This is a genomic window from Proteiniclasticum ruminis, assembly GCF_900115135.1.
In the GTDB taxonomy this organism is placed as follows: domain Bacteria; phylum Bacillota; class Clostridia; order Clostridiales; family Clostridiaceae; genus Proteiniclasticum; species Proteiniclasticum ruminis_A.
The window spans coordinates 1-115,343 of record NZ_FOVK01000005.1 but is presented as its reverse complement, the minus strand read 5'-3'; the positions used below and the strand labels follow the sequence as shown (position 1 = coordinate 115,343).

Below are 115,343 nucleotides of genomic sequence, written 5' to 3'. Positions count from 1 at the left end.
GGAAACAGCAAACCTCGATCGTATCGAATACGAATTGCCAGTACTGAAATCCGTTGTTGCTTCAGAAAAGCTGTCTGAAGATCCAGAGAAGAGCGTCTTCTACACCATGCTGGAAAAGAGTGAAGGGTATACGCCATCCTCCTCCATCGTCAGCGACTGGTCCATCATGGCAGAAAACCTGAACCTGGTCTTCGAAAGAATCTTCAATCCAAGTACTCTGGAGAATCCACAGAAGGCTCTGGACGAAGCCGCAAAATAACATTCCTTACCAATAGAAAGGGGAGAACAGGGGGAGCAGTCCCCCTGTATCCTTATAAAAACAAACACCACCATGGAAACAAATGAGAGAGGTAAAGCGATGTTTAAAAAGAAAAGCGCAACCAAAAAAGCACTGGTGAAAAAACCTGTGCCGTATCTGTTCATCAGTCCCTGGATCATCGGATTTCTTGTGTTCACCGCAGGCCCCCTGATCTTTTCCCTCGTCATGAGTCTTTTTGACTGGCCCGTGACAAGAGCGCCCCAGTTTGTGGGCATCGAGAACTATAAAGTCATGTTCACAGAAGACCCTCAGTTTTATAAATCCCTCACCATCACCTTACGATTCGCGGCGCTTTTTGTGCCTCTGAACCTCATCATTGCCTTGGCTTTGGCACTTCTTATATCCCAACCTGTAAAAGGTGCCAAGGTCTTTCGGACCATTTTCTATCTTCCAGCGGTGGTATCCGGCGTTGCCGTGTCCATCATCTGGGGCTGGATCCTGCATTCGGAGTATGGCGTGCTGAACTATTTCCTGAAATATCTCGGCATCGAAGGCCCCAGCTGGCTGGTGGACCCCAAATGGGCCATCGTGGCCATCGTGGTGGCCAGTGCCTGGGGTGTGGGCACCATGATGCTGATTTTCTACACAGACATCCGGAGCATTCCCAAGGACCTCTATGAGGCGGCATCCATCGATGGAGCTTCTCCGCTTAGGCAGTTCTTCTCCATCACAGTGCCCATCATCACACCAACCATTCTTTTCAACACCATCACCTCGGTGATCAGTGCCCTGCAGCAGCTGACCCTGGTGCTGCTGCTCACCGGCGGCGGCCCCTTACGCTCCACCTATTTTTATGGGCTCATGGTGTACAACAACGCCTTCAAGCACCATAAGCTGGGATACGCCAGTGCCAACGCCTGGTTTATGTTCCTGGTGATCCTCTTCCTGACCCTTCTCATCTTCAAGTCCTCCTCGGCTTGGGTGTTCTATGAGACGGAAGTGAAAAAAGACAAACCCATGAAAAAGAAAGGAGGAAAGAGACGTGAAATTCAGCAAGAAGCATAAAATCATCACCTACATCTTTCTGGTAGCCTTCTCTCTTTATTTTCTCTTTCCCTTCATCTGGATGGTCTTGACTGCGCTAAAGACAGAAGGAGAGGTCTTCCAGTATCCCATCAAGTTCCTGCCGGATTCTCCCCAGTGGAAGAATTTCCTGGATGCCTGGAAAGCCCAGCCCTTCGGCACCTATATGAAGAACTCGTTGATTGTCACGGTGCTCACCACCGTAGGACAGCTTCTGTCCTGCTCCCTGGTGGCCTTTGGATTTGCAAGATACGAATTCAAATATAAAAACATTCTGTTTGTCATTCTGCTGTCCACCATGATGATTCCCTGGGATGTCACCATGATTCCCCAGTATATGCAGTTCAAGGTCTTCGGGTGGATCAACACCTTAAAGCCCCTCATCGTTCCTGCATTCTTCGGCTCTCCTTATTACATTTTCCTCCTTCGCCAGTTCCTCATGAACATTCCGAAGGATCTGGAGAATGCCGCAAGAATAGATGGAGCCAACGAGTTCCAGATCTACTATAAGATCTTTCTGCCCATCATGAAGGGGCCGCTCATTCTCATCGGTGTCCTGAACATTCTGGTGGTCTGGAACGACTATCTGGGACCGCTGATCTTCCTGCAGGACCGGAGCAAGTACACCATGGCTCTGGGGCTTGCCGCCTTCAAGGGCGTCCATGATCTGCAGATCCTGCCCATCATGGCCATGACCATCATCATGATCATCCCCCCAGTGCTGGTATTTGCCTTTGCCCAGAAATACATCGTGGAAGGCGTCAGCGGGGCCATTAAGTAACGAAAGAGGAGACTGTTATGCGACAATATAAACCATGGGAAGACCTGACCAAACTAGAGGAAGGGAGACTTCCCGCCCACACCACCTTCTACCGCTATGACTCCCTGGTCAAAGCGCTGAACAGCAGGAAAGAGGAAAGCCTTGGCTATACGTCTCTGGACGGCACCTGGAAATTTATGTTCCTGTCCTGCCCGGAAGAAGCGCCGGAAGGCTTTGAGAAAGAATCCTTCTCCTTGGAGAACTTAGGAGACATTAAGGTGCCATCAGCCTGGCAGCTGGAAGGCTACGGGAAGATGCACTACACCGATGTGCTTTATCCATTTCCCATCAATCCGCCCTTTGTGCCCGATGAGAATCCCACAGGTCTTTATTTTAAAGAGGTTGAGATTCCTTCTCTTCTGGAAGGGGAGCGCCATATCCTGAAATTCCACGGGGTGGAGTCTTATTTTGAAGTCTATGTCAATGGACAGAAGGCGGGCTTCAGCAAAGTGTCAAGACTGCCATCGGAGTTTGACATCACAGAGCTTTTAAAGACTGGAAGAAACCGACTGGCGGTGAAAGTGGTGCAGTTTTCCGACGGCACCTACCTGGAGGACCAGGACATGTGGTGGCTGGCCGGCATCTTCAGAAGCGTCGTTCTTTATACCCGAAGTGAGGAAAGCCTTCAGGATCTTCGGGTGGAAACCCATGGAGAAAATGGCTATGAGGATTATCTTCTGAAAGTCTCTGGAGAGTTTTTAAAAGATCAGGAGAAAACCCTCTGCCTGTCGGTGTATGACGACGAGAAAAACAAGCTTCATCAGGAAAGCTTCAGTGCCAAAGAAGGCTTCACCTATGAGAAGCTCTTCAAGCATCCAAGAACCTGGAGCGCCGAGAAACCGGAGCTTTATCAGCTCATCCTCTCCTATGAGGAAGAGGGAAAAGAAGTGTTCATTCCTTTATCCTTCGGTTTTAGAACCGTGGAGATCCTGGAGAATGAAATCCGCGTCAATGGACAGCGGGTCTTCTTCAAAGGCGTGAACCGTCATGATGTGAGCCGGGACAAGGGAAGAACCGTGACCTATGAAGAGATGGAAAAAGATGTTCTTCTCATGAAAGAGCACAACATCAACGCCGTGCGCACCTCCCACTATCCAAACTGTGAGGAGTTCTATGATCTTTGTGACAAGTACGGTCTTTATGTCATGGATGAGGCGGACCTGGAATGCCATGGGTTTGAGAACACCGGAAACTACAACTGGATCAGCAACCACACCGGATGGGAAAAACACTACGTGGACCGAGGTCTCCGCATGGTGAAAAGAGACCGGAACCATCCTTCTGTGATTTTCTGGTCCCTGGGCAATGAGTCCGGCACCGGACACAACTTCCTGGCCATGTATCTGGCCATGAAAAAAGAAGACCCCACAAGACCCATCCATTATGAGGGAGACCGCAGCGGCGCCTACAGCGATGTGTACTCCACCATGTACACCAGGCTTCTGCCCCTCATGGACATCGGACGGGATGAAGAGGGAAAACGGCCCCATCTTCTTTGTGAGTACGGCCATGCCATGGGCAATGGTCCCGGAGGCCTGACAGAGTATCAGGACGTCATGAGAAGCCACAAGCGTCTCCAGGGGGGATTCATCTGGGAATGGATTGATCATGGCATAAGAAAAACTAAGGAAAACGGCGTGGAGGATCATCTCTATGGCGGAGACTACGGAGACTTTCCAAACAATGGGAACTTCTGCATCGATGGTCTGGTGTATCCGGACCGTACGCCCTCACCAGGACTTCTGGAGTATGGGAAGGTCATTGAACCTGTGAAGATGGAAAAGAAAGAGGCGCTTCTGTACACCTTGAAAAACCTCTACGATTTCCGGTCTTTAGAGGAGTTCATGCTGAAGATTTCTCTTCACTCTTTTGGACAGGTGCTGAAAGAAGAGGAAAGAACCCTGCCAAATGTGGCTCCTGGTGAGATTTATCCGGTGTCCCTGGAAGGGTTCCTGGAAGATGTTTCTCTCAAGGATGAAACCTATGTCCATCTGCTGGTGAAGGAGAAAAATCCCACCAAAGCCCTGAAGAAAGGACATGTGGTGGCAAGGGAGCAGTTCCTTCTGGAACACACCAGAAGAACCCTGAAGGTGAAAGAAGGGGGCTTGAAAGGCACCCTCACCGTGGAAGAAGACAACGCCCATATGACGCTTCGTGCAGAAAATATCCAGGCGGTGTTCCATAAGGTGAAAGGAAGCCTTCTCTCCTATGAGAAAGACGGGGAAGCGCTACTTATGAAAGGTCCTGAGCTGACCCTCTGGAGAGCGCCCATTGACAATGACATGTACAAAAAAGAGGACTGGATCCATAAGTATTTCTTAAGAGAAGGAAAAGAGAATCTGGTGTCTTTCCGCCATGGAGCGGTGGAACGGGGGCATCAGGTGGAAATAAAAAAATACTTCTCCACGGTGAATCAGGCCTGGGGCTATGAACTGAAATACACCTACACCTTCTTTGGAGACGGCAGCCTCACCATGCACATGGAAGGAAAAGTCCTTAAAAGAGGGAAAGAGATGCCGGAGCTTCTGCCACGCATCGGATTCCGCATGAGGGTATCAGAGGATCTTCAAAAAGTGCTCTGGTATGGACGGGGTCCGGGGGAAAGCTACGCCGACAGCAAGAGAAGCCAGTTCATCGGGCTTTATGAAGCGAAGGTCGAAGAACTGCATACGCCTTATGTGTATCCCCAGGAAAATGGACTCCGCTCAGATACCAGCTTCTTTGGTCTCTTGAAAGACCAGGGAGAGGGACTTCTTTTCCAGATGGAAGGAGCCTCCGGCTTTACCCTCCACGACTACACCATGGAGGATCTGGAGAAAGCAGCCCACGAGAGCGGCCTTAAACGGAGCCCGTTCCATGAGCTGGTGCTCGATTACAGACAGCTGGGTCTTGGCAGCAACAGCTGCGGAGAAGAGCAGCTGCCTCCCTACAGGCTGACTCTGGAGGATTTTCACGTCACGTTCCATTTGAGGCCTTTACAAAAAGAAGCGCTTCTGGAAGAATCAAAATATATCCGGTAGAAGTCAGGAGACCACAGGTCTCCTTCTTCTTCATGATTGGAGGTTTTTTATGAACATACAGATCGACAAAGTACCCTTTTCCAGGTTCGGATCCTACTTTGCCGTAACAAAGACCAAAGAGGGGACCATTCTCCTTCGGGATGTCCATGGGGGAGATGAGGCTCCTTCTACGCTTTTCGAGATGCGGTTTTTTAAAGAGCAGAAGGAAGTGAAGGTAAAGATCGAGGCTTCAGAACGGGAGCTTAAATTTTACCAGGAGGAGAAGACAGAAGATGCCGTAAAGCTGATCCTACCCACAGAGCATCATGTGCTCCTGAAGGCAGAAGGACTCACGGTGGGACTCTTTGCGAAGAAAGTGAAGTATGACACCTTTCACGCGCTGTCAGAAGACACCTATGAATATCACATCTATCCCAAGGAGCGGAAGCTTCTGTTTACAAGAAGAGAAGGAATCCTTCAAGTGGATGCCCCCTGGGAGATCATCGGCAATCCTCATGTGACGCTCCTTCTTTCTGACGGAGAGCTTCTCGTGGAAAGCTATGTCACGGTGCCTGGGGAAGGATTTTCTGGCACCTATGAGGAAGGACTTTCAGCGGTGCAGGAAGACTTCAGGGTCTTCAAAAGAGAGCCCATAGGCTTGCAGGAAAAATACCGCCCCTCATTTAAACTTGCAAGCTACATCACCTGGTCGTCGGTTGTGGCACCCTTTGGGGCTCTGAAGCATCCGGCCATGTTTATGTCCAAGCTCTACATGTACAGCATCTGGTCCTGGGACAACTGCTTCAACGCCCTGGCTCTTGCAAAGGAAAGGCCTGAACTCTCCTATGGCCAGTTTGAGATCTTCTTTGATCATCAGGACTCTTCCGGTGCGTATCCGGACTTTGTCCATGACAAATATGCTTCCTTCAACTGCATCAAACCACCCATTTTTCCAGTATTTTACGAGAAGTGCATGAAGGAGAATGCGTATTTTGCACATAGATCCCGTCTGGAAAAAGCCTACGAGAGCATGAAGAGGAATCTGGCGTATTATGACACCTATCGAACGTTCCCAGGAGCCCTGCCTCATTACAGACATGGCAATGACTCCGGCTGGGACAACAGCTCCGTGTTCCATGTGGGCATGCCGGTGGAAAGTCCGGATCTTCAGGCCCACCTGGTAAGAGCCTATGATGCCATGGCAAGACTTGCCCATGCGCTGAAAAAAGACGAGGAAGAAAGAGAATATCAGGAGAAGGCGAAAATCCATGCAAAGAAGACTCTGGAAAGGCTCTATGACGAGGAAGAAGGGTTCTTCGCCCGGGTGGGTATCCAGGGAGAACCAGTGAAAAATAGAGACAGTCTTCTCCTATCCATGTCCCTTCTGTTATCCAGGTATCTGCCGGAGCCCGTGCTGAAAAAAACCGTAGAGAGGCTCCTCTCCTTTGAGACGCCTTACGGCTTTGCCACGGAGCATCCGAAGAGTCCTCTTTATAAATACAATGGATATTGGCAGGGACCCATCTGGGCCCCTGTAACGTTTCTACTTGTGGATGCCCTTTATGAGGCGGGCTATGAGCATGATGCAGACCGGATCCGGAATAAGTTCATGGACCTTACTTTGGTGGGTGGCATGGCGGAGAACTTTGATCCCTTCACCGGAGAAGGCCTTGTGGACACCTCCTTCACCTGGACCAGCAGTGTCTGCCTTCTGTTTTTGAGAGGGGAGGGGCTTTGCCGATGAAAGAGACTGTAAAAGCCCACGTGGGAGAAGCAGCGCTTCTCTTGACAGCTCTTATCTGGGGCAGCGGATTTGTGGCCAGTGCTGTGTCCCTTCGCCACTTCACGCCCTATGAGATCCTCTTTGGGCGGTTTCTCATCGGAGCGGTGCTTCTTGCTGGGGTGTTCCACAGAAAAATCAGGAACATCCGGATGAGTACACTGAAAAAGGGGGCAGTACTGGGGTTTTTCCTCTACGGCGCATTTCTTCTTCAGACCGTAGGCCTTCAGTACACCACTCCCTCCAAAAATGCTTTCCTCACCGCAGTGAATGTCATCATTGTGCCCTTCATCAGCTTTGTGCTCTATCGGAGAAAGTTTGACAAGTATGAAGTCTTTGGGGCTCTGCTTGCGGTGCTGGGGGTGGCGGTGATTTCCCTGGAGATGTCCTTTGGGATTCAGCTGGGGGATGCGCTGACGCTTCTTTGCGCGGTGTTTTTCGCCTTCCAGATCTTCTACACCTCCCTCTATGTGGCAAAGGAGGATCCGGTGCTTCTGACCCTGGTGCAGATGATGGTGGCAGCCTTACTTTCCGCAGTGCCTCTATTTTTCCAAGAGGCAGTGCATCTGCCAAGAAACGGGGAAGCTTTGTTTTCACTCTTTTATCTAGGGATTTTCTCCACCACAGCAGCCTATCTTCTTCAGACCACGGCGCAGAAGTTTACAACGGAAACGAAAACAGCCATCATTTTGTCCACAGAAGCTTTCTTTGGCATGGCTTTGTCAGTGCTCATTCTCAGTGAGCCCCTGACTCTTCGGATGATCCTTGGAGGGATCCTCATTTTCGCGGCCATCCTGACCTCTGAGACCAAAGGGGACTTTGGGAAGATGAGAAAGAAATATCCGGAATCCCTGGAGAAGGACACGCCATAAAGTAGATATTTGTTGTATAATAAGCATAGAAAAAAGCAGGAGGAAAGTTATGGCGACCATTAAAGAAATTGCAGAGCTGGCAAATGTATCCATCACCACCGTATCCCGGGTGCTGAATTATGATGATACATTGAATGTGCCTGCAGAAACAAAAAAGAGAGTGTTTGAAGCCGCGGAAGAACTTTCCTACGTGGGACACAAGAAAAAACGTGCCAAAAAACGGATGACCATCGGGATTCTGTACAGTTACTCATTGGAGGAGGAGCTGGAGGACCCCTATTATCTGGCCATACGTCTCAGCATAGAAAAGAAACTGAAGATGGAGAATGTCACCATGGTCCGGGTGGACACCACTGGGAAAACCGTGGGACTGGATGGGATACTCTGCCTTGGCATTTTCACCACAGAGAAGATTATGGAAGTGAAAGCCTTGGGCATCCCTTGCGTCTTTGTGGACTCCAGTCCGGAAGAGGATGTCTTTGATGCGGTGGTCATCGATTTTGTGAAGTCCACCAAAAAAGTCTTGGATCATATCCTCTCCCTGGGTCATGAGAAGATCGGCTTCATCGGTGGGGCGGACAGTATTTTAGGAGAAGCCCGTTCCAGAGATCTGAGGCAGGAGGTTTTTGAAAAGTATCTTATGGAGAAGGGAGTCTTTGAAGAAAGCTTCGTGAAGATCGGCAGTTATACACCTGCAGACGGCTATCGGCTTTCCAAGGAAATGCTGTCTTTAAAAAACAGGCCCACAGCGCTATTTCTGGCCAATGACAGTATGGCTGTGGGGTGCTACAAGGCGGCCAATGATTTGGGTCTTAAGATTCCTGAGGACATCAGTGTGGTGGGCTTCAATGACATCTCCGCAGCCCAGTATATGATGCCGCCTCTGACCACCATCAAGCTCTATACGGAGTTCATGGGAGAGATTTCAGTGGATATTTTGAAAGAGAGAATCGCTTCCGGAAGAAAGATTCCCCTGAAAATCACCATTCCCACAGAGTTGGTGATTCGGGAAAGCACATCGAAAAGATAAATGAATGAACAGGCGCTGTCTTCTTTTGCGGTTAAAGAAGACAGCGCTTTTTAATTGGAGTAGAAACACTGAAACAGGAGGATATATTTTATATTTTGAAAATATCGCTTATAATAGGAGAGTGAATTGAAAGTAAACGTTTTGTGAACTAGACTTTTTTGGGGGGAAGAAAATGCTTAAAGTAATCATAGCAGATGATGAAGAAAGAGTATGCAGGCTGATTCAAAAGCTTGTGGACTGGGATGCCCTGGATATGGAGATCGCTGCTACAGCGTCCAACGGAATAGAAGCTCTGGATGTCATTGAAAGGTATAAACCAGACCTTGTGATCACAGACATTCGAATGCCCGGTTATGATGGACTGGATATGATAGAAAAAGCAAAAGAACTAAAAGAAGATCTTGAGTTTATCATCATATCGGGATATGGACAATTTGAGTATGCACAACGAGCCATCAGATATGGAGTTGGTGAATATCTTCTTAAACCCATACAAAAGAAGGAGCTTACGGAGACGTTAGAGAAAGTGAGAGACCATATCCTGACGAAAAAAGGCCTGGTATCTAGAGAAGAAGCAGAGGAAATGAAAAGTCTCACACTCCTTGAAAAGAAGAAGAAAGATCTTTTGTCTCAGCTGATCAGTGAACGTGAGGTGCTAGATGAGGAAGGCTATAGGCATGCATTCCGCTTTCATGGAGAAACCTTGCAGATTTATCTGCTTCAGCTGGATACAGAGGACAAACTGACAATAGACATCAGAGAGCGTTTGGAAGAAAAAGTAAGTCTCCACCTGGCTGAGGTGATGGGGGAAGACACTCTCACAGTAAAAGAGGTGCACCTGGAACATAAGCTGATGTTGATACTTCTTGAGTACCCTGCTCCAGAAAAAGAGATGGTCAGGAAAGGTATGCGTGAGCTTTTTCACTCACTGAGGGGGATTCTTCCATTAAACGGAGTAGAAGTCACCTTAGGGGAAGGAGTTTCTGTATCTGACATCAAGGATCTGTACAAGTCTTATGAGACAGCACTTCTTGCAGTAGAAGAAAGACTTGTGAAAGGAACTGGCAGAATTTTTCTTGGGGAAGACAAACCAGAGGAACACCAGCTCCTCAGAAGTGATGCAGTCTTTCAGTTTTTCAAAAATATGGAAAAATCCCTGTCTGCCTTGGATTATGAAGCCATTCAAGATCATTTGAAGAACCTGAAAGAAACCATAATACTGAAAGACCATCTAACGGGCCATGAACTGATTCATCTGATTAAAGAAATCTCAAGCCACTTCACGGTCATGATGAGGAAGAACAGATTTCTGATGCCTGAAGAAAGTGAAGTGAAAGTGGAACACCTTCAGCGAATTGAAAGTGCCCACTCACTGGAGGAACTTTTTTCATTGGTCGAAGAATGGATTGTATCCTCTGTGAAGGTACTCCTTCAGCATCGCAGCGAATCATTTTCTGGACCGATTCGTGAAGTGCAGGCTTACCTAGAAGATAATTACATGAGAAGTGTTACCTTAGATGAAATAAGCAATCTGACAGGATTTAGTCCTACCTATTTCAGTACAATGATCAAAAAAGAAACTGGAAAGAGTTTTTTGGAACATCTGACAGAAATCCGTATCAATAAAGCCAAAGAACTGCTGAAAGAGAAGGATCTGCGAATTATGGACATCTGTGAAATGGTGGGCTACAGTGATGTGAAGCACTTCACCAAATCCTTCATCCGGTATACAGGACTGAAACCCAACGAATACAGAAAAATATATGCATAAGGAGGAGCTCCATGAAGAAGAATGAACGAGGATATCTGGCAGACCGGATGAAGCTCTTTATGATGGTTCTGCTTGCTTTCGTCCTCCTGATGCTGACTGCTCTATTGATCCAAGGATTCTATCTGAAGAATTACGCACCTTTCATTGCAGCGGTGCTGTTCATGATGGTTCTTGTTAGGGTTGCATATCTCTACATTGTGCTTCCGATGAGAGAAACAAATAAAACGCTGTCCCTGTTCTCGGAAGGGTACATTCTGAAGGGAATCTATGAGATCCGTGTACCCTACAGCAAAGAACAGGAGGATGCAGTTAAAAAATTCGGTGAGCTTCTCAATACCAATGAGCTCATCAACAGCACTAAAAAACATGCAGAATACCTAGCGCTTCAGAATCAGATCAACCCGCACTTTCTCTATAACACGTTGGAGGGAATCCGAAGCGAGGCTCTCATGGAAGGCATTGACAGTGTGGCAGAGATGACAGAAGCCTTAGCAACGTTTTTCAGATACACCATCTCCAATCTGGACAGGCTCGTGACCATCGACGAAGAACTGGAAAATATAGAAAACTATACGAAGATCCAAAAGTTCAGATTCGGCAACCGTCTCGAACTGAAAGTGCTTTTTAAGGGGGACAAAGAGGAAATCCAGAAGCTGATGATGCCTAAACTCACACTTCAGCCACTCATTGAAAACTCTATTTTTCATGGGGTGGAGAGAAAAATTGGGAAAGGCACCATTGAACTGAGACTGACAAAGACATCCGAAAGACTCCATATTGTCGTTTCTGATGATGGACTAGGGATGGAGCCCGAGAAACTTCAAGAACTCAATGACCGTCTGAAGGGGACATCGCTTTCATATCTCAAGGAAGAGATGAATAAAAGAGGTGGGATTGCTCTTGTTAATGTAAACAACAGAATTCGTCTGATCTATGGGGATGAGTATGGTATTTTTGTTTACAGCAAGAAAAATGCGGGAACGGATGTCCATGTGACACTTCCCCTGGTTACGGAGAAGCATCATGGATGAGATATTAAGAATGGAGCATGTAACTAAAAAAGTGGATGGGGTCCTGAGGCTGGATAATCTTCACTTCCATGTGCTTCGAGGGGAAATCATGGGAATGATCCCTTTGAACTATCATGGGAAAAAAGAGCTGATCAGGCTTCTTACGACAAACAACCCCATTGATATGGGCAGAATCTATATTGGCGGTCAACTGGTCAACTATTATGAGCACAGCGATATGGGGATGAATCAGGTGGAAATCATTGATGTGCATTCCAGACTTGTGGAAGACTTAACGGTGGCGGACAATATCTTTGTTCTCTCCAGAAGTTTTGGGGAAAGTATCATCAGTAAAAGAAAACTGCATGCCGATACAGAAAATCTCCTGGCTTCCTTTGCCATTGAAGTGAAGACAGATGATCTGGCGATGAAGCTCAATCACTTCCAGCGCAGTGTCATTGAACTGATCAAATACGTTAGAGGCGGTGCCAAACTGATTCTTCTGGATGAAATCAGCAGTTATTTAAGCACCACAGAGCTTCAGAAGTTTCAGACGCTGATGAAGTACTTTGCTGATACCGAGGGCACTTCCTTTCTGTATTTTGCAAATCATCATGAGGAAGCGTTTAAAATTTGCCATCGGGTCTGTCTGATGGAAGATGGGAAAGTGGTAAAGATGCTGGAAGAAGAGCATCTTACGGATCAGGATATTGCACCGTACATCATTTCCTTTGACCTTCCTTACGAACGGGATGAGGAAGAGCAATCCCTAGAAGTGGGGCTTCTTGAGTTCCGGCAGGTGTTTTCAGGTGAACTTGAAAATCTCTCCTTTCGTGTGGAACATGGAGAATGTCTTACGATTCTTGATATGGATAACTCTTCATTGGAAGAAATTCTCATGCTGGTTCAAGGGAAGACCGAGGCTGAACATGGAAAGATTCTTTATGAGGGGTTTCCGCTTGTCTATAACCGAGGAGAGGATTCAATAGACAAAGGCATTGCGGTGATAGAAGAGAATCCGAAGGAGTCTATGATCTTCAGGTCCATGGATTATTATGAGAATCTCACGTTTCTTCTGGACAGAAAACTCAATAGAAGTATCGTGCCCAAAAAGATCAGAAAGAATCTCATGGAGGAATATGAACCTTATGTTGGCAAAGAGTGCTTTACAAAGAATATAAAAGAGTGGAGCACCCGGGATGTGTATAATCTTGCGTATTACAGAATCCATCTTTTTAGACCCTCCATTGTTTTTCTGATCCAGCCCTTTTCCAATGCAGACATGTATCTTAGAGCCCATATCATCACGCTGATCAATAAATTGAGGCAACGTGGCATTACCATAGTCATCCTTGCGGTGAGCATCCAGGACTCTCTTTCGGTTTCGGATCGGCTTGTAACCATAGAGAAGGGAAGCTTCACTAGAATTTATCCCAAGGAAGATTTCTACAGGTTTCAACGGTAAAACAGATAAATACGAAAAAATGACCCCTTAATTCGTAAGAATGGCCCCTACAGGAATGAAATCGTTGTGATAAACTTTCTGTAAAGGACTACAAACAGCGAATTAGGGGGTTTTTATGGAGAACTATATGGTGGAACTAGAAGGGGTCAGCAAAAGTTTCCCCGGCGTAAAGGCCTTGAATAAAGTGAATTTCAATCTGAAATCAGGTGAAGTGCTGGCGCTTCTTGGTGAAAATGGAGCAGGCAAGTCAACGCTTATGAAAATCATCAGCGGTGTATATAAGAAGGATGAAGGGCACCTTAAACTGTTCGGGCAGGAGGTAGAAGATCTGACGCCCCTAAAAGCCCAGGAGCTTGGTGTATCCATTATCCATCAGGAGCTGAATCTATGTCCTCATTTGACGGTATATCAGAATATATTCCTTGGCAGGGAAGAAACCAGCCGTGGAATCATGTCTGACAAGAAAATGAAGAAGGAAGCTTCCGCAATTCTAAAAGAACTTAATATTGAAATGGATCCAGAAGAAATTGTTGGAAACTTATCGGTCTCCAAGCAGCAGATGGTGGAGATTGCAAAAGCATTATCCACAGACTGTAAAGTGCTCATCATGGATGAGCCCACATCAGCGCTCACATCCAAAGAGATTGAAGACCTTTTTAAGATCATCAGAAAGCTGAAGGCGGAAGGTCGAGGCATCGTGTATATTTCTCATAAACTGGAAGAACTGAAATACATTGTGGATCGGGTCATGATTCTAAGAGATGGAGAATATATCACCAGTATGATGTTTGCGGATACCACACTCGAGAAAATCATCGCTCATATGGTTGGGCGGGAGATTAAGGAAAAGTTTCCTAGAATCCATGCGGAGAAAGGAAAGAAGATTTTAGAAGTAAAAAATCTCAATGCAGGCAAGTTGGTTCGTGATGTCTCCTTTGATTTATATGAAGGGGAGATTGTCGGGATTGCGGGACTTATGGGAGCAGGTAGAACTGAAACCACAAGAGCTCTTTTTGGGGCAGATCCTGTGGAGTCCGGGACCATTTATCTGGAAGGAAAAGAACTCAGCATCCACAAACCGATGGATGCCATCCGTGAAGGTATTGTATTGGCACCGGAGGACCGTAAAAAAGATGGTCTGTGCACAAAGCTCAGCATCACGGACAATATCTCTTTGCCGAATCTGGATCAGCTGTGCAATAAGTTCGGAATGGTGTCAAAATCAAAAGAAAAAGCCATGACGGAAAAAACCATAGCGAATCTTAAGGTGCGCCTCGCCAATGCTGGCGTTGATGCTGGAAGTCTTTCTGGAGGTAATCAGCAGAAAATAGTTGTTGGAAAGTGGCTTGCGCGAAACTCCAAGGTAGTTATTTTTGATGAACCGACGAGAGGAATAGATGTGGCAGCGAAAGTGGAAATCTACAATCTGATGAACAAACTCAAGGAAGAGGGGATTGGAGTTCTTTTTGTCTCATCGGAAATGCCTGAGATCTTAGGAATCAGTGATAGAATTCTTGTCATGTGCGATGGACGCATTACAAAAGAACTTCAAAGGGATGAAGCAACTCAGGATCTCATTCTGAAATATGCTACCCAATTTGAAAAGAAAATAGAAGATCAGGAAGCTGTATAGAAGGGGGAACATGATGGAAGCCATCAGAAAAAACGAGAAAATCAAAAAGATTCTAGCCATCCGGGGGATGGGACAGGTCATCACAGTCACCATAGGACTTCTTGTACTGGTCCTCATCTTTGGTATTCTGAACCCGACGTTCTTCTCTCAGAAGAATGTGGCGAACCTCATGAGGCAGATTGCACCGATCATCATCATTGGTATTGGACAGTCTTACGTGCTGATCACGGGAAATATAGATCTTTCCATTGGATCGGTGATTGGGATGAGTGCAATGATTTCGGCAAAACTCATGTCCATGGGCGTAAATCCTTGGATTGCAGTGATACTAACACTTCTTGCAGCTCAGATCATCGGTTTGTTCAACGGACAGTTGATCTCGAAAGCTAAGCTGCCGCCTTTTATCGCAACCTTAGGAACCATGACCATAGCAAGAGGTATTGCTCAGATTGTCAACAACAACTACAACACGGACTCCATCGGGGCTGGTGCTGAAGGATTCAGAAACTTTTTTTACTACGGACGGACATTTGGGCTATTCAATACCATATGGATTGCATTGGTCATCTGGATGATCTTCAATTTCATCCTCAGTAAAACAAGAACTGGACGCCATGTCTATGCCATCGGCAGCAACATCAGTGCGGCACATCTGTCTGGCGTCAATATCGTGTCCACCACTACAAAAGCATATCTTGTGAGTGCCTTTTGTGCCAGCATGGTAGGCCTTATCCAAACCGCCACCAGCGGAATGGGCACCATGGACGCCGGTACAGGGTATGAGATGTATGCTGTGGCAGCCTCTGTAATTGGTGGTGTATCCACACTGGGAGGGCAAGGAATCTTATTAGGTACAGTGGTCGGTGCATCTATCTGGGGTGTTCTTCAGAATGGTCTGCAGTTTGCTGGAGCACCAGTGGCCATCAGAAATATCGTTATTGGAATCATCGTTGTAGTTTCTGTGCTTCTTGACATCATTGTCCGATCCAATCAGAACAAAACACGAAAAAGACTGAAGAAAGAAGATGCCGCATAGGGCATTCTAAACAGTTAGTAATGGCGTAAAGCCTGCTATAAAAAAATATTAGGGGGGACCTATTTTGAAGAAAAAACTTATCGCATCCGTAATGACACTCGCTCTTTCACTGACAGCCCTTGCAGGCTGTGGAAGCACAGACGACAATGAAGGTGCATCTTCTGGAGACAAGTATAAGGTTTACCTGATCACCATGGACCAGATGGATCAGCACTGGGTTACAGTAGACGGAGGAGCTAAAAAGGCTGCTGACGAGCTTGGCAACGTGGAATACACCTGGCTGGCACCTGATGTGAAGGATGATGCCAAGCAGATTGAAAGTATCAATAACGCCGTCGCTGGTGGTGCAGATGCAATTATGCTGGCGGCCAATGGACCCGATGCTGTCACAGCAGCTTTAAAAGAAGCGGAAGAGGCTGGCGTAAAAATTGTTTATGTAGACTCACCTGCAGATTTCCCAGCAGTGGCTACTCTTGCTACAGACAATGAAGCAGCAGGAAAGACCGCTGGTGAAGAAATGAAGAAAGCGCTGGAAGCAAACGGCGTAACTTCTGGTAAGATTGGTATCGTGAATGTTAATGCAGCAACTGCTTCTACTGTTGCTAGAGAAAAAGGCTTTAGAGCTGCTTTTGAAGGGACTTCCTTTGAGATTCTGGAAACTCAGTATGGAGATGGAGATGCCGCTCGTTCCAAGGATATCGCCGCAAACTATATTACACAAGGTGTAGTGGGCATCTTCGGTGCCAACGAAGGATCTACAGTAGGTGCTGGAAATGCCATCAAGGAAGCCGGTGGAGAGGTTGTAGGTGTTGGTTTTGACAAGTCTGATACCATACTTGAACTGATCAAATCTGGCGAGCTTCTTGCTACCATGGCGCAGAACCCTGACGTTATGGGCTATGAAGGTATGAAAGTTGCTGTAAAAGCACTAAAAGGTGAAGCTATCGAAAAGACAAGTGTAGATACCGGTGTATCTGTCATCAACAAGGATTCAATCAAATAATCACGTATAGATAAAAAGGGGTTACGTAAGTAGCTCCTTTTTTTCACGAAGGAGGATGTCATGAAACAATATACAAAGAGTCTGCTGCAGGAGTTTTTTCTGAAATGGCCAAGACTGTCGTATCTGGAGAGCAGTATGGAAGCGGCCATTGAAGAATCAGTGAATAGAATACGCCGAGGAGGCAAAATTCTTCTTTGTGGAAATGGTGGGAGTGCGGCAGACTGTGAACATATCGCTGGCGAACTCTTAAAAGAGTTTTATATAAAGAGACCCTTATCAGATGCCTACAAGGACAGGTTGAAAAATTACTATGGAGAAGAAGGGGTATATCTTGGAGAACATCTTCAAGGAGCCATTGAAGCGATTTCGCTCGTATCTCATACCGGCTTATTGTCTGCCTATGGAAATGATGCGGCCCCTGAACTTTCTTACGCGCAACAGATTGTCGCTTATGGTGGAGAAAATGATGTGCTGTTATCCATTTCCACCTCCGGGAATGCAAAGAACGTCATTTATGCATCGATGATGGCAAGGATGAAAGGCACCTATGTCATTGGTCTTACGGGCGAGGGTGGGGGGAATCTGAAACAGTATACAGATACGATTCTAAATGTGCCTGAGTATGAAACATATTTAGTGCAGGAACTTCATCTTCCTATGTATCATCTTTATTGCAGAGGTTTAGAGTATGAAATCTTTGGAGGAGAATCATGAATGTACTGGGATTCGATATCGGTGGCACAAAAAGTGCTGTGATTCTAGCGAAGACAAATGAAACTCAAGTGGATTTTTTAGACCGCTTTGAAATTCCTACAAAGGGCACATGGCAGGATGTGGTCACTGTGCTAGCAGATAAAGGGGAAGATATGCTTGAAGCGCATCATTTGAAGGATGATCCTTTCAAAATTGGGATTTCTTGTGGAGGTCCCTTGAACAGCGAGAAAGGATGGATTTTATCACCACCGAATCTTCCGGGGTGGGATGAGGTGCCCATTACGGAGATTTTATCTAAAAGGTTTTCGGAACCTGCTTATCTTCAGAATGATGCAGATGCATGCGCTCTGGCCGAATGGAAGTATGGAGCGGGGAGAGGAACAAAGCATATGATCTTCCTGACTTTTGGCACTGGACTTGGTGCGGGTTTAATTCTCAATGGGAGACTATATACTGGTGCCAGTGGGATGGCAGGAGAAGTGGGACATATTAGACTTTCTGAGGATGGGCCATTAGGCTATGGCAAAAAGGGAAGCTTTGAAGGATATGCCAGTGGAGGGGGAATTGCAAAGATTGCCAGGTGCTTTGCAGAGGAGTCACTGCGTAGTGGAAAAAAAGTGTCTTTTCATCATGGTAATCTACAAGAGATTCAGACAAAGGATGTGGCTTTGGCAGCGGAGCAAAATGAAGAAGATGCCATCAAAGTATTCGAAATTGCTGGGGAATACTTTGGAAAAGGGTTAGCGGTCCTCATAGATATACTGAATCCAGAAATGATTGTTGTAGGCTCTATCTATGTGAGAGCGGGTAAATATCTTGAAGAAAGTATGAGGAGTGCGCTGAAGAAGGAAGCATTACCCTCAAGCTATGACGTCTGCCAAATTGTCCCGGCAGAACTCAGTGAACGCATTGGTGATTATGGTGCTGTGATGGCGGCGCTTTCAAAAGAATAGAGTTAAGAGAAAAGGAGCAGAGCGGAAGTTTTGCTCTCTTTTTAATGTAATGGTATACAGAAGAATTGCAGGAAATGAAAGTTAGAAATTCATATTTTGCAAGAAACCATTCATGGTGAAACTGTAGATTTTAAATAAAATGTTGAATAACAATGAGTTTAAGTTTTAAAGAATGGAAGTCGCGGATGCCAAAATGAATTTTCTAAAAATAAAATATGCAATTTTCTTGGATTTTTTGAAAATTTGTATTGACTCTGGAAAGCGGAAGTATTAAGATTCTTTTATAGCAAAATACATTTGTACACAGGGGGAAAATAGAATGAAAAAGATATGGTCTTTCATATCCGTCATGGTTCTTGGCATCCTGGTTCTCACAGGATGCGGTGGAGGCACCACTGTAAAAATGGCCACCGGTGGAAACACCGGAACGTATTACGCCTATGGAACAGCTCTTGGGCAGATCCTGGGAGACAAAGCAGATCTTCGCTTCAACATCCAGAGCACAGGAGCCTCTAAAGCAAACATTCAGCTCATTGATGCAAAAGAGGTGGACATGGCCATCGTGCAGAACGACGTCATGGACTACGCCTATAATGGCACAGATCTTTTTGAGGCCGATGGTGCGGTAAAGAGCTTCTCCGCCATGGCAGGTCTCTATGCAGAAGTGGTTCAGATCATCGCAAGACCAGGCTCTGGGATTGAATCCATTGCAGACCTTAAAGGAAAGAATGTTTCCGTAGGGGATGCAGGAAGCGGTGTGGAATTTAATGCAAAACAGATCCTGGACGCCTATGGCATCAGCTTTGATGACATCAGCAAACAGAACCTGGGATTCGCAGCCTCTGCAGATGCTTATAAAGATGGAAAGATTGATGCATTTTTCGCCACAGCGGGGGCACCAACCACCGCCATCATGGATCTCGTATCCAGCCAGTCCATCCTCATACTTGGGGTGGATGGAGACAAAGCATCTGATCTTATGACAAAGCATCCTTTCTACACCACCTATGTGATTCCAGGAGGAACCTACACAGGGGTGGACGAAGATGTGACCACCCTGGCAGTGAAGGCCACCTTCATTGTGTCCAACGAGCTTTCAGAAGAGGTGGTCTACAATATGACCAAAGCACTCTTTGAAAGTAAAGACGCCATCAGCGAAGCCCATCAGAAAGGTGCGGAACTGGATCTCTCCTATGCGGTGGAAGGCATCTCCATTCCATTCCATAAAGGTGCAGAAAAATACTTCAAGGAAGCAGGCGCTCTGAAGTAAATGAAACGAAAACTTTTACCCGTCCTTCTGGGTCTGCTGCTTCTCATGCTTTGGAGCAGCAGACTCCTTACGGGAGAAAAGACCTTTCTTCTGAGAGACGCAGACACCGGAAAGGTGTTTCTCAAGATGCCGGTGGAGGAAGGAGAGATCTTCTCCATCACCTTTGTGCACTCCGTGAACAAGAGTCCTGTCACCGATGAGTTTCTTGTCCTGGAGGAGGGGTTTCAGTCCCACAGAACTTTATTCACAAGTTTTGGTGCAGGCATGGAGAGCAGCACAGAAGAAGGACAGGTGTTAAGCTATGAAGAAGACGGCACCATGGTGCTGTCAGGTTTTGACAATCATTTTGAGAGCTTTCAGCTCATCGTGGGCACAGTCAGTGACCACATTCTAACAATCAGCGGGGAAGAAATCAGTTTACGGGATCTATGCGGGAGAAACACTTCCGTGGAAATCACCATCCGAAACTGACCGGAAAGAAAGAGGGTTTTGGTATGTTTGGAAGAAACAAGAAAAGAAAAATAGAAGAGGAGTCCCTAGAGAGCATCCTGAAAGAAGTGGACAAAGAGTCCAATGTCAGGGTCCTGAATGGATTCAAAAAACATCTGATGACAGGACTTCTGGTAGCCTTTGCGCTCTATGTGTTCTGGATGACCCTCCTTGGGAATCCGCCGGAGCAGGTGAGGCGAGCGAGTTTTCTAGGCGCACTGATTTTCATCGGGTTTCTTCTCTATCCTATGAACAGAAAGGATGCCCGGAAAGAGAATGTCATTCCTTGGTATGACTGGGTGCTTTCTATTCTGGGAGCCGCTCCTTTTTTCTACTACGTAATCTTCTTTGAAGAGATTGTAGGAAAAGCGGTGAACATTTCCCCGCTGGAAGTCTATATGGCCATCCTAGGGGTGCTTCTTCTGGCAGAACTCTGCCGCCGCGTGGTGGGTTTTCCCATTTTGGTGGTGGCTGCCGGATTTATCCTGTATGCCTTCAGCCAGGGGCATTCTGTCAGACGAATCGCCCATCAGCTCTTTTATACCACCGATGGAATTTTAGGCACACCTCTGGGGGTGGCGGCCACCTTCATTGTGCTGTTCATCATTCTAGGATCTTTCCTGGAGAAAACAGGTATTGGCACATTCTTTGTGGATATGGCCAACTCCATCGCAGGAGGGGCCTCTGGAGGACCTGCGAAAGTAGCGGTCATCTCCAGTGCGTTAGAAGGGATGTACAGCGGCAGCTCCGTGGCCAATACCGTGGGCAGCGGAAGCGTCACCATTCCCATCATGAAAAACACTGGATATAAGAGTGAGTTTGCAGCAGCGGTGGAAGCAGCAGCCTCCACAGGCGGACAGATCATGCCCCCCATCATGGGCGCAGCGGCATTTCTCATGGCGGAAATGACAGGAATTCCTTATGCCACCATTGCCGTGACAGCCATTCTGCCAGCTCTTCTCTATTTCTCCGGGATTTTCATGATGATCCATCTGGAGGCAAAGAAGCTGGGCCTGAAAGGACTTCCCAAGGAAAGCATTCCCAACTTTTTCAAGCTTCTCCTGAAAAAAGGCTATCTGTTTCTACCCATCGTCACGCTTGTGGTGCTCATGGGAGAAGGAAGAACGCCTGCTTATTCTGCCATCTATGCCATTTTAACGGCCATTGTGGTGAGTATGTTCCATAAAGACACAAGGCTGACACCTGCTTCCTTTATCGATGCTTTGGCTGGCGGGTCCAGAAACACCATGGGTGTAGCCATTGCCTGTGCCATCGCAGGAATCATCGTAGGCATGGTGACCCTCACCGGGCTTGGGCAGGATCTATTGAACGGTCTCTTGGTGGTGGCGGGCACCAGCAAATTCCTGGCACTCTTTCTCACCATGGTCAGCTGCATCATCTTGGGGATGGGCGTGCCCACCACCGCAAACTATGTCATCATGGCCACCATTACAGCACCCATTGTGGTGAGTATGGGGGTACCGGTCCTTGCGGCGCACATGTTTGTGTTCTACTTTGGTATTGTGGCTGACATCACGCCACCGGTGGCCCTGGCAGCCTATGCAGGATCTGCCATTGCAAAGTCTGATCCTTTTAAGACCGGGATCCAGGCCACAAGGCTTGCCATCACAGCGTTCATCATTCCCTACATCTTTGTGTACAACCCACAGATGCTGTTTATAGAAACCAACGCACTGGAAGTCATTTCCATTACCATCACCTCTCTCCTTGGTGTCTTTGGTCTCTCTGCAGCCATGGAAGGGTTCATCAAGACAGATCTGAAAGTCTTTGAAAGGCTTCTCATGGCAGGAGCTGGGCTTCTACTCATCGATCCGAACCTTGTGACCGATACCCTGGGGATCCTCGTCATCGGGGGAATTCTTTTCCATCAGCTGAGAGGAACGGACAAAGAGAAAAAAGCCGTCAGAGAAGCAGTCTCATAGAATTTTCATACAGCATCCTCCAAATATAGAAAGAAACACCCTGAGTCCAGAAGATCCATTCAAGGATACGAAGCTCAGAGGTGTTTCTTTCTGTTTTTCTCTTTCTTTATTCTCGACTGAAATAGGGTGGCTGAAAAAAGATTGTTAAATAATATCGTGATTTTGCAGCGAAGGAAAGAACCTGAGCCATCCATCAGTTTATTTCTGTGAAAATAAAGTCAATAAAATCAAGGGTTTCTTAAATGTAAAGGGTACAGATTATGGGACTCTAAAACACAATAAAAATACACTTTTTGTTATTGCTTTAACAATAACGGAGTGATATACTTCGAACTGTTGAACTAATGAAACGGAGGAAAGACGATGAAACGAATGAAAAAACATCTCAGCATGCTGCTCATTCTCGTGGTGGCTCTGGCTGCTTTCGGTTGCGGCAAGAAAGAAGAAGCAGTCAAGGAAGGGGCTCTTTATACCCCAGGCACTTACACTGCAGAGGAAAAAGGACACAATGGAAATGTTAAAGTTACAGTCACTGTAACAGAAGATAAGATTGAGAACATTGAAGTGGATCTCATGGACGAAACCGAAGGTATTGCAGGACCTGCAGCAGAGAAGATCGTGGATCTTGTGCTGAAGAACCAGGGACTTGGTGTGGACACCGTATCTGGCGCCACCGTATCCTCCACTGCGATTCTTGCAGCCATCACCGCTGCACTGAAAGAAGCGGGTGCGGATGTGGAAGCTTTGAAGAACATCAAGGCAGAAGAAGAAGTGCTGGAAGTTTCCGATAAGGAAGCGGACATTGTCATTATCGGTGCCGGTGGCGCTGGAATGGCTGCTGCGGTAGAAGCAGCTAGCTTAGGAAAGTCTGTCATCATCGTGGAAAAGATGCCCATTGTCGGTGGAAACACCAACAGAGCCACAGGCGGAATCAATGCCGCTGAAACCAGTATTCAGGAGCAAGAAGGCATTGAGGATACCATCGAAACCTACTACGATGACACGTTTAAGGGTGGAAAAGAAGAGAATGATCCTGAGCTTCTCAAGGTCATGGTGGAAAACTCCGCTGAAGCTGTAGACTGGCTCAATGAGCTGGGTGCAGGACTCACAAGAGTCTCCTTATCCGGAGGCGCGACCAACCCAAGAATTCATACCCCAGAAGACGGATCCGCGGTAGGTCCAGTGGTGGTTAAGGTTCTTGAAAACAAGTTGAAGGAACTGGGTGTGGAAATCCTCATGGAAACCACAGCCAAGAGCATTATAGAAGAAAATGGCGCTGCTGCTGGTGTGGAAGTTGAAAACGTCAATGGAAACAGCTTCAAGATCCATGCTAAGGCTGTCATCATCGCTTCCGGCGGATTCGGAGCAAACAGCGATATGGTGGAAGGCTTCAGAGCGGACCTGGTTGGATTCTCCACCACAAACCATGCTGGTGCAACAGGAGATGGTATTGAACTGGGCCAGGAAGCAGGAGCTGCGCTGGATGACATCGAGTTTATCCAGATTCACCCAACCACCGACCCAGAATCTGGTTATATGTTTACCGAAGGGCTTCGTGGAGATGGAGCGATTCTTCTGAACAGCCAGGGAATGAGATTCACAGATGAACTTCTCACAAGAGACGTGGTTTCTGCCAACATCCTGAAGCAGGAAGGCGGCATTGCGTACCTCGTGACCAATGAAGAAATGAAAGAAGAAAATGCAGCCCTTGCTGGATACATCAAGAAGGGCTATGCAACAGAATGTGCTACTCTTGCAGATGTGGCAAAAGCCATCGGTGCAGAGGAAGCGGCTGTGGTTGAATCCATGGCGAAGTACAAGGATGCTGTGGCAGCCGGTACAGATGCAGAGTTTGGCAGAGAGCACCTGACACAGGATCTTTCTGAAGGACCTTACTACATCCTGAAAGTAACACCTGGAATCCATCACACCATGGGTGGACTGAAGATTGATACCACTACCCATGTGATCAGCGCAGAAGGCAGTGCCATCAAGGGTCTCTATGCTGCAGGTGAAGTAACTGGAGGCGTCCACGGTGCAAACCGTATCGGTGGAAACGCTGTGACAGACATCATCGTCTTCGGAAGAATTGCTGGAAAAACAGCAGCAGAAGAGCTGGGCAACTAATTTTACACTGATTTTTGACTAAAGAAGAGCAGATTCTCCCTAAGGTCTGCTGATAGAGTTCCGTGAGAAAACCCCGTGGAGTATAAAACTCTGCGGGGTTTTTCTGCGCATCGTCCTCCGAAGCTGAAAGGAGGAGAAAAGTGAAGAAAATGAAAGAAACAGCCAGGTAGTTTCATAAGAGCATTCTATGCAGGAAGGAAAGGGGAGAGAGGGGAACGAGGTCTGTTTGAAAAAGAACAGAGCCTGTGTTATAAAATAATTGAAGTTAGCACTCGGGTGCTTCGAGTGCTAACGGATATCAAAATATCATCTATGTAAAGGAGTTGTTTGAAATGGCAGGACTGATTCCATTCAACAGAAAGAAGAATGATCTTCTTCGCAGTGACTTTGGAGATTTTGGGAGCATGCTGGATGACTTTTTTACCGATCCTTTTCCATTCAGAAGAAGCCTGGAGGCGGATACCTTTAAGGTGGACGTGGAAGATGGCGAAAAAGAATACATTGTCCATGCAGAGCTGCCCGGTGTGAAAAAAGAGGAAGTAGCTCTTTCACTGGAAGACGGCAGACTGAGAATCTCGGTGCAGCGCAATGAGGAGAAGGAGGAAAAGAACAAGAACTATATCCACAGAGAGAGAAGAGTCTGCTCCATGGAAAGAAATGTTTTCCTGGCAGAAGCCGGAGAAGAAAACATCAAAGCAAAACTGGAGCATGGCGTTCTGAAAATTGAGATTCCAAAGAAGCCCCATGTGGACACTTCAAAAAGAATTGATATTGAATAGCCCATAGGATGAAAGAGAAGATCGGAAGAAGCGGAGTTTAACCACGCCTCTTCAGATCTTCTCTATTTTCATGAAATCAGAACAATCATGGAGGTTTCATGAGATTTCAAGAGATTTCTGAAATAAGGACTCATCAAAGGCAACAAGTTACGTTATAATATAGGGGTGTAATACGGTTTTTGATTCATAGCAGAAAAAGTTCCTGTCTTAATGATACTGCAGAAAGAAGTGATGCAATTGGCCTGGACAAAATGGATTCCATCCTTGTTTTATATCCTCCTTCTTTTTTATTTTTACAGCGGCATGCGGGTATACGCCAAAGATACCCGGGACCCTGTGTATAAGACCTATTTCAATATGAGCCTGAGTTTATCCACCTGGTCTCTCATGGCGGTCCTGATTTCCCATACCGGAACCACCAAAGATGCTTTGCTGTGGACATTTTTCAGCGTCTTCGGGTGGGGCTTTGTCTATGCGCTTCTACTATCACTTCTGATTCATCTGACCCAGTATGAGAAAAGGATGAACCGGAGGAAATGGGCGGCGGTCTATGGTCCGGTCTTTATTTCCATGGGCACTGTTTTGTACAGCTTCCTTTCTGGAGAGATGGAGCGCCGGATGTCCTATGGTCCCTATGGCTGGACCTACAATCTGGATCTTGAGCCTTGGACCCTCTGGGTGAAGATCTATTATTTCATCATGGCGGCCATGGTGCTGTATCTTCTGAAAAAGTGGACGCCCAAGGAAGGGGACTTTTTTCATGGGCGCTTCAAGAAGACGGTAACCTATAGCGCTGTACTCAGTTTGCTTCTAGGACTTCCTAAAGTTCTGGGGCTTTATGACCGTTTTGGTCTAAGTCTTCTGGGACTGGGTCCTATTCATATGCTGCCTCTGTGTGGGGGTCTTCTCTATGTGCTGCTTAAAAAAGCGAGAATCGGCCAGGAGGAGGAATTCATCATTCCAAAACGCGGAGAGTATCTCAGCGCCAAGACCCATGACAAGATTTTCTTTTATGTGTCCCAAGTGTATCTTATGGCGGGATTTCTCGCTTTCTATATTCAGGTCATTATCAATGAGTCAGAAGTGGTCAGAACCAGCATTATGACGGCAACGCTGTTTTTCATCGGACTTTTCATCTTTTTTCTGTTAAAGGTCAAAATCTCCGTGAGAACAAGAGATGACATCATCAACTCGATTCTCTCTTTGAGTATTCCCTTTATTACCCTTTATTTTGCAGACGCGGCCATCGGATTTGCCTGGGCAACCCCGGTGGTGCTCCTCCTGGTCGCTGTGGCCTTCAACAACAAGAATCTTCTGATCGCCACCAGCGCCATGAGCATCGTTACGCTTCTGCTTCTCTGGATCATGTATCCTCAGATGGCAGGATCCTTTGAATCGCCAGAGCACCTGGCAAGGCTTTTTGTGTTTTTCATCATCATTGGGATGGCCTTTTTCATCAATGACATTTACCGGAAGAGGCAGCAGCAGTTTGAGCGCCAGATTGACCATGAACGGTTTGTCTCTGATATGGTGCTTCTCATGTCCAAAGCAAGATACAAGACTGTGAAAAGCAATCTGGAGATTCTCCTGGAAGAGATGGTCTATTATATGGAAGCGGATTATGGCAGCATCCATATCTTTTCCGATATACGGGACGGGGTCCACAGAAAGTTTGAGCAGTATGGAAGGGGAGACCTGGACGGGATCCGGAAGAATCTGAAGTTTTCAGGTGTACTGGATGAGCTTCTGGAAGATACAAAACGAGTAGAACATTCGGAAGCGAACATCCGAAGAATCATTGAGATCTTTAAAAGCAGGATGAGTACAGAAAAAGTCACGGTGATGATCCAGCCGGTGGTGGAATCTGAAAAGGTCATCGGCATCATGTGCCTGGGAGCTTTTGACCGGAACTCCTGGGATGAAGGGTATCAGAACTCCTTTGATCTCATCGTGAAGAATCTTTCCAGTATGCTCTATAAGATCAAAAAAGAAGATGAGCTGTACCGCATGGCCTTCTATGATGGGCTCACGGGTCTTCCGAACCGGACCCTCTTCAACAGAATTCTCCAGGAGACTTTGGAGGATCAGGAGGAGGGTGAAGTGGCTGCGGTTCTCTTTCTTGATCTGGATGACTTTAAAAACATCAATGATCTTTTAGGACACAGTGTGGGAGACAAGCTTCTGGTGGAATTTGTCTCAAGAATCAAACCGCTCCTTCAGAATGACCGCTATATGTCCCGGTTTGGCGGAGATGAATTTCTTATGGTGCTGCCCCATGAGCGGGATGCAGAGGATGTGAAGAAGAAGGTGGAGGAGATCCTTTCCACCGCCATCGGGACCTTCCGGTTTGATGAGCGGGAAATCTCCACCGGTGCGAGCATCGGTGTCGCCTTATTTCCAGAGGATGCTGTGGAGCCGGAAGATCTCATCCGCTATGCAGATCTTGCCATGTACAGTGCCAAGAGCAATGGAAAAAACCAGTATGTCATCTGTACCGAAGACATCAAAAAGAAGTTCATCTATGAGAAAGAGATTGAGAATGATCTGCACTATGCCATTAAGAATAAGGAGTTTATGCTGTATTATCAGCCCAGAGTTTCTGGGAAGACCGGAGACATCGTCGGGGTGGAAGCTCTTTTAAGATGGAGTCATCCTCAGAAGGGCATGATTCCTCCGGGGGTCTTCATCCGTATTGCGGAGCGCATCGGACTGATGCCTGAGATTGACCAGTGGGTCTTCAGAGAAGCCTGCCGGCAGAATCTGTACTGGCAGAGGAAGGGTTTTAAAAGAATCAGCATGTCGGTGAACGTGACGCCCATGACCTTTGCGGAGAATTTTGAAGGCAGCGACATTTTGAAGAATCTCAGAGAAGGCATCTGGGATCCAAACTATCTTGAAGTGGAGATCACCGAAAACACCATGTATTTCAGCCCGGAGTCCATCCGGAACAGACTGAATTATTTAAGAGGCCTTGGCATGAGCGTTGCCTTGGATGATTTTGGTATCGCCTACTCCTCCTTAGGCCGTCTTCATGAGCTGCCCATTGATAAGATCAAGATCGACCGGCAGTTTGTGGTGAACCTTCATGAAGCTCAGAAGGGAAAGAGTCTTTTTGATGGGATCCTGAACCTGGGCAGATCTCTAGGACTCAAGATCAATGTGGAAGGCGTGGAGACCAAAGAACAGGCGGAGTTTGTGAAAGCAAGAGGCTGTGATGAGATTCAAGGGTTTTATTACCATAAACCCATGCCGCCGGAATATGTGGAGATCCTCCTCCGAAAAGAAGAATCATGAATGCATAAGATGTCAAAAGGGACTTATTGCCACCGCAGTCTGCGGTGGCTGTTTTTTTCCATAAATACAGAAAATCTCATGAAAAGTACAGTAGCTCAGGGCAAAAGACCGTATAATTAATCTAAGAGCAGGGAAATAGCACAGATGAAAGACTGTGCACCAAAAGAAGATGGGGGAGAGAATAGATGATGAAACTAGGCATTGCCGGTATAGGGGTCATTGGAGAGAGCTATCTGAAACTTTTTAAAGCGGGAAGAATCAAAGAGGGGGAAGTGACCGCAGTGGCCTCCAGAAACACCCAAAGAGTAGAAAAGATCCTGGAGAAACTGAACCTTCGGGACGTAAGGGTCTATGGGTCCTTGAAGGAGATGCTGGAGAAAGAGAGCTTATCAGGCGTCATCATCACAACGCCGCACAAGCTCCATGTGCCCATGATGAAAGAGGCTCTACAGATGGGCGTCTCGGTGCTGACGGACAAACCGCTTTCCAGCACCCGGAAAGAAGCAGAAGAGATGGCGGTCTTTGCCAAAGGCTATCCGGACCTGGTGAAAGGGGTGCTCTTCAATAAACGAGCGAATCCCATCCATAAGGAGATCAAAAATATCGTGGACAGTGGGAAGCTGGGCACCCTTCGACGGGCTCTCTATGAGGTGACGGATTACTACAGATCCCACAGATACTATGAAGAAAGCGGATGGAGAGGCACCTATGAAGAAGAAGGCGGTGGCGTTCTCATGAATCAGGCGGTCCATCAGATGGACCTAATCACCTGGTTCACAGGCCTTCCTGAGGAAATCATGGCATTTCTGAAAGAAGGAAACCACAGACCCATGACTACTGAAAATGATGCGTATCTGCATCTTTTCTATAAAGGAGGTGCTGTGGGGCACTTCATCACCTCCACCCACGAAAGCCCAGGAGTGCACCGGCTGGAGCTTTCCTTTGACCAAGGCCAGATTGTCATGGAAAATGAGAGAGTTCTTACGATCACAAAGCTTCTGGAGCCTGAAGAGGATTTTTCAAGAAGAACAGAGACGCCTTTTGACCATGTGCCTGGAACGTCTGTGGTGAAGGAGTTTGAGCCTTTGGAGGACAAAGAAGAGCATGTGAGAACCATAGAGAATTTCATAAAGGCCATCTCAGGCAAAGAAGAGATCCAGTGCTCCCTGGAAGAAGCACTAAACAGCATCACTCTGGTGAATGCCGCCTACCTTTCTCATTTTACTGGAGAGAAGGTTTCCATGAAGTTTTCTCTGGAGCAGTATGATCAGGAACTTCATCGAAAAATTCAGGAAGAGAGAGTACTGAAAGAGGAGTAGAAAATCAAAATGGAACGTAAGAGAAGATCTGTTTTTGATGTGAGTGGAAAGGAGCTTTAGTATGAAATTTGTCTGGTATGAAAAGGATGGGGAAAAACGATTGGGTGTTCTCCATAAAGAAGAGAGCCATATCATAAGTCTTGAGGAGCTTCTTCCGATGCGAGGATTTCAGGACCTGGTGGATTTTATCGAAAGATATACGACAGAAGATCTGAATCTCATCAGAAGGGCCATGGAGAAAGATAAGACCCAGGGAACCCCCGTAACAAAGGTAAGAATTCTTTCGCCCATAGAGCGCCCCAGACACGACATCATCTGTGTGGGCGTCAATTATGAAGCCCACCTGAAAGAAAGCACCCTGGGTCTGAAAGATCCGAAGCTGGATGGACCCAAAGAGCCGGTGTATTTTTCCAAAAGAGCAGTGCGCATCCTGGGCACAGAGGAGCCCATAGAAGGATTCTTCTCCTTGGATGAGGCTTTGGATTATGAGGTGGAACTGGCTGTGCTCATCGGAAAGGAAGGACGGGACATCCCCAAGGAGAAAGTGAAAGAGCACATCTTCGGCTATACGGTATTCAATGACGTCTCCTCCAGAACCCTTCAGAAAAGCCACATCCAGTGGTACAAAGGAAAGAGCCTGGATACCCACAGCATCCTGGGACCCTACGTTCTTTTCGCAGAAGATGCAGCGTATCCACCGGACTTCACTGTGGAAACCCGGGTCAATGGAGAGCTTCGCCAAAAAAGCAGCACTCGGTTATTTATACACGATGTGGATAAACTGATCTCTGATTTTTCCAGAGGCATCACCCTGGAGCCAGGGGACATCATCGCCACTGGTACGCCCAGCGGTGTAGGTATGGGGTTTACCCCGCCAAAGTTTCTAAAGAGCGGAGACCTGGTGGAGTGCAGTATTTCAGGCATTGGCATCTTAAGAAACAAAGTAAGATAACGCTAAAAATAGAACTAACAGTCCCTGTGGAAGTGAGAAGAAGTGCTTTTCACTTCCACTTTTTTTGCCAATATGAAGATGTTTTCATTTTCCAACCAGTGAGAAAGTATTAGCAAACAGTGAATAAATTGCAAAAAATGTACATTTTTAGAAAAAATTTTCATAAATAAAATTATTTTGGAAAAATTTTCGTTTTTCTATTGAAACCGTAAAACCCATGTGTTAATGTGTGAGTGTAATAGTTTACAGATTACACTACATCACAGAAAAAATTTGAGGGGGAAGAAAATGAAAAAAGTACTTAGTTTAGTTCTTGCATCGCTGCTCACTCTGGGTGTTCTTGCAGGATGTTCCGGCAAAGAAGAAACACCGGAGACTCCAGGCACAGAAACACCTGGTACAGAAACACCAGGGGAGACACCAGCAGAAGGCGGTGTAATGTATTCCAACGGAGGCCCAGTGGAGTTCTTCGAACATCCTTGGCTGAATCCAGGTGTATTCCTTCACCAGAAGGTGCTCTTTGACAGACTGCTGGTGGCCGATGAGAACCTGAACCCAGTAGAAGGACAGCTGGCAAAAGAATACAGCATCACTGAAGACGGTTCACTCCTGACCATGACACTGAAGGATGAAATTTACTGGCATGACGGTGAGAAGATCACTGCAGACGACGTAAAGTGGTCCATCGAATACGCACTGAAGATCACAGGTCTTAATGGTGTGTTTGCCACTACCTTCAAGTCCATTGAAGGCGCAGATGCTTTTGTGAACGGAGAAGCAGAAGAAATCTCCGGCATCAAGGTCGACGGACAGAAGATTGAAATCACATTTGCAAAGACAGCACCAGACGCGCTGCTAGCTTTCACACAGTTTGCACCACTGCCTAAGAAGCATTTTGAAGGCGAAGATCCACTGGCATTCCAGCAGTCCAAGTTCTGGCAGAGTCCAGTAGGTTCCGGACCATTCATGGTGGATGAAGTGAAGCTCAACGAGTACACCACTCTGAAGGCTTTCGACAAGTACCATGACGGCGTAGCAAACTACAGCATTTATCTGACACCAAGCCCTGGGGATTCCGATCCAAACCTTGTGACCAACGCACAGGCAGGCATGGTGGACTATGCATACACCAAGAACGTGGAATTTGCAGAGTCCTTGAAGAATGTGGACGGACTGAATGTCACACAGGTAGACATCCGTTACACCAGACTCTTCTACATGAACAAGTTTAAGGGAGCTGACGGAAAAGTATCTCCTCTGGCAGACGTAAGAGTACGTCAGGCCATCGCTTATGCCATCGATATGGACTCCATCGCAACCAACCTCTTCAAGGGAGCAGCCATCCCTGCAAACAGCCTGACACCAAATGAAGCTGGTAAAGCAGAAGGCCTCAATGATTACAAATACAACCCAGAAAAAGCCAAGGAACTCCTGGCGGAAGCAAACTGGGATGAAAATGAAGTACTGGACGTTGTGTACTACTACACCGACCAGCAGACCGTTGACTTCATGGCAGCCATCCAGTCCTACCTGAAAGAAGTAGGCATCAAGATGGAATTCAGACTTCTTGAGGGAGACCTGAATACCCTTCTTTGGACACCACCAGCTGATCCAGTAAACGGACCAAGCGCCGTGGAATGGGATATGGCATATGCAGCTGTTGCAGCACTGTCTCTTCATGAATACTACAACAGATACCTCACAGGATCCTCCTCCAACTCCCACACACCAAGTGATGCGAAGCTGGACGAGCTCATCAACGCAACAAACTCCACTTTCGACAACGCAGAAAAGACCAAGGCATTCCAGGAACTTCAGAAGTATGAAAATGAAACCCTGTTTACCTATGCCCTGTACTATCAGCCAGTATTCGTTGTAGAAAGCGATAAAATTCTAGAAGGAGCACCTAAGTACGGCAACCCACAGTTCAACTACAATTGGGGAATCCAGAACTGGAAGCTCGCAGCAGAGTAAGAAACGAAGAAAGAGTATAGCTGTGGGAACCCACAGCTATATTTCTTACGAAAGGAGAAAAAATGTTCTCATATATCATCCGAAGAATCTTGTCTCTTATCCCCATGGTTCTGATCATTACGTTTCTGATCTATCTAGGGCTGGAACTGACCCCGGGAGATGCTGTCTCTCATCTTATTCCACCCGATGCCATGGCCAACGTCAGTGCTGAGCAGCTGGAAGCCCTTCGTGATTCCTTTGGCCTCAATGATCCATTTCTTGTCCGCTATTTCAGGTGGCTGGGTGAGATGGGCCAAGGAAACTTTGGGTACAGCGTCTCCTCCGGGGTGAAAATCTCAGAGATCGTCATGAGAAACCTTTCCGCAACCCTGGAACTATCCATTGCAGCACTTCTCATCTCCACTGTCCTTGGTAGCATATTGGGACTTGTCAGTGCACTAAAGAAAGGAACTATGGCAGATAATATCCTTACCGTAGCCGGTATGGTGGGCGTCTCCATTCCTCAGTTTTTCTTTGGCCTCGTCTGTATCCTTCTCTTTGTCCTCAAGTGGAAGATTTTCCCCATCAGGCTTCTTCCGCACCAGACTTCTTTCCAGGAGGAGTTCAAAGTGCTGATTCTTCCAGCCCTGGTCCTTGGCATCACGCTGACCGCAGGTGTCATGAGATATGCAAGAAGCAGTATGCTGGACGCTATGAACAAAGACTACATCAAAACCGCCAGAAGCAAAGGTCTTCCAGAGTGGCGGGTGAACCTTGTCCATGGATTTAGAGTAGCCCTGACCCCTGTGGTGGTCCTCATCGGTTTTAGACTTCCGATGCTCATCGGCGGATCTGTGGTCATCGAGAGTATTTTCCAAAGACAGGGCATTGGCAGCACTTTTGTCACTGCGGTACGTGGACAGAACTATCCGCTGGTTATGATGATCGCGCTCTTTAGCGTCATCGCGGTACTGGTTTCGAGCTTTGTGGTGGATCTTCTCACCGCGGCCTTGGACCCAAGAGTAAAGCTGGAGTAGGTGAAAGAATGAGAAGTAAAAGATTAGACCGTAAATTTGATAGAATCCGGGAGAGGGAAGAACAGGGGTTAAATGGCAAGAAGTCCATGAACCGCTCTCTTCGTAAGCTCCTGAAAAATAAACTGGCCATCGCAGGCATCGGTGTATTTTCACTGATCCTTCTGGCCTCTGTGCTGGCACCTCTTCTGACGAAGTATGATCCGCTGCAGGTGAACATGAGTGCGGTGCTTCAGGCACCATCAAAAGAGCACATTCTGGGCACCGATAAGATTGGCAGAGACATCTTTTCCAGACTCCTTTATGGCGGAAGAATCTCCATCCTGGTGGGTCTTGGCAGCGCCCTTGGCGCCGCCACCATCGGCGTTCTTCTGGGCGCCTATGCAGGCTATAAAGGCGGAAAGATTGATAAGATCATTCTAAGAATCTCTGAAATCTTCATGTCCTTCCCACAGATCGTCCTGGTGCTTCTCCTCGTGACCATCCTAGGACAGAGCCTTCGAAACCTCCTCATCATCTTCATCGCCACAGGGTGGGGAAGTGTGTACCGTATGACAAGAGCCAAGATGCTCTCCATCCGGGAAGAAGAGTATGTACAGGCTTTAAGAGCCTTTGGACTCAATGACTTTATTGTATGCTACAAGCATATGCTCCCCAATGCCATAGGACCCATCCTTGTAAACATCACGCTGTCCACAGCCATGTTTATTCTGGAAGAAGCATCCTTAAGCTTCCTTGGCCTGGGTGTTCCACTGGAAATCGCCACCTGGGGAAATATCTTAAATGCCGCCCAGGATCAGGCAGTGCTTCTCAACAACTGGTGGATCTGGCTCCCAGTGGGTATTGTCATTTCACTGTTTGTTATGGCCGTGAACTTTGTGGGCGATGGCCTTAGAGATTCCACTGACCCAACACAGCAAGGATAAAAGGAGGGACTTACATGGAAAATGATGTTGTATTACGCGTAAAAGATCTGAAGACCTTCTTTTATACCAATGAACGCTGCAATAAAGCCATCAATGGTGTTTCTTTTGAAGTAAAGAAGGGGAAAACCTTAAGCATAGTGGGAGAATCCGGATGCGGGAAAAGCGTCACCGCTTCTTCCATCATGCAGCTGCTCCCAGACCTCTCAAGGATTGAAGAAGGGGAAATCACCTACTTCGGAGAACAAGGAGAAGTCCGCATCGACAAACTGAAGAAAAACGGGAAAGACATGAGAAAGCTCCGGGGTGGAGACATTGCCATGATCTTCCAAGATCCTATGACGGCACTGAATCCTGTGTACACCATAGGCTTCCAGATCCGGGAGAATCTTCAGAACCATATGAAGATGAACAAGAAACAGGCTCATAAAAGAGCGGTGGAGCTTCTAAGCCTCATGGGTATTCCAAACCCGGAACAAAGAGTCAATGAATATCCTCACCAGTTCTCCGGCGGTATGCGCCAAAGAGCCATGATCGCCATGGCCATGAGCTGCAACCCAAAAGTGCTCATCGCCGATGAGCCAACCACAGCACTGGATGTGACCATCCAGGCCCAGATCTTTGAGCTCATGATGAAGCTGAAAGAGGAGTTTAATACAGCCATCCTTCTCATCACCCATGACATGGGCGTTGTGAACGAAGTGTCTGACGACATGGCGGTGATGTATATGGGGAACATGGTGGAGAGCGGAGGCACCAAAGAAGTGCTGAAGAATCCCTGTCATCCTTACACCAAGGCGCTCCTCGAATCCATTCCCATCCTTGGAAAGGGAAGGAACCAGAATCTGGAGCCCATCAAAGGATCCACACCGGACCCTTACCAGAGACCTGTAGGCTGCCAGTTCAAAGACCGTTGCAACTACAGAAGCGAAAAATGTGAAGAGATGCCACCGGAAGAAATCGTCCAGGGAGAGCATATGGTGCGCTGCTGGCATTGGAAAGAGGTGCTAGAAGATGGAAAATAAGAAAGAAGTCCTCTTGGACTTAAAAAATGTCAAAACCTATTTCCCAGTGAAAAAGGGAATCATGAAGAAAACCGTCGGTCACGTCAAGGCCGTGGATGATATCAGCATTGAGATTTATAAAGGGGAGACTCTGGGGCTTGTAGGTGAATCCGGATGCGGAAAGACCACCCTTGGAAAATCCATCCTGCAGCTGATTCCAGCCACCGGTGGAGAGATGAACTACAACTTCGACGGAAATTACAAGAACTTAAGAACTCTCCCCAAAAAGGAGATGGATCTAGCCAGAAAGAGAATGCAGATTGTCTTCCAGGATCCCCATTCTTCTCTCAATCCTTCCTTCACCATCTTCCAGAGCCTTTCAGATCCTCTGAAAAAATTTGGTGTGGAGAAGAAAGAGGACAGAAGAAAGATCATTGGAGACCTGCTGGAGTCTGTCAATATGAGAGCAGAGTACATGGACCGGTACCCTCATGAGTTCTCTGGTGGACAAAGACAGAGAATAGGCATCGCCAGAGCCCTTTCTGTGAATCCGGAAATCATCGTCTGCGATGAAGCGGTGAGCGCACTGGACGTTTCCATCCAGGCTCAGGTGCTGAATCTTTTGAAGAAGCTGAAGGAGGAGAGAGATCTCACCTACATCTTCATCACCCATGACTTGAGCGTTGTGGAATACATCAGTGACCGTATTGCAGTGATGTATCTGGGGCGGATTGTGGAGCTGGCAGACGCCGATGAGCTCTACAAGAACAAGCTTCATCCTTACACCAAAGCTCTCCTCTCCGCCATCTTCGTGGCAGAGCCGGACAGAAAAACCAAACGAATCATTCTGGAAGGGGACGTGCCAAGCCCAATGAATCCACCTTCCGGATGCAGCTTCCACCCCCGTTGTCAGTACTGTATGGAAGTGTGCAAGAAAGAAAGACCTGAACTGAAGAAGTATGTCATCGAAGGCAGTGACCATTATGTGGCCTGTCATCTGGTGGAACAAGAAATGAAAAAGGATGCGTGAATAAAAAATGGCAAAGTTTGAACTGAAAGATATGAAAGGGGTTATCCCCGCACTGCTGACACCTTTTGACAAAGATGAGAATCTTCATGAGGAAGGCTTACGAGCCCTCATCAGAAGAATGCTCGCAGACGGCGTTCATGGTCTCTACATCACTGGATCCACTGGAGAGGGATTCCTCATGGATCTGGAAGAAAGAAAGAGAGCGGTGGAAATCACTGTGGACGAAGTGGCAGGAAAGGTTCCTGTGATGGTTCACGTAGGAGCCATCTCCACCAAGCTTTCCGTGGATCTTACAAGACATGCTTATGAAGCTGGCGCAGATGCCATTTCTTCTGTACCTCCTTTCTACTATAGATTCGGAGAAGCGGAGATCATCGAGTACTACAGAGCACTTGCGGAAGCCACACCTCTTCCAATGATCGTCTACAACATTCCACTGGCAGGACTCATGGGCTATGACACCATCCTGAAGCTGGCAAAGATTGAGAATGTCAAGGGCATCAAGTACACAGCATCCTCCCATTACGAGATCACAAAGCTCAAGGCAGATCTTGGAGAAGACTTCATGATCTACTCCGGCTCTGATGAAATGGCCATTTCCGGACTCCTCGCTGGAGCGGACGGACTCATCGGTTCCACCTACAACGTACTGGCAGATACTTTCTTGTCTCTCTATGACTTCTACGTGAAAGGCGACATCGCCAAAGCCAATGACGTGATGAAGGAAGCGGTGGAAGTGATCCTCAAGATGCTCTCCTATGGAAATCTCAATGCACTGCTGAAGACCTTGAACAGAATGAGAGGCGTGGATGCAGGATATGCCAGAAGTCCTTTCAGAAACTTCACCAAGGAAGAGGAAGTGAAGATTGCAGCAGATCTTCGTGAGCTGAAGAAGACCTTGAATCTTCAGTATGTAGGATTCATTGAGGAGCTGAACTAGACATGGAAAGAAGCCAGATGGAGGAGACCGATGTTCTTGTCATCGGCTCCGGCATTGCGGGGCTTTCCGCTGCTCTTTACAGTGCCATGGACGGTGCCAAGGTGACCCTTGCCACCGCCGTGCACCTTTTTTCCGGATCCACCTTCTTTCCCGGCACCTGGGGCTTTGGCCTGGTGGGACCGGAAAATGAGGAGGATGAGGAAGAGTTTATAAAAACCATCCTGTCCCTGGGAAAGGGAGTAGCCCTGCAAAAGCTTGTTCGGACCTTTGTCGAGAACGTCAACGCCAGTGTGGACGAACTGGAAGCCATGGGACTGACTCTTTTGAAACCCTCATCTGAAAAAGAAGGGGAGAAGGAATACATCCCTTGCTTTGACCACAAACACAGAAGGTGGAGAGGTCTTACCAAGAAGAATCTTCTGGACGTGATGCCAGGTCTTTTGGAGAACTACGGCGTACACATACGCCCATTCCATAAAGCGCTGGAGCTGACGAAAGAAAACGGCAGGATTTCAGGTGCCTTCTTTATAAAAGAAGGAAAAAAACTGGTCCATATCCGGGCAAAGGCGGTGGTCCTTGCCACAGGAGGCCTTTCCGGACTCTACAAATACAGGCTCACCACCGATGACGTTACTGGAACCGGTGTGGGCATGGCGCTTCGGGCTGGGGCAAAGACGGTGAATTTGGAGTTTCTTCAGAAGATGATCGGATTTGTCACCCCAGGACCTAAGACCGTCCACAATGAAAAGACCTTTGAAGCATCGAAGTTTTATACAGCATCTGGAGAGGATCTTCTAAAGAAGAGGCTTCCCCAAGGCATTGCCAAAGAAGAGGTGCTGAAGCTCCGGGCCCTCCATGGACCCTTTTCCACAGAAACAGACAGCAAATACCTGGACCTTGCCTTACATGAGGAGCTTCAGGAAAGCGGCAAAAAGGGGGTACTCCTCCGGTACGACGCTGAAAAAGTGAAAGGCCAGGGAGAGTTTGTGAAAACTTACTTTGACTGGCTGAAAGAAGAGAAGGGTGTATCCATGGAAGAGGACATTTATGTGGCCCCTTATATGCACGCATCCAATGGAGGTCTCCTCATTGATGAGAAGGCCAGGACTTCCCTGGAGGGGCTCTATGCCGCAGGGGAGTGCACCGGAGGCATGCATGGTGCAGACCGGGTGGGTGGACTATCTTCAGCCAATGGCATCGTCTTCGGAAAGATTGCCGGCATAGAAGCCGCAGCGTACAGCAGAAAAATACAGGACAAAAATGAAAAGCAGGAGGACCTTCAGAATCTTAAAGTATCCTCCGAAACAGGACGAAAAGACCTTCAGGACGCCCTCTACACCTACGGGTTTCTCGGCGTCACTGAAGAAAGCATAGAGAAAGCGGAAAAAGTTCTAGATATGATCACCTTCACCACAGAAGAACCTTGTGGTCTGAAAGATCTGGAAGACGCATACAGTCTGATGAATGAAAAGACTGCTGCAGCCGTTCTTCTAGAAAGCATCAGAGAAAGAAAAGAAAGCAGAGGCTCCTTTTACCGGAAGGATTATGAAAGCAACCGATCCGGTTTTGACAGACCCCTGGTGGGAACCTTCAGGGAGGGGAAGCCCAGGGCCTCATTTTATAACGAAGGAGAAGTGACATCATGGTAAGAGTTGGGATTGCAGGCATCGGGGCCATTGCGGAAAGCTATATGAAGCTTTTTCAGGAGGGTCTCATCGAAGATGCAGTGCTCACAGGGCTTTCCTCGAGAAACAGAGAACGTGTGGAAGGACTTCTTCAAAAGTTCCATCTGCCGGGGGCGGTGTATTATGGAGAATATGAAGAAATGCTCGCTTCAGATGAAGTGGATGCAGTGATCCTCACAACGCCCCATGCCCAGCATGTGCCCATGGCCCTCCTGGCCATGAGTTTTGGAAAACACGTGCTGTCAGACAAGCCTCTGGGCAATAAAGCCTTTGAAGTAAAAGAGCTGGTGGAGGAAGAAAAGAAGCATCCTAAGCTGGTTACCGGGGTGCTCTTTAACCGCAGAAGCTCGGATCTTTATCAGAAGGTGAAATCCCTTGTGGAAAGCGGTGAGATGGGAGAGCTAAGGCGGGCCATTTATGAGATCACCAATCTTTACAGGAGCTACCGCTACTATGAAGACAGCAGCTGGAGAGGCACCTATGAGGAAGAGGGTGGTGGTGTCCTCATGAATCAGGCCATCCATCAGCTGGATCTTCTTCTTTACCTGACAGGTCTGCCCAAATCCGTCATGGCCTTCATGAAAGAAGGATTCCATAGACCCATGACCACGGAGAATGATGCGGCTCTGCATCTTTTTTATGAAAATGGCGCTTCAGGTCATTTCCTGGCCAGCACCCATGAAAGCCCGGGGCTGAACCGTCTGACTCTTTCCTTCAGTAAAGGTCAGATTGAAGTGGCGGACGACGCAAAGCTTAGAATCACCAGGCTTTTAGAAGAAGAGGAAGACTTTGCCAGAAAAACAGAAGAGCATTTTCTTCATGTGCCAAAGACCGTGGAGGAATACTCTTACAGTGTCTGTGGCAATAGTGAGGAGCATAGAAGAACCATCGGAAATTTCGTCAAGGCCATCCAGGGAAAAGAGAAGATCCTCTGCTCCTTTGAAGATGGACTGAAAAGTATCACCCTCGTCAACGCAGCCCATCTGTCCTTCTGGTCCGGGGAAAAAGTGCCCATGACCTTCAGTCAGGTGGAGTATCTCCTTCATTTCAGACGGAAGGTCTCGGAAGAGAGGAAGATCCGGGCTCTAAAAGAAAAGCGTTGAATAAACAGACTGTGAACGTCGGGGGAATCAGGTTTACAGTATTTTGAGAGAGGAGGCGGCGGAACCTTTAGAGAAGAAGTCATCCGCCTGTAACATACAATGAGAGATAAAAATGAAATCATGGAGGCCATCAGAGGGGGACTCATCGTTTCCTGCCAGGCGCTGCCTGAAGAGCCTCTACACAGCTCCTATATCATGGGCAGAATGGCCTATGCCGCGTATCTTGGTGGAGCCATCGGCATCCGTGCCAATACCGTGGAAGACATCAAAGAAATCAAAAAAACAGTGGACCTGCCCATCATCGGCATCATCAAGAAGGTGTATGGAGACAATCCGGTGTTCATCACGCCAACTTTCACCGAAGTGAAGGCACTGGCAGAAGAAGGGGTGGATATCATTGCCCTGGATGCCACCCATCGGGAGAGACCAGATGGGAAGAGCCTGAAAGAACTGATGGAGAAAGTGAAAGCTCATTTTCCACATCAGCTGCTCATGGCAGACTGCGCCACCTATGAGGATGCAGTCACTGCCAAGAAGCTCGGCTTTGACTTCATCGGCAGCACCCTGGCTGGATACACCGAAGAAACCAAAGGAACGGAACTTCCAGATCTTCCCCTCATTGAAAAAATGGTGGCCTTGGGCGTGCCTGTCATCGCAGAAGGCGGCATTTCCACCCCGGAAGAGCTGAAAAGTGTTTTAGCACTTCATGTCCACTGCGCTGTGGTAGGCTCTGCCATCACAAGACCCATGGAGATCACAAAAAGATTTGCAGTTGTGGTGAACTCCTAGGAAAGTTTCTTTATAATAGAAGAAGAAAGCAGGTGGAATCATGAAGCAGGACAGAACAATACTCTGTGCGGATGTGGGCGGCACAAAGATCAAAGCAGCCCTGGTGAATGAGAAGGGCCAAGTGGAAGACTTCCGTGAAATCTCTACGGAAGCTCATCTTGGGGGACCTCATGTCATGTTGAACCTCAGGAAGATTCTAAGCACCTACAAAGGATATGAAGCCATCGGCATCAGCACTGCAGGACAGGTGGACAGCGAAAAAGGAGAGATTCTCTACGCCAATGAGAATATTCCTCGATATACGGGAACCAAGGTGAAAGTAATGCTGGAAGAAGCCTTTCAGGTGCCAGTAAAAGTGGAAAATGACGTCAATGCGGCAGCTCTTGGGGAAGCCTATTTTGGTGCAGGAAGCGAAGCGAAGGATCTTCTGATGCTTACCTATGGCACAGGAGTTGGCGGAGCACTTCTTTTCGGAAAAGAAGTTTATAAAGGAAGAGACGGTATTGCGGGCGAGTTTGGCCATATGGTCATTCATCCAGAAGGCGCTCTCTGCAACTGCGGCCAAAAGGGCTGTTATGAAGTCTTTGCCTCCACCACGGCTCTGGTCCGAAATGCCAAAGCTCTGGATGAGCATCTCACAGACGGCAAAGAGATCTTTAAGGCCATTCACGAAGGAAGAGAAGATGTGCGAGGGCTTTTAGAAGCCTGGGCCAAAGAAGTGTCCTATGGCCTGGTGAATCTCATCCACATCTTCAATCCGTCTCTCATTCTTCTTGGAGGTGGACTGCTGGAGCAGCCCTTGGCCTTTGAGCTCATTGAGAAGGAAACGAGAAAAAGGACCATGGAGAGTTTTCAAAAAGTGGTTCTTAAAAATGCCAGCCTGGGCAATCAGGCAGGCTTACTGGGGGCAGCGTCCCTGCATTTGAAATAAGTAGAAGTTTGGGGGAACCTTTTGTGAGCAGTATGGATGTATTTTCAAATATCAGCACCTTATTCAATTCTTTCACCAAATCTGAAAAGAGGGTGGCAGAATACATTCTCCAGAACCGCAGCCAGATCATGTACATGTCCATCACGGAGCTTTCGGAGAAATCCTCCGTGGGAGAGTCCAGTATTTTCCGGTTCTGCAAAGGACTCGGGTACACCGGCTATCAGGAATTCAAAATAGCCGTAGCCCAGAGCCTATCCGGCGAGAACAGCGATGCCACCTATACCATTGGCACAGAGATTCTTCTTAACGACTCCTTGGAAGAGATGGCCAGCAAAGTGAAGATGACAAACATCAGCGCCCTGGATGAAACAGAAAAACTTCTGGACTATGGGGTCCTTGCTGATGCTGTGGAAAAGATGGTGGAAGCAGAGAAGATCCGTTTTTTCGGAATCGGCTCGTCCCTCATCACCGCCATGGAAGGGCACAACAAGTTTTTAAGAATCACGAATAAGGCAGAGCTCACCGTGGACAGCCATCTTCAGGCCATGTCCGCAGCGCTGATGACGGAAAAAGAAGTGGCCATTGTCATTTCTTACTCCGGACAGACCAAAGACTCCATTGAGGTGGCAAAGATGGCTAAGGCCAGTGGCGCTTATGTCATTGCCATCACCAGGTTCCACAAAAGTCCCATGACGGCCTTTGCCGATGCGACCCTTCTTTGCGGGGCCAATGAAGGACCGCTTCAGGGAGGATCCCTCTCCGCGAAGATCGCTCAGCTGTATCTTCTGGATGTGCTGTATTTTGAGTACTTCAAAAAAACCTATGAAGTGTCCAAAGCAAACAAGGAAAGAACCGCCAAGGCCGTGGCAGACAAGCTTCTATAAGATCGAGAAGCCCCAGGCTCTATCAAGCAAGATTTTGTGTATCCGCCCCATAAAGGGCGTAAGGAGATGTAATAAAGTATGATCATGGATCATGTGTCCAGAATATCCAGTTACTGTTTTGAAAATGAGAATATGAGAATCGCCCAGGAGTTTCTCATGAAGCATGACTACAGAACCCTTCCCAAAGAAAAAATGGAAATCAAGGGAGACGAGGTGTTCCTTGTATACCACGATATTACGCAGAATCCTCTTGAAGAGTCCTTTTATGAAGCCCACAGAGACTATGCAGACATTCATTTTACCCTGGAAGGGGTGAACTTCATCCGGTCCACCCTCATTGACAATATCCACATCACCAAGGCGTATGTGGAAGAAGGGGACTATCTCCTGGGATCCTATGAAGGAGAAAGCTACACCGACAGCTATATGGGACCAGGATACTTTGCCATCTATATGCCAGAGGATGCGCATCTCACCAACGCACACCCAATAGAGCGCGCCAATGTAAAAAAATATGTGATCAAAGTGAAAGTCCGATAAGGAAACAGAAGAGCAGCGGAGCTGAAAAGCATATCGCTGTTTTTTTGTGGCTTTAAAATGGTTGAGAAAAGAAAGGTGTCATATGTTAAAAACTTATCCCGGGATTATTGACATATGACGATAAAGAAGCGTATGATGGTTATGGGTTTATTAATTCACAAACAAACCCGGTGTCTGTACTTCTCTTCTCCGTGTGTGTTTTTCTGGAGAGAAGTACAGATAGGATTTTTAAAGAAAAGGGGAGTACAAACATGAGCGAAGAAAAAAGAACCGAGAAAGTCTATTCCAGACGTGAAGTGCTGAAAACAGCCGGTAAAGCAGCTGTGGGTGTTGCAGCGGTGACGGTGCTGCCATCCTTTCTCACCTCCTGTGGAGAAAAGACACCTGAGATCCCTTCCAAGGAAGTGCTGAGCTACGAATACCTGAGCGCTTCAGAAGATGCACCGAAGTATCCTTATCCCTACCAGAAACTGGATGTGGGCACCACCATGGAAAGAGCCTATGCTTCCTTCTTCAATAAAGGCGGATGCTGCAGAGCGGTCATAGACGGCATTATCGGTCAGCTGGGAGATCAGGCGGGATATCCATGGAATCAGATTCCTGTAGATGCCTTTGCCAATGGCGCAGGCGGATATGGTGCAGCTTCCCTCTGCGGATCTTTGGCAGGTGCAGCCACCTGTATCGGACTTGCTGTGCCACCTGAAGATGCGTCCAAAATGACTGCAGAGCTATTCAGCTGGTATACATCCACAGAGCTTCCTACATATCAGCCTGAAGTGAAGAATAAGACGGTATCCTCTGCTTCTGTGAACTGCAAGGACTCCGTGGGAGAATTCATGGAAGTATCCGGTTATGCCATGGCAGATCCTGAAAGAAAAGCCAGATGCGCTGGAGTGGCTGCAGACTGTGCAGGAAAGACAGTGGAACTCATCAACAAGTATTACAATTTATAGGAATAAAAGTTACTAGGGAAACAGAAAAAAAAGGAGTGTATTCATATGGGTGGTAGATTCGGTATATCGGAACTGGTTCTTATTCTGGCCATTGCCCTCGTCATCTTCGGACCTTCAAAACTTCCTTCCATCGGCAGATCCATAGGAGAAGCCATTGGAGAGTTCAAGTCCCATGCAAACAAGATTACGGATGAAATGAAGCTGGATGATCAAGATGAAAAAAAGAAAGAAAGCTGACAAGAACAGCCTGACTCTGGTAGAGCACCTGACGGAGCTTCGAAACCGGATCCTCTACATGGCGGTGATCTTCCTCGGATGCACGCTTCTGGCCTATCAGTTTTCAGAGGTCCTGGTGAAGGATATGATCGGTATTGCACCTGAAGTGAGCTTTGTGTTCATCTCTCCTGCAGAGCTACTTTTATCCTACATCAAGATTGCCGTGATCATGGGGCTTACGGTTTCTGCACCTTTTCTCATCACGCAGATCTGGCTCTTTGTCAGTCCTGCCCTGGAGAAAAAAGAACGGAGAACTCTGGTGTTCTCTCTGATCTTTGGCACAGTGTTTTTTATTCTGGGGGCCGTCTTTGCGTATCTTTTGGTGCTGCCCATGATGATTCAGTTCTTCATGGGGTTTCAGATGGAGGGCATCGATGAGATGATCAGCTTTGAAAGCTATCTGTCTCTCATCCTAAGCACAGTCCTTTCCTTTGGCATCATCTTTGAGCTGCCTTCCATTATGGTGATCCTGGCAAGGTTTGGCATTGTCACCACTGCCTTCATGAGAAAATACAGGAAGTATATTGTACTGGTGATTTTCATCGCTGCTGCAGTGCTGACACCACCGGATGTGATTTCCCAGGTCATGCTGGCCATGCCGATGCTGCTTCTCTTTGAAGTGGGACTCCTCTTTGCCTCCATGGCAGAGCGGAAGAAGAAAAAACTGAAAGCAGCGGAAAGCTTCTAAGTTTTAAAATTGAAAAGAAAGCTCCAGAACCTTTGCATGCGTGCAAAACTCTGGAGCTTTTTCTTTCTCTAACGCAGAGGGAAGAATGCAGCAGAAGTACTTCGCAGTAAAAAAGCGCTGGATAGCTCAGCGCTTTGTAGAGGACGATACTAAGGTGAACTTTCCCTGACACTTACATAACCACAGACTGCATGGAGAGAATCTTTTCGGGAAGAAGAAGCTTCGCTTCTGTGGCTTCCAGGATTTCCTCCAGGGTGAATTCTTCATTGATTTCTCTAAGGAGGAGTCCTTCCGGTGTCACTTCAAGAACACACATTTCCGTGACGATGAGATCCACTTCCCCCATGGCTGTCAGGGGCAGAGTGCATTCTTTGAGGATTTTAGGGCTGCCCTTGGCGGTGTGCTCCATGGCCACAATGACTTTTTTCGCCCCGGAGAGTAGGTCCATGGCGCCGCCCATACCGGGCACCATTTTACCAGGGATCATGTAATTGGCGATGTTTCCTCTTTCATCCACCTGAAGCGCTCCCAGCACCGTGAGGTTCACATGACCGCCCCGGATGATGCCAAAGGACGTGGCGCTGTCAAAAAATGCTCCGCCCGGCAGGATGGTTACCGGAATACCTCCAGCGTTTGTGATATAAGGGTTGATGCTGTCTTCGGATGGGGAAGGGCCAAGACCTACAAAGCCATTCTCAGACTGGAAGATGATGGTTTTGCCCAGGGGCACGAAGTTGGCCACCTTTGTGGGCAGACCGATGCCGAGATTCACCACGTCGCCATCAGAAAGCTCGTGGGCCACACGTTTTGCGATAAATTCCTGAACCTTTTCTTTATCCATCATTTAAATGGCACCTCCATCTACGATGTAATTGACAAAAACCCCAGGGGTATGCACAGAATTCGGGTCCAGATCTCCCACTTCCACGATTTCCATGGCTTCCACAATGGTGATGTCTGCAGCAGCAGCCATCATGTTGTTGAAGTTTCGGGTGGAGCCGTGGTAATGGATGTTGCCGAACTTGTCCACCTGATTTCCAAAAATCAGTGCCACATTGGCACGGAGAGGCTTTTCCAACAGGTAGACTTTGCCGTCCACGGTGACCTTTTCCTTTCCTTTTTCCACTTCTGTCCCGAGACCCGTGGCAGTCAGCACTCCGCCCAGACCATGTCCGCCTGCTCGGATCTGTTCAATGAGGGTGCCCTGGGGCACCAGGACCACTTCGGTTTCTCCAGAGAGCATCTGACGGCCAGTTTCTTTGTTGGTGCCTACATGGGAGGCGATGATCTTTTTAAACTGGCGGTTCACCACCATTTTACCCACGCCCCGGTCGATGAACCCAGAATCGTTGCAGATGAGGGTCAGGTCTTTGACTCCCTTTTCCATGAGCGCATCGATGAGCCGGTTTGGGGTGCCTACCGCTAGGAAACCACCAATCATGACGGTATCTCCGTCTTTCACATGGGCAATGGCTTGGGATAAATCAATGAGTTTATTCATAGTAAAGCTCCTTTCCAGTATCTATATCAAAAGACTTTGCATCAGCTCAAATAGAAAGCAGTGGTTCATTCAGAATAAGCATGAGAGAGTTCCTGGTTTCTCTTCAAGTATTTCTTTACTCAACCTTATTAAAACGTTATCATAGAAGAATGTACAGGACGAAATTTTCATAGAATCTATAACATGAAGTTATAAGATGATGCGTAGAAAGCGGAAGTCATCCAGAAGGAGGAAAAGCCTTGAATATAGACCATCTAAAATACTTTATCACTGTGGTGAACAATGGATTCAACCTCAGTGAAGCGTCCAAAAAGCTCCATATTTCACAGCCGGCCCTCAGTAAGTATATCCTGAAGTTTGAGGAAGAGGAGCGGGTGGATCTCTTCTATAGAAAGCATGGCAGACTTCTGGGACTTACACCTTCCGGAGAGAATTTCTTTGCCAATGCCAAAGGTGTGGTGGAAGCCCATGACCGGATGCTGAAAGAGCTCAGAGAAGCCTCCAAGAAAGTGCGGGGCGTCATCCGTATCGGCATTCCGCCGCTGATTTTGACCGTGCTTTTCACAGAAGTCATGTCCAAGCTGATTCTTCTCAATCCGCTGATCAAGTTCGAGATCGTGGAAGCGGGAGCCTTTGAGCTGAGAAAGCTTCTGGCCATGAATGAACTGGACTTTGCGGTGCTTCTTTCTCCGTCGGAGCTGAATCCCCAGGCGTTTGTGGAAGTGCTTCTGAAAAAAGACGATCTGACGGTGTTTCTTTCCAGCACTCATCCACTGGCAGAAAAAGAGATGCTAAGGTGGACGGATCTGGAAAAGGAAAAGCTGGCCCTATTTAATGAAAGCTTTATGATCCATCATCTGCTCATGGGAAAATTCAGAGCTCTTCGGATGGAACCGGACATTCAGATTCTTTCCGGCTCCTGGGATTTTCTTCTGGAAGTGACCAAGGATTCGGAGATGGTGACGATTCTGCCTTCCCCCATCACAAAGTTCATCGCCACGGACGGCATCCTGGAGAAGAAGCTTCTGTCACCGGTGTCCTGGAAGGTGGTGCTGACCCATCCTCTCAAATCCTACAACTCCACCCTGGAAAAGTATGTGAAGGAAAGCATTGTGGAGTACTTTCAGAAAGGAAAGGACATCAGGCCCATCAACCGGGAAAATGAAGTGTAAGCACCTTTGTGCATACAGATGTCCATGGGATTTGCCGTTGAAGAGTACAGGAAAAAAGGGTATCCTTAAAGAGAATGCATCAGCATCCTGAGATGCTGAAACTGATAGATATGAGGTGGAACGATGGGAAATTATTATGAAAAAGCACTGGAACTCCATGAAAAGTGGAAAGGCAAAATCTCTGTGGAGCTGAAAGCGCCGCTGAAGGATAAAGAAGATCTTTCTGTGGCCTATACCCCTGGGGTTGCGGAGCCCTGCAGAGAAATCGCCAAGGACAGGAACAATGCCTATAAGTATACCTGGAAGGGGAACATCGTGGCTGTGGTCTCCGATGGTACAGCGGTGCTGGGTCTAGGAGACATCGGGCCTGAGGCCGCTCTTCCTGTGATGGAAGGAAAGGCAGCGCTTTTCAAAAGATTTGCGGGGGTTAATGCCATACCCATTGTCCTTGATACAAAAGATCCCAAGGAGATCATTGAGACGGTGAAGCGCATGGCGCCCACTTTCGGCGGCATCAACCTGGAAGACATCAGCGCGCCCCGATGTGTGGAGATTGAAAGAACACTTATAGAAGAGCTGGATATTCCAGTGTTTCATGACGACCAGCATGGTACGGCCATCGTGGTGACAGCAGGGGTCATGAATGCGCTGAAGCTCATCGGCAAGAAAAAAGAGGATGTGACCTTAGTGGTTTCTGGTACCGGAGCCGCAGGCAGCTCTGTGATCAAGATGCTTCATGCCTACGGTATCCGGAGCATCTATGCCTTCAATGTCCACGGCATCCTGAGAAAGGGCGACATGGGAGAGTACAACTTCCTGGAAAAAGAGCTGTGCGAGATTACCAATGGAGAGGATGAACCTTTGGCTTTATCCGAAGCCATGAAACGGGCGGATCTTTTTGTAGGGGTCAGCGCGCCGAAGGTGCTCACCAAAGAAATGGTTGCCTCGATGAAGAAGGATGCCATTGTTTTTGCCATGGCAAATCCGGAGCCTGAGATTTCCTATGAGGATGCAATAGAGGCAGGAGCCCGAGTAGTGGGTACCGGCCGTTCTGATTTTCCCAATCAGGTGAACAATGTGCTGGCTTTCCCAGGACTCTTTAAAGGAGCCCTTCAGGTGCGGGCTCAAAAGATCACCGAGGCCATGAAGATGGCGGCGGCGGAAGGCATCGCTTCCTTAATAGAAGAGAAGGATCTACGGGAAGACTATGTGATTCCAGGAGCCTTTGATGAAAGGGTGGCGGAAGTGGTGGCCGATGCCGTGGCGAGAAAAGCTGTGGAAGAAGGTCTTTCCAGAATTTAGACAGAGGGAGCTGAGAGCGTTGGAACTGCTGGAGGCAAGAGAAGAGAGGGACGCCTTTGAGCGGAACCTTCTAAAGAAAACAGGCAAGGTCCTTCTGACGCTTCGGGGAAATTATCCCGGTGAGAACAAGAATGTGCCAGCTGTGTCCTACATGGTGGAAACCCTAAGAAAGGAAGTGCTGAAGGCATTTTCTGTAGTGGAAGAGCGTACATATGAGTCCAAGGAAGGACTCCTCTACTTCTTTCTTCTTCTGGAAGAGGGAGAAGAGGCAAAAAGAAAGGCGGTTCTACTGGAAGAGACCCATCCTCTGGGAAGACTAGCGGATCTTGATGTCCGGGACAAGGAAAGAATCTATTCCAGAAGAGACTTGGGCTTTCCGGATAGAAGCTGCTATCTCTGCGGGGAAAAGGCGGTTTACTGTGTCCGCTCTAAGAAACACGTCATGGAAGAGGTCATCCTCTATTTTGAGAAACAGGTGAAAGAATATCAGCTGCTGGAGAATGGGAATCCTCCACAGCACCGATGAAACGGGGGAAATTTATGGAAATAAAAAAACAGGCGGTATGCGGGACCATCCAGTCCAACGACTGCTTTGTGAGAGTGGCACCAGGAGAAGAGCTTTCTCTTTATCTGGAGAGCACAGTGCTGGATGCTTTTGGGGAGCAGATTGAACTGGTGGTGCGGGAGACGCTTCTTGGTCTTGGCATCACCAGAGGTCAGATCTATTTGGAAGACAAAGGAGCGCTGGATTATACCATCCGCGCTCGAGTGGAAACGGCGGTGAAAAGAGCAAATGGCTAGAAGAAGTTTACTGTTTATGCCAGGAAACAACCCTGGGATGCTCACGACATCCGATATTCTAGGAGCAGATACCCTGGTCTTTGATCTGGAGGATGCGGTGTCTCTGCAAGAGAAGGATGCGGCAAGAACACTGGTGAGAGAAGCGATGTCTTTTTTAACCTTTACAGATTCGGAAGTCACCGTGAGGATCAATCCCACAGACTCGCCCTACTGGAAAGAAGACTTATCGGTGATGGTGCCTGCAAAGCCTCAGGGCATTGTGATCCCCAAAGCCACCGAAGCTTCTGTGAAACTGGTGGAGGAGGAAGTGGTAAGACTGGAGAAGCTTCATCATATAGAAAAGAAGCTCTTTTTCATCCTCATCGTGGAATCCGCCCTGGGTCTTTTTGATCTGAAGAGCACCTTGCAGGCAAGCCGTCGGATTGAAGGGCTCATCCTGGGTGGAGAAGATTTCACCAGCGACATGGGAGTGAAGCGAACTGCGGACAGTCATGAGCTTCTGTTTGCAAGATACCAGATTGCCACAGCAGCCAAAGCCTATGGCATAGAAGCCATCGACACACCCTATACAGACATAGAGGACATGGAGGGACTGCAAGAGGACACCAGGTTCTCAAAATCCATCGGATTCACCGGAAGACTGGCCATCAATCCGAGGCAGGTGGAGCCCATCCACGAGGTGTTTTCGCCCACTGCCCTGGAAATTGAGGAAGCCCAGAACATTCTTCTGGAAGCAGAGGAAGCAAAGAAGAGAGGGCTGGGTGTCTTCAGTTATAAAGGAAAGATGGTGGATCTGCCGGTGATCAAGCGTGCGGAGAAAACCATGGCATCGGCCAGGAAGTGGGGGCTTGTGAGATGAAAAACAGTTTAGGAAGAGAAGGGCTCCTGAGACCCTATGAAGGTGCTTTTCAAGACAAACGACATGTGGAGTATATCGACAACAAAGAAAAAGGACGAATTCCGGAGTTTTCTGAGAATCTGGATGAGGTGCTGGATGCCCTGGAGCTTCGAGATGGCATCACAGTGAGTTTCCACCATCACCTGAGAAATGGAGACCAGGTGCTGAATCTTGTCATGGGAAAGCTTCAGGAAAGAGGACTGAAAGGGATCACTGTGGCAGCCTCCTCCTTTTTCCCCTGTCATGCTCCTCTGGTGCCCATGTTTGAGGACGGTACCGTGACAAGGCTGCACGCCTCCTATATGTCAGGCCCTGTGGCAAGGGCTGTCAGTGAAGGAAAAGTGAAGGAAATCTGTACCATCACCACCCACGGAGGAAGGCCCAGAGCCATTCTGGAGGGGGAGCTTGTTATCGATGCAGCGTTCATCGCAGCGCCTGCAGTGGACTTTCATGGAAACCTCACAGGTTCAGAAGGACCTGCGGCCTGTGGCGTTCTTGGGTACGCGCATGCGGATGCCCAAGCAGGAAAAAAGGTGGTGGCCATCACCGACACCGTGAAGGAATCTGTGAACAGACCTGAAATATCAGGCCATCTCATTGACTATGTGGTGAAAGTGAAAACCATTGGAGACCCCAAGGGCATTGTTTCCGGGACCACAAAAATCACAAAGGATCCCGTGGGGCTGAAAATTGCCCGGGATGCGGCGACGGTCATAGCCCATAGCGGTCTCTTACAAGATGGCTTCAGCTTCCAGACCGGTGCTGGGGGCACTTCCCTGGCTGTGGCGCTGGAAGTGAAAAAGATCATGAAGGAAAGAAATATCAAAGGAAGCTTTGCCTGCGGCGGCACCACAGATTATCTGGTGGACATGCTGAAGGAAGGGTTTTTTGAGAAGCTTTATGATGTGCAAGCTTTCAATCTGGATGCGGTGGAGTCTGTGAAGAAGAATGAGCGTCATGTGAAGATCTCCGCCAATACCTATGCGAATCTCCATAACGACCAAAGCATTGTGAATCAGCTGGATGTGGTGATACTAGGTGCATCGGAAATAGATGTGGACTTCAACGTCAATGTCACCACAGGCAGCGACGGATATATTCTGGGAGGGTCCGGAGGCCATGCGGATACTGCAGCTGGCGCAAAGCTTGCCATCATCGTTTCTGCTTTGGTGAACAGCAGGATCAGCTGCCTGGTGGAACGGGTGACCACGGTGACCACGCCAGGAGAAACCATTGATATGCTCGTCACAGAGCGGGGCATTGCGGTTCATCCAAGGCACGAAAAGCTCATCAGGACGCTGAAAGAAGAAACCAGCCTGAAGATCATGGACATCCGGGAGCTGAAAGCGGTAGCGGACAGCTTGACCGGTGTTCCCAGGAGAAAAGAAAGCACCGGAGAGATTGTGGCGGTCAGTGAATACCGGGATGGCGCCATCCTTGATGTGATCTGGAAAGTAAAGAAATAAATCCTAGATGGAATGACGAACCTCGCAGCTTTGAAGAAGGCTGCGGGGTTCTTTTTATGTCTTTTTCCGGTTTGCAAATAGCCTTTTTAGGGACTTATGTTCTACCTTCAGGGTGCAGCAGGAAACAGTAGAAAAGAGTTCACAGAATCATAAGGCATTGTGAAATTATATACACCATGTGGAGTGATGTGGATATAGAAAGTTCACTGTGCTCTATTGGAGCGTAATTAGCATTTTCATGAAGACAACCATGTATATTTTGAAATTGATTAAATAATCTCTAATAAATGATTTTATACAGCTGTGTATAATCCGGACTAAAGTTCTTACGTAATTATGAGGGTGTTTCCTTTAGAAAATGTTAACAAAATAGAAGAAAAACTATAACCAGTATTATAATACGGAGAATTTCACAAGATAAAGTAGTGGAAAATCATACATACAGTTAGATTATCGCTGCATTTCGAATGAAAATTATAAAGTCAGTTAAAAAAACAGGCGGAAGATATGAAAATAATGACGAGTAACTCCATATATTTTAATTATAGATTTATTTAAATTTAACAATATTGATTATGAAGGTTTTATTTTGTAGAATATTAGTATAAAGTGTCGTAATAAATTCTAGTGTTGTTTCAAAGTACAAGTCGGGACTAACGATTTTGACAAAATTCCTCAAGGAGGGAGAGAGAACCATGAGAAAGTGGAAAGTGTTTCGGAAGTTTTTAAGTGTGATGATCGCAGCGCTACTGATTCTGCCTGGTGCAGTGAAGATTGATGCAGCAGAAGCGTTTTATCCTATTGATGCAGAAGATGCGGTTGTTTTAAGTGCAAAAATTGTTGGTGAAACTTCTACCAATGACCACACCTACGCGAAGGCTATTTGGACCAATGGGGACTCCGTCTATCTGATGACGGACAGTACCCATGATATCAAGGAAATCAAGCTGACGGCACCGGGTGGAGTGATCACAGCAATATCCTATACTGCCTATGCAACTACAGATACGGTGAGGGTAGGAGATCAGGTCTTTGCACCGGACTCATCCCAGGGTAACACAAAGTCCTCCCACCTGACTGTAGCAAGATTTTCGCTCAGTGCATTTCTATCCACTCTTGGGCTGAATGGTGGCAATACCTATGGCATCGAAGTTATTTCTGAACAGGGTAAAGGCCATTGGATTTTTGGCACACTTCAGATCACCATACCAAAAGCAAAAGCTGTGGTATCCAAGACCTGGGTGGATGGACCAAAATATGCAGCCTCCATTGATCTGTACAAGGATTATCAGGATGAAACCATCCCGTACACACCAACTGTGGCCAGTTCTTTTGAACTGACAGAAAGCCAGAACACCATGACAAAAGAAGTGGACTATACAGACAATCTTGGAAGAGTGTACACATACTTTGCTGTAGAAAAGAACATACCGGAAGGGTATGCCGCAACCTACAGTGATGTGGTGAAGACATTTGCGAATGGATTCCATGTCTATACCATGAGCATCGAAAATAAATATACACCTCCGCTCATGAACATTGAAGTGACGAAGATCTGGAAAGATGCGGGCGGACCTGCAAGACCAGAGGAAATCACCTTCAAGCTTTTTAAAGGGGTAGAGACAGAACCAGTTATGACCCAGACAGCAGATGCTGATTCAGGCTGGAAGACCACCTTTATGAATCTTCCAAAGACCACCCTAAACGGTTCTCCTATCACCTACCGCGTGGAAGAAGTGCCGGTTCCTGGATACAGCACCGTCATTGATGGGTTTACCGTAAGAAATACAAGAACAGAGAAGTTCGATCTTCCAGTGGAGAAAATCTGGAAAGATGAAGCGGGCACCGCCATGAGGCCAGCCTCTGTAACCTTCAATCTTCTAAGAAATGGGGTTAAGGTTTCAGAAGTCACCTTTGGTGCCAACGAGAGCTGGAAAGGTGAATTTAAAAATCTGGACAAATTTGACGGAAATGGAGATCTATACACCTACACCATTACCGAAAATAATGTGCCTGGATACAACGGCAGCGTGAATGGATTCACCATCACCAACACCAGAACCGGTGTTGTGGATATACCGGTGACAAAAGTCTGGAAAGACATCAATACCAGCGCAAGACCAGACGCGATCACCATTCATTTATTCCGTAACAACGAGCTTTATAAAACTGTAGAGATGAAGCCTGTGGAAGGCACCTGGGCATATACCTTTAAAGATGAGCCTGCCTTTGACGGAAATGGACTCCCTTACACCTTCAAGGTGGAGGAGGACGTTCCTCTTGGATACAAGGGCGCCGTCGTAAAGAATGAGAACGGCAGCTTCACCATCACCAACACCCGAGTCAATGAAATCACCCTTCTGGGAGAAAAGACCTGGCTGGATGATGGCACAGGAAGACCAGAGAGCATTACGGTTCAGCTTCTTCAAAATGGAAGCCCATATAGAAGCGCAGAAGTGGAACCGGATGAAGAAGGCAAATGGCTCTTCAGTTTCAGTAAAGTGCCTGAGTTCAATGAAGATGGCATCCCTTACATTTATACGCTGAAAGAGCTGACTGTAGCAGGATACCTGCCAGACATCGAAGACAATGAAGATGGCACCTTCACCATCACGAACCTTCGTGTTGGGAAAGTGGACATCCAAGGAGAGAAGACCTGGCTGGATGACGGCACAGGACGACCAGAAAGCATCACTGTGAATCTCCTTCAGAATGGCTATCCCGTAAACAGTAAAGAAGTATCACCAAACGAATCCGGAAAATGGCTGTTCAGCTTTATGGATCTGGATGAGTTTGACATGGTGGGACTTCCTTATATCTACAGTGTGGAAGAAGTTCCAGTGGACGGATATAAGAGCACAGTGAAAGAAAAAGACGATGGAACCTTTGAGATTGAAAACTTGAGAGAAGGGCTTGTGGACATCGCTGGAAGAAAGATCTGGAAGGATCAAGGACCTCTATCAAGACCAGATTTCATCACCGTGAATCTTCTTAGAAATGGAGAAGAGATCATGGATAAAGATGTATATCCTGGAGAGTCAGATACATGGAGCTTCATTTTTGAAGATCTTCCTGAGTTTGACGAAAAAGGAATTGCTTACACCTACAGCATCACAGAAGATCCAGTCTCCGGCTATGCGGGTACTGTTTCTGAAGAGAACGGCAGCATTGTCATCACCAACGTTAGAGTCAATGAAATCAACATCCTTGGTGAAAAGATCTGGCTGGACGACAACAATCTGGACAGACCAGACTCCATCACGATTTACCTCAGAAGAAACGGTCTGGAGTACAAGAGCGTGAGTGTGGAAGCGGATGAGGAAGGAAACTGGTCCTTCGCCTTTATGAAAGTGCCTGAATTCGATCAGGACGGACTTCCATACACGTATACCATCGAAGAGGAAGACCTGGACGGATACAAAGAAACGGTGAAGAAGAATGAAAATGGCACCTATACGGTGACAAATCTCTTAGAGGGACTGGTGGAGATTTCTGGAGAAAAAACCTGGCTCGATAACGGTACAGGAAGACCGGAAACCATCACCATAAGACTTCTCAGAAACAATGTAGAATTTAAGAGTACCGTAGTGTCAGAGACCAATGGAAAGTGGATGTTCTCGTTCAAGGATCTTCCAGAATTTGATGAGAATGGAAAAGCCTATGTATACACAATCAAGGAAGACCCTGTGGAAGGCTACAAAACCACCATCACCATGAAAGAGGATGGCAGCTATAACGTAGAGAACTTAAGAGTGGGCATCACCTCCATCGCCGGCAGAAAAGTATGGCTGGATAACGGAGAAAGAGACCCAGAAAGTATTACAGTGAACCTTTTAAGAAACGGAGTAAAAGTGGATGAAAGAGTTGTGACAGCGGACGAAGAAGGCAAGTGGACCTTCAGTTTCAAGGAACTCCAAGCCTTTGACGACAAGGGAATCGCTTATGTCTACACCGTCTCTGAAGATGCCGTGGAAGGATACAAGACCTCTATTGTCAAAGAACAGGACGGAACGTTCACCATCACAAACCTTCGTGAAGGAACCGTAGACATACTGGGTGAAAAGACCTGGCTGGACAATGGAGAAAGAAGCATAGAAAGTGTCAGAATCAATCTTCTTAGAAACGGTGAACCTGTGGACTTCAGAACAGTATCTGAAGGGCAGGATGGAAAATGGACCTTCAAGTTCCTGGAACTTCCAGAATTTGACGAGAAAGGCATCCTTTACACCTACACCATCGAAGAAGAAGCTGTGGCTGGATATGCATCCACCATCAAGATGAATGAGGATGGCAGCTACACAGTTGAAAATCTGAGAACTGGCATTGTCTCCGTATCTGGAATGAAAACTTGGCTGGATAATGGAACAAGAAGCGTAGAGAGCATCACGGTGAATCTACTGAGAAACGGCGTAGAAGTGGATGAAAAAGCTGTTGTGCTTGGAGAAAACGGAGAAGCAAGCTTCACTTTCGGCAACCTGCCGGAGTTTGATGAGAAAGGTATAGCTTATACCTACACCATCACTGAAGATCCAGTGGACGGATACACAACAAAGATCACAGAAATAAGAGACAATTACTTTGAGATTGAAAACTTAAGAGTAGGCTTCGTGGATATCGAAGGAGATAAGGTATGGCTGGATGACAATAATCCGGAAAGACCAGAGTCCATCACCATCAAGCTTATGAGAAATGGCGAAGACTATAAGTCAGACATGATCACAGAAGAAGACGGTTGGAGCTTCTCCTTCCTGAATGAACCGGAATTTGACGAAAAGGGAATTGCTTACACGTATACCATCGAAGAGGAAGACCTTTCTGGATACAGCGAAAGCGTGCTGAAGAATGAAAATGGCACCTTTACTGTCACCAACCTCCGAGTGGGCACCGTAAGAATATTTGGAGAGAAGATCTGGCTGGATGACGGCACAGAAAGACCGGAAAGTATTACACTGAACCTTCTGAGAAATGGCGAACCTTATGACTCAGCTGTTGTATCAGAAGGAGAAGATGAGAAGTGGACCTTCAGCTTCGATGAACTTCCTGAGTTCGACGAGAATGGTAAAGCTTATGTATATACTCTTGAAGAAGAAGCCGTGGAAGGCTACAGCACAAAGATTGAAGATCTTAATGATGGAGAGTACCTGGTCACAAACCTCAGAGTAGGTTTTGTGGATATAACAGGAGAAAAGACCTGGCTGGATGACGGAACAGGAAGACCAGAAAGCATCACCGTAAACCTTCTCCAAAATGGTGAAGAAATCGACGAAGCGGTTGTAACACCAGATGAGGAAGGCGAATGGAGATTCAGCTTCATGGAGCTTCCAAAGTTTGATGACATGGGTATCGCTTATGAATACACCATCACAGAAGATCCGGTGGAAGGATACGAAAGTACTGTAACACCAAATGAAGATGGATCCTTCACCGTGGAAAACCTGAGAGTGGGCATCGTGGAAGTATCCGGAGAAAAGACCTGGCTGGATGACGGCACAGGAAGACCGGAAAGCATCACTGTGAACCTTCTTAGAAATGGAGAGTTTGACAGATCTATGGAAGTCATGGATGTAGAAGGGCTATGGAGCTTCAGCTTCACAGAGCTTCCTGAATTTGACAACATGGGTATTCCTTACACCTACACCATCGAAGAAGTGCCTGTAGAAGGCTATGAAAGCACCGTCACAGAGAATGAGGACGGCACCTTCACTATTACAAACCTCAGAGCAGGCATCGTGGATGTATCCGGAGAGAAGACCTGGCTTGACGATGGAACGGGAAGACCAGAATCCATTACAGTGAACCTCATTCAAAACGGAGAAGAGATTGCTGAAGTACTTGTCACTCCAGATGAAGAAGGAAACTGGACCTACAGCTTCTTAGAACTTCCAGAGTTTGATGAGGAAGGCATGGCCTATACTTATACCGTCACAGAGGATCCTGTAGAAGGATACAATACAAACTACGTGCCAGGCACCTACGATATTCAGAACACCCGAGAAGGCATCGTGAACATCAATGGCCAGAAGACCTGGGATGATCTCTTTGGCAGACCAGCAAGCATCACTGTGAATCTTCTTCAGAATGGAGAAGAGATTAGAGAATTAGTGGTCACCGCCAATGCATCCGGACTATGGCTCTACAGCTTCACAGATCTTCCAGAGTTTACAGAAGCAGGCATCCCATATGTGTACACCATCACAGAAGATGCAGTACCGGGATATGTAGCCACTGTAACAGGCACAAGTATTTTAAATAGACAGCTGAGAGCTACACTGAGCATCATAAAGATTGACGACTTTGACTTCCCGGTGGAAGGTGCAGTATTTGAAATCGCAGATGAAGAAGGCGTTGTGCTCTTTACCGGAACGACAGACGAGGATGGACTCCTTGATGTGATTCTCCCATTAGGCACCTACATTGTGACAGAAATCAGCGCACCAGAAGACTACATCATCGACGATACACCAAAGACGGTGCTGCTGGATGAAGATGGAGAAGTACTGGAGCTCACCGTGGTGAACATTCTTGAAATCGAAGATGTGGAACCACTGCCACTGCCAGAAGAGGAAGAGGAACTGCCAAAAACTGGATCTGAAAATGTCAATTACCTCTATGGATTAGGCTTGATCCTCATTATGGGCGGCGCCGTACTCCTGTCCAAGAAGAAGAGAATTGTAAGATAGCAGCATCTGAAACAACACATATACACATCCAAAGAAGGGGCAGCTGGAAACAGCTGCTTCTTTCTATTGCAGGAAATTGTTATGAGATTCGTAAAAGTAAAAGTTCTCATTTGTGAGATTCTTTTGTGGGGTTTTGAAATGTAATGATTTCATGAAACAGTTTCACAATTCCTTGGGTTAGTGACAACCTTCTGTTATAATTAGAGTTGTTAGTTATGCAATCATTCATTTTGAAGAAGAATGGAAGAAGGAGGAATGGAATGATAAAATTTGAAAATGTATCGAAGAAATTCAAAGACACAAAAGTGCTGAAGGATATTTCCTTCGACATTGAAAAAGGCCAGCTGGTTGTGCTCATCGGGCTCTCGGGCTGTGGAAAGACCACCACATTAAAGATGATCAATAAGCTGATTAAGCCCACTACCGGAAGGATCACCATTGATGGAGAAGACATCTCCAGGAAGGATCCGATAGAATTGAGGAGAAACATCGGATATGTCATACAGCAGACGGGACTTTTCCCTCATATGACCATTCGTGAGAATACAGAGATCATCGCAAAGGTGGAAAAATTGGATCCTGTGAAGATTTCTGAGAAGACGGAGGAGCTCATGGAGATGGTGGGACTGTCTGAAGAATTTCTGGACCGGTATCCCAGTGAGCTTTCCGGTGGACAGCAGCAGAGAGTGGGGGTGGCCAGGGCTTTTGCGCTGGATCCGGATATCATCCTGATGGATGAGCCCTTCTCTGCGCTGGACCCCATCACAAGGACATCTCTTCAGGAGGAGCTTGTGAATCTGCAGAGTAAAGTGCGGAAAACCATCGTTTTTGTCACCCATGACATGTCAGAAGCCATCAAGATTGCGGATAAGATCTGCATCATGGACAAAGGGGAGATCATCCAGTATGATACACCGGAAAATATCCTCAAGTATCCTTCGAATGATTTTGTTTCTGAATTTGTAGGAAGAAACAGAATCTGGGAATCTCCGGAGTACATTCGGGCGGAAGACATCATGATCAATGAACCAGTGACGGTTTCTCCAGAGCTCACCATCGGGAAAGCGCTGGACAAAATGAGGACCATGAAAGTGAACAGTCTTCTTGTGGTGGATGGACCAAAGAAAAGAATGCTGGGGCTCATCAAGCCGAAGCAGATAGCAAAAATGAAAGACAGATCCACTTTAGTGAAGGATCTCATGTTGAGAGACTTTGCTTTTGCTGGAGCTCAGGATTCCATTGTGGATCTTCTCCGGGTGGTGGACGACAACAGTATTTCTGAAATTCCCATTCTCTCTGAGGAAGGAAATCTCATGGGTCTTGTGACGGAGAACAGTCTGGTCACAACTCTCAGTCAGCAGTACTTCGAAGAGGGAGAGGTGATATAGCATGAACGTATTTGATTATTTTAGGAACAACTGGGACCAGGTGCTTCGGCTGACACTGGAGCATATTGAGCTGACGCTCATCGCGGTGGGGTTTGCGGTGCTGGTGGGGGTTCCTCTGGGGATTCTCATCAGTTACTTCAGAAAAGCATCCAAAGGGGTGGTAGGCGGCGCCAATGTGGTGCAGGCCATTCCGAGTATGGCGCTTTTGGGGCTTGCGATTCCGCTCCTAGGCATCGGATCGCTGCCTTCTGTGGTGATTGTCATTTTATACTCGCTACTACCTATCATCAAGAACACCTTCACGGGGATCACCAGTATTGACAAAGGGACCCTGGAAGCGGCCAAAGCCATTGGGCTTACCAAGAGCCAAGTGCTGACAAAAGTTCAGATTCCGCTGGCTCTGCCTGTGATCATGGCAGGGGTTAGAATTTCTGCGGTGACTGCCGTGGGGCTTATGACCATGGCGGCGTTCATTGGGGCTGGTGGACTTGGATTTCTGATCTTCTCAGGAATCAGCACCACCAATAATGCTCAGATTCTAGCGGGGGCCATCCCAGCTGCGGTGCTGGCGCTTCTCGTGGACAATGTTTTCAGTGTGGTGGAAAGTTTGGTGACGCCCATCAGTCTTCAGCAGGGACAAAGAAAGAGCCTTCCTGAAGTGAAAGCCAAAAGAAGAATCCAAAAAGGGATTCTTGGCTCAGTGGCTGCCCTTCTCGTGGTGCTTTTCACCGTCACTGCCATCGGCAGTGGGGCAGGTGGGAAAGAGTCCATCACCATCGGTGGGAAAGACTTCACCGAACAGTACATCGTCGTACATCTCATGGCGGATCTCATAGAGGACCGGACAGATCTTCATGTGGAGAGAAAGCCGAACCTTGGTGGGACCCAGGTGGCTTTCGGGGCCATAAAAACTGGAGACATCGATCTTTATCTGGAGTACACAGGAACCATTTATGGGGATACGCTGGGGTATGCACCAAACTCTGATATGCAGGAGGTGTATGATACCGCAAAGAAGGATCTGAAAGAGCAGTTTGACATTGATATTCTGAAGCAGTTTCAGTTCAACAACACCTATGTGCTCTCTGTGACAAAAGAGACAGCAGAGCAGTACGGGCTTGAGACCATCAGTGATCTGGCTTCTGTGTCTGATGGCTTTACCATTGGATCCACCTTGGAGTTTCTCAACAGAGAAGATGGCATTCTTGGGTTGAAAGAGCATTATGGCATCACCTTTGAAAAAGAAATTGGTATCAATGGGGCGAATAAATACAGAGCCATCGACAGCGGAGAGACGGACATCACAGATGCGTTCTCCACAGATGGGCTTCTGAAAAAATATGACATGGTGATGCTGGAGGACGATAAAAACTTCTTCCCGCCCTATTATGCGGTGCCGGTTTTAAGAAGCGGACTTCTGGCGGAGTATCCTGAGATTTCGCCGGTTCTGGATGAGCTGGGCCAGGTGCTGACCGATGACATCATAGTGGATCTCAACTACCGTGTGGATGAACTGCAGCAGCAGCCTGAAAAAGTCGCCAGAGATTTTCTCATTGAACAGGGGCTTCTGGACGGATAATCAGAATAAAATAGAATAACTATTGGATCTATAAAAGCATCCGGAGTTTACGGTGAGTAAGCTCTGGGTGCTTTTGCTTGTCTAAAGGAGTCTAAAAGGGAGCAGTGCGAAGATTAAATTATACAGTTCTGTATAAAATTTGAACAGACTGTAAATGGGAAATGGACGTTCACTGCGGATTTGTGAATCCTGAGACATTATTTTAGTATTGAAGCCTTAAAGTGAGGTGGGACTAAAGCGATTTGTCTTTACAGATAATACAGAATGTTTGAATAAATTTCTTGAGAAAATAGCAGAAAAATACTGGAGAGTACTAAGAAAGGGCAGATATAAGGATGAATTGCGGAATTTTTTTATTCTGCATTATAGGAAAAATGCAAATAATTGACCAAAAATTGAACGTTAATAAAATATCCAAGAAAACACAAATGAATAATTGATATATTGTCGAATTAATGTAAATAAAATTAGAAATATGTCGATATGCGGTATCATATTTTAATAGCAAGTGTTATTATTTAATTAAATGGATTATTCATATGTGTATAAAAGTAAATCGATGTCGAATTATGGAGAGAGAATTATGAAAACAAGCAAAGAGAACAAAAAAACGAAGCCAACCATGTTCACTTTTTTCAGCACCAGCTTTTTGGTACTGGTACTGATCCTTGCAGTCCTTCTGGCGGGCACAAGGCTCGTGGGGCTCACCCCTTACGCAGTAATCTCAGGCAGCATGGAACCGGAATATCCTGTGGGTTCACTGATCTATGTGGACCAGGTGGAGCCTTCTGAGATTTCCATTGGGGATCCCATCACGTTTGTGATGAACGAGAGCCTGATGGTTGCCACCCATAGAGTGGTGGACATAAAAGAGGATGGAAGCTTCATCACCAAAGGAGATGCCAATAATACGGTAGACGGCACTCCGGTGCATCCGAAAAACTTACTGGGGAAACCACAGTTCTCCATACCGTATCTTGGCTATGTTTCTGTATTTCTCGCATCCGGGCAAGGAAGAATTGTCCTATTGGGTGTTTTGGGAATCCTGGTGCTCTCTCTGCTTCTTCCTGAAGGAAAGAGCAGAGTCGTGAAAAAGGAGGTGGCGGACTGAGAAGTGCTCCCCTGCTGCAATTTGAAATAAATAAGAGAGAGGTGTTTTTTATGAAGAAAAAACTAAGTATCCTGGCTGTCATTGCAATCCTGGCTGTAGCGTCTCTGGCAACCCTGGCGTATCTGACGGATTCCACGAGTGCGGTCACCAATACCTTTACTGTGGGTGATCTTGATATTACATTAACTGAAACCTATACCCAGAACAGTAAGATCTATCCAGGAGCTGTCATTGACAAGACACCTGTGGTCACAGTTTTGGCAAATTCAGAACCATCATATTTATATGTCATGGTAGACAATCAGCTCAGTCCCCATGGAGTACTGAACATTATTCCGGCTAACTGGGTAAGTATCAATGTAAATGGCACGAAAACCATTTATAGGTACAATTCAATAGTCCCACTTAGTGCAAGTGCTCAACCCTTTACTGTATTCTCAACTGTTACATTCGGAACAGGACTTACGAAGACAGAACTCGCAACACTTCAAGGGAAAGACATTGTTATCAAAGCCTACGCACATCAGCAGGCAGGTGTAGACCAGTCGGTTGCCGATGCAGCTGCAATTACGCACTTTACCACACCTTAGTATAAAGGAGGATATAGAAAATGAAAAACAAAAAGAAGATTACGATTCTGGCGCTGAGTCTGATTGCTGTCTTTGCAGCAGCCATGACCTTTGCTTATTTTACAGATCAGTCGGATGAAGTGAAAAACACCTTCACCATGGGTAATGTGGAGATTCTATTAGATGAAGCTCTGGTAGTCCCCACAACAGGTCCTTCTGGTACAACTTGGGCTGTAGATGAGGAAGCGGATCGTGTGCTTTCAAACACCTATGACAATATCTATCCTGGGGCAATTTTACCCAAAGATCCAATGGTAGAAAATACTGGATCCAATCCAGCATATATTAGAGCTAAAGTGACCTTTACAAAGCATGCGGAGTTAGCAGCTGCTATTCCAGACCCTAAGACCATTCTTGGAACTCTAGGTGCTGGGTGGAGCTATTTCGGTGTCGATGGAAGTACATATGAGTTCAGATTTGCAAATGTTCTTCCAGCAGGAGGAATCACAAATCCTCTGTTTACACAAGTAACCATTCCTGCATCCTTAAATAGCGCAGAAATGGAAAGTATTTCCGGATTCCAGATTAATGTCATCGCAGAAGCCATTCAATCACAAGGATTTGCAAATGTCACAGAAGCTTTTGCAGCCTATGATGCACCATAACAGTTGAATATTAAATGAAGAAAATGGAGGAGAATGAAAAATGCAAAGAAATAAGAGAATTATCGCAGTTCTTGCCATCACAAGCATCCTGGCTGTTATGGTCTTCCAGACCTTAGCCTTCTTCACCGCTGAAGACACAGCGCTGAACCGTGTCACCATGGGTAATGTGGCGCTGATCTTGAATGATGATACCATCGATCCTGAGACAGAAGAGATGGAGCCATTCCCAGTGGAAGGGTTTGACCTTGTTATGCCTGGAGATGTCATTGATAAGATCGTCAGTGTCACCAACGATGGAGACAATCCCATCTGGGTCAGAATCAAGCTGGACAGAAGCCTCGTTTTAGAAGACCAATCAGCAGACGTTGACTTTAGTGTGCTCGGGTTGGATCTCAATGAGGAGGACTGGACAGAAGGAGCAGACGGCTGGTTCTACTACAATGAAATCTTAGCACCTGGAGAGACCACAGAGAATCTCTTCACACAGGTGACATTCCCAACATCACTTGGTAATGCGTTTATGAATGCTGAAGTTGAAATTGATGTTCTTGCACAGGGTGTACAGAGCCAGAATAATGGAGTAACAGTTCAGGAAGCTACAGGGTGGCCAGCTGAATAAAGAAACAGTTCTTGAAAAAATATGAAACAAGGATTGTGATCGATGAAAGGAGGATGACGAAGTTTGAAGAAGTTAATGGCAGCTGTCTTATCGGTATTCATGTTCTTTGGCGTCCCTTTTCCTGTTTATGCTTTAGAGCAGCTGACAAGTCCTCAAGAAGTGAGTGCAGAGTCTACGGAAACACTCGCGGAAGAACCCATAATTGAAGAAGAACCGTCGGAAACTCCCGCTCCTGTAGAAGAGGAAAATACAGAAGCGTCAGCTGAAACTCCTTCTGAAGAGGAGAGTAAACCTGAAGAAGAAGCCGCAGAGGAGCCCGATGTGCTGTCCTCTGAGATTAAGCAGGAAGAACCTTCCGAAACTGTAAATGAATCACCAGAAACGAATGAAGAAATCACGGAAATTCCGAAAGAACAGTCCCAGACTCCAGAGCCAACAGAAGAACCTCTTGAAGATCCAGAGGATCTGGAAGAAGAACTGGTTTTATCCGTGAATACAGCAAGAAACTATACAAGAGCAGGTGTTCTTAAGCCTGCTGTGTCTGGTCCAATGGAAACCATGAAGAGCATGAGGTCTGGCAGGATGGCAGCGCCCATGTCCATTGGCGCAGCCTCTGCATTGGATGATCCCAGTGTCTATCTGAAGAAAAGTGCAGTGTATCTGCCGGGAACCCATCAGGTGGAAATCACCCTGGAAGCTTTTGCCACAGGAGAACTCTCCACCATCATCCAGCATATTCCAGCAGACATCGTTCTGGTTCTTGACCAGTCTGGTAGTATGGCTTGGGATATGAATGGAGATGAAGTCACCAATAGAACATTGTACTCGGTCCGTTCCACTTTATATATAAGAGATAATAATGGGACATTGAGAAAGGTCACATTAACAAGAACTAGCAGGGATGGAACCTATACATACTCTTATGTTTCAGGAAGTGGTAATACGATTACGGTGAGTGTGGATGATGAGGATGATGTTCCAAACTGGACTTTCTATAACAACACAACAGCCATCCGCAGAAGAGATGTGCTGAAGGATGCGTTGAGACTTTTTGTGCAACAGGTGAATAGTAGAGCAACCACAAATAATGTCAATCATCGAATATCGATGATCGGATTTGCCAGTGGTAGCAATGACGGATTGAATTATGGAAATACTGAGGTTCTGTCACCTAGCACAGGGAATAACCCCATTACTTGGGGGAACATAACAGATGGGAACTTAGCATCATCTCTTCTCGATGTCCGGGCAAACTATGCCAGATTGAATCAGTCCATCGATTGGATAGAGTCTGACGGAGCTACAAAAACAGATTTAGGCATGGATTTGGCAAGACGAGTATTTAATGGAAACTCGATACCTGTTGGAGAACAGCGTCAAAGAGTTGTGATCATGTTTACGGACGGAACACCAACTTCATTTGCTGATTATGATGTAAATGTTGCAAATGCGACGATTCAGACGGCAAGAACCATTAAAAACAATCTGGGCGCCACATCCTTCACCATCGGAATCTTTAATGGGGCAGATCCAGCTGGAAACAGTAATGAGAACAAGTTTATGAACTATGTGTCCAGCAATTACGAGAACGCCCAAAGCATGACCAATCCAGGTGCTGGCACCTATACAGACAACTTTTATCTCACAGCGAATAACCAAGGTTCGCTGAACAGCATATTCCAAAGCATCTCCAGTCAGATCGGAGGCGCCACCAATGAATCCCTTACAGCGCAATCCAAACTGAGAGACAGGCTCACAGAGCAGTTTGAGTTTTCATCAGGTTTTAATGCATCCAGTGTGGACATCAAAGTCTACAACTATACGGGAAATGGAACCGATTATGAAAGCTCAGCGCCATGGAGCCTTGCAAGTCCTCAGCCTGGTGGTATAACAGCTGTGGTGGATAAACCAAACGGAAAACTGGACATCACAGGTTTTGACTACTCTGCAAACTATGTAGCTTACAGTGAGAGTACAGGACCTAGAGGAAAGAAAATCGTTGTGAAGTTTGTGGTGGATGTGAAAGACGACTTTATCGGTGGAAACCAAGTGGTCACAAACAAACCGGACTCCGGCATCTATACACCGGAAGAAACTTTCGTGGAAGCCTTCCCGGTTCCTGATGTGGATGTTCCATTAAGATACTTGGCACAGCCAGAAGATAAGGGAATCTACATCAGCCAGAGCATCCCGGCCAATGAACTCATGGCAGGCAGCGGCCTGTCCTATAAAACCAGTCCTGGCGGACCACTCTACACGGTGGATGGCATTAACAACGCCTACGCAGACCTGGAGTATATCCTTTATGACACAGACGGTACTACAGTGCTAAGACGCTTCACCATTGGTGCAGGAGACACAATTCTGTCTGAGGAGCTCAATCTTCTTCTAGAAGAGGTGGAAAACAAAGAGTCCACCTTTACTGTGAAGGTGACACCGATCTATACTGGTACGGTGACAGCATCGTCAGAAGATATTGATGCAAACCTGTACGTGTGGGTGCCCAAGGTGACAGCCACAGACCATGAAATCTGGTGGGGTGAACAGACAGATATCATGCAGAGAATGACTTTAAACGGATTTGTGAATTCGGATCCATCTGCAGTAACACCTTTGACCTTAGTACCTGAAGTTACTCTGGAGCCTCAATTTATCGCTGGGTCTACCGTAAACAGCATTCCAGCCTATGAGCCCGAATTTGACTCAACCTTCAAGATCAGACTGTTTATCGGTGCTGAAGAGTATACAAGCTACACCGTGATTGTGCCTGCGGTATCTGGACAGGGTCATGATGACTACCACTTCACCATTTTCGTGAAGAAAGCTGCCTTGACCATAGAAAAGAAATTGAAGGCAGGCAGTGTCCTGGATGAAAACCAAAGTTTCCTCTTCCTGGTGGAAGGACCTACAGGAAACTATCAGGTGGCCATTCAAGGCCTTGGTTCCAAAAAAATCACAGGTCTCAAACTGGGAGACTATAAGGTGACAGAAATCACCAGCTGGTCCTTTAGGTATGACATTGACACCATTTCAATTGAACCAGCAGCAGCCTATAAGAGCAATGTCCCAGATGGAAAAGTAGTGGAACTCAGCAAAGTGAACCATGATGTCACAATGATCTTTACAAACAGAAAAACCTCTGACAAGTGGCTCAGCGGTGAAAGCTACGCGGTGAATCTCCAAGGGCAATCACAAGAAAATGGCACCCTGAGAAGAGAGGAGGAAGATGAAGAATGAAACGGTACCGTAAAATACTTCTAGTTTTATCAGCTGCGGCTGTGATTCTCTTCAGCGTAAATCTTCTCACATCAGCCTGGCTGGTGGACAGCACACAGGAGGAAATAAACACCTTCATCCCAGGCACAGTGACCACCACTGTGGAAGAGGAGTTTGATGGTGAAACCAAAGACAATGTATTTATCAGAAACACTGGGAACATCGATGCCTACATCAGGGCGGCGGTGATACCAGTATGGAAGACGGAAAGTGGAGATCTTTCGGGAACAGCGGTGACTGCAGCAGATTTTCCGGAGCTGCCGATTCTTCCTGGATGGTTTAAGGGGACCGATGGTTTCTACTATCATATCGAGATGGTAGCGCCAGGTGCCCTTACGGAGAAACTCATTGGCACCTTCGAGATGCCAGTGAAAGAAGGTCTGAAGTTTGAGCTCCAGATCATCGGCTCCGGCATACAGGCAGATCCACCAGCTGCGGTGACTGAAATGTGGGGAATCACTGTGAACCCCGATAAAACGCTACAGGGAGGTGGACCATGATGAGGAAAAAATGGACAGTGCTGCTGCTCCTATTTCTCTTTCTTTCCCTAACAGGGGGTAAACCGGTCCATGCATCTTCCGTAACGTATCGGAACCAAGCAGAACTCTTTGTCTTTGTGCCCAACAGCACAGATCTCTTTGAGAATTTCAAAGGACTCATGCCTGGTGATGTGAGAACACAAGAGATCTTTTTAAGGAATGACTCCAGTCAGTTTGTGGACTTCTATCTCAAAATCAATCCTGTAAAGGAAGAGGATGAGGCTCTTCTACGACAGATGACCCTGGTCATCTCAGAAGAAGGGGAGGAAATATTTAGAGAGTCCTTGGACCAGCAAGGGTCATTTGAGAACTATGTGAAAATCAAAGAACTTCTCCCCGAAAGCGAGTTCAGCTGGGATCTCTCTTTAGAGGTATCCGAAGAGATGGGCAATGAGTTCATGGGAAAAGAGGCGGAAGTGGAATGGGTCATCATGATTGAAGAAATCGAAGATGAAGACGTGGATCCGCTGCCGCTGCCGGAAGAGCCTGAAGAACCGGAAGAAGAGGAAGAGCTCCCCAAAACGGGAGAACAGAGAGAAAATTATCTTCTTTATGGCGGAGGGCTGCTGGCAATTGGTATTCTAGTGCTCTTTCTGGACAGGAAAAGAAAAGGAGCATCAAACTAGAGGTCTTTAACTGAATAAGCGTTCTCTCTCCTAAGAAACTGCTTTGTTTGGAGTCATCCCGGGCAGTTTCTTTTTATGTTGCTTCTTTTTAGGAAGTAGGATAATCTGAATACAATGAAATAAAATTTCAAAAGGAGGATGTATGAGCAGCATATTTAGAATCAAGGAAGGGTTTTCTACCTATACGGATACAGAAAAGCGATTGGCAGAGTATATATTAAGCAACAGGGATGAAATCTTGGAAGACAGTGCTCAAGTTCTTGGAGAGAAAGTGAATACTTCAGCAGCTGCAGTGGTGAGATTCGCCAAAAAACTGGGTTTCAAAGGTTTCACCGCTTTTAAAGTGGAACTGGCAAAAGATACCAGTGTGGAAGAGGTCGATTTTGACGATATCATCAAAGAAGAAGATACCATGAATATCATGGTAAAAAAAGCGCAAGCCATCAATCAGAAGAATCTGGAGCAGACCTATAAACTGATCAATCCACAGGTGCTGGAAGATGTGATTGAGAAGCTCATTGGAGCGGAAACAATTTATCTTTTTGGTGTAGGTGGATCTGGCATTGTATGTGATGACTTTCAGAACAAACTGATTCGAATCAATAAGAGAGTTCTTTTTCATAAAGATCCTCACATTCAGCTGGCTGCAGCAGCTCATATCAATAGCAAAGATGTGGCTATTGGTATCAGTTATACTGGAAATACAAAAGAAGTGACAACAGCGCTGAGTCATGCATCTTCTATAGGGGCTTACACCGTAGGGATCACACAGATGTCTAAATCTAAACTTAGTAAGATCTGCTCATCACTTCTCTATGTCCCAACAGAGGAGAAGGAGCTGCGTCTTGGAGCAATCTTATCTAGAAACTCTTCTTTGATTATTACGGATCTTCTATATTACGGTATTACGAAGTCTGACATCAATCAAAGCAAGGAAAGCTTGAAAACCACCAGAAGTATCATAGAAGAACTCAGATAAGCAGCGGTTGCTGCTTTTTTCCTTTACAGATCATCCAATCGTTTACTGAAATAAATTTTTAAATTAATTTCACTTTATATTGAAATTTAATTTCAATGCGATTATAATGAGTTTAAAGAAAAGGAGTGTGAAGAAGTGATAGATCTAAACCTTTTAGATACGGAAGGAATCAATGAGAATTCCAGAAAAATCGATCAGCTAAGCACCTATGAGGTTCTTGAAACCATTAATGATGAAGATCAGAAGGTTGCAGCGGTGATCCGGGAGAACCTCGGCAGTATCGAAGCGGCTGTAGAGGCAATATTTAAGAAAGTGAAGAATGGGGGAAGACTCATTTATATTGGAGCTGGTACATCTGGTAGACTTGGTGTGCTGGATGCCTCAGAGTGTCCTCCTACCTATGGTGTTTCAAAAGAACTTGTTCAAGGAATCATAGCAGGTGGCGTGGAAGCTCTTCAAAATGCCATAGAAGGTGCTGAAGATGTTGAGGAAGGAGCTCTGGAGGACCTGAAAGCCATTGGCTTCAGTGAGAAAGATGCTCTTGTTGGGCTTGCTGCCTCAGGAAGAACACCCTATGTTCGAAGCGCCATTGTTTATGCCAATGAATTAGGAGCTGTCACAGCATCGGTGAGCTGTGTAAAGAATGCAGTGATTTCAGAAGTAGCGCAGTATCCAATTGAAGCTGTTGTGGGACCTGAAGTCATTACAGGTTCTACGAGAATGAAAGCAGGAACAGCACAAAAGCTTATACTTAATATGATTTCAACAACGATCATGGTGAAGCTTGGTAAAGTGTATGGAAATTTGATGGTGGACGTTAGGGCTACCAATGAAAAACTCAAAGTAAGAGCTAAAAGAATCATCGAAATGACCACGGATTTAACAGGAGAGGAAGCGGTTGCGCTCTTTCTTGAAAGCGGTGAATCAGTAAAAGTAGCGATTCTCATGAACAAAACTGGGCTAAGCCGTGAAGAAGCGGAGGTCCTTCTAGATCATTATGATGGAAAAATCCGAAAAGCTATCGAAAATTATGAAAGTAAAGTGAGGGTACAATAATGTCACAAGAAATGGAAATGATCATCTTTAATATCATCAACTATGCCGGAATGGCGAAAGGTCTTGCTTACGACGCATTAAGAGCTGCAGAAGAAGGTAAGTATGAGGACGTGGAAGCTTTCTTGAAAGAATCTGATGAGAATCTTCTGGAAGCTCATAAAGTACAGACTTCAATCATCCAGGCTGAAGCAAGAGGCGAGAAACCAGAAGTGTCAGTTTTGTTTGTTCATGCTCAGGATCAGCTGATGACTGCAATGGAATCCAGAACCCTAATTGAACATCTCATCAAGATGCACAAAAAAATGGATGGCATTAAGTAATGCTTGCCATGGGACTCATGTCCGGCACCTCCTTAGATGGTGTGGATACAGCTCTTTGTGAGATTACGGGCTTCGGAGAAGAAACGAAAATAACCTTAATTGATTTTGAGACCTATGACTTCCCAGAACATCTGAAAAACAAAGTCAAAAGAATCCTGCGAAATGATGAACCGCTGCTGCCGGAACTCACATCCCTGAACTTTGAACTTGGAATGCTTTTTTCTGACGCTGTCGGCAAAATGCTTGAAAAAAATAAGATGACAGGAAAAGATCTGGCTTTTGTGGCGTCCCATGGACAAACCATCTATCATCAGCCAAGGGACATCGGTTCTCTTATGAGCAGTACGCTTCAACTTGGAGAGCCAGCGGTCATTGCTTACAATCATCACGTAGACGTCTATGCAAACTTTCGAGTCATGGATATGGCTGCGGGAGGAGAGGGGGCACCTTTAGTGCCCTACTCTGAAGAGATTCTATATCGTGAAGATCAGAGGAGTGTTGCACTCCAGAATATTGGCGGCATTGGCAATGTCACCGTACTCCCTTCGCGAACCAGTGGTCGGCAGGTGTATGCCTTTGATACAGGCCCTGGAAACATGGTTATTGACGAGGCGATGAAAATACTTTACAACCAATCTTATGACGAAGGCGGAAAAACCGCTCTTTCCGGACATGTGAGCCAAGGAATGTTAGCCCATCTATTAGAACACCCCTATCTGAAGATGAGTTATCCAAAGACCACTGGCCGTGAAGATTTTGGTGAAAGCTACACCAATTCTGTTCTTCAAAGGTTCTCTTCACTGCAGAGGGAAGATCTCATCGCTACGCTGACCTACTTCACAGCAAAGACCATTGCGATGTCTTATGAAGATTTTATTTTTCCCAAGATGCGCCTCGACAAAGTCATAATTGGTGGCGGAGGTGCGCATAACAAAGCACTTTTAAGTTATCTTCGTGAGCTTTTAAATGGAGTAGAAGTGCTTACACAAGAAGATCTGGGATACAGCAGTGATGCAAAGGAAGCCATGGCCTTTGTGATATTGGGAAACGAGACATATCATAGACGGCCGTCCAATGTCATCGGGGCTACTGGGGCCAAAACACCAGTAATTCTAGGAAACCTGACGAAAAATCCGCATGCACATGCTGAACTCAAGAGAGGAAGGGAATAAAATGGCTGCAAAATGGAAAGTGAAAAATGAAGAAAAGAAAGAATATCATCCTGCTCAAGGAGTCACTGACTACAATATACCGATGATCGGGTATCGGAGTGCGTTTTTTATCCTGATGACTTCGTTCACCTCGATCTTACTGGTGCCTGAACTGATGAAATTATTTTTCAAGGATTTCAGATGGAGTACAGTGATTTTATCTTCTTTGATCATCGGCTTTTCTATCATCTTCAGCAATTATTACATTGAAAGAAAGAAGAAAGCAGACCGATGGTTCTATGTCCTAGGTGGGCTATGGAGCCTTGCGGTAGGCGTAGTTCTTTTCTTGTTCTATTATGCAAAAATGCTGTTTTAAAACCAAGGCTTTAAAATTTTAGTTCAAAAATAATATTTTATTTTTAAAATATTATTGCAATGGAAAGCGTTTACTATTATAATTATTTTAAGAAATGGGAAAGGAGAAAAATGATGAAAGTATTATTTGTTTGTTCCCTCGGGATGTCTAGTCAGATTGCTGTCGACGCTCTGCTAAAAGAAGCAAAGAAGAACGGTGTGGATATGGAAGTGAAAGCCGTCAGCACACAGGAATTTGAGGAGGAAGTCACAGGCGATTGGGATGTTGCTATGGTGGCACCACAGATCCGCCACAGATTCTCCTACCTGGAAGAGTTTGCAATAAAAGCAGGCGTTCCTTGCGCACTCATTGAACCAATGGGTTACAGCCCTTTGGGTGGGCCAAGACTTTTAAAGCAAGTCCTCGGTCTCAAGAAATAGTCAGCCATTATAAAATATATACATAAAGGAGAGTACTATGTTCGAAAAAATTTCCACATTTATGGACGAAAAGCTTTCGACTCCCATGGCTAAAGTAGCCGAACAGAGACATCTGAGAGCAATTCGTGACGGTATCATTGCTACATTACCTCTAATTATTGTCAGTTCCCTCTTTATGGTTATCGCATTCCTGCCAAATCAGCTGCCTAAAGACTGGGCACTGACAGAGTTTATTGCTACCAACCAGTTTAAGATTCTTCTGCCATACAGAATGAGCATGTTTATCATGACCCTCTATGCTGTATTTGGTATAGGATACTCCCTAGCTCGTTCTTACAAGCTGGATGGTCTCTCAGGTGGTATCATGGCTGAACTTGCCTACCTGCTGACCATGATTCCAAAGTCTGTTCCACTGGCTTCCCAGGCTGTGAAGGATTTGGCTGCTACTAATCCAGACCTTCAGACTTTCCTGGACTCTGTCTCATTTGGATGGAACCTTCCCATGGGAAATTTGGGATCTGCGGGGATGTTCATTGGAATTATTGCAGCCATCGTAGCTGTTGAAATTTTCAGATTCACTGAAACAAAGGGTTTCAAGATTTCCATGCCACCACAGGTGCCTGCATCTGTTGCAAGATCTTTTGAAGCTTTAGTGCCAACAGCACTGATTCTAGTTCTTATTGCGACCATCACCATGTGGATTGGCGTCGACGTGCACGGTATCATGAGCAAGCTTGTAGCTCCGCTTGTATCCGCCACAGACACACTCCCATCTGTACTGATCATCATTTTCTTAGGAATGTTCTTCTGGACATTCGGTATCCACGGATGGTCTATTGTTGGTACATTGGCTAGACCTCTCTGGTTGACACTCATTGATGTGAACACTGCAGCAGCAGCTGCTGGAGAAGCGATTCCACATATCGGTGCAGAGCCTTTCTATCAGTGGTTCATCATGATTGGTGGATCAGGAACAACCATTGGACTTGCGATTCTGTTCCTTCTGAGATCTAAATCCGCTTACGGAAAGACTCTTGGAAAGACAGCATTCATTCCAGCGGTATTCAACATCAACGAACCAATGATCTTCGGAGCACCTATTGTGCTGAATCCGATTCTGATGATTCCGTTCGTTGTCACACCAATGGTGTCTGCAAGCATCGCTTGGTTCTTCACAAGCATCGGCTGGGTAGGTAGAGTGGTGGCCATCGCACCGTGGACCCTTCCTGGACCAATAGGTGCATACCTTGCTACTGGCGGAGACTGGAGAGGCGCAGCCCTCAATGTATTCCTGATTCTTCTGTCTGTAGTCATCTACTATCCATTCTTTAAGATGTACGACAACAAGCTGAAGGCTGAAGAGTCTGCAGAAGTTGAAAACACTGAAATTGCATAAATAAGTTACTTGGGGGTCTACAGTGTATTGTAGGCCCCTTTGCATATAGACCATAGACAGGAGGAGAAACAATGGAAAAACTAAAGATTGTGACCATAGGCGGTGGTTCCAGCTATACACCGGAACTGGTGGAAGGTTTCATCAAAAGATATCATGAACTGCCAGTGACTGAATTGTGGCTTGTTGACATCGAGGAAGGAAAAGAAAAGCTGGAGATTGTAGGAAACCTTGCCAAGAGAATGGTGGAAGCTGCAGGCATTCCAATGAAAGTATTCCTCAGCCTGGATCGTAAAGAAGCCCTGAAAGACGCGGATTTCGTAACCACACAGCTTAGGGTCGGACAGCTGCAGGCACGGATCCTCGATGAACGGATTCCACTTTCCCATGGCATCATAGGCCAGGAAACCAATGGAGCGGGAGGGATGTTCAAAGCATTCAGGACCATTCCAGTGATTTTGGATATTGTGGAAGATATGAAAAAGCTTTGTCCGGAAGCATGGCTCATCAATTTTACAAATCCAGCTGGTATGGTAACGGAAGCGGTTCTTCGCTATGGCAGCTTCCATAAAGTGGTGGGACTCTGCAATGTGCCTGTGGGTATGAAAAAGACCATGGCAAAGCAGCTGGAAGTATCGGATGAAGAAGTAGATATGAAAATTGTGGGTCTGAACCATCACTTCTTTATGACAGACGTCTTTGTGAACGGCAAGTCCCGAATGAAGGATGTACTAGAGAAGTATGAGCATATGAATGAAGAAGACCAGACTGAAATGAAGAACATCATGGTGATTCCTTGGTCCAAGGAGCTCATCCGAGGTCTTCAGGCTATTCCTTGTCCCTACCTGTCCTACTACTTCTTTACAAAAGAGCAGTTGGAACATCAAATGGAACTTTTCCAGAAGAACAATGTAAGAGCTGAGTTTGTAAAGGGGGTAGAAGATGAGCTCTTCTCGCTCTATCAGGAAGAATCTTTACATGAGAAACCCAAGCAATTAGAGCAACGTGGTGGTGCGTTTTATAGTGATGCTGCTTGTAACCTGATTTCTTCCATCTATAACAATAAAGGCGACATTCAGTATGTGAATACAGTCAATAAAGGTGCGCTAACAAACTTTCCAGTCGATACAGTAGTGGAAATCGCCTCAAAAATTACAAAGGATGGACCGGTACCTCTGTCCGCTGGAGAAATACCTGTGGCTCTCCAAGGAACCATCACAACAATAAAAACCTTTGAACGTATGGTTTGTGAGGCTGCGGTTACTGGGAATAAAGATCTTGCTATTGCTGCTTTAACGTTGAATCCGCTTGTACCATCGGATAAAATTGCAGTAGAGGTATTTCGGGATCTTCTAGAAGCACATAAAGCATATCTGCCACAATTCAAGGAGGAAATGAATTCATGAGAAAATTAGGATTATCCATATACCCTGAAAAGTCAACTATGAAAGAAATAGTGACTTACCTGGAGTTAGGCAGAAAGTACGGATTCACGAGGATTTTCTCCTGTCTGCTTTCTGTGACCAAATCTCCTGAAGAGATTAAAGATGAGTTTCTTCAGCTGAACCGGTATGCCCATAAACTAGGATATGAAGTCATTGTCGATGTTTCACCAAGAGTTTTTGGGGAACTGGGCATCAGTTATCAGAATCTTCTATTCTTCCATGAGATTGAAGCTGATGGAATCCGTCTGGATCAAGGCTTTACTGGTCTAGAAGAATCACTTATGACATTCAACCCATATGATTTGACAATTGAAGTGAATATGAGCAACAATACCCATACCATTGACACCATCATGGATTACCTGCCTAAAGAAAGCCATCTCATCGCATGTCATAATTTTTATCCGCACATTTATTCAGGACTTTCCAAAGAGCATTTTATGAACTGCACGAGACGATTTAAGAAGCATGGTATTCGAACCGCTGCGTTTGTAACAAGTCAGGTGGAAGGATCCTATGGGCCATGGCCTGTCGCAGATGGCCTGCCAACCATGGAAATGCATCGTTACCTTCCAGTGGAAGCACAGGTGAAACATCTGATTGCTTTAGGTGGAATTGATGATATCATCATCTCCAACTGCTTTGCCAGTGAAGAAGAAATGAAAGCTTTATCTTCCATGAGAAAAGATATGGTGACCTTCCAAGTACAGCTTATAGATGAGCTTCCTGAACTGATGAGAAAGATTGTACTTGAGGAGATGCATTTCAACCGTGGAGATGTTTCAGGAAACTACCTGAGATCAACACAAAGCCGTGTGAAGTTTAAAGGAGAACACTTCCCCCTTTTCCATGCACCAGAGATCATCAGAAGGGGAGATGTCATTGTGGAATCCAGTCTTTATGGACACTATGCAGGCGAACTTCAGATTGCGCTTTCTGATATGAAAAACTCAGGAAAGAGCAATGTGGTAGGACATATCGTTGTAAGTGAGCAGTTTATTCTGGATGATATGAAACCGTGGCAAAAGTTTAATTTTACAGAAAAGTAGGGGATTGTATGTATTATATAGGTATCGATGCAGGAGGAACAAAGACTTCTTTGAGTCTCTATACTGAGAGTGGGGAGCTTGTAGAAAATATTCAACGTCCTACCTGTCATTTCATGAAGGTAGGGTATGAGGGAATGGCTGAGATCCTCTTGGAAGGTGTACGGGAGCTCATAGAAAACCATCAGATTGGTTTAGATGCAGTGTTTATTTCCTTTGGTTTGGCTGGTTATGGAAAAGATGCAAAGATCAGAAGCTCCATTGACCAGGCTCTTTCAAATAAATTTGAGGGCTTTCATTACTGTGTCTACAATGATGTGGAAGCTGCTCTTTCAGGCGCTTTTAAAGGGGAACAAGGCATAATACTCATTGCGGGAACTGGTTCGATAGCCTATGCAATAAATGACAACGAAATGATCAGAGCGGGTGGATTTGGATATGCTATAGGTGATGAAGGAAGCGCATACTGGATTGCGAAGCGTATGTTAGAAACTGTAACAAAAATGGAAGATGGTCGTCTTGAGAAAACTTCATTATATCAGCATCTTCTAGACCGACTCTCTCTTCAGAATGGGTTTCAGCTTATTGGTTATGTGATGAATACCTTAGGGAATGAAAGAGATCAAATTGCCTCCTTAGCGCAATATCTTTACGAGGCTGCTCAGTTAGGTGATTCAGCAGCGATATCTATATACAAGGATGCCGCCAAGGAGCTTTCAGAACTGGTCAAAGCGGTCAGCAAAGAAGTGAATGGACAAAGAAAAGTTGCTTATTATGGTGGTGTGTTCAAGTCCGGTGCATATATTCTCGATCCTTTGAAAGAGTACTTAGGATCAACATATCATCTGATGGAACCTACGGAAACTCCTGAGTTTGGAGCATTTATATTAGCAAAGAGACAGTATATGACTAAAGTCGAACCAAAGGAAATCCTCTAGTAACATGAGATCTATGGTGTCAGTCTATTCCCTTTGGGAGGGCGATGAAAGCAACAATGAATATCAGAGTAACTCCGTGTGGTGTTACTGATTTTATTTAGGAGAAGAGGTTATCAAAATGAGATAACTCTTCTTTTTTCTCTTGATGAAAAGAGTATTGAACTTGCAGAAATTGCGTTTTGAGTGGTAAAAAATGCTTTGAAAATTCTACTTTTTCATGCAAAAAGAATACTTGAAGAAAGCGGAAAGTCGACTTATCCTGTGATGGTTAAAATACAATTGTTTAAAAATTAGCATTCATTTAAGAATAAATTTGTGTAAATATAAAAAATACAATTGAATTATTCTTAATCAGTGAAATATCTGACTTTGAAAATAGCTTTTGAGATTCATTGAATAAATTAGTCAAGTTTTTCATGCTTTGTATTTAAGGTGTAATTTTCACCACAAAAGGGCACTTTTCACTGGTTAAAATTTAGACTATGATAGAGGCATCAAATGAAGTTCAAATGAAAGGAAGGTACACTATGGCATTTATACACGACAATTTTATGCTGAAAAATGAAACCGGCAAGAAGCTTTATCACGAGTATGCAAAAGACATGCCGATTTATGACTACCATTGTCATCTGGATCCAAAACTCATCGCAGAGAACAAGAGATTCAAAAACATCACTGAAATCTGGCTGGGAGGCGACCACTACAAGTGGAGAGCCATGAGAAGCACAGGCATCAGTGAAGAGTACATCACAGGAAACAAGTCTGACTTTGAGAAGTTTGAAGCTTTCTGTGCCACCATGCCTTACTGCATCGGAAATCCTCTCTATCACTGGTCCCATATGGAACTGAAAATGTATTTTGGCATTGAGGACACCATCTGTCCAGAAAATGCCAAGACCATCTGGGAAAAAGCCAACAAGGTCATTGAGGGGGAAGCGTTCAATGTGAGAACGCTCATCAAAGAGTCCAATGTGGCTATGATCTGCACCACAGATGATCTCATCGACACTCTGGAGCATCATAGAGCCATCAAAGAAGATAAAAGCTTTCAGACCAAAGTGCTTCCAGCACTTAGACCTGACAAGCTCCTTAACATCGACAAAGACGGCTTTGCAGACTACATGAAAAAGCTCTCTGACATCGTCGGATTTGATGTGAAAGACGTGAAGAGTCTCCTTGCCGCAGTAGAAAACAGAGTGGACTTCTTCCACGAAAATGGTGCAAGACTTTCTGACCATGCTCTGGACACGGTTTTCTTTGAAGAGTACACAGAGGAGGAGATTGCATCCGTTTTGGAAAAAGCTCTTTCGGGAGAAACGCTGACTGCGTTAGAAACTGCCAAGTACAAGTCCTTTGTCCTCGTGGAGCTCGGAAAGATGTACAAGAAGAGAGACTGGGCACAGCAGTATCATATTGGCGCATTAAGAAACAACAACACCAGAATGTTTAATAAAATGGGGGCAGACATCGGATTTGACTCCATCAATGATGAACTGGTGGCAAGACCTTTATCGAAGCTCATGGATACCTTGGACAGAGAAGACAATCTGCCAAAGACCATACTCTATAACTTAAATGGCAGAGACAATGATGTCATTGGCACAATGCTTGGGAACTTCCAGGGGGAAACCAATGGGGTCATGAAGATTCAGTTCGGATCTGGCTGGTGGTTCAATGATCAGAAAGATGGTATGGAAAAGCAGATGATCTCTCTGGCAAATCTGTCACTTCTGAGAAAATTTGTGGGGATGCTCACAGATTCCAGATCATTCATCTCTTACCCAAGACACGACTACTTCAGAAGAATTCTCTGCAGCCTTCTTGGGAAATGGGTGGAAGAAGGAGAAGTGCCTGAAGACTACGCTCTGCTGGGACAGATGGTGAAGGAAATCTCTTATCTCAACGCAGTAAAATACTTCAACATGTAAGAACGAAAAAGAAACAACATACCAAAACATACCGAAAAAGTCTGGAGTACTGAAGCTCCAGACTTTTTTTGTGGAAAAAAGGAGGGTGGTGTCCTCAGCGATATGTGCACCCATTATGAATTTCTCAACAAAAAACAAACAAATATTCATTAAACTTGTTTAAAGGAAGTCAGAGTAATGTAGCGGAAAACGTTGCCCGTAAACCGTTACAAAGAATTATCCGAATATTTGGAGTTTATGAGAGCTATTTCATATTTCGTTCATAATCGCGGTTTTTTTCGAGTTTCCACAATTAAATTTCATAAAACCATAGAAGATTAAAAAGGTGTATTCTTTTGATTTGCAATGTTTATAGCGATTTGAAGAATGTTGCGCAATTAAGTGAAAAGGTATACACCGGAAAATGTACAATTCGTAAAAAAACTTCCTAAATTTATGAATTTACCTGTTGACGCACTAGTATACCAGTGTTAAACTTTAGTTAAGGTCCTGTGAAAAGGATAACATCAAAAATGATCCTTTTAGGGAAAGAAGGGATAACAGCAATGAAAATGATTTTAAGATGGTTTCCCTTTGGAGATGACAGTGTAACACTGAAGGAGATCCGCCAGATACCAGGAGTCACAGGTGTCGCTACCTGTATGCCGAAGATTCCGGTCGGAGAGGTGTGGCCTCTGGAGATGCTTGAATCTCTGAAGAAAGAAATCAATGACGCGGGACTTGAAATGGAAGTCATCGAGAGTGTCAATATCCATGAGGATATCAAAAAAGGACTCCCAAGCCGCGACCGGTATATTGAAAATTACATTAGAACTCTGGAGCATCTGTCCAAAGTGGGCGTGAAAGTGCTCTGCTACAATTTTATGCCCGTGATGGACTGGGCAAGAAGCGATCTGTCTCTGGAACTGCCTGATGGCAGCCAGGTCATGGCCTACCGTCATGAGGAAGTGCTAAAGATGAATCCCAAAGTCATGGCAGATGTCATGGCGAAGAAAGCACGTGGTTACAGCCTGCCTGGCTGGGAACCTGAACGTCTCGATGCCATGGCAAAGGATATTGAGTTCTACCAGAATATGACCCAGGAAACCTACTGGGAAAACATGAAATATTTCCTCGATACGGTGATTCCTTATGCGGAGCAGTATGATATCAAACTTGCCATACATCCTGATGATCCGCCATGGCCGCTTTATGGGCTGCCTAAAGTGATCACAAACAGGGAGAACATCCGAAAGTTCCTGGATCTCAACAAGAGTCCTTATAATGGACTGACCTTCTGTACTGGAAGCCTTGGTTCGGATCTTAAGAACGATCTTCCGGAGATGATCCGGGAGTTTGGCAAAGAAGGCAGAATCCATTTTGCGCACATACGGAATGTAAAGCATCTGACGGAAAAAGATTTTGATGAATCTGCGCATCTGTCCAGCTGCGGAGACCTTGATATGTTCGAAGTCATGAAAGCTTATGACGAAGTGGGCTTTGAAGGATATGTAAGACCAGACCATGGAAGAATGATCTGGGGCGAGAAAGCAAGACCTGGCTATGGACTCTATGACAGAGCCATTGGGGCCAATTACCTTCTGGGTCTTCAGGAAGCCATCTCAAAAATGAAAACCCGATACAAATAGGGAAAAGGGGATACTTCTATGGAAATCACAGCAAGGAAAAGTAAAGAAACCGCTCGGGATTATGCCTTCCGCACCTTGCGGAAGAACATTGTGAACCTGAAGCTTCAGCCTGGAAGCATGGTCAGTGAAAAAGAACTGGCCGATGAAATGGGCATCTCCCGTACACCAACAAGAGAAGCGCTCATAGAACTCAGTAAAAGTCAGATTGTAGATATTCTTCCTCAGAAAGGAAGTTATATTTCCAAGATTGACTACAGTCTGGTGGATGAAGCCAGATTCATGAGACTGGTTCTGGAGAATGCGGTGGTGGAAACGGTATGTGAGGTAGCCACGGAGGAAGATCACAGGATCCTACTCCAGAACATCAGCATGCAGGAGATTTATCTCAACTCCAGTTCATTCCGCCAGTTTTTCCAGCTGGACAATGAGTTCCATGAACAGCTCTTCATCATCGCGAGGAAAACGCAGATTTATCACCTCATGGACAGCATGATGATTCACTTTGACCGGGTGAGAATGTTGAGACTGCTCACAGACAAAGAAGTGCAGGAACTCCTGGACGACCACCGTGCCATTTTGGATGCCATTATGAGAAAGAGCAAGATCGAAGCCGTTGCACTTATGACCAGTCACCTATCCCGTTATAAAGTGGATGAGGAGCTCATAAGACGTGACCATCCTGATTATTTTGTGTAGCGCATCATAACGTTTAGTGCACACGAAAGGTAGAGGAACATGGGACCATCCCATGTAAGGAGGTGAGGCCAGGCGGAAAGAAGTACAGACCATCTACAGATTCCATAAGGAATCAGGGATCTTAATGTTGTTACCAATTAAAAAATATAAATTTACAGGGGGACAAAATGAAAAAGAAGTTATTAGCCATGATCATGAGTTTAACACTCGTTGCAAGCCTTGCAGCATGTGGACTGCAGGAGCCAGAAGCTCCTGAAACACCAGAAACACCAGCTGAAGAGCCAGGTGAGGAAGAACCAGCTGAAGAGCCTGGTGAAGTTGAACCAGAAGTAACACTTGTGTATGCAGAAGTTAATCCGCTGGACACCATCGTTGGACAGACAGACCAGGCGTTTGCAGACAAGGTTCATGAACTTTCCGGCGGAAAGATCAAGATCGAAATTCAGGCTTCAGGTGTTCTTGGATCCGAAAACGACGTACTGGATGCAATGCTCGGCGGCGGCGGCACCATCGACATGTCCCGTATCTCCGCATTTGCGCTGACACCATACGGCGGACAGAAATCCAAGCTTCTCTCCATTCCTTACACCTTCGTAAGCAGAGACCATTTCTGGAACTTTGCTACATCTGATCTTGCACCAGAATTCCTTCTTGAGCCACACGATGCTGGAACAGGCGTAAGAGGACTCTTCTATGGAGAAGAAGGTTTCCGTCATTTCTTCACAGTTGATCCAGTAAATGGCATCGAAGACCTGAAGGGTCTGAAGCTGAGAGTATCCAACGACCCAGTTATGAACGGTATGGTCAACGGACTTGGCGCTTCACCAACAGTTGTATCTTTCGGCGAACTGTATTCCGCACTTCAGACTGGTGTTGTAGACGGAGCTGAACAGCCCATCGCAAACTACAAGTCCAATGCATTCCCAGAAGTTGCTCCTAACCTGATTCTTGATGGACATACTCTTGGTGCAATCCAGGTTATCATCACAGACGAAGCTTGGGACGGTCTTACCGAAGAGCAGCAGAACATTCTGATGGAAGCTGGTAAGTATGCATCTGAGTTCAACAGAAAGATCTCCGCAGAAGCTGAAGCTAAGGTTCTGGAAGAACTGAAGGCTGACGGCGTAAACGTTGTGGAAGTTACAGATCTTGCTCCATGGCAGGCAGCTGTTAAGGACGTAGTTGAAGCAGAAACAAAGGACTTCAAAGAACTGTATCAGCAGATTCTAGACATGCAGTAATTTTATACACATAGTTTGATACAGGAAAAGAAACTTCTTTTCCTGTATCTGATGTGAAAGACATAAAGTGCATAAGGAAAGAAACCCTTATGCACTTTTTTTTCACAAAAGATTAATGAAGGAGGTTCCCTATGCAAAATGAAGTTAGAGCTACGAGCAAAGTGAAGCACGCCTACGATGCGATTTATAATTTTGTTCTGGTTCTCTGCAAACTGCTCTTGATTGCTGATATCTTAATTACAACCATGGCTGTTGCAGGTCGTTATATTGAATTTATTCCGGATCCGGCGTGGAGCGAGGAAGTGGTTCTTACCCTGATGTCCTATACAGCAGTACTTTCTGCTGCTCTTGCCATCCGTAGAAATGCCCACATCAGGATGACCGCTTTTGACAAGTATCTGCCTGAAAAAGCTATTATTGTTTCGGATATTATTGCAGACCTTTTTGTCTTTGCTTTTGCCATCGTGATGCTTGTGGTTGGATGGAATTATGCCATAAAGATTGGTTCCAGGGGCACTTATGTAAGTATGCCTTGGCTTTCCCGTTTCTGGATGTATTTCCCCATTCCCCTGGCAGGGTTTGCCATGATTCTCTTCCTGTCTGAGTCCATGATGGGACATTTTAAAAAGTTCACTTCATTAAAGGAGGCAAAATCATGAGTGCACAATCCATATCCATCTTAATACTCTTGGGCAGCTTCCTTCTTATGATCTTCATGAGATTTCCCATTGCCTACGCAGTAGGACTTGCGTCCATGTTCACGCTGCTTTATGAAGGACTTCCACTGACCACCATCGCTCAGCAGATGGTCAAAGGGATCAGCTCCTTCAGTCTCATGGCAGTACCATTCTTCATCACCATGGGTGTGCTCATGGGATCTGGTGGTATTTCTGAGAGGCTCATCGCCCTGGCCAATGCTTTTGTAGGCTGGATGCGCGGTGGAATGGCCATGGTAAATGTTGTGGCTTCTTACTTCTTTGGTGGAATCTCCGGTTCTGCAGCAGCAGATACCGCATCTCTTGGTAGTATCCTGATCCCCATGATGGTGGATGAAGGATATGACGCGGACTTCTCCACAGCGGTGACCATCACTTCTTCAGTGGAAGGACTTCTGGTTCCTCCCAGCCATAACATGGTCATCTATGCCACCACAGCTGGCGGGATCTCCGTGGGCAGCTTATTCCTTGCCGGATATCTTCCTGGAGCCATCCTGGCGGTGTCCCTTATGATCATGTCTTATTTCATCTCGGTAAAAAGAAATTACCCAAAAGGCGCAAAATTCAGCCTGATGGTGCTCTTTAAACAGATGCTCAGCTCCTTCTGGGCTCTGGCAGCGGTTCTCATTGTTGTGGTAGGTGTTGTAGGCGGTGTGTTCACAGCCACAGAATCTGCGGCCATTGCTGTCATCTACAGCCTGATTGTGTCTGTGTTCATCTACAAAGGCCTCACCTGGAAAGGTGTGTGGAACGCGCTGGGTGAGTGTATCAATACACTTTCCATCGTACTGATCCTCATTGCCACCTCCAGCATCTTCGGATTCATGCTGACAAGACTTCATGTGCCACAGCTGGCAGCCAATGCCATCATCGGATTCACAAACAACCCGATCATTCTGGCACTGCTGCTTAATGTGATCCTTCTGATTCTGGGTATGATCATGGATATGGCTCCGATTATTCTGATTGCGACACCAATCCTTCTGCCCATTGCAACGTCCATCGGAATCGATCCTATCCAGTTTGGTATCATGATGATTCTGAACTGTGGTATCGGTCTTCTGACACCACCAGTAGGTGCGGTGCTCTTCATTGGCTCTGCTGTGAGCAAGCAGCCTATGGAGAAGATTGTAAAAGCAACGATGCCGTTCTTCCTGATGATGATTGTGACCCTGCTGGTCATCACATTTGTCCCTGCGACAAGTATGTGGCTTCCATCCTTATTTAAGTAGGAATGGGCATGAAATACGAATTTCCTTATGTGACCAGAGCGAAGGATCTGTGGAAGATTTCCATGTACAATATTTATCATTCCATGGCTGGGGTGACGAATGTCATCTTCACCGTGGCCATGATCCTTCTTAACATCCGCTACTTCAGTCAAGTGGATGTGATCCTCAAGATTCTCCTTCTTCTTGGCCTGTCCATCTTTACACTGGTACAGCCCACCCTTATCTACCTGCGTGCGAAGAAGCAAGTGGACGGGCTGCCGAAGGGCATGAGCATCGGACTGGATGACAAAGGCATCCATGTGGAGAAGAATGGTCAACGTTCCATTCTCCGATGGAGTAAAGTCCAGGGAATCAAGCGGTATCCTTTTCTCCTGATCATCTTTGCATCGGGGGGGCAAGGGTATATCCTAAGCAATGAAACTTTGGGAAAAGAGAAAGAAGCGCTCTACAGTTTTGTCAAAAGCCATTTGGGTAAAGGCAGAAACTAAAGGAGCAATTGACCTCAAATGAAGAAAGCAGCTGCTGCAAAAGATGCAGACGCTGCTTTTTCATATGGTCTGTTATTTTTTTGACCTATTTTAGAGAGAGAAATCGAAGATGCTTTGAAATATGCTCCTCCAGATGGAAGAAATAGTGGGAGAGGTGCTTTTCCAGAGCTTTGAAAAAGTCATTCTTCAGGAGATAGTCGCCTTTTTCATTTTTGTCTTCCAGTATATAACCGTAGGTGATATGGAGAAGCTGCCGGGCATCGTCATTTCTGAGATACTCCGGAAGATCTTTGTCTTCCACAGTGTCAAGAGCAGGAACCTTTGAAAGGTCGGTGGTCACATGATAGAGGGCTGTAGCATCCTGAAAGCGGAGCAAGGCATGGGCATGGAGTCTTCTGTATAGCGCTGGCTCTTTCTCCGCGATGACCTCCACCGCTTCCAACCAGTTGGTCCCAGCAGTTTTCACATGGAATCTTCCGTGGGTCTCTTCAGCCACGATGGGGAAAATACTGAACTTGTCACTGCCGGAATGCACACTGATCCGGTAGCCGAAATGCTCCGCGATGGCCACGTGAGCTTTAATGTCTTCTCTGAAGGCTGTGAGGTCACCCTTATAGTCGATGCCTTTCTGGAACTCTCCGATGAATCTGGGAGCCATGGTGCTGATGACAATGCCTCGGTCCTTCAGCTCCTTGGCGATGATGTAGTGGGAAATGGGGTTTGTTGGGGTCGCCGTCTCATCAATGGAAATTTCAAAATCCAGCGGAGCCTCATAGGGAAGAATGATTTCTTCGTAGACTTCATGGATGAAGGAGATGGAGTCTCCATAGGTCAGCACATCTCTCATGAGCTGCTCTTTGCCGATGGGCAAGGAAAGACCAGGAAGGTCTGTTTCTTTTCCGAGATACTGGTTTTCATAGTAGCCTCGGGTCCCTTCTGAAAGAAGCTGATATCTCTCTTCCAAAGTCTTTGGATCCAAGTCCAGGATGGTGTTGTCGATTTTTTCTGAGGAATCTAGGGTGATCATGGTGGCGCCGATGGCCAGCTCCTTTAAGATATCCGCCTTACTTTTCAGGTGGTCTCCATCCGCACCATAGCCGCTGGTGTAGCCTTCTGCAAATACCGCGTAGGCAGCTGCGTCAATGACATCCTCATAGGTGCGGTTTGTCATGGTCAGCTCCCGGATGCTCTGCTGTGCAAAGATGGGAAATACCTTGGTGCCTTTCAGCGCATGGATATGGCCGTAGGTGGCAAGACCCAGACGGTCCCCAAGACCCATGGAAGTTCTTTTTTCTACATTGGCCACAGGAGCTGTGTAGGGGAAGAAGCGGTTTAAAACGAGTCTGTTCTCATGGTTCGCCGGGGAGATTTTAACGCCTTCAGTCACATCTCCTTGAAGGTCATCAAAAAGAGGGCCAGCACCATAAGACAGAAGGTAAGAAGCGCCTTCCTCTCTCAGAAGAAGAATCCGTGTGTCTCCATGGGAGGTGTGAGAAGCAGGGAAAAGAGTGAGATTTTCGTAGGATGATTTCAGTGTATCTTCCCGAAAATCCTGAAGAAGATGTAAATTCATAAAAGATCCTCCTAAACATTTAATATTAAAGGTTTAATAATCTACACTTTTATTATACAATAAAATCATGGAGGAAATCGTTGGTTCTTTTGAAATTAGGGAGAAAAACTGAGAACTTTCTGTAAAGTCAAACCTGAAAGAGTGTTCTGTTTGAAAGACGAATGAAATCAAGAAAATCAATGAAATTCAAAGATGAAAAAGGAGAAATGAAATGCTAAAAAATATCAAAGATGTTGTGGAAAAGAAATACGGAAACAAAAAAGAAATGATCCTTCAGTATGGGGAAGGCAACTTTCTTCGAGCCTTCTGTGACTGGATGGTGGAAGAAGCCAATGAAGAGGGTCTTTTTGAGGGAAGCATCGTTCTTGTGCAGCCCATCAGCTTCGGCATGGTGGACAAGATCAATGAACAGGAGGGGCTTTATACCCTCATCATGAGAGGCCTGGAAAATGGGGAGAAAGTGGAGCGCACAAAAGTCATCACTTCTGTATCCAGAGGACTCAATCCTTTTGAGGACTATGAAGGGTATATGAAGCTGGCGGAAAGCGAGGACCTGAAGATTGTCATCTCCAACACCACAGAAGCGGGGATTTCTTATGTGGCGGGGGATGTCTTGGAGGATCAGCTGCCAAAAGCATTTCCAGCCAAAGTGCTGAAGTTTCTTTATCACCGGTACAACCATTTTCAGGGAGACAAGGAAAGAGGACTTCTTTTCCTCCCGGTGGAGCTCATTGACAACAATGGACCAGAGCTGAGACGTATTGTCCTTCAGTATGCGAAGGAGTGGAATCTGCCGGAAGAATTCATCCAGTGGATGGAAGAGACCTGCTATTTTGCAAACACCCTGGTGGACCGTATTGTCACCGGCTATCCAAGAGACGAAGTAAAAGAATACCACGAGAAATTCGGCTACGAGGACAACCTTCTGGTGACCTCTGAAGTGTTCAATCTCTGGGTCATTGAAGCGCCTAAAAAATATGAGTCGCTTTTCCCCATCCACAAAACCAAAGCCAACGTCATCTTCACCGACGATGTGCGTCCTTATAAGAAGAGAAAGGTCCGGATCCTGAACGGAGGACATACCTCCACGGTGCTGGCCGCCTATCTTGCGGGCCATGACTTTGTGGGTCAGTTCATCGAAGATGAAACCTTTAACGGATTCCTGAGAAGCCTCATTTTTGAAGAGATCATCCCCACCATCGATCTGCCCAAGGAGGAGCTGAAGGAATTTGCAGAAGCGGTTTTTGAGCGCTTTGGGAACCCCTACATCAAGCATAGACTGCTGGATATCTCCTTAAACTCTGTATCTAAATTCACTGCAAGGTGTCTTCCTTCTCTTCTGGACTTTGAGAAAGAGAACGGCAAACTGCCGGAAAGAATGGTCTTCTCCCTGGCGGCACTTCTTAAGTTCTACCAGGTGGAGAAAAAGGAAGAAGGCTATGTGGGGGTCCGTGAAAATGGGGAAGCTTATCCCGTGAAGGATGATGAGGACAAGCTGGCTTATTTTGAAAAGGCTTGGAAAGAGATGGCTCTTCCAGACCTTGTGAAAGACGTGCTGGGAAAAGAAGATCTCTGGCAGAGAAACCTTCTGGAAGTGCCTGGGCTTTATGAAGCCACTCTCAAGCATCTGGAGAAGATCACACGAGATGGTGTCATCAGCACGCTGAAAACACTGTAGAAGGAGAAAGAAATGGAAGAGATGAATAAACTTTATCTGATCACAGAAAAAGACAATGTGGCCGTGGCGCTTCTTCCGGTTGTGGAAAAAGAAGAGCTTCAGGCGGGGGAAGAAAAGGTGGTTGCCCTCACGGATATTCCTGTGGGACATAAGATTGCGCTGCAGGATATTGCCTCAGGAGAAGACATCATGAAGTATGGTTTTTCCATTGGCATTGCCAAAGTGGACATCAGAAAAGGGGAACATGTGCATACCCATAATGTGAAGACCGGGCTTCATGATCTCATGGAGTACCGCTATACCCCTAAAAGGGAAGACTACCGAGTCTTCGACGGACCGGAGACTTTCCTTGGATACCGCAGAAAAAATGGTCTAGTCGGCATCCGTAATGAGCTGTGGATCGTGCCCACCGTGGGCTGTGTCAATGGCGTAGCGGAGCTCATTATAAAGAAGTTCAGAGAGCGCGTTCAGCCACAAGGTCTGGATGCCATAGAAGTGTTCAGCCATAATTACGGCTGCTCCCAGCTGGGAGATGACCATGAAAACACCAAGACCATTCTGGCGGATCTTGTGAAGCACCCCAATGCCGGAGGCGTTCTGGTTCTTGGCCTTGGCTGTGAGAACAACACTATGGAGGACTTCAGGCTTGCCGTGGGGGAAGTGGATGAGGACCGGGTCCAGTTCATCGTGACCCAGCAGGTGGGCAATGAGATCGAAGAAGGAATCCGTGCGCTCACAAAGATCTATGAAGCCATGAAAGAAGACCGGAGGGTAGAAGTGCCTGTGTCTGAACTGAAGATCGGTCTCAAATGCGGAGGCTCCGATGGATTCAGCGGCATCACGGCAAATCCGCTTCTTGGGAGATTCTCGGATTATCTTGTGGGAAAAGGTGGCACCACCCTTCTTACAGAAGTGCCGGAGATGTTTGGTGCGGAAACCATCCTCATGGACCGTGCGGTGAATGAAGAAGTCTTTGAGAAGACGGTGCATCTCATCAACGATTTCAAGCAGTATTTCATCGACAACAGACAGCCCATCTATGAGAACCCTTCTCCAGGAAACAAGTCCGGAGGCATCACCACGTTGGAAGACAAGTCCCTGGGCTGCACCCAGAAGGGCGGAAGCTCCCTGGTGACGGATGTGCTGAAGTATGGAGAGCTCTCCACAAAGAAAGGACTGAACCTTCTGAGCGCACCCGGAAACGATCTGGTGGCAGCGACAGCTCTTGGTGCTTCAGGATGTCATATGGTGCTCTTCACCACAGGGAGAGGAACGCCCTTTGGCAGCTTTGTTCCCACGGTGAAGATTTCCTCCAACTCCAGAATCTATGATCTGAAACCCCACTGGATTGATTTCAATGCGGGTCAGATGCTGGACGGAAAGGATTCTGATGACATGACCAAGGAGTTCATTTCCTACATCATCGATGTGGCCAGCGGAACCCTTGTGAATAATGAAGAAGCAGGATTCCGTGAAATCTCCATCTTTAAAACCGGGGTCACCCTATAGAAAATCTCCTAAAAAAACAAAAAAATGACCTTCTCCTTGATGGAATGCCAGGCCTAGGGCTTCTCCATCAAGGGGAAGGTCTTTTTTAAAGAGTGGGGAACCGTTGTCAACTTATCTTTGGCAGTAAATGGTGGAAAACAGCGGGTCATTTTTTTCGTACCCAGCCCGTTCATGGTTAAATCCTTTTCCGATGAACTGAACGGTGCCCATTTTGTCTACCTGATAAATATCCCAGGTATAGCTGTTGTCGTTTTTCTTGTTGAACCCTCCTGTCTGGAAGGCTTTCAGAAGGATCTCTCCTTTATCTCCGACACCGTAGATGTAGGGCTCCACAATCCGCACCAGTCCTTCGTACTCGAATTCAATGAGTTCTCCCTGATCAATGGCTTCACATAGTGTTGTGTTCAAAATATCATCTCCTCGTCTCATCTTCGTTTTCATTTGTAAAAACTATATAGGTAGACCTTACCATGAAAATGTGAGAAACCTTTGAAAAAAACGTTAACTCTTTTCTTTTGCTGTTTGATGGGAGGGAGAAAAATTCATGTGCTGTGATGGCGTAAAGAAAAAACATTGAGAATCAATGTGAAATGCTGTTCTGTATATGGGCGGAAACTGTAACATTTATGAAACCTTTACAAAGAACCGCTATGATATGCTTATTAAGTAGAAGTAAATAGAGAAACAAAAGAAGAAAGGCGGTAGTGAAATGGAGTTTTATATTGGACTGGGTATCGTTGTGGTGCTTGCACTGTTACTTCTTGTCCCAACAAAGCTTCGGAAGATGAGAAAGAAGCCTGAGGATGATTTGGACCGCTTCTTTGAGGAGAAGAAAGAAGAGTAAAAGAAGAGCGTAAACAAAATAACAGATAAAGGAGGGGAAGCCACCCGTGGAGAAAGAACAGCCCAAAAGCATACGTTGTACTGGACTATGCCGGTTTATGATTCCGGCTTTGGTGGTTCTCCTGCTTCTTTTTTCTGCGTACTATCTGGTAGAAGAAGCCAAGGGAAGATATGAGAAGAACTTTGTGGTCCTGACCCAGCATGGAGAAGAGGTTCTTCGGGTTCCGCTTCAGGAGTCCGGCATGGAGACCCGGGAAATTCCAATCATCCATAAAGGCGAGGCCTTAGGGCTCTCCCTGGAGATCAGAGGAAAGTCTGCAAGGATCCTGTCCAAGAGCAAAACCAGATACAGCATGGAGAGTCTGTCTGAAAGCACCTGGATCCACGAAAAGGAAGATGTTTTTCTCTATGAGCCTTATGAGCTGAAACTGTATTTTGAGTAGAGAGAACGAGCCTTGTATTCATATGAGAAATATTTAACGTGTAAATAGTGATGCAGATGCCTGTGATAAAGGTGTCTGCTTTTATTTTTCATATGCTACAATGTAAAGTAGGGTAATTCTTGGGGATACAAGAATGTAAATTATGAATCGGAAGGATGAAGTGGATATGGCATATCTCATAGGCATTGATCTTGGCGGCACAAAGATCCATACAGCACTGGCAACGGAAGAAGGAGAGATTTTGAAGGAGGCGGTTCTTCCCACTCTGGCAGAGGAAGGGGAAGAAAAAGTGCTTCAAAGAATTCTGCAAAGTATTGAAGAAGTCATGAAAAAAGGAGACATCAGGCCTGAGGAGCTTCTTTCAATCGGTATAGGAGCACCGGGACTTATTGATCAGAAAGAAGGCATGATCCTCACTGCAGCGAATCTTCCTTTTGAGAACTATCCTCTTTCTGATGCTATCCGGAAGGTATATCCAGTGCTGGTGAAGGTGGAGAACGATGGCAATGCGGCTCTTTTAGGGGAGTATCATCTGGGGGAGCGGAAGAATACAAAGAATCTTGTTTATATCACCGTCTCCACTGGCGTGGGTGGCGCTGCCATGGTGGATGGAAAGCTTCTCCTGGGGGTAAAGGGGGCAGCCTTTGAAGTAGGGCATATGCCTCTTGTGAAGGACAGCAGCATCCTTTGCGGATGCGGACAGTACGGACATGTGGAAAGCTATGTTTCTGGCACCGGCATACGGCGGGCCATGGAACGGGCGCTGAGCCGTGGTGAAGAATCTTCTATAAAGGAAGGGACTGCCTTTGGTACCCGGGAGATCTATGAAGCGTCAAAAATGGGAGATGCGCTTTCCGAAAAGATTCTGGAGGAAGCCTACGCGTACCTTGGTATGACGGTTTCCCAGGTCCTCACCATGCTGAATCCCGAGGTGGTGATCCTTGGAGGAGGGGTTTCCTTCATCGGGGATGATTTTTTAAAGAGGGTAAAGTTCCACACAGAAAAACATACATTGCCTCTGCTGTATGAGGCTTGTGAAATCAGGCTCTCTTCCTTTAAGGAAAAGACCGGAGTGCTGGGTGCTGTGGCGGTTGCTCTATCAGAAGCCTTGTAGAGCCATCGTTTGCGAAAGAAAGGAGTAAAGGTATAAGCATGTCAGTAACCATGAAAGATATTGCGAGGAGATGTGGCATCTCGGTGGCCACCGTATCCAAAGTGCTCAATGATAAAGATGCGGATGTATCAGAGGTGACCAGGGAACTGGTGAAAAGGACCAGTAAAGAGATGGGTTATGTAGTGAACACTTTGGCTCGGAGCATGAAGACCAAAAACACCAAAACCCTGGGCATCATGATGCCGGATATTAAGAATGCCTTCTATACAGATATCTGCCGGGGCGCGGAAGATATGGCCATGAAGAACGGGTATTCTCTGTTTCTCTGCAACACCGATGATAAGATTGAAAAAGAGATTCATTATCTGGAAAAACTCATGGAAAAGCAGGTGGATGGGATCATCATCATTGCCTCCATGGAAAGAAACACGAAAATGGAGGAGATTCAGAAGGTAAGCGTTCCCTTTGCGGTGCTGAACAACAATACGCATTATCCCGGATGCAGCGTACGGGTAGTAGTGGACAATGAGAACGGTATGCGGGAAGCAGTGAATCATCTGGCCTCTTTGGGACATAGAAGAATCTTCTATCTTACAGGAAGAACTGTTCTTCCTTTTCATAAGGACAGAGTGAATGGATACAAGGAAGGCCTCGCGGACTGGAGCATTCCCTATGATGAGCATCTTTTGGGAAGCACAGAGTTCTCCATGGAAGCGGCCAAGTGCTTTTTCAAGCTTCATGGCCTGCCGCAAGGGGTTACGGCCATCTGCACCGGAAATGATCTCATGGCCCAAGGGGTTCTTCAGTGGGCTCATGAGGAAGGGCTAAAGGTTCCAGAGGATCTGTCTGTGGTAGGGTATGACGACTCCATCTTTTCAAGGATCTCTGCACCCAAACTCACCACGGTCCATCAGCAGAGCTACCGGTCCGGGGAGCTTCTGGTGGAAGAGCTTCTGAAACAGATCGAAGGGGAGAATAGGCCGAAGACGGTCTACCTCACAAGTTCTCTCATGGCCAGGGGATCCACAGGTCCAGCACCCCGCTGAAGAGGCTGTGTCTATTTAGTCCTGATGTAGAAGGATGAAGAGATGAAGGCCATCAGAAACCAATACAGAAAATGTGAAAAACTTTCCCATTTTTCCGGAACATCATGGTATAATGTACTATGAATTTAGTCTATGCAAAAGAAGAAAGATAAGAACTTGGAGGAACGCATGAAATCAAATTTAGTCACTCTCACCGACAGCAAGTCTGTTGCAGCAGAGGCTTACCGTACCTTAAGAACCAATATACAGTTTTCATCCTACGATCAGGAAGTGAGAGTCATCACCGTGACTTCTTCAAGACCAGCGGAAGGAAAATCCACTGTAGCCTGCAACATGGCCATCACTTTTGCGGAGAACGGGAAAAAAGTGCTTCTGGTGGATACGGATCTTAGACGCCCCACCGTACATAAAAAGTTTAAACTTCCGAACTCATTAGGGATTGTCAATCTCATCATGAATATGGAGATGCTTGATGAAGTGGTGCATCATAATGTGACAGAAGGACTGGACATCATCACCAGCGGTGTGATTCCGCCAAATCCTTCAGAACTATTAGGCAGCAGGAAATTCCAGAGATTTGTCGATGAGATGAGAGACCAGTATGACACCATCATTTTGGACTCGCCACCGCTTCTTGCAGTGACAGATGCCCAGGTGCTGACCACCTTAAGTGATGGCACTGTAGTGGTTGCACAGCATGGTGTCACCAAAAAGGATGAGATCTCCCAGGCAAAGGATCTTCTGGAAAAAGTAAAAGGAAATATTCTGGGAGTGGTGCTCAGCCAGATTCCGCCTGAGGACAATGGGTATTACTATTATTACTCCTATGAGGACAAGAAGACAGCAGCTGCAAAAAACGCAAGACGTTCGAAGAAATAAATGAAAAAAAGAAGCTGAAATTCAGCTTCTTTCTTTATGAGAGGAGAGTTCAATGGTAGATTTTCACAGCCATGTGCTGTTTGACGTGGACGATGGCAGCGAAAGCCTGGAGATGTCCATGAAGATGATCGAGCAGTCCATTTCCGAAGGCGTCAGGATCCTGGCGCTGACACCGCATCACATCAAAGGTCTTTTTGAACAAGCCATGGAAAACAAAGAATCCTACGAGGAGAAGTTCCAGTTCTTAAAGAAAAAGTATGAGGACCGGATTGAACTTGTGAAATCCGTGGAGCTGATGATCCGTGAAGACCTTCTGGAAGAGCTTCAGTCCGGTAAAACCTTCGGGTATGGCGGTTCCAAAACCGTTCTGGTGGAGTTTAATCTCCTAGAGGTGCCTACCTATGCCGAAGGACTTTTCTATAAAATGAAAAAGGAAGGGTATCAGGTGATTCTGGCTCATCCGGAGAGAAACAAAGCCCTGCGGGAAGACCCCGAGCTGCTTTACCACCTTCATGATCTGGGGGTTCTTTATCAGCTCAACGCAGGCAGTCTTCTGGGACAGTTTGGAGAGAAGGTGACGAAGTTCTCGAAAGAACTCATCAAAGTAAACCTCATCCATGCCATCGGATCCGATGGTCATAAGGACAAAGTCCGGGACATGAGAATCAGGCATGCCTACGAGGAGATGAAAGAGCTCAATCCGGAAGCCTATGAAAGACTCCTGGAAAACAGTGAAAAACTGATCCGGGGAGAATCCGTTGAGGTGCTTCCTTATAAACCCTGGACAGAAAGTGTGAAGGTCCGGGTAAAAAAGAAAAAAAAGAAGAGCTTCCTGGCTTTTCTTGGATTCTAGTATAAAAGCGTGCAGCGAGAAGGGCTGCACGCTTTTATCATTCTATTTCTTTTTTTCTGTTTCTCTGGGTACTCCTGTGGAATTTCTTACCACCAGTTCATGTTTAAAAAGAATCTTCGTGGAGGTGAAGGGATAGGAAGGAGTGTTTCTTCTTTTCCGGATCATTTCCACGGCAAACTGTCCTTTGTTGATGATGAAATGCTCAATGGTGGTCAGAGAGATGTTTCTGAACTTTGATGGAAAAAGGTTGTCAAATCCGCAGATGGAGTAATCCTCGGGGATTCGCTGGTTCTTTTCCTGAAGGGCATCCATGACGCCATAGGCCACCATGTCATTGATGGCAACGATGGCGGTAATGTCTTTATGCTTCAGAAGCTCCATGGTGAGGTCATAGCCTACTTCACGTTCGAAGTCCACATTGGACATTTCAGCCGCTGGAGTGATGTTTTTGCTTTTCACCAGGACCCGTCCTTTAGGACAGAGTTTTTTGTAGGTTTCCAGAACGCCTTGAAGCCTTCGGACTCTGGAGGTGTAGATGGGATCTATGGTGGTGGAAACGTAGGCGATGTTTTTATGCCCCAGTTCGATGAGATGCTCCGCCAGAAGCACGCCAGCTGCGTAGTTGTTCACTTCTACGGTATCCAGCTCCATATCATGGACCTTGTCATTGACGATGACTACGGGAATCGTTTCATTGATCTCTTCCAGAAGCGCTGTATTATACGGAGTCATGGTGCAGATGATCCCAAAGAGGTTACTGCCTTTCACCTGGTTGAGATACTCCAGCTCTCTTCCTTTGTCCCGGAAGGTATTCTGGATGATCACATGCAGTCCGTAGTTGTTGGCCTCCTGCTCAATGGCCTGAGCCAAAGTGGCAAAATAGGGGTTGGATACCGAAGGGCAAAATACAAGGATGGTATCTTTATTGAAGAGATGGACCACATTCTTGCTGGGGTCTTTTTTATTGTATCCCAGGATCTTTGCAGCATCCTGTACTTTTTTTACGGTCTCCTCCAGAAATGTGACACCTTTTTTCTCGTTGAGAATCATCGAGACCGCACTTTTGGACACACCTGCCAGTTTTGCGATGTCATCAAGGGTTGCTTTTCGTTTCATGTAAACCTTACCTTTCGTGCATGATACACTCAGTATAGCTGATTTTTGGAAAGATTGGAATATGACTTCCAAGAACCGGTTCCTTCTTCCTCTGATTCTTCAGATTAAGGCTATGTATGAAACCTTGGAAAGAGAGCTGGTCATAGAATGTTTACCAATGACTTCTTGCAGAAGACCTGTTTTCTACCTATAGTGAAAGGGAGAACAGAAGGAAAGGAACGATGAATATGCTGGAATGTATTGCAGAAACCTTTGAAGACGCAGTGGCCATTGAAAAGGGAGGAGGAGACCGGATTGAGCTGATTTCCTCTTTAAAAGAAGGAGGCCTGACACCCAGCTACGGACTGGTGAAAAAGGTGATAGAAGAAGTGAAGATTCCGGTGAACATCATGCTACGGCCCCATGCCAAGTCTTTTGTGTACAGCAAGGAAGATCTGGAGATCATGAAAGAGGATGCCAGAGTCTTTCATGAGCTGGGGGCAAAGCAGGTGGTCCTGGGAATACTCACACCAGAAGGACTCCCGGACCTGGAAGCTTTAGAATATGTGCTGGAGGACACCAATCTTCTGGCTACATTCCATAGAGCCATTGATGTGAGTGCGGATCTTCTTACTTCTTTAAAACTTCTCACTTCCTGCAGGCGCGTGACCCATGTGCTGACTTCCGGGGGACCTGGAAGAGCGGCAGACCATCTGCCTCTTCTAAAAGTCATGGTCAAAGAGTCGGAAGACCTTACCGTCATTGTAGGCAGCGGTGTACAGGAGGAAAATCTTCTGCCCATCCGGAAGGAGATTGATTTTTATCTGGATAATGGAAATGGACGGAAATCCTATGACATCCACGTGGGTACAGGGGTCAGAGGTGGAAGCTCGGAAAATCCTGTGAGCCAAGAAGAAGTGAAGAAGCTTGCGAAGCTTTATCGCAGCCTGTAACAGAAAATTTTCTGAAATTGTGTGAAACGCTTACAGAAGTGCATTCGAGGTGGATTTTTTGTGATAAAATAAAGAGGAAGCCATCGAAATCCCATTATTTAGAAAATTCAGGAGGAAAGAAATGAAGTATTTTATTGATACCGCCAACGTGGAAGAAATCAGAAAAGCTGCAGAACTGGGCATCGTGGATGGGGTTACCACCAATCCGTCTCTAATTGCCAAAGAAGGGAGAGTCTTCGAGGAAGTGATTGAGGAAATCACCAAAATCGTGGATGGCCCCATCAGCGCAGAGGTGATTTCCCTGGATGCGGAGGGGATGCTGAAAGAAGCGGAAGAGCTTGTGAAGATCCATCCGAACATCGTCATTAAAGTGCCTATGACCCCAGACGGTTTAAAGGCCACAGCGGCACTGGCAGCAAAAGGCGTGCATGTCAATGTGACGCTTATATTCTCAGCGACTCAGGCTTTGGCTGCAGCAAAAGCAGGCGCATCTTATGTATCCCCCTTTGTGGGCAGACTGGATGACATCGGTATAGAGGGTATGGATCTCATTGAGGAAATCATGTATATTTTCAAGACCTATGGACTGCATACAGAAGTAATTGTGGCGTCTGTGCGAAGCAGAAATCATTTGACTCAGGCAGCCATGGCGGGTGCAGATATTGCTACAGTACCCTTTAAGGTGCTCATGGATTCACTGAAACATCCACTCACAGACCAGGGCATTGAGAAGTTCCTGAAGGACTGGGAGAGCGTAAAGAAATAATAATGATGCAGCAGGCGGAATGACTTCAGGAAAGAAGACATTCCGCTTCTACTTTTACAGGAGGGATGAAGATGGAGATAGAACTGGTCCTTTTACGGCATGGGATCGCAGAGGATTTTTCGAAGGATGGATTTGATTTTAACCGCAGGCTCACAGAAAAAGGCAAAAGAAGGCTGGAGAAGAGGCTTCGCAATCTAAAAGCGCTTCTGAAGAAGAAAAATGGTCAGAGAATCATGTCCAGCCCTCTGGTACGGGCCAGAGAAACGGCAAAGATTCTGAAAGATGCCCTGAAAATAGAGAAAGAGATTGGATACTATGACTTCCTGGGGGAAGGCAATCTGGAAGCGCTTTTATATTATCTGGAAGCACTGAATGAGGAGGAGACCATTTTCATTGTGGGTCACGAACCGTATCTTTCAGAATGGGTGGAGTATTTCACAAAAGAGCAGCATCCTTTCCGAAAAGGACAGGCAGCATCTTTTCTTCTGCGCATCGAAGAAGGCAGCCTCATGGAATCAAGGCTTCTTTGGAGTCTCAGATCCAGGGAGATGAAAAAGCTTAGAAAAAAGAAGAAGTGATCCTCGAGGAATCAAAATCGGAAGTATAAAACAGCCTGCTTTTCGGAGTTTCAACACTCCATAAAGCAGGCTGTCTTTTTATGTTTAGAGGAACATCTCGTAAAGGAGCTTTCCAAAGACCACAAAGGACATGATGAGGAAGATGGGTTTGATGAATTTTGGACCATTCTTTATGGCGAGCTTGGTGCCCACCAGGGAACCCAGAATCATAAAGAAAGCGATGGGTACGCCCAAAAGATAGTCAATCTTTCCAGCAAAGGCAAAAGTCACCAGAGAAGTGAAGTTTGAGGTGAAATTGATGAGCTTTGCATTGCCTGAAGCGTTGGTGAAATCAAACTTCAAAAACCGGATGAAAATAAAAATCAGGAAGGAGCCTGTGCCGGGTCCAAAGAATCCGTCATAGAATCCTAGGGCGAATCCCACCACTGAGACAAAAAAGATCTTCTTCTTGGTGATGGTGGTGAAGCTGTTCACCTTTCCCAGATCCTTCTTAAAGAAGGTATAGAGGCCCACCACTAAAATGGCCACGCTGACAAAGGGGTAGAGAAAATCTTGGGGGATTTTGAGCACAGCCCGAACTCCCAAGATGGCACCTAGTGCCGTCATGGGAACGGCGATGCGCATGAGCCGGAAATTCACTTTACTGGATTTGGCATAGCCTGCCGTGGAAATGAAAGAACCCATGGTGGCGGCAAATTTGTTGGTGCCCAGAGTGAAGTGTGGAGGCACCCCTGCAAGAAGATAAGCAGGAATGGTGACAAGGCCTCCTCCACCAGCGATGGAGTCCACCAGGGCTCCAAGAAATCCTGCGGCGCATAAAAACAGTAGACGGTAATCCATATATCGTTCCTCTTTTTCAAAAAAAATAGCGGGATGCGGATCGTTCTGGAAGTTCTTCTTAAAACTACGTTGCATCCGAAAATAATTATAGCACAGGGGACTATTCTTGCGTATGGATTCTTCCTGGGAGATCAGAGAATCCATACAGATTATTTTGGAGTCATCCAGTGGAAGAATCCGATCAGAATGGTTTCAGAGAGAAACAGAATCTGCTATGATAGGTGAGGGAGTTGAGATGAATTTGAAAAGAAATGAAGTTATAGAAGTAAAGATTACAGACCATAGTTTTCCAGGAACAGGCATCGGCCTTGTGGAGGGGAAAAAAGTACAGGTGAAGGGCGCTTATCCCGGGGAAACGGTCCTTGCAAGGGCTCATCAGGTGAGATCCGACAGAGCCAAGGGAAGATTCATGGAAGTGGTTTCTCCTGCCGAGTATGCCGTGAAAGCGCCTTGCATCCATTTTGGCAGGTGCGGTGGATGCGCCAGCCAGCAGGTGCCCCTTTCTCTTCAGAGAACCTTCAAAGAAGAGGAAGTGAAGAAGCTTTTTACCCAGCATGATCTGCCTTTAGGAGAGTATCTGGGCATCACTGGCCATGAGGATGCCTATGAGTACAGAAACAAGATGGAGTATACCTTTGGAGATGAAGTAAAAGATGGAGAGCTGAACCTGGGGATGCATCTGAAGGGAATGAAAAACTCCGTGGTGAATACGGTGGAGTGCCTTCTGGTGACGGAGGATTTCAGAAAGATCCATGAGTACACCATAAACTACTTCAGAGGCAAGAATCTGCCTTATTATCGAGTTATGAGACAGACGGGGTATCTTCGGAACTTTATCCTTCGACGTGGAGTCCATACGGGAGAGCTCATGGTGAACCTTGTGACCACCACCCAGGTCTCTTTTGATCTGACAGAGTTTAAGGATGGACTTCTTCAGCTGCCGCTGAAAGAAACCTTGGTTTCCATTCTTCATACGGAGAACGACAATCTGGCGGATGCGGTGAACGTGGACAAGCTGAACATTCTTCATGGACGGGATTTTATCTACGAGAAGCTCTTTGATCTGACCTTCAAGATTTCTCCATTTTCTTTCTTCCAGACCAACACCAAAGGGGCGGAAGTGCTCTATGGAGAGGTGAAGAGCCTTATCGGAGAAGAGAAGGAAGAGATTTTTGACCTTTATTGCGGTACAGGCACCATCGGGCAGATTGTATCTGATAAAGCAAAAAAAGTCAGAGGGGTAGAAATCATTGAAGAGGCGGTGGTCGCAGCCAATGAGAATGCAGCCATCAATGGACTCAGTCATGTGGAGTTCATCGCGGGTGATGTGAAGGATGTCATTACGAACCTAAAGGGAGCACCGGATCTCATCATCCTGGATCCGCCACGAAGCGGAGTGCATCCAAAAGCGCTGGAGTATGTGAAGGACTTTGATGCCAAGGAAATCATTTATGTATCCTGTAATCCGAAGACACTAGTGATTGACTTAGAGTATCTGACGTCACATGGGTATGAGATACAGAAAACAAAGATTGTAGACCTTTTTCCAAATACGCCACATGTGGAGACGGTGGTCTCGCTTTCAAGGTCGTAAGTGTTGATCTAAATGAAATTAATAGACGATTTCCGTGATTTTGAAAAAATACTTGAAAATATCGGATATCCATTACTGCGTCTTGAGCAAAAAATGAATACCAATAGAGAACAGTTTAGAGAGGTGCTATATGAGTCCGTGTGTGTTTTGTAAAATAATTGAGAAAGAAGAAATGTGCTATCTTTTATATGAGTCTGAGAAAATAATATCATTTTTGGATATTGAACCTATAAATGAGGGACATGTTCTGATTCTGCCGAAATTTCATTGTTCTTCGATTGAAGAACTACCCTTATCTGTACTGAGTGATATGATGGCATTATCTCAAAAAGTCGTAGCTGCCTTATCTCAGATTTATGGAGCGGATGGTTACAGCTTGATGCAAAATGGTGGGGAGTTCTGCGATTTCGGGCATTTTCATTTACATATTTTTCCTCGTTATAAAAATGATGGGTTTGGTTGGACTTATCCACAAGGTCCCTCAGAATATTCATTGAACATAGCAAACAGAATAAAAAAGCTTTTATAGTTGATATAAAGCACTTGATAGGATATCTTTGCTCAATGTGGTGACTGTATTGTTGCCTGAAAAATAAAATGAAAACCGCTGGCTTAGCCGGCGGTTTTCATTAATATATTGCCTTATAAGTAAAGATTTTCGAAAGTGCTACTGACTTGTACTGAATAGAGGTATTCAGATTAAAGAAGTATCCAAATAACCTTTGATGAAAAAGGGGGTCTATCGGGTAATATGAAATCAACGATGTAAGAAACCGGTTTCGTTGCAGCGTAGATTGTGGTAGTATTGTAAATATGAAGCCATGAATAATTACCGGGAAAGTGAGTGATGCGCAATGAAAGTAAGTGAAACGACAACGAATTCTAAGCTGGATATAATAGAGAAGACAAGCAGAAGCAGGGTGTGTGGGTATCTCAAGGCAAAGGGGAGAACCATTGTAAATGGGGCTAATGAAGAAGTTCTTCTCATCGGATGGGGGCTTGGAAACTGGTTTCTTAATGAAGGCTATATGTGGAACTCTTTTGAGAACATCCGTTTTGACCGCCCCAGAAGAATTGAACGGGTTGTGGAAGAGTTGACAGGTAAAGTATACAAGGAACATTTTTTTAAAGAGTTCAGAAGCAATTACATCACAGAAGCGGAAATCAGAGACATGGCAGAATTAGGTTATAATTCGGTACGGATTCCCATTCACTGGCGTTTGCTGATGGAAGAGGACGAAGAGATTATATTTAAGGAAACTGGTTTCCAGATGATTGATCAGTGCCTTGATTGGTGCGAAAAGTATTCCCTCTATGCTTTTATTGATATGCATGGGGCACCGGGTGGACAGACCGGTGCCAATATTGATGACAGCATCGATGATGTGCCCAGACTGTTTACCGATGAACACAGCTACAAGCAGTGTATCGAACTTTGGAAAGAAATCGCACGAAGGTACAAGGACCGCTACATCGTTGGCGGTTATGATCTACTGAACGAACCCATTCGACCTGGAAGCGCACAAGTAGCAAGCTATGATCACTTGCTGCCCAGACTGATTCAGTTCTATGAGGACGTGATTCATGAAATCAGGAAGATTGACGATAAGCATATGTTTTCCATTGAAGGGCATCATTGGTCCACCACTACGGAAATCTTTGACCGGGTGTACGATGCCAACATGGTCATCCATTTCCATCGGTATGGCTGTAATCCTGATTATCAGGCGTACAAAGCGTTTGTGGAGCTGTCGATGAAAATGAATCTGCCGTTATGGCTGGGGGAAACCGGCGAGAATATACTGGAGTGGTTTTCTGCCATGTATCCTCTCGCCCTTGATCTCAACATTGGATTAAACATCTGGCCAGCAAAGAAAATGGAAGGGATCAATTCCCTTTATTCCATCAAGGAGCCAGCAGGCTGGAGAAAGATTTTATCGTATCTGGAAGGCGGGATGCACCCCGGGTACCAGGAGGCAAGAGCCATCTTCGATGAACTGCTTCAGAATATTAAATACGAAAACTGCATTCAAAATAAGCATGTCACAGATGCGGTGCTAAGGCGTTCCGGAGCAAGAGTCATGGGGATTGATTTTGATGAATTTCCAGGAAGGGGGCATTCTTATTTCAGTCATCTCCATCATGAAAATGAACATCCGCATCGATCCAACACTGGGATGAGACTGATACCCCGAACCAGAAAGGATCCGGCCAAAATCGGGTTTTACAATCAATGGGATTTCAATGCACTGGTGTTACAAAGAGGAGAGTTTGCCTGCTATACTTTTACGGGAAATCAAAGTGAGAAAGAGTGGCAGGTAAGTATACGAGGCTTGGAAGAGGGAGAACTGATTGTATATGAGAATGATGGAGCGATTCAGAAGATCCAGTTCTCAAAGAGTTCAGATTATCAAGTATTTGTTCTCCCTAGTCTGAAGCAGGATGCCACTTTCCTGAGACTGAAAATCGAAGTTCTCTCTGGAGAAGCTGCAGTGGATTGGGTTCAGCTGAAAGATGTGATGAGGAAAGGGAAGTGAACATGCAGAATTTGAAAGACCGATGGGTCTTAGTTACAGGTGCCAGCAGGGGATTAGGAGAACTCATTGCGATATTCATGGCTGAGCAAGGATGTCACTTGATCCTCCATGGAAGAGAGATAAAGAATCTGGAGAATACAGCGGAAGCTGTTAGAAAATACAACAGAAAAGTCCACATGGTTTCCTGTGAACTATCGGACTTGACCGCAGTGGATGGCATGCTTCAGTCCATTGACTCTTTAGGCGTTGATGTGGATGTCATCTTCAACAATGCAGGTTATCAGATTGGATATCATGAAAACTACTATAATACACCAGATGATGATTTTATACTTAGCTACAAGATCAATACAGTTGCTCCCATAAAAATATGCTATCATTTTCTTCCTAAAATGACGGAAAGGGGCTTCGGAAGAATCATCAATACAACCAGCGACATCGCCAATGAACCTCAGCAGGCAGGATATTCTGCCAGCAAAGCAGCTCTAGACAAACTGACTGTGGATCTTGCAGGAAAACTTTCGGGAACAGGAGTAACGCTAAACCTGGTAAATCCAAGCTGGTGTCAAACGGATCTTGGAGGTCCTTATGCACCTCACAAACCTGAAAGTGCATTGCCAGGTTTGGTTCTTCCCGCATTTTCCAGCGAAAAAATAAATGGTCAGCGGATCAACGCTCAAGAATACAGAGACATGACTCTTTCTGATGCTTTAGGAAAGCTTGAAAAGCACTAGTTTCTAGTACTTCAATTAGAGGGAACTTTGTGACAATATGAGGAAAGATCCCTCATAAAGATCCTGTGGAGTAGAGAGTGCTTAGAATTTTTGGACAGGAGCTCGAAACAAGATTGAAACCTACCATGAAAAGAAAATCTCAGAGGGCTTTCCCCTGTATGAACAATGCTGAGTCACATACAGTTCTCAAGGAAAGCGCTATGAAAACATGATATACTTAGAACATAATAGACGAGGAGGGGTTACCATGAATCGTAAAACAAAATCCTATATCAGTGCAGGCCTTTTGGCAGTCACACTTGTGGTGAATGCGCTTGGCGCAGCAGGAATCATCAATGGATCCTCACAAAAGGAAATTTCTGACAGGTATCAGACCTTGATCACACCAGCCCCATCGACCTTCAGCATCTGGAGTGTCATCTATACGTTCCTCATCATTTCTGTGGTTCTTTTGGTCATAAGAGCAAAGGACGCGTATTACGGAAAAGTTCTGGATAAAATCAGTGCTCTTTTCTGGATGTCCTGCGCACTGAACATTCTTTGGATCGTCACCTTCTCCTATGATCTCATAGGACTTTCGACGGTTTTCATTTTCGCGTTTCTCATCGTCATGGTGTTAATCGTAAAGCGTCTGGGTGAGATCCATGAGAAAAAGCGCTTTCTCTTTCCATGGACCTTCGGACTGTATGCAGGGTGGCTTTTCATCGCCACCGTTGTGAACATTGCAGCATGGCTGGTGAAGATAGAGTGGAATGGGTTTGGTATCCGTGATGACATCTGGAGCATCCTAATTCTTCTGGTTTCTGTGCTACTGACGTTTCTTGTGCTTCGGGATACAAAAAATCCGGTGCTGCCTCTTCCCATCGCTTGGGCTTATTTTGGCATCTATAATTTCCTGGTCTCACCTGAAGGCTTTCAGGGAAGATATACGCTGCTTCAAAACACTGCACTTCTAGGCATGGTGCTTCTCATCGGCTTGGCAGCAATCCAGTTCTATATAAACGGCTACAAAATGATGCCTGGAGATAATGAGTAAGGAACCGCAATTAAAGATCTTGGATGAAATTTTTATAATGTCCAGCGAATAAAAGAACAACCGAAGAGCCTTCTGATTGTAGTGCTGCGCAGCAGCTGCACTGGATCATGAGGCACTTCGGTTGTTTTGCGTGGTATCACAAGTTATACTAAGTCTAAAGAGGAACCGTTTCAAGAGGGTGAAAATCAGTGATATAGGTACAACATTCGTGGTTCGAAGTTGGAGTTCAGAGCAGGTGTCCATATGATTCCCGTATCCATAACAATCGGACCCATGGAATATAAAAACAAGGGAGGACAAAGAGGATGAAATATGAAGGAGGCTGTCTTTGCGGCCAAGTCCAGTTTCTAGTGGAAGGAGACTTTGAAGAGTTTTATCTGTGCCATTGTGAGCGGTGCAGAAAAGATACGGGTTCAGCTCATGCAGCAAATCTTTTTTCTTCCACAGCAAAACTGACCTGGCTTTCCGGAGAAACTTTGGTGAGAACGTTCAATTTCCGAGGAGAGGGCCACATCAAAAGCTTTTGCGTTCATTGTGGATCAGCACTACCCAATCTGCAGATGGAAGGAAAACTCATGGTTGTTCCAGCAGGAAGTCTGGACACAGAGGTCCACTTAAGACCTACAGGACATATTTTTACAGACCGGAAAGCGACCTGGGATGAAAACCTGGAAGAGGTGCGAAAATTTCCAGGATTGCCGAAATAGAGCATAGGAGTTCATATGAATATACACATTAGAAACGAAGAACTGAGAGATTTTCAAAGAGTAGAAGAAATTGCAAGGGAAGCATTCTGGAACCTCTATTTTCCAGGTGGACACGAACACTATGTAATTCATAAAATGAGAAACCATAGGGACTTCATAAAAGAGCTTACTTTTGTCATAGAAGTTGATGGTGAAATTGCTGGCGGCATTTTTTATACCCATTCAAAGATCATATCGAATGACAATAAAGAGTATAAAACCATCACCTTTGGTCCAGTATTCATATCTCCAGAGTTTCATCGAAAAGGGCTTGGTAGAGCAATGATCATGCATTCCATTGAAAAGGCCAAGAAAATGGGATATCGTGCAATACTGACATTGGGCTACCCCTATCACTATGAGCCCTATGGGTTTGCAGGTGGTAGAAAGTATAAAATCTCCATGCCTGATGGAAAGTATTATAAAGGTTTGTTGGTTCTTCCCTTATATCAAGGGGCGTTGGATCATATTTCCGGATATGTGATATTTTCGGATGCGCTGGATGTGACCCAAGGAGAAGTGGATGATTTTGATCAGCAGTTTCCCCAAAAAGAAAAGCGCCATCAGGCCAGTCAGGAGGAGTACAATGCTGCCAGCGCCATGTTGGATGACGAATGACAGCTGAGTCGGATTCTACCTGGTTTAGAAAACCTAAAAAACACGGACATCAGCCAGAGATGAGTCATGACTGAGTTTATTAAGAACATGGTTTAGGCTATATTGGAGCGCAATAAAATAGAAATTCACTGAAAATTGTGAACACATGCACGAAAAACTGTTTAAAATAAGGCGTAAAACGTAAGTTGTAAGCGGTTTTCTTTGTGTTGGGTAGTAACAATAGACTAGATGGGGAACGACACCATACACCCAAATGGCGGAGGGTTGCATGAAAGGAGAGGATAATAAAACAGACCTCTTTTGATTTTAGAATTTCGTACAAAGAAAGCTCTTGAAGATTTCGTCAGCTGTTTTTATGTTGTTCGGGGTTTAACTCTGATTACTTTTGCCGATAGCAATACAAACAGTATCTTTTATGTTAAATTTAAAGCAGAAGAGGCCAATAACAAAGCAGACAGAATAGAAGCACTAAATAGATGTGGGAAAGAAGATTGGCAATAAATTAGAACGATAAATAACACGCTGAAGGAGCAACAAAAGTTTGATGGGTATGTATTTGAAAAACGAGCTGTATGAGATGATCAATAAGGACATCAGTATATTTGAATTTATTCAATCTGGATCATTGGATGGCATCTGGTACTGGGATCTTTTGAATCCAGAGATTGAATGGATGAGTCCAAAGTTCTGGGAAACTCTGGGATACGATCCCAACGAAAAAGAGCACAAGGCCAGCGAATGGCAAGACATCATCTTTCAGGAAGACTTGGCTTTAGCAACTGAGAATTTTGAGAAGCACTGTAAAGACCCCGCACATCCCTATGACCAGATTGTACGCTACAGACACAAAAGTGGAAGAACCGTATGGATCAGATGCCGGGGACTGGCTATAAGAGATGAGCAGGGGAAGGCCATCCGTATGCTGGGGGCACATACAGACATCACCGACTTGAAAGAAACGGAAAAAGAAATGATTCGTCTCACCAGAGAATACGAGAAAGTATTCAACGGCACTCAAGATGCCATGTTTCTCATTAAGGTTCTGGATAACAAGCAGTTCCGTTATGTGCGAAATAATCTGGCGCATCAAAGCAAAACTGGGATCCTTCTGGAACAGCTGCGGAACAAAACACCTCAAGAACTTTTGGGGAAGAAAATGGGCGATGTGGTGGCAGAAAACTACGATAAATGTGTTCTTCTATCCAAGAGCATCACCTATGAAGAAGAGCTCAGCCTCCCTGGAGGTCTGAGGATTTGGCAGACCACACTGACGCCTATTCTTGAATGTGACAAAGTCACTCATATAGTAGGATCTGCATCAGACATCACAGAGCAGAGAATTCTGGAACGAGAACTGGAAAAGCAGGCAAACTTTGACAGCTTAACAGGGCTTCCAAACAGACGGCTGTTTTTTACTCGCTTGGAAGAACTTATAAAGGAAAATAAAAAAAGCGGCACCAGATTTGCCCTTCTTTTCATTGATCTGGACGGATTCAAAGAGATCAACGACAATTATGGACATGAAGTAGGGGATGAAGTGCTCATTGCAGTGGGAAAGAGGATACAGCACTGTCTTCGTAAATCGGATACGGCGGCAAGAATGGGTGGAGATGAGTATGCGGTACTGCTGAGATGCGATGAGATGCATGAGAATACTACGAAGATTGTGGAACGAATCCATGAGAAAATCAAAGAACCAATCCAAGTGGGGGATCATCAGTGTCATGTGAATTCCTCCATTGGCATCGCTCTTTATCCGGATCATGCAACTGATAGTGAGGCGTTATTAAGAAATGCGGATGCGAGAATGTACGGGGTAAAAAGAAATGGAAAAGGTGGCTTTCAGTTTGAATGATCTCCGATCCCTATTGAAAATAGAACTGTAGAGATGAGATGCGTTGTTTGAAGAGCATGGAAAGATAGCACACTGGATGACATTGCTTTTGAACGGTCTGTAACAATCCTCAAAGGGAAAGTAGACAGGTCATCATAGGAGATGAATATCATGGAAGAGCTGTATCTGATCACAGGTGCTGCGGGTCATTTGGGCAGCGTCATCACGAGGCTGTTGACCCAAGAGGGGAAAAGTGTCCGTGCCCTGGTTTTGCCAAAGGAAGAACATATCCCAGAGAAGGCAGAAATCTATTATGGTGATGTGGTGGACAAAGAGAGCTTGAAGCCATTCTTTCAAGATCTTCAAGGGAAAGAGGTCTATGTGGTCCACTGCGCAGGCATCGTTTCTATTTCCTCTGCATATAATGAGAAGGTGTTCCAGGTCAACGTGAATGGGACGAAGAATGTGGTTGATTTATGCCGGGAACATTCTGTGAAAAAACTGGTCTATGTTAGTTCGGTTCATGCTATTCCAGAGGAAGAAGAGGGCGTAACCATCAAAGAAACCACCTCTTTCTCGAAAGAACAGGTGGTAGGATTGTATGCAAAGACCAAGGCGGAAGCCACTGGCTATGTTCTCCAGGAGGCCCAGAAGGGTCTCACTGTATCTGTTGTGCACCCTTCTGGAATCGTCGGTCCTTATGATTATGGCAAGGGGCATCTCACTGCCCTCATCCTGGAGTATTGTAAAGGAAGACTCCTTTCTGGTATGAAGGGCGGATATGATTTTGTGGATGTCCGGGATGTGGCAGATGGCGTCTTGAGAGCAGTAAAATGGGGCAGATCTGGAGAGTGCTATATTCTATCGAACCAGTTTTACCGTGTCAGCGAACTCCTGGAAATGCTTCATGAGATCACAGGGAAAAGAAGAGTACGGCTGAACCTGCCGCTATGGTTTGTGAAGGGTACTGCGGGGCTGTCCGAGCTTTATTATAAGCTTCGGAAACAGCCTCCGCTGTTCACTTCCTATTCAATCTACACCTTGGGAACCCATGCTGTGTTTTCCCATGAGAAAGCAGATGCGGAGCTGGGCTACACCGTAAGAGACATGAAAGCCACGCTGGAAGACACCGTGGCTTGGCTGAAAGAAATCAAGAAAATCTAGGGAGTCAGCATGAGGAGCATCTAAAGCTTCATGCTGACTTTTTTCGCGTCATCTTGTCTGACTTTCTCATATCCCCATAACCAATGAATACGGTCCAGACATAGGCGCAGGTCTTAGGGATCATCAGCATGCCAATGAGTGGATGAAGATCGGCCCATAAGACCACAGGGATATAAAACGCAAAGCTGAGCACAATGGTCAGCCACATGAACCGGAAGGAAGCATCTTCCGAAGTTTTCGCACTGCGGTAAAATAGGATGATCACAAGGATCCCCATGAGTGAAAAGGGAATGTTCCTGAGAATTCCCCAAACTAAAGAAGGCGAAGCACTGGTCCATCCATTCTGAGGAAAGACACTGAGCAGAATGCGGGCAGCTGCGAGAAGATACATTGTGGCTGTCAGATTTTTCCTTCCTGTGACAGCATAACGGGACCGCCATACGTAATAGAGGAGAATGTAAAATACCGTCATGGTGATGGAGGTGATGAATTTTCCAACGCCAAGGGGAACGGTATAGTTTTCAAGGCCAACGGTGTTCAGCGCTATGGCCCGAGGAATCAGATGGAAGGAATCTCCCACCGCAAGGACCACCGCCATCCACCCAAAGAGTGCATACTGGGACCTGCCTTTGGCACCTCTGATTATGAGGACCCCCAGGACAAAAACTGTAGTGAGATAGATCACATCAAATAGTGTTTCAAAAATTGCTTGCATTATAAACCTCCATTATTATAACTGAACGTTGTTCAGTTTGAGTGAAAAGAAGAACATCCTTTAGGGGATGTTTTTTCGCTTGTGACGATACATTTTAGTAAATTACCCGTTGGATCACCTCCAGCAGCACCTGGCAGGAACTGGACTGGTTCAGAAGAAGAGTGATGATGTTACTGAAGACAAAATCAACAAAGGTTTCCTTGGAGAAGGTTTTAGTGAACCGATGGGTCTCCACCCGGAGGTCCTGATTCAAGGCATGAAGCAGGTCCTTTCGTATAATACGTAGGTATCGGTTCATGGATTCTCTTCCTTTTTCTTTGTCCAAAGAAGCAGCATTCATAGAGTGGGAGAGAAAGAAGGAAGGGCTCTGGCCCAAACCATCACGGATTCTGTGAAAGAGGGATTCAACTTTATGCGTAAAGGACTGGGTAAGGTTCTCTGAAGTATCCAGCACTAGAATCTCTCTCCAGATGGATTCTATGGTGGAGAGGATCAGATCCCCTTTGGTGGGGAAATAGTTGTAGATGGATCCAACAGAAACACTGCATTTTTCGGCAACATCGCGGATGTTCAGGTTCTGCAGACCCGACGTAAGGACCACTTCTTTTGCCACCGCTAATATCGCCTCTTTTGAAGTAACTGTTGTATTCATATCACACCTCCAAGTTGAACAATGTTCATTTTAAATCCGAAGTGAGATCTTGTCAAGTTTTTTATGCTGTAGTATACAGAAGACTCTATGGAAGAGGGGGCTTTCGCAACATAAATCCTTGACAATATCATACATCGATATTACAATGTCGTTATATGATATCGATGATGGATATTAGAAAGAGGTGAAGGTAATGGCAAAGAAAGCCCTGGAAGGTCTTACGGAAAGCATGTTTTATGTGCTCATGGGATTTTTGGGAAAGGAGATGTGCGGAACGGATCTGGTGGAGTTTGCTTACAACAAAACAAAGGGCCGGGTGAGCTTAGGTCCAGGAACGCTATACACCATCCTGGCACGTTTTGAGGAAGAAAAAATAATCAAAGAAACTGCTGTGGAGGGACGGAAAAGAACCTATAAAATTACAGAAAAAGGCATAGAGCTTTATCAAACGGAGCTGGCCAGACTAAAATTATGTGTCCAGGATGGAGAGAGTGAGGATCTAAAATGAAACTGATCAGAAAACTTCTGCCTGTCAATGTCTATGATATGGCAAAGACCCAGAGCTATTTGAAAGATATGTCCCAAAAGGGCTATTTCATAAAAAAGATCGGCACCTTTGCTTCCTTTGAAAAAGGTGAACCAGAGGTGAGAACCTACCGGTTGGAACCTCTCATGAAAAAAGAGGGAAGACCAAGGGAAGAAAAGCTTGAGTATTATGAGTCGTGTGGATGGAAGTATGTATGCACCATTGCTTCTGCATTTCATCTCTATGAAACCAGTAGAAAAGACTTTGAAGAACTTCATACGGACCCTTTGACGCAAAGCTATGCCTTTGAAAGGCTGAATCAGAAAATGAAAGCAGCCTTTATGATAATCCTGCTGCTGATTCCAATCACGATCTTTCAGCTCCTGCACTATTTCTTTTTATCAGATACCCCTGTGCTCAATGCTGTGAAATATGGTAGTGGCACCTATACAGCGCTCATGGTTCTGGTGACGCTTGTCCTGGGCAGGGAAATCTTTGAGAACCGCAAGAAACTGAGGTTTCTCCTAATAAATCTACAGACAGGCAGAGAGATGGTGCAGGAAGAACACTATCAGCTAAAGTATACACCCTATGTCTTTCATACGATGATTGTGGTCCTCTCCATGCTCCTAATCATCACGAATATCCGATTTCTTTTTACCGGATGGGAAAAGAAGCTCGCTGATTATGGTGAAGACATGCCTGCCCTAAGGCTTTCCGACATCGAAGATCATAAAAGCTTTGAAATCGACGACCAGTATAGAAGAAGCAATCTCATTTCCTATGAGGCTGGAGAACTGGCATCCAGTGTCTATGAAATCAGTGAAAGCGGAGTTATTAAAGAGGAGATGTGGAAGGACCAGTCCGGGATATACTCTCCGCATCTAGAAACTGAATACTATGAGCTGAGACTGCGCTTTCTCGGGGAAAGACTGCTCAAAGATCTGATCGTAGATGCACTGGACTTTCACCGGCATGAATCTTTTACGTTTGAAGAACTTTTGGAGACCAGATTTGATCAGGCGGTGACCATCAGAGTGAAAGAGACCCAGATGTTCTTCGGAAGACTAGGAAAGAAAATAGTATATGTGAATTACCAGGGCTACAAAGATTTGACGGAGCACTTGGATGAGCTCTATGATAAGATAAGCACATTCAACTGATACGATGAATCATCATGAAAGAAGAACATGAATAGAACGATGCAAAGCACTGCAGCATAAGGAGGTTCACCATGGCACAGGATCACCACAATCATCATCATCATAAACAGAAGAACATAAAAGCTGCGTTTTTCCTAAATCTGACCTTTACGATCATTGAGATCTTCGGAGGCCTGTGGACCAACAGCATGGCTATTTTGTCCGATGCGGTCCATGACCTGGGGGATTCTATATCCTTAGGAAGTGCCTGGTACCTGGAGCGGTACGCCAGCAAGAAAGCGGATGAAAAGTATTCCTTTGGTTATGCCCGTTTTTCTCTTCTTTCCGCTTTGCTGAACAGCCTGATCCTGGTTGGCGGATCGGTGCTGGTTCTTGTGAGATCTATTCCAAGGATCTTCAATCCCCAAGAGGTGCATCCGGAAGGCATGCTGGTTTTTGCCATACTGGGGATCTTGATCAATGGAGCTGCGGTTTTGAAGATGAAAAGTGGAACTTCACTCAATGAGAAAGCAGTCTCCTGGCATCTTCTGGAAGATGTCCTGGGGTGGGCGGTGATCCTAGTGGGCAGCATCATCCTGTTGTTTTTTGATGTGCCTGTCATCGATCCACTGCTCTCTGTTTTTATCACCATCTATGTGCTGTTCAATGTTGGTAAAAATATCAAACAGATTCTTCATATTTTGCTTCAGGGTGTACCACAGATGTATTCCATCGTGGAGATTGAGAAGGAGCTTAAAGAAAATACGGAAGCTGTCTCCGTACATCATACGCACCTGTGGTCCTTGGAAGGAGAAAAGATTCTGCTCAGCACCCATGTGGTGGTGCCAGAAAACATCGAAAACAAGGATATTATGAAACTCAAAGAGGCTGTGAGGTCACTACTATACAAGAAAGGCATAGAGCACATCACCATAGAAATTGAATATCTAGAGGAGAAGACAGACAGATGCTTTAAAGAGGACGAGGACCATAAAGAGTAGCAGATGATTCATAAGACAGCTGCTATAAAAATAATTTTGGCTTTTCAAAAAGATAACAAATTCATTTCGTGAGAGGAGAAGAAAAAGATGGCAAAGGCAGTGGGGATTGGCGGTATCTTTATTGAGTTTAAAAGAGAGAAGGAAGAAGTCCAAGCGTTTTACAGGAATTGCGCCAGAAAGCCCATACCGAGCTTGCCCGGCTTCAGCCGTGGGATGAATGGCGCTTGCGTGGCAAAACATATTGCAGCTTGAATCTCATACCGATACAATGTGTTTATGAGCCAAACATATAGAAG

103 protein-coding genes (1 of these 103 running past the window's edge) are annotated in these 115,343 nt (G+C 46.0%); 95 read left to right on the top strand and 8 right to left on the bottom strand.

Translation table 11 applies throughout. The annotated features are described in order from the left end of the window. The 38 genes from BM243_RS09095 to tatC form a co-directional block, all read left to right on the top strand. A protein-coding gene (locus BM243_RS09095) for an ABC transporter substrate-binding protein (protein WP_074912060.1) crosses the window boundary here: on the top strand, positions 1-259 show its final stretch. Its footprint begins 968 nt before the window's first position; 259 of the gene's 1,227 nt are visible here — the last part of the coding sequence; its start codon lies beyond the left edge, outside the window; its stop codon occupies positions 257-259. Between the two features lie 99 nt (positions 260-358). After that, the gene (locus BM243_RS09090; RefSeq protein ID WP_074912059.1) at positions 359-1,324 is read left to right on the top strand and encodes a carbohydrate ABC transporter permease; all 966 of its coding nucleotides are present in this window, start codon (positions 359-361) and stop codon (positions 1,322-1,324) included. After that, a complete protein-coding gene (locus tag BM243_RS09085) occupies positions 1,302-2,123 on the top strand; it encodes a carbohydrate ABC transporter permease (protein ID WP_074912058.1) in 822 nt (273 codons plus the stop codon). The genes BM243_RS09090 and BM243_RS09085 overlap by 23 nt, the downstream gene beginning before the upstream one ends. A 17-nt stretch (positions 2,124-2,140) precedes the next feature. Then, the gene (locus tag BM243_RS09080; protein ID WP_074912057.1) at positions 2,141-5,182 is read left to right on the top strand and encodes a glycoside hydrolase family 2 TIM barrel-domain containing protein; all 3,042 of its coding nucleotides are present in this window, start codon (positions 2,141-2,143) and stop codon (positions 5,180-5,182) included. A 49-nt stretch (positions 5,183-5,231) separates the two neighbouring features. Beyond that, the gene (locus BM243_RS09075) at positions 5,232-6,905 is read left to right on the top strand and encodes an amylo-alpha-1,6-glucosidase (protein ID WP_074912056.1); all 1,674 of its coding nucleotides are present in this window, start codon (positions 5,232-5,234) and stop codon (positions 6,903-6,905) included. Then, the gene (locus BM243_RS09070) at positions 6,902-7,813 is read left to right on the top strand and encodes a DMT family transporter (RefSeq protein ID WP_074912055.1); all 912 of its coding nucleotides are present in this window, start codon (positions 6,902-6,904) and stop codon (positions 7,811-7,813) included. The genes BM243_RS09075 and BM243_RS09070 overlap by 4 nt, the downstream gene beginning before the upstream one ends. A gap of 49 nt (positions 7,814-7,862) precedes the next feature. After that, entirely contained in the window at positions 7,863-8,843 is a 981-nt protein-coding gene (locus BM243_RS09065) for a LacI family DNA-binding transcriptional regulator (protein ID WP_074912054.1), read from the top strand. Between the two features lie 172 nt (positions 8,844-9,015). Further along, positions 9,016-10,614 carry a response regulator gene (locus BM243_RS09060; protein ID WP_074912053.1) on the top strand — a complete coding sequence of 533 codons (1,599 nt, stop codon included), beginning with the start codon at positions 9,016-9,018 and terminating at the stop codon, positions 10,612-10,614. A gap of 11 nt (positions 10,615-10,625) precedes the next feature. Beyond that, positions 10,626-11,645 (top strand): sensor histidine kinase, encoded by a 1,020-nt coding sequence (locus BM243_RS09055; protein ID WP_242943534.1) that lies wholly within the window; start codon positions 10,626-10,628, stop codon positions 11,643-11,645. Beyond that, positions 11,638-13,089, top strand: coding sequence for an ATP-binding cassette domain-containing protein (locus BM243_RS09050; RefSeq protein WP_083422719.1), 1,452 nt, complete (start codon positions 11,638-11,640; stop codon positions 13,087-13,089). The genes BM243_RS09055 and BM243_RS09050 overlap by 8 nt, the downstream gene beginning before the upstream one ends. Positions 13,090-13,204: 115 nt before the next feature. Continuing rightward, positions 13,205-14,722, top strand: a complete 1,518-nt coding sequence (locus BM243_RS09045; protein ID WP_074912051.1) for a sugar ABC transporter ATP-binding protein — start codon at positions 13,205-13,207, stop codon at positions 14,720-14,722. Positions 14,723-14,735: 13 nt separating this feature from the next. After that, a complete protein-coding gene (locus BM243_RS09040; protein ID WP_074912050.1) occupies positions 14,736-15,758 on the top strand; it encodes an ABC transporter permease in 1,023 nt (340 codons plus the stop codon). A gap of 64 nt (positions 15,759-15,822) precedes the next feature. Next, a complete protein-coding gene (locus BM243_RS09035; RefSeq protein ID WP_177213495.1) occupies positions 15,823-16,761 on the top strand; it encodes an ABC transporter substrate-binding protein in 939 nt (312 codons plus the stop codon). 60 nt (positions 16,762-16,821) lie between these two features. Continuing rightward, positions 16,822-17,475: a D-sedoheptulose-7-phosphate isomerase gene (locus tag BM243_RS09030; RefSeq protein ID WP_074912049.1), complete on the top strand. Its 654-nt coding sequence runs from the start codon at positions 16,822-16,824 to the stop codon at positions 17,473-17,475. After that, on the top strand, positions 17,472-18,428 hold the full coding sequence (locus tag BM243_RS09025; protein ID WP_074912048.1) for an ROK family protein: 957 nt from the start codon (positions 17,472-17,474) through the stop codon (positions 18,426-18,428). Before BM243_RS09030 ends, BM243_RS09025 begins: the two co-directional genes overlap by 4 nt. 319 nt (positions 18,429-18,747) lie before the next feature. Continuing rightward, complete coding sequence (locus BM243_RS09020) at positions 18,748-19,698, top strand: TAXI family TRAP transporter solute-binding subunit (RefSeq protein WP_074912047.1); 951 nt, start codon at positions 18,748-18,750, stop codon at positions 19,696-19,698. Continuing rightward, entirely contained in the window at positions 19,699-20,169 is a 471-nt protein-coding gene (locus tag BM243_RS09015) for a DUF1850 domain-containing protein (protein WP_074912046.1), read from the top strand. A 23-nt stretch (positions 20,170-20,192) separates the two neighbouring features. Then, positions 20,193-22,130, top strand: coding sequence for a TRAP transporter permease (locus BM243_RS09010; RefSeq protein ID WP_074912045.1), 1,938 nt, complete (start codon positions 20,193-20,195; stop codon positions 22,128-22,130). A 363-nt stretch (positions 22,131-22,493) separates the two neighbouring features. Then, the gene (locus BM243_RS09005; RefSeq protein WP_207646186.1) at positions 22,494-24,257 is read left to right on the top strand and encodes a flavocytochrome c; all 1,764 of its coding nucleotides are present in this window, start codon (positions 22,494-22,496) and stop codon (positions 24,255-24,257) included. Between the two features lie 332 nt (positions 24,258-24,589). Beyond that, the gene (locus BM243_RS09000; RefSeq protein ID WP_074912044.1) at positions 24,590-25,036 is read left to right on the top strand and encodes an Hsp20 family protein; all 447 of its coding nucleotides are present in this window, start codon (positions 24,590-24,592) and stop codon (positions 25,034-25,036) included. Positions 25,037-25,273: 237 nt separating this feature from the next. After that, a complete protein-coding gene (locus BM243_RS08995) occupies positions 25,274-28,330 on the top strand; it encodes a sensor domain-containing phosphodiesterase (protein WP_074912043.1) in 3,057 nt (1,018 codons plus the stop codon). Positions 28,331-28,515: 185 nt separating this feature from the next. Next, positions 28,516-29,649: a Gfo/Idh/MocA family protein gene (locus tag BM243_RS08990; protein ID WP_074912042.1), complete on the top strand. Its 1,134-nt coding sequence runs from the start codon at positions 28,516-28,518 to the stop codon at positions 29,647-29,649. A 61-nt stretch (positions 29,650-29,710) separates the two neighbouring features. Further along, a complete protein-coding gene (locus BM243_RS08985; protein ID WP_074912041.1) occupies positions 29,711-30,601 on the top strand; it encodes a fumarylacetoacetate hydrolase family protein in 891 nt (296 codons plus the stop codon). Positions 30,602-30,889: 288 nt separating this feature from the next. Continuing rightward, positions 30,890-32,575 carry an ABC transporter substrate-binding protein gene (locus tag BM243_RS08980; protein WP_074912040.1) on the top strand — a complete coding sequence of 562 codons (1,686 nt, stop codon included), beginning with the start codon at positions 30,890-30,892 and terminating at the stop codon, positions 32,573-32,575. 62 nt (positions 32,576-32,637) lie between these two features. Then, positions 32,638-33,591 carry an ABC transporter permease gene (locus BM243_RS08975; protein ID WP_074912039.1) on the top strand — a complete coding sequence of 318 codons (954 nt, stop codon included), beginning with the start codon at positions 32,638-32,640 and terminating at the stop codon, positions 33,589-33,591. A gap of 8 nt (positions 33,592-33,599) precedes the next feature. Then, the gene (locus BM243_RS08970) at positions 33,600-34,514 is read left to right on the top strand and encodes an ABC transporter permease (protein ID WP_074912038.1); all 915 of its coding nucleotides are present in this window, start codon (positions 33,600-33,602) and stop codon (positions 34,512-34,514) included. A gap of 14 nt (positions 34,515-34,528) precedes the next feature. After that, entirely contained in the window at positions 34,529-35,536 is a 1,008-nt protein-coding gene (locus BM243_RS08965) for an ABC transporter ATP-binding protein (protein WP_074912037.1), read from the top strand. Next, the gene (locus BM243_RS08960) at positions 35,526-36,545 is read left to right on the top strand and encodes an ABC transporter ATP-binding protein (protein ID WP_074912036.1); all 1,020 of its coding nucleotides are present in this window, start codon (positions 35,526-35,528) and stop codon (positions 36,543-36,545) included. The genes BM243_RS08965 and BM243_RS08960 overlap by 11 nt, the downstream gene beginning before the upstream one ends. A gap of 7 nt (positions 36,546-36,552) precedes the next feature. Further along, the gene (locus BM243_RS08955) at positions 36,553-37,485 is read left to right on the top strand and encodes a dihydrodipicolinate synthase family protein (RefSeq protein ID WP_074912035.1); all 933 of its coding nucleotides are present in this window, start codon (positions 36,553-36,555) and stop codon (positions 37,483-37,485) included. 2 nt (positions 37,486-37,487) lie between these two features. Continuing rightward, on the top strand, positions 37,488-39,134 hold the full coding sequence (locus BM243_RS08950; protein WP_074912034.1) for an FAD-binding protein: 1,647 nt from the start codon (positions 37,488-37,490) through the stop codon (positions 39,132-39,134). Next, entirely contained in the window at positions 39,128-40,273 is a 1,146-nt protein-coding gene (locus tag BM243_RS08945; protein ID WP_074912033.1) for a Gfo/Idh/MocA family protein, read from the top strand. Before BM243_RS08950 ends, BM243_RS08945 begins: the two co-directional genes overlap by 7 nt. A gap of 99 nt (positions 40,274-40,372) precedes the next feature. Further along, a complete protein-coding gene (locus BM243_RS08940) occupies positions 40,373-41,062 on the top strand; it encodes an N-acetylmannosamine-6-phosphate 2-epimerase (protein WP_074912032.1) in 690 nt (229 codons plus the stop codon). Between the two features lie 40 nt (positions 41,063-41,102). Then, positions 41,103-41,993, top strand: a complete 891-nt coding sequence (locus BM243_RS08935) for an ROK family protein (RefSeq protein WP_074912031.1) — start codon at positions 41,103-41,105, stop codon at positions 41,991-41,993. Between the two features lie 32 nt (positions 41,994-42,025). Next, positions 42,026-42,877 carry a MurR/RpiR family transcriptional regulator gene (locus BM243_RS08930; RefSeq protein ID WP_074912126.1) on the top strand — a complete coding sequence of 284 codons (852 nt, stop codon included), beginning with the start codon at positions 42,026-42,028 and terminating at the stop codon, positions 42,875-42,877. Positions 42,878-42,955: 78 nt separating this feature from the next. Continuing rightward, a complete protein-coding gene (locus tag BM243_RS08925; protein WP_074912030.1) occupies positions 42,956-43,417 on the top strand; it encodes a NanQ anomerase/TabA/YiaL family protein in 462 nt (153 codons plus the stop codon). 251 nt (positions 43,418-43,668) lie between these two features. Next, a complete protein-coding gene (locus BM243_RS08920) occupies positions 43,669-44,370 on the top strand; it encodes a C-GCAxxG-C-C family protein (protein WP_074912029.1) in 702 nt (233 codons plus the stop codon). Between the two features lie 45 nt (positions 44,371-44,415). Continuing rightward, positions 44,416-44,607, top strand: coding sequence for a twin-arginine translocase TatA/TatE family subunit (locus BM243_RS08915; protein ID WP_074912028.1), 192 nt, complete (start codon positions 44,416-44,418; stop codon positions 44,605-44,607). Beyond that, a complete protein-coding gene (gene tatC, locus BM243_RS08910) occupies positions 44,585-45,334 on the top strand; it encodes a twin-arginine translocase subunit TatC (protein ID WP_074912027.1) in 750 nt (249 codons plus the stop codon). Before BM243_RS08915 ends, tatC begins: the two co-directional genes overlap by 23 nt. Before the next feature lie 172 nt (positions 45,335-45,506). Here the strand turns inward: tatC and BM243_RS08905 are convergent, their stop codons facing one another. Together BM243_RS08905 and BM243_RS08900 are read right to left on the bottom strand one after the other, a co-directional pair. Then, on the bottom strand, positions 45,507-46,175 hold the full coding sequence (locus BM243_RS08905; protein ID WP_074912125.1) for a 3-oxoacid CoA-transferase subunit B: 669 nt from the start codon (positions 46,173-46,175) through the stop codon (positions 45,507-45,509). A gap of 3 nt (positions 46,176-46,178) precedes the next feature. Next, positions 46,179-46,835: a CoA transferase subunit A gene (locus tag BM243_RS08900; RefSeq protein ID WP_074912026.1), complete on the bottom strand. Its 657-nt coding sequence runs from the start codon at positions 46,833-46,835 to the stop codon at positions 46,179-46,181. 239 nt (positions 46,836-47,074) lie between these two features. Here BM243_RS08900 and BM243_RS08895 point away from each other — a divergent pair, with 239 nt between their 5' ends. The 33 genes from BM243_RS08895 (at position 47,075) to BM243_RS08735 (ending at position 86,578) form a co-directional block, all read left to right on the top strand. Then, positions 47,075-48,007 (top strand): LysR family transcriptional regulator, encoded by a 933-nt coding sequence (locus BM243_RS08895; RefSeq protein WP_074912025.1) that lies wholly within the window; start codon positions 47,075-47,077, stop codon positions 48,005-48,007. A 123-nt stretch (positions 48,008-48,130) separates the two neighbouring features. Then, positions 48,131-49,309, top strand: a complete 1,179-nt coding sequence (locus tag BM243_RS08890; protein ID WP_074912024.1) for an NAD(P)-dependent malic enzyme — start codon at positions 48,131-48,133, stop codon at positions 49,307-49,309. 19 nt (positions 49,310-49,328) lie between these two features. Further along, entirely contained in the window at positions 49,329-49,835 is a 507-nt protein-coding gene (gene citX, locus BM243_RS08885) for a citrate lyase holo-[acyl-carrier protein] synthase (protein WP_074912023.1), read from the top strand. Between the two features lie 14 nt (positions 49,836-49,849). Next, a complete protein-coding gene (citD, locus tag BM243_RS08880) occupies positions 49,850-50,110 on the top strand; it encodes a citrate lyase acyl carrier protein (RefSeq protein ID WP_074912022.1) in 261 nt (86 codons plus the stop codon). Beyond that, entirely contained in the window at positions 50,103-50,969 is an 867-nt protein-coding gene (locus tag BM243_RS08875) for an HpcH/HpaI aldolase/citrate lyase family protein (RefSeq protein WP_074912021.1), read from the top strand. Before citD ends, BM243_RS08875 begins: the two co-directional genes overlap by 8 nt. After that, positions 50,966-52,474 carry a citrate lyase subunit alpha gene (citF, locus tag BM243_RS08870; protein ID WP_074912020.1) on the top strand — a complete coding sequence of 503 codons (1,509 nt, stop codon included), beginning with the start codon at positions 50,966-50,968 and terminating at the stop codon, positions 52,472-52,474. The genes BM243_RS08875 and citF overlap by 4 nt, the downstream gene beginning before the upstream one ends. Before the next feature lie 695 nt (positions 52,475-53,169). After that, entirely contained in the window at positions 53,170-59,154 is a 5,985-nt protein-coding gene (locus BM243_RS08865; protein WP_074912019.1) for a Cna B-type domain-containing protein, read from the top strand. Positions 59,155-59,414: 260 nt separating this feature from the next. Beyond that, entirely contained in the window at positions 59,415-60,542 is a 1,128-nt protein-coding gene (locus BM243_RS08860) for a betaine/proline/choline family ABC transporter ATP-binding protein (RefSeq protein ID WP_074912018.1), read from the top strand. A gap of 1 nt (position 60,543) precedes the next feature. After that, positions 60,544-62,121 carry an ABC transporter permease/substrate-binding protein gene (locus BM243_RS08855; RefSeq protein WP_074912017.1) on the top strand — a complete coding sequence of 526 codons (1,578 nt, stop codon included), beginning with the start codon at positions 60,544-60,546 and terminating at the stop codon, positions 62,119-62,121. Between the two features lie 583 nt (positions 62,122-62,704). Next, positions 62,705-63,232, top strand: a complete 528-nt coding sequence (locus BM243_RS08850; RefSeq protein ID WP_207646185.1) for a signal peptidase I — start codon at positions 62,705-62,707, stop codon at positions 63,230-63,232. A 50-nt stretch (positions 63,233-63,282) separates the two neighbouring features. Next, complete coding sequence (locus BM243_RS08845) at positions 63,283-63,822, top strand: SipW-dependent-type signal peptide-containing protein (protein ID WP_074912016.1); 540 nt, start codon at positions 63,283-63,285, stop codon at positions 63,820-63,822. 20 nt (positions 63,823-63,842) lie between these two features. Continuing rightward, a complete protein-coding gene (locus BM243_RS08840; protein WP_074912015.1) occupies positions 63,843-64,466 on the top strand; it encodes a SipW-dependent-type signal peptide-containing protein in 624 nt (207 codons plus the stop codon). A gap of 40 nt (positions 64,467-64,506) precedes the next feature. Then, entirely contained in the window at positions 64,507-65,085 is a 579-nt protein-coding gene (locus tag BM243_RS08835; protein ID WP_074912014.1) for a hypothetical protein, read from the top strand. A gap of 63 nt (positions 65,086-65,148) precedes the next feature. Further along, positions 65,149-68,322, top strand: coding sequence for a vWA domain-containing protein (locus BM243_RS08830; RefSeq protein WP_074912013.1), 3,174 nt, complete (start codon positions 65,149-65,151; stop codon positions 68,320-68,322). Further along, entirely contained in the window at positions 68,319-68,861 is a 543-nt protein-coding gene (locus BM243_RS08825) for a hypothetical protein (protein ID WP_074912012.1), read from the top strand. Before BM243_RS08830 ends, BM243_RS08825 begins: the two co-directional genes overlap by 4 nt. Continuing rightward, positions 68,858-69,526: an LPXTG cell wall anchor domain-containing protein gene (locus BM243_RS08820; protein WP_074912011.1), complete on the top strand. Its 669-nt coding sequence runs from the start codon at positions 68,858-68,860 to the stop codon at positions 69,524-69,526. Before BM243_RS08825 ends, BM243_RS08820 begins: the two co-directional genes overlap by 4 nt. Before the next feature lie 142 nt (positions 69,527-69,668). After that, positions 69,669-70,505 (top strand): MurR/RpiR family transcriptional regulator, encoded by an 837-nt coding sequence (locus tag BM243_RS08815; RefSeq protein WP_074912010.1) that lies wholly within the window; start codon positions 69,669-69,671, stop codon positions 70,503-70,505. Between the two features lie 135 nt (positions 70,506-70,640). Continuing rightward, on the top strand, positions 70,641-71,561 hold the full coding sequence (murQ, locus tag BM243_RS08810; RefSeq protein ID WP_074912009.1) for an N-acetylmuramic acid 6-phosphate etherase: 921 nt from the start codon (positions 70,641-70,643) through the stop codon (positions 71,559-71,561). Continuing rightward, positions 71,561-71,881, top strand: a complete 321-nt coding sequence (locus BM243_RS08805; protein WP_074912008.1) for a PTS lactose/cellobiose transporter subunit IIA — start codon at positions 71,561-71,563, stop codon at positions 71,879-71,881. The genes murQ and BM243_RS08805 overlap by 1 nt, the downstream gene beginning before the upstream one ends. Then, entirely contained in the window at positions 71,881-73,053 is a 1,173-nt protein-coding gene (gene anmK / locus BM243_RS08800; protein ID WP_074912007.1) for an anhydro-N-acetylmuramic acid kinase AnmK, read from the top strand. The genes BM243_RS08805 and anmK overlap by 1 nt, the downstream gene beginning before the upstream one ends. 1 nt (position 73,054) lies before the next feature. Beyond that, positions 73,055-73,408 carry a hypothetical protein gene (locus tag BM243_RS08795; protein ID WP_074912006.1) on the top strand — a complete coding sequence of 118 codons (354 nt, stop codon included), beginning with the start codon at positions 73,055-73,057 and terminating at the stop codon, positions 73,406-73,408. A gap of 113 nt (positions 73,409-73,521) precedes the next feature. Continuing rightward, complete coding sequence (locus BM243_RS08790; protein ID WP_074912005.1) at positions 73,522-73,827, top strand: PTS sugar transporter subunit IIB; 306 nt, start codon at positions 73,522-73,524, stop codon at positions 73,825-73,827. Positions 73,828-73,864: 37 nt separating this feature from the next. Further along, entirely contained in the window at positions 73,865-75,223 is a 1,359-nt protein-coding gene (locus BM243_RS08785) for a PTS sugar transporter subunit IIC (RefSeq protein ID WP_074912004.1), read from the top strand. 71 nt (positions 75,224-75,294) lie between these two features. After that, on the top strand, positions 75,295-76,626 hold the full coding sequence (locus tag BM243_RS08780; RefSeq protein ID WP_074912003.1) for a 6-phospho-beta-glucosidase: 1,332 nt from the start codon (positions 75,295-75,297) through the stop codon (positions 76,624-76,626). Further along, entirely contained in the window at positions 76,623-77,714 is a 1,092-nt protein-coding gene (locus BM243_RS08775) for a DUF871 domain-containing protein (RefSeq protein ID WP_074912002.1), read from the top strand. Before BM243_RS08780 ends, BM243_RS08775 begins: the two co-directional genes overlap by 4 nt. A gap of 8 nt (positions 77,715-77,722) precedes the next feature. Further along, positions 77,723-78,649 (top strand): N-acetylglucosamine kinase, encoded by a 927-nt coding sequence (locus BM243_RS08770; protein ID WP_074912001.1) that lies wholly within the window; start codon positions 77,723-77,725, stop codon positions 78,647-78,649. A 527-nt stretch (positions 78,650-79,176) separates the two neighbouring features. After that, positions 79,177-80,577 (top strand): glucuronate isomerase, encoded by a 1,401-nt coding sequence (uxaC, locus tag BM243_RS08765; protein ID WP_074912000.1) that lies wholly within the window; start codon positions 79,177-79,179, stop codon positions 80,575-80,577. A 545-nt stretch (positions 80,578-81,122) separates the two neighbouring features. After that, a complete protein-coding gene (gene uxuA, locus BM243_RS08760) occupies positions 81,123-82,205 on the top strand; it encodes a mannonate dehydratase (RefSeq protein WP_074912123.1) in 1,083 nt (360 codons plus the stop codon). An 18-nt stretch (positions 82,206-82,223) separates the two neighbouring features. Beyond that, positions 82,224-82,901 carry a GntR family transcriptional regulator gene (locus BM243_RS08755; RefSeq protein WP_074911999.1) on the top strand — a complete coding sequence of 226 codons (678 nt, stop codon included), beginning with the start codon at positions 82,224-82,226 and terminating at the stop codon, positions 82,899-82,901. A 167-nt stretch (positions 82,902-83,068) separates the two neighbouring features. Beyond that, complete coding sequence (locus tag BM243_RS08750) at positions 83,069-84,142, top strand: TRAP transporter substrate-binding protein (RefSeq protein WP_074911998.1); 1,074 nt, start codon at positions 83,069-83,071, stop codon at positions 84,140-84,142. A gap of 131 nt (positions 84,143-84,273) precedes the next feature. Then, positions 84,274-84,801, top strand: coding sequence for a TRAP transporter small permease (locus BM243_RS08745; protein WP_074911997.1), 528 nt, complete (start codon positions 84,274-84,276; stop codon positions 84,799-84,801). After that, the gene (locus BM243_RS08740; RefSeq protein WP_074911996.1) at positions 84,798-86,090 is read left to right on the top strand and encodes a TRAP transporter large permease; all 1,293 of its coding nucleotides are present in this window, start codon (positions 84,798-84,800) and stop codon (positions 86,088-86,090) included. The genes BM243_RS08745 and BM243_RS08740 overlap by 4 nt, the downstream gene beginning before the upstream one ends. An 8-nt stretch (positions 86,091-86,098) precedes the next feature. After that, the gene (locus BM243_RS08735) at positions 86,099-86,578 is read left to right on the top strand and encodes a YcxB family protein (RefSeq protein ID WP_074912122.1); all 480 of its coding nucleotides are present in this window, start codon (positions 86,099-86,101) and stop codon (positions 86,576-86,578) included. Between the two features lie 85 nt (positions 86,579-86,663). Here BM243_RS08735 and BM243_RS08730 read toward each other — a convergent pair whose 3' ends face one another. Further along, the gene (locus tag BM243_RS08730; protein ID WP_074911995.1) at positions 86,664-88,151 is read right to left on the bottom strand and encodes a tagaturonate epimerase family protein; all 1,488 of its coding nucleotides are present in this window, start codon (positions 88,149-88,151) and stop codon (positions 86,664-86,666) included. A 211-nt stretch (positions 88,152-88,362) separates the two neighbouring features. On the opposite strand from BM243_RS08730, the gene BM243_RS08725 reads away from it, so the two are divergent. Next, complete coding sequence (locus BM243_RS08725; protein ID WP_074911994.1) at positions 88,363-89,829, top strand: tagaturonate reductase; 1,467 nt, start codon at positions 88,363-88,365, stop codon at positions 89,827-89,829. Between the two features lie 21 nt (positions 89,830-89,850). Next, positions 89,851-91,338, top strand: coding sequence for a UxaA family hydrolase (locus BM243_RS08720; RefSeq protein ID WP_074912121.1), 1,488 nt, complete (start codon positions 89,851-89,853; stop codon positions 91,336-91,338). Between the two features lie 111 nt (positions 91,339-91,449). Here BM243_RS08720 and BM243_RS08715 read toward each other — a convergent pair whose 3' ends face one another. Continuing rightward, positions 91,450-91,746, bottom strand: a complete 297-nt coding sequence (locus BM243_RS08715; protein ID WP_074911993.1) for a hypothetical protein — start codon at positions 91,744-91,746, stop codon at positions 91,450-91,452. Between the two features lie 301 nt (positions 91,747-92,047). On the opposite strand from BM243_RS08715, the gene BM243_RS15490 reads away from it, so the two are divergent. From BM243_RS15490 to BM243_RS08690, 6 genes are all read left to right on the top strand, one after another. After that, a complete protein-coding gene (locus tag BM243_RS15490) occupies positions 92,048-92,182 on the top strand; it encodes a hypothetical protein (RefSeq protein ID WP_278335452.1) in 135 nt (44 codons plus the stop codon). Between the two features lie 46 nt (positions 92,183-92,228). Next, positions 92,229-92,624, top strand: a complete 396-nt coding sequence (locus BM243_RS08710) for a hypothetical protein (RefSeq protein ID WP_074911992.1) — start codon at positions 92,229-92,231, stop codon at positions 92,622-92,624. 166 nt (positions 92,625-92,790) lie between these two features. Next, positions 92,791-93,738 carry an ROK family protein gene (locus BM243_RS08705; RefSeq protein WP_074912120.1) on the top strand — a complete coding sequence of 316 codons (948 nt, stop codon included), beginning with the start codon at positions 92,791-92,793 and terminating at the stop codon, positions 93,736-93,738. A 38-nt stretch (positions 93,739-93,776) separates the two neighbouring features. Next, the gene (locus BM243_RS08700; RefSeq protein ID WP_074911991.1) at positions 93,777-94,784 is read left to right on the top strand and encodes a LacI family DNA-binding transcriptional regulator; all 1,008 of its coding nucleotides are present in this window, start codon (positions 93,777-93,779) and stop codon (positions 94,782-94,784) included. 168 nt (positions 94,785-94,952) lie between these two features. After that, a complete protein-coding gene (locus BM243_RS08695; protein WP_083422713.1) occupies positions 94,953-95,663 on the top strand; it encodes a CpsD/CapB family tyrosine-protein kinase in 711 nt (236 codons plus the stop codon). Between the two features lie 52 nt (positions 95,664-95,715). Further along, positions 95,716-96,516 (top strand): tyrosine-protein phosphatase, encoded by an 801-nt coding sequence (locus tag BM243_RS08690; protein ID WP_074911989.1) that lies wholly within the window; start codon positions 95,716-95,718, stop codon positions 96,514-96,516. A 42-nt stretch (positions 96,517-96,558) separates the two neighbouring features. On the opposite strand, the gene BM243_RS08685 is transcribed toward BM243_RS08690, so the two are convergent. Further along, complete coding sequence (locus BM243_RS08685; RefSeq protein ID WP_074911988.1) at positions 96,559-97,632, bottom strand: LacI family DNA-binding transcriptional regulator; 1,074 nt, start codon at positions 97,630-97,632, stop codon at positions 96,559-96,561. Between the two features lie 221 nt (positions 97,633-97,853). Here BM243_RS08685 and BM243_RS08680 point away from each other — a divergent pair, with 221 nt between their 5' ends. The 3 genes from BM243_RS08680 (at position 97,854) to BM243_RS08670 (ending at position 99,908) form a co-directional block, all read left to right on the top strand. Next, a complete protein-coding gene (locus tag BM243_RS08680; RefSeq protein ID WP_083422712.1) occupies positions 97,854-98,564 on the top strand; it encodes a copper homeostasis protein CutC in 711 nt (236 codons plus the stop codon). 121 nt (positions 98,565-98,685) lie between these two features. Beyond that, positions 98,686-99,330: a fructose-6-phosphate aldolase gene (fsa, locus tag BM243_RS08675; RefSeq protein ID WP_074911987.1), complete on the top strand. Its 645-nt coding sequence runs from the start codon at positions 98,686-98,688 to the stop codon at positions 99,328-99,330. 71 nt (positions 99,331-99,401) lie between these two features. Beyond that, positions 99,402-99,908 carry a SixA phosphatase family protein gene (locus BM243_RS08670; RefSeq protein WP_074911986.1) on the top strand — a complete coding sequence of 169 codons (507 nt, stop codon included), beginning with the start codon at positions 99,402-99,404 and terminating at the stop codon, positions 99,906-99,908. 84 nt (positions 99,909-99,992) lie between these two features. On the opposite strand, the gene BM243_RS08665 is transcribed toward BM243_RS08670, so the two are convergent. Next, positions 99,993-100,748, bottom strand: a complete 756-nt coding sequence (locus tag BM243_RS08665; RefSeq protein ID WP_031577799.1) for a sulfite exporter TauE/SafE family protein — start codon at positions 100,746-100,748, stop codon at positions 99,993-99,995. A gap of 235 nt (positions 100,749-100,983) precedes the next feature. Here BM243_RS08665 and rlmD point away from each other — a divergent pair, with 235 nt between their 5' ends. The 9 genes from rlmD (at position 100,984) to BM243_RS08615 (ending at position 111,011) form a co-directional block, all read left to right on the top strand. After that, complete coding sequence (gene rlmD, locus BM243_RS08660; RefSeq protein WP_143093562.1) at positions 100,984-102,342, top strand: 23S rRNA (uracil(1939)-C(5))-methyltransferase RlmD; 1,359 nt, start codon at positions 100,984-100,986, stop codon at positions 102,340-102,342. A gap of 142 nt (positions 102,343-102,484) precedes the next feature. Further along, positions 102,485-102,871: an HIT family protein gene (locus tag BM243_RS08655; protein ID WP_177213493.1), complete on the top strand. Its 387-nt coding sequence runs from the start codon at positions 102,485-102,487 to the stop codon at positions 102,869-102,871. A gap of 325 nt (positions 102,872-103,196) precedes the next feature. Beyond that, positions 103,197-104,879: a glycoside hydrolase family 5 protein gene (locus tag BM243_RS08650; protein ID WP_083422710.1), complete on the top strand. Its 1,683-nt coding sequence runs from the start codon at positions 103,197-103,199 to the stop codon at positions 104,877-104,879. Between the two features lie 2 nt (positions 104,880-104,881). Beyond that, a complete protein-coding gene (locus BM243_RS08645; protein ID WP_074912116.1) occupies positions 104,882-105,613 on the top strand; it encodes an SDR family NAD(P)-dependent oxidoreductase in 732 nt (243 codons plus the stop codon). Positions 105,614-105,860: 247 nt separating this feature from the next. Then, entirely contained in the window at positions 105,861-106,649 is a 789-nt protein-coding gene (locus BM243_RS08640; RefSeq protein ID WP_074911984.1) for a TspO/MBR family protein, read from the top strand. 305 nt (positions 106,650-106,954) lie between these two features. Further along, complete coding sequence (locus BM243_RS08635; RefSeq protein WP_074911983.1) at positions 106,955-107,356, top strand: GFA family protein; 402 nt, start codon at positions 106,955-106,957, stop codon at positions 107,354-107,356. Between the two features lie 15 nt (positions 107,357-107,371). Then, complete coding sequence (locus BM243_RS08630) at positions 107,372-108,013, top strand: GNAT family N-acetyltransferase (protein ID WP_074911982.1); 642 nt, start codon at positions 107,372-107,374, stop codon at positions 108,011-108,013. A gap of 544 nt (positions 108,014-108,557) precedes the next feature. Further along, on the top strand, positions 108,558-109,868 hold the full coding sequence (locus tag BM243_RS08620; protein ID WP_074911980.1) for a sensor domain-containing diguanylate cyclase: 1,311 nt from the start codon (positions 108,558-108,560) through the stop codon (positions 109,866-109,868). 150 nt (positions 109,869-110,018) lie between these two features. Continuing rightward, complete coding sequence (locus BM243_RS08615) at positions 110,019-111,011, top strand: NAD-dependent epimerase/dehydratase family protein (RefSeq protein WP_074911979.1); 993 nt, start codon at positions 110,019-110,021, stop codon at positions 111,009-111,011. A gap of 28 nt (positions 111,012-111,039) precedes the next feature. Here BM243_RS08615 and BM243_RS08610 read toward each other — a convergent pair whose 3' ends face one another. Next, positions 111,040-111,726 carry a hypothetical protein gene (locus tag BM243_RS08610; protein WP_074911978.1) on the bottom strand — a complete coding sequence of 229 codons (687 nt, stop codon included), beginning with the start codon at positions 111,724-111,726 and terminating at the stop codon, positions 111,040-111,042. 94 nt (positions 111,727-111,820) lie between these two features. After that, positions 111,821-112,378 (bottom strand): TetR/AcrR family transcriptional regulator, encoded by a 558-nt coding sequence (locus BM243_RS08605; RefSeq protein ID WP_074911977.1) that lies wholly within the window; start codon positions 112,376-112,378, stop codon positions 111,821-111,823. 193 nt (positions 112,379-112,571) lie between these two features. Between BM243_RS08605 and BM243_RS08600 the strand changes: the two genes are divergently transcribed. The 4 genes from BM243_RS08600 (at position 112,572) to BM243_RS15255 (ending at position 115,299) form a co-directional block, all read left to right on the top strand. Beyond that, positions 112,572-112,886: a PadR family transcriptional regulator gene (locus tag BM243_RS08600; protein WP_074911976.1), complete on the top strand. Its 315-nt coding sequence runs from the start codon at positions 112,572-112,574 to the stop codon at positions 112,884-112,886. Continuing rightward, positions 112,883-114,067, top strand: a complete 1,185-nt coding sequence (locus BM243_RS08595; protein ID WP_074911975.1) for a DUF2812 domain-containing protein — start codon at positions 112,883-112,885, stop codon at positions 114,065-114,067. The genes BM243_RS08600 and BM243_RS08595 overlap by 4 nt, the downstream gene beginning before the upstream one ends. Positions 114,068-114,138: 71 nt before the next feature. Continuing rightward, a complete protein-coding gene (locus BM243_RS08590) occupies positions 114,139-115,047 on the top strand; it encodes a cation diffusion facilitator family transporter (RefSeq protein ID WP_074911974.1) in 909 nt (302 codons plus the stop codon). An 87-nt stretch (positions 115,048-115,134) separates the two neighbouring features. Next, positions 115,135-115,299, top strand: coding sequence for a hypothetical protein (locus BM243_RS15255; RefSeq protein ID WP_177213492.1), 165 nt, complete (start codon positions 115,135-115,137; stop codon positions 115,297-115,299). The last annotated feature ends 44 nt before the right edge of the window (positions 115,300-115,343 follow it).

Bases quoted from the DNA above. Each gene is read 5' to 3' on its own strand.
- BM243_RS08720 (WP_074912121.1), top strand. From the start codon at position 89,851: ATGAATAAACTTTATCTGATCACAGAAAAAGACAATGTGGCCGTGGCG.
- uxuA (WP_074912123.1), top strand. From the start codon at position 81,123: ATGAAAATGATTTTAAGATGGTTTCCCTTTGGAGATGACAGTGTAACA.
- BM243_RS08955 (WP_074912035.1), top strand. From the start codon at position 36,553: ATGGCAAAGTTTGAACTGAAAGATATGAAAGGGGTTATCCCCGCACTG.
- BM243_RS08950 (WP_074912034.1), top strand. From the start codon at position 37,488: ATGGAAAGAAGCCAGATGGAGGAGACCGATGTTCTTGTCATCGGCTCC.
- BM243_RS15255 (WP_177213492.1), top strand. From the start codon at position 115,135: ATGGCAAAGGCAGTGGGGATTGGCGGTATCTTTATTGAGTTTAAAAGA.
- BM243_RS09000 (WP_074912044.1), top strand. From the start codon at position 24,590: ATGGCAGGACTGATTCCATTCAACAGAAAGAAGAATGATCTTCTTCGC.
- BM243_RS08905 (WP_074912125.1), bottom strand. From the start codon at position 46,175: ATGGATAAAGAAAAGGTTCAGGAATTTATCGCAAAACGTGTGGCCCAC.
- BM243_RS08695 (WP_083422713.1), top strand. From the start codon at position 94,953: ATGAAATCAAATTTAGTCACTCTCACCGACAGCAAGTCTGTTGCAGCA.
- BM243_RS08600 (WP_074911976.1), top strand. From the start codon at position 112,572: ATGGCAAAGAAAGCCCTGGAAGGTCTTACGGAAAGCATGTTTTATGTG.
- BM243_RS08745 (WP_074911997.1), top strand. From the start codon at position 84,274: ATGCAAAATGAAGTTAGAGCTACGAGCAAAGTGAAGCACGCCTACGAT.
- BM243_RS08770 (WP_074912001.1), top strand. From the start codon at position 77,723: ATGTATTATATAGGTATCGATGCAGGAGGAACAAAGACTTCTTTGAGT.
- BM243_RS09055 (WP_242943534.1), top strand. From the start codon at position 10,626: ATGAAGAAGAATGAACGAGGATATCTGGCAGACCGGATGAAGCTCTTT.
- BM243_RS08630 (WP_074911982.1), top strand. From the start codon at position 107,372: ATGAATATACACATTAGAAACGAAGAACTGAGAGATTTTCAAAGAGTA.
- BM243_RS08940 (WP_074912032.1), top strand. From the start codon at position 40,373: ATGAGAGATAAAAATGAAATCATGGAGGCCATCAGAGGGGGACTCATC.
- BM243_RS08985 (WP_074912041.1), top strand. From the start codon at position 29,711: ATGAAATTTGTCTGGTATGAAAAGGATGGGGAAAAACGATTGGGTGTT.
- BM243_RS09040 (WP_074912050.1), top strand. From the start codon at position 14,736: ATGGAAGCCATCAGAAAAAACGAGAAAATCAAAAAGATTCTAGCCATC.
- citD (WP_074912022.1), top strand. From the start codon at position 49,850: ATGGAAATAAAAAAACAGGCGGTATGCGGGACCATCCAGTCCAACGAC.
- BM243_RS15490 (WP_278335452.1), top strand. From the start codon at position 92,048: ATGGAGTTTTATATTGGACTGGGTATCGTTGTGGTGCTTGCACTGTTA.
- BM243_RS08960 (WP_074912036.1), top strand. From the start codon at position 35,526: ATGGAAAATAAGAAAGAAGTCCTCTTGGACTTAAAAAATGTCAAAACC.
- BM243_RS09050 (WP_083422719.1), top strand. From the start codon at position 11,638: ATGGATGAGATATTAAGAATGGAGCATGTAACTAAAAAAGTGGATGGG.
- BM243_RS08615 (WP_074911979.1), top strand. From the start codon at position 110,019: ATGGAAGAGCTGTATCTGATCACAGGTGCTGCGGGTCATTTGGGCAGC.
- BM243_RS08735 (WP_074912122.1), top strand. From the start codon at position 86,099: ATGAAATACGAATTTCCTTATGTGACCAGAGCGAAGGATCTGTGGAAG.
- BM243_RS08665 (WP_031577799.1), bottom strand. From the start codon at position 100,748: ATGGATTACCGTCTACTGTTTTTATGCGCCGCAGGATTTCTTGGAGCC.
- tatC (WP_074912027.1), top strand. From the start codon at position 44,585: ATGAAAAAAAGAAAGAAAGCTGACAAGAACAGCCTGACTCTGGTAGAG.
- BM243_RS09005 (WP_207646186.1), top strand. From the start codon at position 22,494: ATGAAACGAATGAAAAAACATCTCAGCATGCTGCTCATTCTCGTGGTG.
- BM243_RS08835 (WP_074912014.1), top strand. From the start codon at position 64,507: ATGCAAAGAAATAAGAGAATTATCGCAGTTCTTGCCATCACAAGCATC.
- BM243_RS08755 (WP_074911999.1), top strand. From the start codon at position 82,224: ATGGAAATCACAGCAAGGAAAAGTAAAGAAACCGCTCGGGATTATGCC.
- BM243_RS08915 (WP_074912028.1), top strand. From the start codon at position 44,416: ATGGGTGGTAGATTCGGTATATCGGAACTGGTTCTTATTCTGGCCATT.
- anmK (WP_074912007.1), top strand. From the start codon at position 71,881: ATGCTTGCCATGGGACTCATGTCCGGCACCTCCTTAGATGGTGTGGAT.
- BM243_RS08790 (WP_074912005.1), top strand. From the start codon at position 73,522: ATGAAAGTATTATTTGTTTGTTCCCTCGGGATGTCTAGTCAGATTGCT.
- BM243_RS08860 (WP_074912018.1), top strand. From the start codon at position 59,415: ATGATAAAATTTGAAAATGTATCGAAGAAATTCAAAGACACAAAAGTG.
- BM243_RS08685 (WP_074911988.1), bottom strand. From the start codon at position 97,632: ATGAAACGAAAAGCAACCCTTGATGACATCGCAAAACTGGCAGGTGTG.
- BM243_RS08725 (WP_074911994.1), top strand. From the start codon at position 88,363: ATGCTAAAAAATATCAAAGATGTTGTGGAAAAGAAATACGGAAACAAA.
- BM243_RS08920 (WP_074912029.1), top strand. From the start codon at position 43,669: ATGAGCGAAGAAAAAAGAACCGAGAAAGTCTATTCCAGACGTGAAGTG.
- rlmD (WP_143093562.1), top strand. From the start codon at position 100,984: ATGAATTTGAAAAGAAATGAAGTTATAGAAGTAAAGATTACAGACCAT.
- BM243_RS08865 (WP_074912019.1), top strand. From the start codon at position 53,170: ATGAGAAAGTGGAAAGTGTTTCGGAAGTTTTTAAGTGTGATGATCGCA.
- BM243_RS08690 (WP_074911989.1), top strand. From the start codon at position 95,716: ATGGTAGATTTTCACAGCCATGTGCTGTTTGACGTGGACGATGGCAGC.
- BM243_RS08620 (WP_074911980.1), top strand. From the start codon at position 108,558: ATGGGTATGTATTTGAAAAACGAGCTGTATGAGATGATCAATAAGGAC.
- BM243_RS08640 (WP_074911984.1), top strand. From the start codon at position 105,861: ATGAATCGTAAAACAAAATCCTATATCAGTGCAGGCCTTTTGGCAGTC.
- uxaC (WP_074912000.1), top strand. From the start codon at position 79,177: ATGGCATTTATACACGACAATTTTATGCTGAAAAATGAAACCGGCAAG.
- BM243_RS09070 (WP_074912055.1), top strand. From the start codon at position 6,902: ATGAAAGAGACTGTAAAAGCCCACGTGGGAGAAGCAGCGCTTCTCTTG.
- BM243_RS08845 (WP_074912016.1), top strand. From the start codon at position 63,283: ATGAAGAAAAAACTAAGTATCCTGGCTGTCATTGCAATCCTGGCTGTA.
- BM243_RS08875 (WP_074912021.1), top strand. From the start codon at position 50,103: ATGGCTAGAAGAAGTTTACTGTTTATGCCAGGAAACAACCCTGGGATG.
- BM243_RS08590 (WP_074911974.1), top strand. From the start codon at position 114,139: ATGGCACAGGATCACCACAATCATCATCATCATAAACAGAAGAACATA.
- BM243_RS08775 (WP_074912002.1), top strand. From the start codon at position 76,623: ATGAGAAAATTAGGATTATCCATATACCCTGAAAAGTCAACTATGAAA.
- BM243_RS08605 (WP_074911977.1), bottom strand. From the start codon at position 112,378: ATGAATACAACAGTTACTTCAAAAGAGGCGATATTAGCGGTGGCAAAA.
- BM243_RS08925 (WP_074912030.1), top strand. From the start codon at position 42,956: ATGATCATGGATCATGTGTCCAGAATATCCAGTTACTGTTTTGAAAAT.
- BM243_RS09015 (WP_074912046.1), top strand. From the start codon at position 19,699: ATGAAACGAAAACTTTTACCCGTCCTTCTGGGTCTGCTGCTTCTCATG.
- BM243_RS08785 (WP_074912004.1), top strand. From the start codon at position 73,865: ATGTTCGAAAAAATTTCCACATTTATGGACGAAAAGCTTTCGACTCCC.
- BM243_RS08890 (WP_074912024.1), top strand. From the start codon at position 48,131: ATGGGAAATTATTATGAAAAAGCACTGGAACTCCATGAAAAGTGGAAA.
- BM243_RS08705 (WP_074912120.1), top strand. From the start codon at position 92,791: ATGGCATATCTCATAGGCATTGATCTTGGCGGCACAAAGATCCATACA.
- BM243_RS08930 (WP_074912126.1), top strand. From the start codon at position 42,026: ATGGATGTATTTTCAAATATCAGCACCTTATTCAATTCTTTCACCAAA.
- BM243_RS09020 (WP_074912047.1), top strand. From the start codon at position 18,748: ATGAAAAAGATATGGTCTTTCATATCCGTCATGGTTCTTGGCATCCTG.
- BM243_RS09010 (WP_074912045.1), top strand. From the start codon at position 20,193: ATGTTTGGAAGAAACAAGAAAAGAAAAATAGAAGAGGAGTCCCTAGAG.
- BM243_RS08980 (WP_074912040.1), top strand. From the start codon at position 30,890: ATGAAAAAAGTACTTAGTTTAGTTCTTGCATCGCTGCTCACTCTGGGT.
- BM243_RS08730 (WP_074911995.1), bottom strand. From the start codon at position 88,151: ATGAATTTACATCTTCTTCAGGATTTTCGGGAAGATACACTGAAATCA.
- BM243_RS08945 (WP_074912033.1), top strand. From the start codon at position 39,128: ATGGTAAGAGTTGGGATTGCAGGCATCGGGGCCATTGCGGAAAGCTAT.
- BM243_RS08650 (WP_083422710.1), top strand. From the start codon at position 103,197: ATGAAAGTAAGTGAAACGACAACGAATTCTAAGCTGGATATAATAGAG.
- BM243_RS08990 (WP_074912042.1), top strand. From the start codon at position 28,516: ATGATGAAACTAGGCATTGCCGGTATAGGGGTCATTGGAGAGAGCTAT.
- BM243_RS08900 (WP_074912026.1), bottom strand. From the start codon at position 46,835: ATGAATAAACTCATTGATTTATCCCAAGCCATTGCCCATGTGAAAGAC.
- BM243_RS08635 (WP_074911983.1), top strand. From the start codon at position 106,955: ATGAAATATGAAGGAGGCTGTCTTTGCGGCCAAGTCCAGTTTCTAGTG.
- BM243_RS08680 (WP_083422712.1), top strand. From the start codon at position 97,854: ATGAATATGCTGGAATGTATTGCAGAAACCTTTGAAGACGCAGTGGCC.
- BM243_RS08670 (WP_074911986.1), top strand. From the start codon at position 99,402: ATGGAGATAGAACTGGTCCTTTTACGGCATGGGATCGCAGAGGATTTT.
- BM243_RS08780 (WP_074912003.1), top strand. From the start codon at position 75,295: ATGGAAAAACTAAAGATTGTGACCATAGGCGGTGGTTCCAGCTATACA.
- BM243_RS08805 (WP_074912008.1), top strand. From the start codon at position 71,561: ATGTCACAAGAAATGGAAATGATCATCTTTAATATCATCAACTATGCC.
- BM243_RS08825 (WP_074912012.1), top strand. From the start codon at position 68,319: ATGAAACGGTACCGTAAAATACTTCTAGTTTTATCAGCTGCGGCTGTG.
- BM243_RS09090 (WP_074912059.1), top strand. From the start codon at position 359: ATGTTTAAAAAGAAAAGCGCAACCAAAAAAGCACTGGTGAAAAAACCT.
- BM243_RS08645 (WP_074912116.1), top strand. From the start codon at position 104,882: ATGCAGAATTTGAAAGACCGATGGGTCTTAGTTACAGGTGCCAGCAGG.
- BM243_RS08700 (WP_074911991.1), top strand. From the start codon at position 93,777: ATGTCAGTAACCATGAAAGATATTGCGAGGAGATGTGGCATCTCGGTG.
- citF (WP_074912020.1), top strand. From the start codon at position 50,966: ATGAAAAACAGTTTAGGAAGAGAAGGGCTCCTGAGACCCTATGAAGGT.
- BM243_RS09045 (WP_074912051.1), top strand. From the start codon at position 13,205: ATGGAGAACTATATGGTGGAACTAGAAGGGGTCAGCAAAAGTTTCCCC.
- BM243_RS08965 (WP_074912037.1), top strand. From the start codon at position 34,529: ATGGAAAATGATGTTGTATTACGCGTAAAAGATCTGAAGACCTTCTTT.
- BM243_RS08595 (WP_074911975.1), top strand. From the start codon at position 112,883: ATGAAACTGATCAGAAAACTTCTGCCTGTCAATGTCTATGATATGGCA.
- BM243_RS08750 (WP_074911998.1), top strand. From the start codon at position 83,069: ATGAAAAAGAAGTTATTAGCCATGATCATGAGTTTAACACTCGTTGCA.
- BM243_RS09025 (WP_074912048.1), top strand. From the start codon at position 17,472: ATGAATGTACTGGGATTCGATATCGGTGGCACAAAAAGTGCTGTGATT.
- BM243_RS08610 (WP_074911978.1), bottom strand. From the start codon at position 111,726: ATGCAAGCAATTTTTGAAACACTATTTGATGTGATCTATCTCACTACA.
- BM243_RS08815 (WP_074912010.1), top strand. From the start codon at position 69,669: ATGAGCAGCATATTTAGAATCAAGGAAGGGTTTTCTACCTATACGGAT.
- fsa (WP_074911987.1), top strand. From the start codon at position 98,686: ATGAAGTATTTTATTGATACCGCCAACGTGGAAGAAATCAGAAAAGCT.
- BM243_RS08795 (WP_074912006.1), top strand. From the start codon at position 73,055: ATGGCTGCAAAATGGAAAGTGAAAAATGAAGAAAAGAAAGAATATCAT.
- BM243_RS09060 (WP_074912053.1), top strand. From the start codon at position 9,016: ATGCTTAAAGTAATCATAGCAGATGATGAAGAAAGAGTATGCAGGCTG.
- BM243_RS08840 (WP_074912015.1), top strand. From the start codon at position 63,843: ATGAAAAACAAAAAGAAGATTACGATTCTGGCGCTGAGTCTGATTGCT.
- BM243_RS08820 (WP_074912011.1), top strand. From the start codon at position 68,858: ATGATGAGGAAAAAATGGACAGTGCTGCTGCTCCTATTTCTCTTTCTT.
- BM243_RS08855 (WP_074912017.1), top strand. From the start codon at position 60,544: ATGAACGTATTTGATTATTTTAGGAACAACTGGGACCAGGTGCTTCGG.
- BM243_RS09075 (WP_074912056.1), top strand. From the start codon at position 5,232: ATGAACATACAGATCGACAAAGTACCCTTTTCCAGGTTCGGATCCTAC.
- BM243_RS08740 (WP_074911996.1), top strand. From the start codon at position 84,798: ATGAGTGCACAATCCATATCCATCTTAATACTCTTGGGCAGCTTCCTT.
- BM243_RS08935 (WP_074912031.1), top strand. From the start codon at position 41,103: ATGAAGCAGGACAGAACAATACTCTGTGCGGATGTGGGCGGCACAAAG.
- BM243_RS08850 (WP_207646185.1), top strand. From the start codon at position 62,705: ATGAAAACAAGCAAAGAGAACAAAAAAACGAAGCCAACCATGTTCACT.
- BM243_RS08970 (WP_074912038.1), top strand. From the start codon at position 33,600: ATGAGAAGTAAAAGATTAGACCGTAAATTTGATAGAATCCGGGAGAGG.
- BM243_RS09065 (WP_074912054.1), top strand. From the start codon at position 7,863: ATGGCGACCATTAAAGAAATTGCAGAGCTGGCAAATGTATCCATCACC.
- BM243_RS09080 (WP_074912057.1), top strand. From the start codon at position 2,141: ATGCGACAATATAAACCATGGGAAGACCTGACCAAACTAGAGGAAGGG.
- BM243_RS09030 (WP_074912049.1), top strand. From the start codon at position 16,822: ATGAAACAATATACAAAGAGTCTGCTGCAGGAGTTTTTTCTGAAATGG.
- BM243_RS08975 (WP_074912039.1), top strand. From the start codon at position 32,638: ATGTTCTCATATATCATCCGAAGAATCTTGTCTCTTATCCCCATGGTT.